The following is a 115,343-nucleotide window of genomic DNA, read 5'->3' as shown; positions in this document are numbered from 1 at the left end:
CAGACCTGGTCTACATGACCGAAGCAGAAAAAATTCAGGCGATCATTGAAGATATCAAAGAACGTACTGCGAAAGGTCAGCCGGTGCTGGTGGGTACTATCTCCATCGAAAAATCGGAGCTGGTGTCAAATGAGCTGACCAAAGCCGGTATCAAACACAACGTCCTCAACGCCAAATTCCACGCCAACGAAGCGGCGATTGTTGCTCAGGCAGGTTATCCGGCAGCGGTGACCATCGCGACCAACATGGCGGGTCGTGGTACTGACATTGTGCTTGGTGGTAGCTGGCAGGCAGAAGTTGCCGCGCTGGAAAATCCGACCGCAGAGCAAATTGAAAAAATTAAAGCCGACTGGCAGGTACGTCACGATGCGGTACTGGCAGCAGGTGGCCTGCATATCATCGGCACCGAACGTCACGAATCTCGTCGTATCGATAATCAGTTGCGCGGTCGTTCTGGTCGTCAGGGGGATGCTGGTTCTTCCCGTTTCTACCTGTCGATGGAAGATGCGCTGATGCGTATTTTTGCTTCCGACCGAGTATCCGGCATGATGCGTAAACTGGGTATGAAACCAGGCGAAGCCATTGAGCACCCGTGGGTGACCAAAGCGATTGCCAACGCCCAGCGTAAAGTTGAAAGCCGTAACTTCGATATTCGTAAGCAACTGCTGGAATATGATGACGTGGCTAACGACCAGCGTCGCGCCATTTACTCCCAGCGTAACGAACTGCTGGATGTTAGCGATGTGAGCGAAACCATCAACAGCATTCGTGAAGATGTGTTCAAAGCGACCATCGATGCCTACATTCCGCCACAGTCACTGGAAGAAATGTGGGATATTCCGGGTCTGCAGGAACGTCTGAAAAACGATTTCGACCTCGATTTGCCGATTGCCGAGTGGCTGGACAAAGAGCCTGAACTGCATGAAGAGACGCTGCGTGAGCGTATTCTGGCGCAGTCTATCGAAGTGTATCAGCGTAAAGAAGAAGTGGTTGGTGCTGAGATGATGCGTCACTTCGAGAAAGGCGTCATGCTGCAAACGCTTGACTCCCTGTGGAAAGAGCACCTGGCAGCGATGGACTATCTGCGTCAGGGTATCCACCTGCGTGGCTATGCACAGAAAGATCCGAAGCAGGAATACAAACGTGAATCGTTCTCCATGTTTGCAGCGATGCTGGAGTCGTTGAAATATGAAGTTATCAGCACGCTGAGCAAAGTCCAGGTACGTATGCCTGAAGAGGTTGAGGAGCTGGAACAACAGCGTCGTATGGAAGCCGAGCGTTTAGCGCAAATGCAGCAGCTTAGCCATCAGGATGACGACTCTGCAGCCGCAGCGGCACTGGCGGCGCAAACCGGTGAGCGCAAAGTAGGACGTAACGATCCTTGCCCGTGCGGTTCTGGTAAAAAATACAAGCAGTGCCATGGTCGCCTGCAATAAAAGCTAACTGTTGAAATAAAAGGCGCAGGATTCTGCGCCTTTTTTATAGGTTTAAGACAATGAAAAAACTGCAAATTGCGGTGGGTATTATTCGCAACGAGAACAATGAAATTTTTATTACTCGTCGTGCCGCAGATGCGCACATGGCGAATAAACTGGAGTTTCCAGGCGGTAAAATTGAAATGGGCGAAACACCGGAACGAGCGGTGGTGCGTGAACTTCAGGAAGAAGTCGGGATTACCCCGCAACATTTTTATCTATTTGAAAAGCTGGAATATGAATTCCCGGACAGGCATATAACTCTGTGGTTCTGGCTGGTCGAAAGCTGGGAAGGGGAGCCGTGGGGTAAAGAAGGGCAACCCGGTAAGTGGATGTCGCTGGTCGGTCTGAATGCCGATGATTTTCCGCCAGCCAATGAACCGGTAATTGCGAAGCTTAAGCGTCTGTAGGTCGGACAAGGCGTTTACGCCGCATCCGACATTTGCGCAAGATGCCTGATGCGACGCTGACCGCGTCTAATCAGGCCTACGTGCGGCATCAGACAAAATGTCACTGCTTTGGCTCTTCGCTCCAGTCATCACTCTCAGAAAGATCACCGCTGCTGGGGATTCGTTTTTCTTCAGCAGCCCATTCTCCGAGGTCGATCAGTTGACAACGTTTGCAACAAAATGGCCGAAACGGGCTGACTTCACCCCAAACCACCGTTTTCCCGCAGGTAGGGCAATTCACCGTAATAGTTTCTGACATTTTTACTCCTTAGCAACAGGCCAGTTCGAAATCCAGACGTTCCGGTACTTGTCCATTTTCACTGTCCAGCGGCATAAAACGAATCGCAAAACGGCTTTTATGACCGGAAATTTGCGGATAAAGCTGTGAATCGAGCGCCAGATTCAGGCGCAGCAAATCGGCATCGTCACCATTATCCTGATAAAAACCATTCAGGCTGGTTTGTTTGCGGAAGGGGGCAGACTGGCGAATTAAATCAAGCACCATGGTAAGTGCTTGGGTGAGCGGGTTCAGGCTGGCAATCCAGGTTTCTACCTGGCTGTCGCGTTGTGACTGGGGTAAATGCAGCCAGATATGCAAAGTGGGCAAATCAAAGCTACAACAGCCGCCAGGGATGCTCAGACGCTGACGCACTAAGGCAATCAGCCTGTCTTCACGTAGAAATTGCCCGATACGCGGCGCGGAAATCAACACGCTACCCGCTGTTTTTAACTGCTGAATTAATGCTTCAATACGGCTCTGATCAACGCCTGGCACGCCAATCCAGGTCTGGAGTTTACGTTGCTGGCGGTCAAGCTCTTTCAACAGCTCAGTGCGCACTTCTCCGCGCTCGAAAACATCCAGCAATTCGCTGACATTACGGAAGAAATGCAGGGCGCCAGCGTAGTCAACGATGGGTAAATTTACGGTGAGTTGTTGAATTAAAAACTCAATGCGCAGCCATGTACGCATTTTTTCATTTAGTGGATGTTCAAAAAGGACCTGGGTCTGCATTACGGTTTTTCCTGTGAGACAAACTGCGACGCAAGCTGCAAATAGTGTGCGTGCAGGCGGGCAACATCCGATGCAATAGCATCCGGTGCGCCGTTATTATCAATGACGTCATCTGCCACGGCAAGACGGGCTTCGCGCGTTGCCTGGGCAGCAAGAATTTGTTCGACATGCTCGCGAGTAACATCATCGCGCTGCATGGTGCGCTTAAGTTGCGTTTCTGGGCTGACATCCACCACCAGCACACGATTCGCTTTTTTATACAGTGAGTTTTCTACCAGCAATGGCACAACCCACAGTATATAGGGAGAAGTTGCCTGCTGGATCTGACGTTGCGTCTCCTGCTGAATCAGCGGATGCAGCAGGGCGTTAAGCCAGTTTTTCTCTTCCGGGTTAGCGAAGATCCGCTCGCGCAAGACCCTGCGCTGCAATGACCCATCAGCAGCAATCATGTCAGCGCCAAAGTGTTCAGCAATGGCACGTAGCGCAGGTGCACCTGGTTCAACCACCTGACGCGCAATAATATCGGCATCAATGACGTTAATTCCGAGGTCTGCAAACGCATTTGCAACGGTACTCTTGCCACTGCCAATGCCTCCCGTTAAGGCAACTATATACCTCATAATTTATATTCCCGGGAATTCATCATGATTATCAAAATGTTAAAAATGAGCGTACAAAAGCGAAATTGATGGAACATTCGCTCATTATTTACCAGGTAAATTTATGGGATTGTAGCGTAAAAAAAGACAATTTCGCAGTCTTGCGCCACATCGATTAGTGCGTATGATAGCGTCACTGGAGTTGCGCTCTTATCCTTATAGCCATTAACCCCAGGAATCCGCACATGCGTATTGAAGAAGATCTGAAGTTAGGTTTTAAAGACGTCCTCATCCGTCCTAAACGTTCTACTCTTAAAAGTCGTTCCGATGTTGAACTGGAACGTCAATTCACCTTCAAACATTCAGGTCAGAGCTGGTCCGGCGTGCCGATTATCGCCGCGAATATGGACACCGTAGGCACTTTTTCCATGGCCTCTGCGCTGGCTTCTTTTGATATTCTGACTGCTGTGCATAAACACTATTCTGTCGAAGAGTGGCAAGCGTTTATCAACAATTCTTCCGCTGATGTGCTGAAACATGTGATGGTTTCTACCGGCACGTCTGATGCGGATTTCGAAAAAACCAAACAAATTCTCGACCTGAACCCGGCATTAAACTTCGTTTGTATTGATGTGGCAAATGGTTATTCCGAACACTTCGTGCAGTTCGTTGCGAAAGCGCGTGAAGCGTGGCCGACCAAAACCATTTGTGCTGGCAACGTAGTGACTGGTGAAATGTGTGAGGAGCTTATCCTCTCCGGTGCTGATATCGTTAAAGTTGGTATTGGCCCAGGTTCTGTCTGTACAACTCGCGTCAAAACAGGCGTCGGTTATCCGCAACTTTCTGCGGTAATCGAATGTGCCGATGCCGCGCACGGTCTGGGCGGGATGATCGTCAGCGATGGTGGCTGCACCACACCGGGCGATGTCGCGAAAGCCTTTGGCGGCGGTGCTGATTTCGTGATGCTCGGTGGTATGCTGGCAGGCCACGAAGAGAGCGGTGGTCGCATTGTTGAAGAGAACGGCGAGAAATTTATGCTGTTCTACGGCATGAGCTCCGAGTCTGCGATGAAACGCCACGTTGGCGGCGTTGCGGAATATCGCGCTGCAGAAGGTAAAACCGTTAAGCTGCCGCTGCGTGGCCCGGTTGAAAATACCGCGCGTGATATTTTAGGCGGTCTGCGTTCAGCTTGTACATACGTTGGGGCTTCACGCCTGAAAGAGCTGACCAAGCGCACCACGTTTATCCGTGTGCAGGAACAAGAAAACCGCATCTTCAATAACCTGTAATCTCCCAATGCTGGCGTGGATCACCACGCCAGCGTTATCCCATCCCACTCATCGCATCGCCTAAATGGAAAATTGGCAGATACATTGCCACCACCAGTGTACCGATAATTCCTCCTGTAATAACCAGCAACGCCGGTTCCAGTAAGGCTGCAAGATTATCTGCCAGCGCCAGCGTGTTATCCCGATGATGGTGAGCGAGGTTATCTAACATGAGATCCAGCGAGCCGGATGCCTCTCCTGTTCTCACTAATTGCAAACAGAGTGGGCTAAACTCACCGGCATTTTTTAGCGCCAGCCAGATAGGCTGACCGTTACTGATATCGTGCTGGATTTGTGTCAGAAGTTGCGCCCAGTACGGGCAGCGCATTGTTTCTCTGACGCTCTCAATCCCTTGTAAAAAAGTAATCCCTGCACTTTGTGTCAGCGCCAGAATCGTAAAAATCTGCGTGAGTTTTTGTCCCCGCATCAGGGAACCCATAATTGGGATGCGTAACAGCAATTTCTGTCGCACGATAAGCCAGGTCGGGCGGCGTATCAGCAACTTATTAGCTATTGCCAGCAGAAAGCCGAACAACACCAGCAGCCAGCCCCATTCACCACTAAAATCTGCCAGCGTCATGATCCCCTGCGTTAGCGCCGGTAACGGGGTATTAAAGGTCCTATAGATAGCGGCAAACTCCGGCAGAACAAAATGCAGCATTGCCACAACCACCATGATTGCCATCGCTAAAATGATGATGGGATAGCGCAATGCTGATTTCACTTTGTCGGCCAGCTGTCGCTGGGCTTTTTGCTGACGAGCCAGTTCAAAACAGCATTCATCCAGCTTACCGGTCAGTTCACCCGTGCGGATCATCGCCTGATAGAGCGGCGGAAATACCTCTGACCAGGGTAATAAGGCATAGGAAAAAGCAATGCCCTGTTCGAGATCGTGCGCCAGCGATTGCAGCAATGCTTGCCATTGCTTACTGGGATGCTGTTCCGCCAGCAGAGCCAGCCCTTCAGAAAGCGTCAACCCGGCTTTGAGTAGCGTCGCCAGTTGATGAATGACTTCCGCGCTTTTATCTCCTCGCCACTGCGCAGAATTGATGGCGATTCGCTTCAGGTTAAGTGGGGTAACCATCTGTTGCTGTAGTGCAATAAGCAGCAAAGCACGGCTCTCTGCCCATAGCATCCCATCTTGCGTATTGCCGTCGCCGGTTATGCCATGCCAGCGCCAGAGTTGCTTACTCGCCATGCGGCATCCCCAATACGCGGATTAACTCTTCAAAGGTGGTTAAGCCTTGCTCCACGGCCAGGCAGCCGTTTTCAAAAAGCGTGCGCATTCCCGCCTGTCGGGCGTGCGTTTCCAGCGATTCAACGTCGGTATTAGCGGCAATAAGCTGACGTATAATCGGTGTTATGGGCAAAACTTCAAACAAGGCCGTGCGACCATAAAAACCGAGGTAGCAATGTTCACAACCGGGTGCTTGCCAGCGGGGCAGCGGCGATAGCCATACATTGTCGGGAATATGGATAGGCTCCCCTTGCTGCCGGCGACAATGTGGGCAAAGTTTGCGTACCAGACGCTGGGCTATTACCAGCGTGAGCGCCGACGAGAGCATCCAGCGGGCGACCCCCATTTGCTGTAAACGCACCAGCGTTTCGCAGGTGGAATTAGTGTGTAGCGTGGACAATACCAGATGACCCGTTTGCGCGGCTTTAATAGCGATTTCTGCCGTTTCGCCATCGCGGATCTCTCCGATCATGATGACGTCAGGATCCTGGCGCAATAACGCACGCAAAACGCCCTGAAAGGTGAGCCCGGCACGCGGATGTATTTGCGTCTGGTTTAGCCCGGCGATGGGGATCTCAACCGGATCTTCGACGCTACAAATATTAATGTCAGCGGTATTCAGCGTTTGCAGGGCACTATAAAGCGTGACCGTTTTGCCGCTTCCGGTAGGGCCAGTTACCAGCACCAGTCCCTGTGGTTGCTGTAGGGCATGAGCAAAGTCCGCCAGTTGTAACGGCTGCATTCCCAGCGTGTTGACATCCAGCGCCTGGTTCACCTGCTGTAACAACCGTAATACCACCTTTTCACCGCCCCGACATGGCAAGGTCGCAATACGAAATGAGACGGTGTTCCCTGCCAGTTCGACAGTGAATTGCCCGTCCTGCGGCAGGCGATGTTCCGCAATATCCAGGCTTCCCAGCACTTTTAATCTGGCGGTTAATGCCACTCCGATATCCAGCGGAATGTCCGGCAAAGGATGCAGTACACCGTCGATACGCAGGCGGATACGGTATCCATTGTCTGCTGGTTCGATATGAATATCAGACGCGCGTTGTTCCAGCGCAGATTGTAACGTTTGGGCCAGCAACTCTGCTCTGGGCTGATGCTTCTCCTGAACGGCTAAGGGCAACGTTTGTTGTACGCGACTGGCGTGACCTTCCATCTGCTGGCGCGTCCAGCAGGTGATCTCAATGCGTTTAGTGGTGGCAAAATGTAAGGCGTCGAGGAATTCATGCGAAGGCGCATCGACCACCGCCACATGAACCACCTCTTCGCTGGCATCCAGCAAGACTCCCTGATAACGCAGACACAGGGCGGTGAGCTGTGAAATATTCATGGCCGCTCCTTAGTTAGCGTCATCAAAGCGGAAGACATCTTCGCAGGCTTGCTGCAACGCGCTGTCACTTTGAATATTGCAGTTGCGCGTCCAGCCGGTGACGCCGTTTGCGTTATTCCAACCCGGTGTCATGACGACGCTTAGCCCATTGAGACTTTCTTGCCCGGTCAGCGACACCACGCCCTTTGCCACACTCATGGCTGAAACATAGCGGGTGGTGGTAGGCGAGGGAATGCCATTACTGCCACCGTCGCAGGTATCTATTCCACCATGTTCCAGCGCGCACAACTCTACGGCGGTACGGTAAGGCACAAAGGTTTGTAGCATGTCGGTGAGTGCGGCTTTGCGCAGGTAGTTTTGATAAGCGGGAATGCCGATGGCGCTTAAAATGGCAATGATGCCAATAACCACCATCAGTTCGATAAGTGTAAAACCGCGTTGCTTGTCCATCTGTTTTGCTCCTTGATTTCGTTGGCGCTACTTTGGCAAACGCCATCGGCACAGGCGAGGGGCAAAAAACAAAACGGGAAAGCAGCTTCCGGGGTTTTTTATTACGTTGCAGTGAAAGACAAGAAATTTGCGAGGCGTTACGAAGAAAGATGGGGGAAGGGAAGATTATCCGCCCGCTACGGAGCGGATAAATCTGTCAGCAATTAGCGAAAACGCATTGAAAGGTCGAGTGCCTGTACGTGTTTAGTTAGCGCACCGACGGAGATAAAGTCCACGCCCGTTTCGGCAAATTCGCGCAGAGTTTTGTCGGTGACGTTGCCAGACACTTCCAGTAGCGCCTTGCCGTTGGTGCGATTGACGGCTTCGCGCATCTGTTCTGTTTCGAAGTTATCCAGCATGATGATATCGGCACCTGCTTTCAGGGCTTCATCAAGTTCTTCCAGATTTTCTACTTCGACTTCTACTGGCGCATCCGGGTGCAACCAGGACGCTTTTTCGACCGCCTGACGCACTGAGCCGGAGGCAATAATATGGTTTTCTTTGATAAGGAAGGCATCAGAAAGCCCCAGACGGTGATTCGCTCCGCCGCCGCAAAGTACCGCGTATTTCAGAGCTGAACGCAGGCCGGGTAAGGTTTTGCGCGTATCCAACAACTGCGTGTTGGTGCCTTCCAGTAATTCGACATAGTGGCGTACCTTACTGGCAACCCCTGAAAGAGTTTGCACAAAATTGAGCGCAGTGCGTTCGCCCGTTAACAGCACGCGGGATGGGCCTTCAAGTTCGAACAAGGGTTGATTGGCGTTGATGACATCGCCGTCATCGACATGCCAGATGATGGTGACATCGTCGCCTGCCAGCTGAATAAACACCTCTTCAACCCAGCGTTTGCCGCAAAATACGCCATTCTCGCGGGTGATCACCGTGGCATGAGAGCGAGAATTTTCCGGTAAAAGTTTTGCCGTAATGTCATTGTTGGCATCGACTGTTCCGCCTAAATCTTCCCGCAGCGCCTGAGCCACCGCGCCGGGGATATCGAGATTAATGCGTTCCAGCAGCTCGTCACGTCGGGTGTCAGGGTTATAGCGGCGAGGCGGCATGTTAAAACTCCAGATAGCTAACGAATCATAAGGTAGAAACATGCTACTCTGAACCGGGTATTAGCACCACATATAAGGAGATCCTGCATGTTGTTAGAACAGGGGTGGCTGGTCGGCGCGCGCCGCGTTCCCTCACCACATTACGATTGTCGCCCGGATGACGAAACACCCACCCTGCTGGTGGTGCACAATATTAGCCTGCCGCCAGGCGAGTTTGGCGGTCCGTGGATCGACGCATTATTCACCGGAACTATTGATCCGCAGGCACATCCTTTCTTTGCTGAGATCGCCCATTTGCGCGTTTCCGCTCATTGTTTGATTCGCCGTGATGGTGAAATTGTCCAGTATGTTCCTTTCGATAAACGCGCCTGGCACGCGGGAGTCTCTCAGTATCAAGGTCGCGAACGCTGTAATGATTTTTCTATTGGGATTGAGCTGGAAGGTACTGACACGCTGGCGTACACCGATGCGCAGTATCAACAGCTTGCGGCGGTTACGCGGGCGCTGATTGATCGCTATCCAGATATCGCTAAAAACATGACGGGGCATTGCGATATTGCGCCGGAGCGGAAAACCGATCCCGGTCCTGCATTTGATTGGGCACGGTTTCGTGCGCTGGTTAGCAAGGAGACAACATGACGCTATTTACAACCTTACTGGTGCTAATTTTTGAGCGCCTGTTTAAGTTGGGCGAGCACTGGCAGCTTGATCACCGTCTTGAAGCGTTCTTTCGGGGGGTGAAACATTTTTCGCTGGGGCGCACGTTAGGTATGACCATTATTGCGATGGGGGTGACTTTTTTGCTGTTGCGCGCGTTGCATGGGTTATTGTTCAACGTCCCTACGCTGCTGGTATGGCTGTTGCTTGGTTTACTGTGTATTGGCGCGGGTAAAGTGCGTCTCCATTATCATGCATATCTGACAGCCGCTTCACGTAACGATAACCATGCCCGTTCCACGATGGCTGGCGAATTAACCATGATTCACGGTGTTCCTGCAGGTTGTGATGAACGTGAGTTCTTGCGTGAGCTGCAAAATGCACTGCTGTGGATCAATTTCCGTTTTTACCTGGCGCCTCTGTTCTGGTTGATTGTAGGGGGAACCTGGGGGCCAGTTACGCTGATGGGGTATGCGTTTTTGCGTGCATGGCAATACTGGCTGGCGCGTTACCAGACGCCGCATCATCGTTTACAGTCCGGCATTGATGCCGTGCTTCATGTGCTGGATTGGGTGCCGGTTCGTCTTGCGGGTGTGGTATATGCCTTGATCGGTCACGGTGAGAAAGCATTACCTGCCTGGTTTGCTTCGCTGGGTGATTTCCATACTTCGCAATATCAGGTGTTAACGCGTCTGGCGCAGTTCTCTCTGGCGCGTGAACCGCATGTTGATAAGGTGGGGACGCCGAAAGCAGCGGTTTCAATGGCGAAGAAAACTTCGTTCGTGGTTGTGGTGGTGATTGCGCTACTGACGATTTACGGAGCGTTGGTGTAAAAGATTGTAGCCCTCACCCAGCGCGGGTGAGGGCGTAGAGAAATTAATGCGCTTTTACGGCTTTTGCGGTTTTCTCTTTAAACAGATAGCCGATGCCTAACACGAGCAGCCATACCGGGATCAGGTAAACCGAAATCGCCATTCCCGGCGTCATCAGCATAATCACCAGTACCGCCGCCATAAATAGCAGGCAGATCCAGTTACCAAGTGGATAGAGTAGGGCAGGGAAGCGAGTTACCACGCCTTGTGCTTGTTTGGCGCGACGGAATTTCATATGCGCCAGGCTAATCATCGCCCAGTTGATTACCAGAGCGGAAACCACCAGCGCCATTAACAGTCCGAATGCGGACTCTGGGGCAAGGTAGTTAATCAGTACGCACAATGCCGTAACCAACGCAGAGACCAGAATGGTGTTTACCGGTACGCCGCGTTTATCGACGGAAGCGAGCATTTTCGGTGCGTTTCCTTGTTGTGCCAGACCGAAAAGCATACGGCTGTTGCAGTAGACGCAACTGTTATAAACCGAAAGCGCCGCCGTCAACACCACGATATTCAGGGCGTTAGCTACAAAAGTATCGCCCAACTCGTGGAAGATCAGCACAAACGGACTGGTATCGGCGGTAACGCGCGTCCACGGCATCAGGGAGAGCAGAACGGCTAAGGAACCAATGTAGAAAATCAGGATGCGGTAGATAACCTGATTAGTCGCTTTGGGAATACTTTGCTCCGGGTTATCTGCTTCTGCTGCGGTGATGCCCACCAGTTCCAGACCGCCGAACGAGAACATAATAATCGCCATCATCATCACCAGCCCGGTGAAGCCGTGCGGCAGGAAGCCACCTTGATCCCACAGGTTGCTAACGCTCGCCTGCGGGCCACCGTTGCCGCTAAACAGCAGCCAGCCACCGAAGATGATCATCGCCACCACCGCGATAACTTTGATAATGGCAAACCAGAACTCCATCTCGCCAAACACTTTAACGTTGGTCAGGTTGATGGCGTTGATCACCACAAAGAATACGGCGGCCGAAGCCCAGGTGGGGATTTCCGGATACCAGAACTGAATGTATTTGCCGACGGCAGTAAGCTCTGCCATGGCAACTAAAACGTACAGTACCCAGTAGTTCCAGCCAGAGGCGAAACCAGCAAAGCTGCCCCAGTATTTATAAGCAAAGTGGCTGAAGGAGCCTGCTACCGGTTCTTCGACCACCATTTCACCTAACTGACGCATGATCAGAAAGGCGATAAAACCGGCAATAGCGTAACCCAGGATAATCCCTGGCCCTGCGGACTGTATTACGGAGGCGCTTCCCAGGAATAGCCCGGTTCCTATCGCGCCACCCAGCGCGATAAGCTGGATATGGCGGTTTTTAAGGCCGCGCTTTAGCTGCTCGCCGTGCTGTTGACCTTCCATCATGAAACCTCGTGCGGTGATTGTTTTTTTGATCTACGCAGTAATGCGTGTGTAAGTTTGCAATTCCGTTTGTTGTATTAATTTGTTTACATCAAAGGCGTTTGAATTGTTACAAAGGGACTTCCGTCAGATCAAGAATAATGGTATGCGGCAGCGAATGCACTCGCTTTATGCCAGGTTGAAGATGAGTTGCCTAAAAAGAAATCGTTTGTAAAGGGAAGCCCCGAAACACCCCCACCGCAATAAATGAATATAAATTCATTTTAATGGCATTAAAAATCGAAAAATTGGTAAGTGAATCGGTTCAATTCGGATTTTTATAGTTTAATAAACGTTAAAAAAACCATTGCTCACGTAAAGTCTACATTTGTGCATAGTTACAACTTTGAAACGTCATATGTGTCAAGTTGTTAAAATGTGCACAGTTTCATGATTTCAATCAAAACCTGTATGGACATGAGGTGAATACTTTGTTACTTTAGCGTCACAGACATGAAATTGGTAAGACCAATTGACTTCGGCAAGTGGCTTAAGACAGGAACTCATGGCCTACAGCAAAATCCGCCAACCAAAACTCTCCGATGTGATTGAGCAGCAACTGGAGTTTTTGATCCTCGAAGGCACACTTCGTCCGGGCGAAAAACTCCCACCGGAACGCGAACTGGCGAAACAGTTCGACGTCTCCCGTCCCTCCTTGCGTGAGGCGATTCAACGTCTCGAAGCGAAGGGCTTGTTGCTTCGTCGCCAGGGTGGCGGCACTTTTGTCCAGAGCAGCCTCTGGCAAAGTTTCAGCGATCCGCTGGTGGAGCTGCTCTCCGACCATCCTGAATCACAGTATGACTTGCTCGAAACACGACACGCCCTGGAAGGTATCGCCGCTTATTACGCCGCGCTGCGTAGTACCGATGAAGACAAGGAACGCATCCGTGAACTCCATCACGCCATAGAGCTGGCGCAGCAGTCTGGCGATCTGGACGCGGAATCAAACGCCGTACTCCAGTATCAGATTGCCGTCACCGAAGCGGCCCACAATGTGGTTTTGCTTCATCTGCTAAGGTGTATGGAGCCGATGTTGGCTCAGAATGTCCGTCAGAACTTCGAATTGCTCTATTCGCGTCGCGAGATGCTGCCGCTGGTGAGTAGTCACCGCACCCGCATATTCGAAGCGATTATGGCCGGTAAGCCGGAAGAAGCGCGCGAAGCATCACATCGCCATCTGGCCTTTATCGAAGAAATTTTGCTCGACAGAAGCCGTGAAGAGAGTCGCCGTGAGCGTTCTCTGCGCCGTCTGGAGCAACGAAAGAATTAGTGATTTTTCTGGTGAAAATTAGCCAGAAGATGTTGTAAATCAAGCGCATATAAAAGCGCGGCAACTAAACGTAGAACCTGTCTTATTGAGCTTTCCGGCGAGAGTTCAATGGGACAGGTTCCAGAAAACTCAACGTTATTAGATAGATAAGGAATAACCCATGTCAGAACGTTTCCCAAATGACGTGGATCCGATCGAAACTCGCGACTGGCTCCAGGCGATCGAATCGGTCATCCGTGAAGAAGGTGTTGAGCGTGCTCAGTATCTGATCGACCAACTGCTTGCTGAAGCCCGCAAAGGCGGAGTCAACGTAGCCGCAGGCACCGGCGTCAGCAACTACATCAACACCATCCCCGTTGAAGAACAACCGGAGTATCCGGGTAATCTGGAACTGGAACGCCGTATTCGTTCAGCTATCCGCTGGAACGCCATCATGACGGTTCTGCGTGCATCCAAAAAAGATCTGGAACTGGGCGGCCACATGGCATCCTTCCAGTCTTCCGCAACCATTTATGATGTGTGCTTTAACCACTTCTTCCGTGCACGCAACGAGCAGGATGGCGGCGACCTGGTTTACTTCCAGGGTCACATCTCCCCGGGCGTTTACGCTCGTGCTTTCCTGGAAGGTCGTCTGACTCAGGAGCAGCTCGATAACTTCCGTCAGGAAGTTCACGGCAATGGCCTCTCTTCCTATCCGCACCCGAAATTGATGCCGGAATTCTGGCAGTTCCCGACCGTATCTATGGGTCTGGGTCCGATTGGTGCTATTTACCAGGCTAAATTCCTGAAATATCTGGAACACCGTGGCCTGAAAGATACCTCTAAACAGACCGTTTACGCGTTCCTCGGCGACGGTGAAATGGACGAACCGGAATCCAAAGGTGCGATTACCATCGCTACCCGTGAAAAACTGGATAACCTGGTCTTCGTTATCAACTGTAACCTGCAGCGTCTTGACGGCCCGGTAACTGGTAACGGCAAGATCATCAACGAACTGGAAGGCATCTTCGAAGGTGCTGGCTGGAACGTGATCAAAGTGATGTGGGGTAGCCGTTGGGATGAACTGCTGCGTAAAGATACCAGCGGTAAACTGATCCAGCTGATGAACGAAACCGTTGACGGCGACTACCAGACCTTCAAATCGAAAGATGGTGCGTATGTTCGTGAACACTTCTTCGGTAAATATCCGGAAACTGCAGCACTGGTTGCAGACTGGACTGACGAGCAGATCTGGGCTCTGAACCGTGGCGGTCACGATCCGAAGAAAATCTACGCCGCATTCAAGAAAGCGCAGGAAACCAAAGGCAAAGCGACTGTAATCCTTGCTCATACCATTAAAGGTTACGGCATGGGCGACGCGGCTGAAGGCAAAAACATCGCGCACCAGGTTAAGAAAATGAACATGGACGGCGTGCGGCACATCCGCGACCGTTTCAATGTGCCGGTGTCTGATGCAGATATCGAAAAACTGCCGTACATCACCTTCCCGGAAGGTTCTGAAGAGCATACCTATCTGCACGCTCAGCGTCAGAAGCTGCACGGTTATCTGCCAAGCCGCCAGCCGAACTTCACCGAGAAGCTGGAGCTGCCGAGCCTGCAAGACTTCGGCGCGCTGCTGGAAGAGCAGAGCAAAGAGATTTCTACCACTATCGCTTTCGTTCGTGCCCTGAACGTGATGCTGAAGAACAAGTCGATCAAAGACCGCCTGGTGCCGATCATCGCCGATGAAGCGCGTACTTTCGGTATGGAAGGCCTGTTCCGTCAGATTGGTATTTACAGCCCGAACGGTCAGCAGTACACCCCGCAGGACCGCGAGCAGGTTGCTTACTATAAAGAAGACGAGAAAGGTCAGATTCTGCAGGAAGGGATCAACGAGCTGGGCGCAGGTTGTTCCTGGCTGGCAGCGGCGACCTCTTACAGCACCAACAACCTGCCGATGATTCCGTTCTACATCTATTACTCGATGTTCGGCTTCCAGCGTATCGGCGATCTGTGCTGGGCGGCTGGCGACCAGCAAGCGCGTGGCTTCCTGATCGGCGGTACTTCCGGTCGTACCACCCTGAACGGTGAAGGTCTGCAGCACGAAGATGGTCACAGCCACATTCAGTCGCTGACTATCCCGAACTGTATCTCTTACGACCCGGCTTACGCTTACGAAGTTGCTGTCATTATGCATGACGGTCTGGAGCGTATGTACGGTGAAAAACAAGAGAACGTTTACTACTACATCACTACGCTGAACGAAAACTACCACATGCCGGCAATGCCGGAAGGTGCTGAGGAAGGTATCCGTAAAGGTATCTACAAACTCGAAACCATTGAAGGTAGCAAAGGTAAAGTTCAGCTGCTGGGCTCCGGTTCTATTCTGCGTCACGTCCGTGAAGCGGCAGAGATCCTGGCGAAAGATTACGGCGTAGGTTCTGACGTTTATAGCGTGACCTCCTTCACCGAGCTGGCGCGTGATGGTCAGGATTGTGAACGCTGGAACATGCTGCACCCGCTGGAAACACCGCGCGTTCCGTATATCGCTCAGGTGATGAATGACGCTCCGGCAGTGGCATCTACCGACTATATGAAACTGTTCGCTGAGCAGGTCCGTACTTACGTACCGGCTGACGACTATCGCGTACTGGGTACTGATGGCTTCGGTCGTTCCGACAGCCGTGAGAACCTGCGTCACCACTTCGAAGTTGATGCTTCCTACGTAGTGGTTGCGGCGCTGGGCGAACTGGCTAAACGTGGCGAAATCGATAAGAAAGTGGTTGCTGACGCAATCGCCAAATTCAACATCGATGCAGAAAAAGTTAACCCGCGTCTGGCGTAAGAGGTAAAAGAATAATGGCTATCGAAATCAAAGTACCGGACATCGGGGCTGATGAAGTTGAAATCACCGAGATCCTGGTCAAAGTGGGCGACAAAGTTGAAGCCGAACAGTCGCTGATCACCGTAGAAGGCGACAAAGCCTCTATGGAAGTACCGTCTCCGCAGGCGGGTATCGTTAAAGAGATCAAAGTCTCTGTTGGCGACAAAACCCAGACCGGCGCACTGATTATGATTTTCGATTCCGCCGACGGTGCAGCTGACGCTGCACCTGCTCAGGCAGAAGAGAAGAAAGAAGCCGCTCCGGCAGCAGCACCAGCGGCAGCGGCGGCAAAAGACGTTAACGTTCCGGATATCGGCAGCGACGAAGTCGAAGTGACCGAAATCCTGGTGAAAGTGGGCGATAAAGTTGAAGCTGAACAGTCGCTTATCACCGTAGAAGGCGACAAGGCTTCTATGGAAGTTCCGGCGCCGTTTGCAGGCACCGTGAAAGAGATCAAAGTGAACGTTGGCGACAAAGTGTCTACCGGCTCGCTGATTATGATCTTCGAAGTTGCGGGTGAAGCAGGTGCGGCAGCTCCGGCTCCGGCGGCTAAACAGGAAGCAGCTCCGGCAGCAGCACCTGCGCCAGCGGCTGGCGTGAAAGAAGTTAACGTTCCGGATATCGGCGGTGACGAAGTTGAAGTGACCGAAGTGATGGTGAAAGTGGGCGACAAAGTTGCCGCTGAACAGTCACTGATCACCGTAGAAGGCGACAAAGCCTCTATGGAAGTTCCGGCTCCGTTCGCGGGCGTCGTGAAGGAACTGAAAGTCAACGTTGGCGATAAAGTGAAAACTGGCTCGCTGATTATGATCTTCGAAGTTGAAGGCGCAGCGCCTGCGGCAGCTCCGGCGAAACAGGAAGCGGCAGCGCCGGCTCCGGCAGCAAAAGCTGAAGCCCCGGCAGCAGCACCGGCTGCGAAAGCGGAAGGCAAATCTGAATTTGCTGAAAATGACGCTTACGTTCACGCGACTCCGCTGATCCGCCGTCTGGCACGCGAGTTTGGCGTTAACCTGGCGAAAGTGAAGGGCACTGGCCGTAAAGGTCGTATCCTGCGCGAAGACGTTCAGGCTTACGTGAAAGAAGCTATCAAACGTGCAGAAGCAGCTCCGGCGGCGACTGGCGGTGGTATCCCTGGCATGTTGCCGTGGCCGAAGGTGGACTTCAGCAAGTTTGGTGAAATCGAAGAAGTGGAACTGGGCCGTATCCAGAAAATCTCTGGTGCTAACCTGAGCCGTAACTGGGTGATGATCCCGCATGTTACCCACTTCGACAAAACCGATATCACCGAGCTGGAAGCGTTCCGTAAACAGCAGAACGAAGAAGCAGCGAAACGTAAGCTGGATGTGAAGATAACCCCAGTTGTCTTCATCATGAAAGCCGTTGCTGCGGCACTTGAGCAGATGCCTCGCTTCAACAGTTCGCTGTCGGAGGACGGTCAGCGTCTGACCCTGAAGAAATACATCAACATCGGTGTGGCGGTGGATACCCCGAACGGTCTGGTTGTTCCGGTATTCAAAGACGTCAACAAGAAAGGCATCATCGAGCTGTCTCGCGAGCTGATGACTATTTCTAAGAAAGCGCGTGACGGTAAGCTGACTGCGGGCGAAATGCAGGGCGGTTGCTTCACCATCTCCAGCATCGGCGGCCTGGGTACTACCCACTTCGCGCCGATTGTGAACGCGCCGGAAGTGGCTATCCTCGGCGTTTCTAAGTCCGCGATGGAGCCGGTGTGGAATGGTAAAGAGTTCGTGCCGCGTCTGATGCTGCCGATCTCTCTCTCCTTCGACCACCGCGTGATCGACGGTGCTGATGGTGCCCGTTTCATTACCATCATTAACAACACGCTGTCTGACATTCGCCGTCTGGTGATGTAAATAAAAGAGCCGGCCCATCGGCCGGCTTTTTTCTGGTAATCTCATGAATATATTGAGATTATTAGCGAATAGACAAATCGGTTGCCGTTTGTTGTTTAAAAATTGTTAACAATTTTGTAAAATACCGACGGATAGAACGACCCGGTGGTGGTTAGGGTATTACTTCACATACCCTATGGATTTCTGGGTGCAGCAAGGTAGCAAGCGCCAGAATCCCCTGGAGCTTACATAAGTAAGTGACTGGGGTGAGGGCGTGAAGCTAACGCCGCTGCGGCCTGAAAGACGACGGGTATGACCGCCGGAGATAAATAAATAGAGGTCATGATGAGTACTGAAATCAAAACTCAGGTCGTGGTACTTGGGGCAGGCCCCGCAGGTTATTCTGCTGCCTTCCGTTGCGCTGATTTAGGTCTGGAAACCGTAATCGTAGAACGCTACAACACCCTCGGCGGTGTTTGCCTGAACGTCGGCTGTATCCCTTCTAAAGCACTGCTGCACGTAGCGAAAGTTATCGAAGAAGCCAAAGCTCTGGCTGAACACGGTATCGTCTTCGGTGAACCGAAAACCGATATCGACAAGATTCGTACCTGGAAAGAGAAAGTGATCAATCAGCTGACCGGTGGTCTGGCTGGTATGGCGAAAGGCCGCAAAGTCAAAGTGGTCAACGGTCTGGGTAAATTCACCGGGGCGAACACCCTGGAAGTTGAAGGTGAGAACGGTAAAACCGTGATCAACTTCGATAACGCGATCATCGCAGCGGGTTCTCGCCCGATCCAACTGCCGTTTATTCCGCATGAAGATCCGCGTATCTGGGACTCCACTGACGCGCTGGAACTGAAAGAAGTACCAGAACGTCTGCTGGTTATGGGTGGTGGTATCATCGGTCTGGAAATGGGAACCGTATACCACGCGCTGGGTTCACAGATTGACGTGGTTGAAATGTTCGACCAGGTTATCCCTGCGGCTGACAAAGACATCGTTAAAGTCTTCACCAAGCGTATCAGCAAGAAATTCAACCTGATGCTGGAAACCAAAGTTACTGCCGTTGAAGCGAAAGAAGACGGTATTTATGTGACGATGGAAGGCAAAAAAGCACCGGCTGAACCGCAGCGTTACGATGCCGTGCTGGTAGCGATTGGTCGTGTGCCGAACGGTAAAAACCTCGACGCAGGTAAAGCAGGCGTGGAAGTGGACGACCGTGGCTTCATCCGCGTTGATAAACAACTGCGTACTAACGTACCGCACATCTTTGCTATCGGCGATATCGTCGGTCAGCCGATGCTGGCACACAAAGGTGTTCACGAAGGTCACGTTGCTGCTGAAGTTATCGCAGGTAAGAAACACTACTTCGATCCGAAAGTTATCCCGTCCATCGCTTATACCGAACCAGAAGTTGCATGGGTAGGTCTGACTGAGAAAGAAGCGAAAGAGAAAGGCATCAGCTACGAAACCGCCACCTTCCCGTGGGCTGCTTCTGGTCGTGCTATCGCTTCCGACTGCGCAGACGGTATGACCAAACTGATTTTCGACAAAGAATCTCACCGTGTGATCGGTGGTGCAATTGTCGGTACTAACGGCGGTGAGCTGCTGGGTGAAATCGGTCTGGCAATCGAAATGGGTTGTGACGCGGAAGACATCGCGCTGACCATCCACGCGCACCCGACTCTGCATGAGTCTGTGGGTCTGGCGGCAGAAATATTCGAAGGTAGCATCACTGACCTGCCGAACCCGAAAGCGAAGAAGAAGTAATTCTTCGTGTGCCGGAACATCCGGCAAATTAAGAAGCGGCTATTCTGGCCGCTTCAGATTGTTGACAAAGTGCTCGTTGTTGATGCCGGATGCGGCGTAAACGCCTTATCTGGCCTACAAAATCATGCAAATTCAATATATTGCAGGTGTCGTGTAGGCCCGATAAACTTGCGCATCGGGCGATTCGATGTTTGTCATCAGTCTTAAGCGGCTAACAACGCCGCTTTTTTTACGCCTGCAATTTATCTTTCCAGTCTTCTTGCTCCACGCTCAGACAACCGTTCACGTACCGCAGACCGTTGCTCGTTATTCAGCCTGGCAGTACGGTTACTGTCGTTTAGACGTTGCGGGCGGTTCTCCTGAACTTTCTCCCGAAAAACCTGACGTTGTTCAGGAGATGCCGATTGAATACGCTGGCGGGCGTTATCACGTTGCTGTTGGTTGAGTGGGTGCTGCTCTGGTGATGCGGACTGAATACGCTCACGCGCTGCATCTCTTCGCTGCTGGTTCTTCGGGTTAGTCTGCATTTTCTCGCGGACTGCCTGGCGCTGCTCAGGTGAAGCGGACTGAATACGCTGACGCGCTGCATCTCTTCGCTGCTGGTTCTGCGGGTTAGTTTGCATTCTCTCACGGAACGCCTGGCGCTGTTCAGGTGAGGCCGACTGATAACGCTGACGAGCGGCATCCTTTTGCTGCTGGGTCAGTGGTTGGCGACGGCTGAACTCGCGAAAATCTTCATAATTGCCATCGTGTTCCGCTTCATTAAACCGTTGTGCCGCAGCCTGACGTTGCGTATCTCGCGTAATGGCTGGTGCGGCGTGTGTTCGTTGCTGAAACTGGCTTGCCGCCGCCTGACGCTGACTGTCGCGCGACGGTGCAGGAAGCGGCGTGGCGCTCATGCCGCCACTGACATCGGTTTGATGAAACCGCTTTGCCATATCCTGATCATGATAAGGCAAACCATTACGGTAGTTTGGATTGTGCCGCCATGCCATATTCTTATCAGTAAGATGCTCACCGGTGATGCGGTTGAAATTGTTGACGTCAATATTGATGTTGTCACCGTTGTGTTGCCAGCCGTTGCCGTCACGATGACCGCCATCGTGGTGATGATAATCATCATCGTCATGATGATGGTCATGATCGTCGTCATCCCAGTCGATGCTGCTGAATAACGCGTATGTAGTAGCAACGCCCATGCTGTAGCCGAAACCGCGCACAAAGCTGTCAACAAACGGCTCTCCGGCTGGCGGCGGCAGGTAAACCGGCGGATACGCGGAATTGGCCCAGTTCCCGTAAACCACGGTTGGGTTATAGTTGGGAATATAAACCACATCCGGATTGGTTGGCTCAATGGTTATTACGGTTGGCGCAGGTTCTGTAATGACGGGGCTGGCTGTTGAAACGGTATTGGATTGTATGGCGGAAGGCGCGACAGCCGGTTTTACCGGTACAGCTTTCTTCGTTGTCGTAATGACTTTCTGTTCGGTTGATGACTTCAGCGACCCGGTTTGTTGCGCCAGTTGACGCAAACGCTGTACCGAGTCCATCACGTCCTGCGGCTGTGCCAGAAACGCATCGCCCAGGTTTTGCACCCATTGCGGGTTTTCGCCCATCAATGCCATCAACTGTGGAAACGCCACCAGTGATTTGACGCTGGCATCCCACGGCTGGTCAGCTACTGCCTGAATAGCAGCGTCACCTTGTTTAAGTGGATTATCGTGCGACCATTGCACTGCTTGCGCAACGTTTGCCGGATAGGTTGATGCCATTAACACTTGTGAAAGCAGAGAATCGGGGTACAGTGCGACAGGCGCGACCCATTGATCAATTTGCGCAGTACTGAAGGTAGATTTGACGACGGCAGGTACTACTGGCGGCGCGGAAACCGTTGCTGGAAGCGTAGCTGTAGTGACAACAGGCACAGTTTGCGCTTCTACAGGCGTTTCCACAGTGCGGCTTTTTACATACAAAGCACCGGAAGCGGCACAAAGCCCGGCACTGCAAATTAGCGCCAGCACATGGGGTTTAAACGGCAAAGTCATTTTCATAATTCGGATCTCAAGGAAATCGCAATGGTCGGCGAACTGCCACCCGCAGGTGCTGTGAATCCGAGTATAAAGAGGCGGTAGTTTAAATTTTGACTAATCTTGGGATTCGTTGATAAAGGTGATTATCACTCTGCGAATTAACGAAGTTTTTACGAAGGGAAACAATCTCTAGACCATCCTTAACGATTCAGCCACTTTTTTATGTTGCTTTTTTGTAAACAGATTAACACATCGTCAAAATCCTGCTATTCTGCCCGTTGCGGTACTGGGCATTTACCCTACAAACTGCTGTCTCACAGGAGCGTGAAGAGAATCGCCTGCCGCACTATGACAATGAGAGCGAGGAGAACCGTCGTGCTAGAAGAATACCGTAAGCACGTAGCTGAGCGTGCCGCTGAGGGGATTGCGCCCAAGCCCCTGGATGCAAACCAAATGGCCGCGCTCGTAGAGCTGCTGAAAAACCCGCCTGCGGGCGAAGAAGAATTCCTGTTAGATCTGTTAACCAACCGTGTTCCCCCTGGCGTCGATGAAGCCGCCTATGTAAAAGCTGGTTTCCTTGCTGCTATCGCGAAAGGCGAAGCCAAATCCCCACTGTTGACTCCAGAAAAAGCCATTGAACTGCTGGGCACCATGCAGGGTGGTTACAACATTCATCCGCTGATCGATGCGCTGGACGATGCCAAACTGGCGCCAATTGCCGCCAAAGCACTGTCTCATACGCTGCTGATGTTCGATAACTTCTATGACGTAGAAGAGAAAGCCAAAGCCGGCAACAAATATGCGAAGCAGGTTATGCAGTCCTGGGCAGATGCCGAATGGTTCCTGAATCGCCCGGCGCTGGCTGAAAAACTGACCGTTACCGTCTTCAAAGTGACCGGTGAAACCAACACCGATGACCTCTCTCCGGCACCGGATGCATGGTCGCGTCCGGATATCCCACTGCACGCCCTGGCGATGTTGAAAAACGCCCGTGAAGGCATCGAGCCAGACCAGCCAGGCGTTGTTGGACCGATCAAACAGATCGAAGCTCTGCAACAAAAAGGTTTCCCGCTGGCCTACGTGGGTGACGTTGTAGGGACTGGTTCTTCGCGTAAATCCGCCACTAACTCCGTACTGTGGTTTATGGGCGATGATATTCCACATGTGCCGAACAAACGCGGCGGTGGTTTGTGCCTCGGCGGTAAAATTGCACCAATCTTCTTTAACACGATGGAAGATGCCGGTGCGTTGCCAATTGAAGTGGACGTTTCCAGCCTGAACATGGGCGACGTGATTGACGTTTATCCGTACAAAGGTGAAGTGCGTAACCACGAAACCAACGAACTGCTGGCGACCTTCGAACTGAAAACCGACGTGCTGATTGATGAAGTGCGTGCTGGCGGCCGTATTCCGCTGATTATCGGTCGTGGCCTGACCACCAAAGCGCGTGAAGCACTTGGCCTGCCGCACAGCGATGTTTTCCGTCAGGCGAAAGATGTCGCTGAGAGCGATCGCGGCTTCTCGCTGGCGCAGAAAATGGTGGGGCGTGCCTGTGGCGTTAAAGGCATTCGTCCGGGCGCTTACTGTGAGCCGAAAATGACTTCGGTCGGTTCTCAGGACACCACCGGCCCAATGACTCGTGATGAACTGAAAGACCTGGCGTGCCTGGGCTTCTCGGCTGACCTGGTGATGCAGTCTTTCTGTCACACTGCGGCTTATCCGAAGCCGGTTGACGTTAACACACACCACACGCTGCCGGACTTCATTATGAACCGTGGCGGTGTGTCGCTGCGTCCGGGTGACGGCGTAATCCACTCCTGGCTGAACCGTATGCTGCTGCCGGATACCGTCGGTACTGGCGGTGACTCCCATACCCGTTTCCCGATCGGTATCTCTTTCCCGGCGGGTTCTGGTCTGGTGGCATTTGCTGCCGCAACTGGCGTCATGCCGCTGGACATGCCGGAATCTGTTCTGGTGCGCTTCAAAGGCAAGATGCAGCCGGGAATCACCCTGCGCGATCTGGTACACGCCATTCCGCTGTATGCGATCAAACAAGGTCTGCTGACCGTTGAGAAGAAAGGCAAGAAAAACATCTTCTCTGGTCGCATCCTGGAAATTGAAGGTCTGCCGGATCTGAAAGTTGAGCAGGCATTTGAACTGACCGATGCGTCTGCCGAGCGTTCTGCTGCCGGTTGTACCATCAAGCTGAACAAAGAACCGATCATCGAATACCTGAACTCCAACATCGTCCTGCTGAAGTGGATGATCGCGGAAGGTTACGGCGATCGTCGTACCCTGGAACGTCGTATTCAGGGCATGGAAAAATGGCTGGCGAATCCTGAGCTGCTGGAAGCCGATGCGGATGCGGAATATGCAGCGGTGATTGACATCGATCTGGCTGATATCAAAGAACCTATCCTCTGTGCACCGAACGACCCGGATGACGCACGTCCGCTGTCTGCGGTACAGGGCGAGAAGATCGACGAAGTGTTTATCGGTTCTTGCATGACTAACATCGGTCACTTCCGTGCCGCTGGTAAACTGCTGGATGCGCATAAAGGCCAGCTGCCGACCCGCCTGTGGGTGGCACCGCCAACCCGTATGGACGCCGCGCAGTTGACCGAAGAAGGCTACTACAGCGTCTTCGGTAAGAGCGGTGCGCGTATCGAGATACCTGGCTGTTCCCTGTGTATGGGTAACCAGGCGCGTGTGGCAGACGGTGCGACGGTGGTTTCCACCTCTACCCGTAACTTCCCGAACCGTCTGGGTACTGGCGCGAACGTCTTCCTGGCTTCTGCGGAACTGGCGGCTGTCGCGGCACTTCTTGGCAAACTGCCAACGCCGGAAGAGTACCAGACCTATGTTGCGCAGGTAGATAAAACAGCCGTTGATACTTACCGTTATCTGAACTTCAACCAGCTTTCTCAGTACACCGAAAAAGCGGACGGGGTGATTTTCCAGACTGCGGTTTAATAAGTAAGCGCACGCGCTGCGCATAAACAACACAATGCCCGGTGAATGAGATTCCCGGGCATTTTTTATTTCTAAACCATCGCCGTTCCGCTGTTTTTCTCCGGTAAGGCTGCGATAATTACATCAATGGCGCAATGCGATTTCGGCGCATTGCCGGGAGCAGAGGAACACACTATGGATTACGAATTTCTGCGCGATATTACCGGAGTGGTAAAGGTGCGTATGTCCATGGGGCATGAAGTGGTCGGGCACTGGTTTAATGAAGAGGTGAAAGAAAACCTGGCCTTGCTTGATGAAGTGGAAGACGCCGCGCGCACGCTCAAAGGTAGCGAACGTTCCTGGCAGCGGGCAGGGCATGAGTACACGCTATGGATGGACGGCGAAGAGGTGATGATTCGCGCCAATCAACTGGAATTTGCTGGCGATGAAATGGAAGAGGGGATGAACTACTACGACGAAGAAAGCCTGTCGCTGTGCGGCGTTGAGGATTTTCTTCAGGTGGTGGCGGCGTACCGTAAATTCGTACAGCAGAAGTAAATAAAGCAGGCGGAGCCTCTGTGCTCCGCCTGAGCCGTTAAACAGCTGGCATATTGCGCCCGTAATAAATCTCGCGCATCTCTTTCCACAGCGCAGCGGTAATTTCTTTGCGCTCGCTGTCGGTTAAATCTTCCGGTTTGGTGTGGAACATGTAGTGCTTAAGGTCGAACTCTTTAAGCAACATCTTGGTATGGAAGATATTTTCCTGATAGACGTTTACATCCACCATGTCATACAGCGCCTTCATATCCTCGGACATGAAGTTCTGAATCGAATTAATCTCATGGTCGATAAAGTGCTTCATACCGTTGATGTCACGCGTAAAGCCACGCACGCGATAATCAATGGTTACGATATCGGACTCAAGCTGATGGATCAGGTAATTCAGCGCCTTCAGCGGGGAAATCACGCCGCAGGTGGAGACTTCTATGTCGGCGCGGAAGGTACATAAACCGCCTTCAGGATGGCTTTCCGGGTAGGTATGTACGCAAATATGACTTTTATCGAGATGGGCAACCACGGCTTCTGGCAGCGGGCCGGGGTGTTCTGTTTTGTCGATAAGTTTCGGATCAACCGGCTCTTCGCTCACCAGAATAGTGACGCTGGCACCCTGTGGTTCGTAATCCTGGCGGGCGATGTTAAGAATATTGGCTCCGATAATGGAACAGGTTTCTGACAGGATTTCGGTCAGACGATTGGCATTATAGAGTTCATCGATATAAGCAATATAACCGTCGCGCTCTTCGGCAGTTTTGGCGTAGCAGATATCGTAAATACAAAAACTCAGACTTTTGGTCAGATTATTAAAGCCATGCAGTTTCAGTTTTTTCAATTTCTTATCTTCTCCTTAGGACGGCTGTGAAGCCAGTGCGTCTTGCAGATACTGAGGTAAGGCAAAAGCTGCTGTATGGACTGCCGGATTGTAATAACGGCATTTCAGGCCAGAGGCGAGAAAACGCGCCTGAATAATTTCGGTTGAGAGATGGCGTAAGGCGTCGTTATCTGTCGCCCATGCAAAAGTCATGATACCGCCGTAATAGGTCGGGATCGCCGCCTGATAAAAGCCAACGTCGCTGAAGTAATGGCTGAGTTTGCGATGGCTGTCGATGGCCTCTTCCTGCTGTAAAAAGCAGACACCGTTCTGCGCGACGAAAATACCGCCAGGATTCAGGCAACGTTTGCAACCTTCATAAAATGCTGAGGTAAACAGGCTTTCGCCGGGACCGATAGGATCGGTGCAGTCGGAGATAATTACGTCGAAGGTCTGGCTGGTTTGATTAACGAAATTGACACCATCATCGATCACCAGTTTAAAGCGTAGATCATCGTAGCTACCGGCATTATGGTTGGGCAGATACTGACGGCAGAACGACACGACACCCGCATCGATTTCCACCATCGTGATTGACTCAACGTTTTTATGTCGGGTCACTTCACGCAGCATGGCACCGTCGCCGCCGCCGATGATCAGCACATGTTTCGCGTGACCGTGAGCCAGTAGAGGAACGTGGGTCATCATCTCATGATAGATAAACTCGTCGCGCTCGGTGGTTTGTACTACGCCATCCAGCGCCATTACGCGACCAAATGCAGCGTTCTCAAAAATGATCAGATCCTGGTGATCGGTCTTTTCATGATACAGAACGTTATCTACCGCAAAGTACTGCCCAAACTGGTCGTGTAGCGTTTCATGCCACCGTTTTTTTTCGGCCATGGGTTGATACCTCCTTTGTTAACACCCGTAAAAAAAGGGCGCAACATAATAGCTAACATTGACCGCAGATGCACGGTCAATATTTCTACAAAAAGGTATCAGGGATTATTTGACGTAGGCAAGCAGGCTTAAGGAATCGCGAGCCAGGGCTTTGCACTTTTTAGCGACGGGAATGCCAATACCGCTGAGATCGCGATAGCTATCTTCACCGAGAGATTTCATATCGAAGGTGTCGTAATTGCTGAGATCCCACTGGTTTTGCTGGGCGAAAAAGACCAGTGCGCGACGAATTTGCCCGTTAGGTAAGTTCTGGTAACCGCAATCGTTCTTCAGAAAAACAAACACTGCCGTTAAATCGGCCATATCTTCGGCTTCAGACTCGCTGAGCGCGTAACTGTTTGCGCATACAGCCATCAGGCTGCCGAATAATACTGTTCTGAAAAACGTCTTCATTGCTTCTACCAGGACTTAAAGATGATAAACGTTAGCACACTGCGAGCGAGGCGACGACCATTATTGTGGATTAAATTGTGTCTGTGGCTTGACCTTCCTGTAAGGGGAAGGACTATGCTCAACGTTTGATTTTGTTTCGCCTGCTTAAGAATAAGGAAATAACTATGCAACGTCGTGATTTCTTAAAATATTCCGTCGCGCTGGGCGTGGCTTCGGCTTTGCCACTGTGGAGCCGCGCAGTATTTGCGGCGGATCGTCCAACGTTACCGATCCCTGATTTGCTCACGACCGATGCCCGTAATCGTATTCAGTTAACTATTGGTGAAGGCCAGTCCAGCTTTGCCGGGAAAACGGCGACCACCTGGGGTTACAACGGCAATCTGCTGGGGCCGGCGGTGAAATTACAGCGCGGCAAAGCGGTAACGGTTGATATCTATAACCAACTGGCGGAAGAGACGACGTTGCACTGGCACGGGCTGGAAGTGCCGGGTGAAGTGGACGGCGGCCCGCAGGGGATTATTCCGCCTGGCGGTAAACGCACGGTGACGCTGAACGTTGATCAACCTGCCGCCACTTGCTGGTTCCATCCGCATCAACACGGCAAAACCGGGCGTCAGGTGGCGATGGGGCTGGCAGGACTGGTGGTGATTGAAGATGACGAGATCCTGAAATTAATGCTGCCGAAACAGTGGGGTATCGATGATGTCCCGGTGATCGTTCAGGATAAAAAATTTAACGCCGACGGGCAGATTGATTATCAACTGGATGTGATGACCGCCGCCGTGGGCTGGTTTGGCGATACGCTGCTGACCAACGGCGCTATGTACCCGCAACACGCTGCACCGCGTGGCTGGCTGCGCCTGCGTTTGCTTAATGGCTGTAATGCCCGCTCGCTCAATTTCGCCACCAGCGACAATCGCCCGCTGTATGTGATTGCCAGCGATGGTGGTCTGCTGCCTGAACCGGTGAAGGTGAGTGAGCTTCCGGTGCTGATGGGCGAGCGTTTTGAAGTGCTGGTGGAGGTTAACGACAACAAACCGTTTGATCTGGTGACGCTACCGGTCAGCCAGATGGGAATGGCGATTGCGCCGTTTGATAAGCCGCATCCGGTAATGCGTATTCAGCCGATTGCCATTAGTGCTTCTGGTGCTTTGCCAGACACGTTAAGTAGCCTGCCTGCTTTACCTTCGCTGGACGGATTAACGGTACGCAAGCTGCAACTCTCTATGGATCCGATGCTCGATATGATGGGTATGCAGATGCTGATGGAGAAATATGGCGATCAGGCGATGGCCGGGATGGATCACAGCCAGATGATGGGGCATATGAGGCACGGCAATATGAATCATATGAACCACGGCGGGAAGTTCGATTTCCACCATGCCAATAAAATCAACGGTCAGGCGTTTGATATGAACAAGCCGATGTTTGCGGCGGCGAAAGGACAGTACGAACGTTGGGTTATTTCTGGCGTGGGTGACATGATGCTGCATCCGTTCCATATTCACGGCACGCAGTTCCGTATCTTGTCAGAAAATGGCAAACCGCCAGCGCCGCATCGCGCAGGCTGGAAAGATACCGTTAAAGTAGAAGGTAATGTCAGCGAAGTGCTGGTGAAGTTTAATCACAATGCCCCGAAAGAACACGCTTATATGGCGCACTGCCATCTGTTGGAGCATGAAGATACGGGGATGATGTTAGGGTTTACGGTATAAAAATACGTATTCGGAAATATGCCCGGATCTCTCCGGGCTTTAAACTGATGACAAACGCAAAATTGCCTGATGCGCTACGCTTATCAGGCCTACGCACCATACGATTTTGTAGGCCGAATAAGGCGTTTACGCCGCATCCGGCATGAACAAAGCGCACTTTGTCAGTAATCTGAGCGAATCTTACTTCACATCATCCGGCAGCGCATAAGCCACAATATAGTCGCCCATCTTCGTACCAAATGAACCGTGACCGCCTGCGGAGATCACCACATACTGCTTACCATTCACTTCATAGGTCATCGGTGTTGCCTGACCGCCCGCTGGTAGACGACCCTGCCACAGTTTTTCACCGTTGCTCATGTTGTAAGCGCGCAGGTAGTTATCTGCCGTAGCGGCAATAAACAGCACGTTACCCGCCGTGGAGATTGGCCCGCCCAGCATCGGCATACCCATATTGAACGGCACCGGAACGGGCATCGGGAACGGCATACTGTCCTGCGGCGTACCAATACGTTTCTTCCACACCACTTCATTGGTTTTCAGATCCAGCGCCGAGATATAACCCCATGCTGGTTGTTTACACGGCAGACCAAACGGTGAAAGGAACGGGTTAAGCGTGACGCCATACGGCACGCCGTACTGCGGCTGAATACCGGATTCCGTACCCGTGCCTTTGGCATCTTTCGGCTGTTCCATCGGGTTGCCAGGACCGCGTGGGATCAGTTTCGAAACAAACGGCAGCGCCATTGGGTTGGCAATTGCCACTTCACGATTCGGATCAACGGAAATCCCGCCCCATTCGAACATCCCCAGGTTACCCGGGAAGACCAGCGTACCCTGTTCAGATGGTGGGGTGAAAATGCCTTCATAGCGCATCTGGTGGAACATCACGCGGCACACCAGTTGGTCAAACATGGTGGCACCCCACATATCCGCACCGCTTAGATCTTTTGTCGGACGGAAGCTCAGCTCAGAGAACGGTTGAGTAGGGGTAACGTAATCGCCTTTCGCTGCGCCTTGTGGCACTGGTTTTTCCGGGGCAGGAACCACCAGTTCACCATTACGACGATCGAGCACAAAAATGTTGCCGGTTTTCGCCGGAGCGTAAATGACCGGAACCTTTTGACCATTAACGGTGATATCCGCCAGCGTCGGCTGTGCCGGAAGATCCATATCCCACAGGTCATGGTGAACGGTCTGGTAACTCCACGCCAGTTTCCCGGTAGTGGCATTCAGCGCCAGAATCGAGCTGGCATAACGTTCCTGTTCCGGTGTGCGGTTACCGCCCCAGATATCTGGTGTGGTCACGCCCATCGGCAGATACACCAGATCCAGCTTCGCGTCATAGGCCGCAGGTGCCCACGAGTTTGGCGAGTTAAAGGTAAAGGTGTGTTCGTCAGACGGGATCGCGTTCGGATCTTTCGCGCCCGGATCAAAGGCCCACAGCAGCTTCCCGGTGTTGACATCAAAACCACGGATCACGCCAGACGTTTCGCGGGTTGAGAAGTTATCGGTGACCGAACCGGCCATCACGATGGTTTTATCGGTAATAATCGGTGGCGAAGTCGGTTCATACAGACCCGGTTTGGTGTCCGGCATATTGCTTTGCAGATTGAGCACGCCTTTATTGGCGAAGGTTTCGCACAGCTTGCCGTTTTCGGCGTTAATCGCAATCAGTCGACCATCATTGACCGGAAGAATGATACGTCGCGGGCAATCCGCCATCACTTCCGGCGAAGCCGTTTCTGCTTTGGCTTCATGATAAGAGACGCCACGGCAGGTTACGTGCTGGAAAGACTCGTTGGTTTTCAGCTCAGGATCGTAATGCCATTTCTCTTTGCCGCTGGCGGCATCAAGCGCAAACAGTCGCTGGTGAGCGGTACACAGGTAAAGGGTGTCGCCCACTTTAATTGGCGTCACTTCATTGGTGATTTCGCCCGGATCGTTCGGCTGTTTCACATCACCCGTGCGAAATACCCAGGCTTCTTTCAGGTTGTGGACGTTATCGGCGTTAATTTGCTTCAGAGGCGAAAAGCGTTGGCCTTCCTGATTGCGGCCATAGGCAGGCCAGTCCTGATCGGCAACGGGGGAGATGGCTTCTGCTGGCGTGGCATCGGCGCTTAAGGTGCCGTTGATTTCCTGCGGATCGTTAAATCCGGCCCAGGTGAGGATTCCGCCACTAATCAGCAGTGCGACCACCAGTGCGGCAACTGCGCCGCTGGCAGGAATGACCAGGCGACGCCAGACAAACGGCAGGATCAGCCAGATGCCGAAGAAGACCAGAATGTCGCTGCGCGGAGTCAGCGCCCAGAAGTCGAAACCGACTTCCCAGACGCCCCAAATCATAGTGCCGAGCAGCAGAGCCGCGTATAGCCAAAGCGCGGCGCGTTTACTGCGCCACAGCATCCAGGCGACGCCGAGCATCACAAGGCCTGCAATAGGGTAGTACCAGGAGCCGCCAATCGCGACCAGCCAGCCTCCACCAATGAGAAGATACAGCCCGCAAAGAGCTGCAAAAAGGGCTGTTAGCGTGACGAGTAATCGTCGCGAGCCGGTATTGTTAATTGCCATAAAGAGACACCATTTCAATTCATTAATATTTTAGTAGCAATTAATTATAGGTTTTAACATGTGTGATCGTCATCACAATTTGAGCTTTATTAACAGATTCCGCCAATGAATAGTTTTACTGGTATACTGCGTGTCTTGCGCTTTGCTGCGGTGCCGAAGCTAGCCCGTGCGAAGTGATTTGTTTTTAAATCATATGGTTAGAGATATGAAACATACTGTAGAAGTAATGATCCCCGAAGCGGAGATTAAAGCGCGTATCGCCGAACTGGGTCGTCAGATTACTGAGCGTTACAAAGACAGCGGCAGCGATATGGTGCTGGTAGGCCTGCTGCGTGGCTCATTTATGTTTATGGCGGACCTGTGCCGTGAAGTTCAGGTATCTCATGAAGTCGACTTTATGACCGCCTCCAGCTACGGTAGCGGCATGTCCACCACCCGTGATGTGAAAATCCTCAAAGATCTGGATGAAGATATCCGTGGCAAGGACGTGCTGATTGTTGAAGATATCATCGACTCGGGTAATACACTGTCGAAAGTGCGTGAAATCTTAAGCCTGCGCGAACCGAAGTCGCTGGCGATTTGTACGCTGCTGGATAAACCGTCCCGCCGTGAAGTGAACGTGCCGGTAGAATTTATCGGTTTCTCGATCCCGGATGAGTTTGTGGTGGGTTACGGCATTGATTACGCACAGCGTTACCGCCATCTGCCGTATATCGGCAAAGTGATTCTGCTGGACGAATAAGTGCGGATTTGCCGGATGTGTTGCATCCGGCATGGCGAATTTATTTGTGATTGATGTGCTTCAGCTTGAGGTTGGAAATCCCGTGACGGTAACGTTGCTCCAGGGTTTCGCGGTTGGTGGCTGTGACATCCAGGTCACGCAGTAAGCCGTCGTGAATGCCGTAAGCCCAGCCGTGAATGGTGACTTTCTGCCCGCGTTTCCACGCTGATTGCATAATGGTGGAGTGACCCAGGTTATATACCTGTTCCATTACGTTCAGTTCGCACAGGGTATCCAGACGACGCTCTGGCGGCATTTCGCCGAGCAATGAGCTATGTTTGAACCAGATATCGCGGATGTGCAGCAGCCAGTTGTTGATAAGCCCCAGTTCCGGGTTTTCAACAGCAGCTTGCACGCCGCCGCAACCATAGTGGCCACAGATAATAATATGTTCAACTTCGAGAACATCCACTGCATACTGAACCACGGAGAGGCAGTTTAGATCGGTGTGAATGACCAGGTTAGCAACATTACGGTGAACAAAGAGTTCGCCCGGCTCAAGACCGGTTAAACGTTCTGCAGGAACGCGACTGTCGGAACATCCAATCCATAGAAAGCGCGGTTTTTGCGCTTGTGCCAGTTTCTCAAAAAACCCGGGATCCTCTTCCACCAGCATTTTTGACCATAGTGCATTATTGCTGATGAGTGTATCTATGTCTTTCATGGAGGTTAACGACCTGTAACCAAATAATTACGTTTGGCTAATATAGGGCAACTCCGGGACGATTTAAACCACAGATAAAGTGTAAGAACGTAAGGTAAGTAAAAATTTATGACCATTGCACTGGAACTTCAACAGCTTAAAAAAACCTATCCAGGCGGCGTTCAGGCGCTTCGTGGAATAGATTTGCAGGTCGAGGCGGGTGATTTTTATGCGCTTCTGGGACCGAATGGGGCCGGGAAATCGACCACTATCGGTATTATCAGCTCGCTGGTAAATAAGACCTCCGGGCGCGTCAGCGTATTTGGTTACGATCTTGAAAAAGATGTCGTTAATGCCAAACGCCAGTTGGGGCTGGTGCCGCAGGAATTTAACTTCAACCCGTTTGAAACCGTGCAGCAAATTGTGGTAAATCAGGCGGGGTACTACGGTGTAGAGCGCAAAGAAGCGTACATCCGTAGCGAAAAGTATCTTAAACAGCTCGATCTATGGGGAAAGCGTAACGAACGTGCGCGTATGTTATCTGGTGGGATGAAGCGCCGTTTAATGATTGCCCGTGCGTTAATGCATGAACCTAAATTGCTGATTCTTGATGAACCGACCGCAGGCGTGGATATTGAACTTCGCCGCTCAATGTGGGGCTTTTTGAAGGATTTAAACGACAAAGGCACCACCATCATTCTCACCACACACTACCTGGAAGAAGCAGAAATGCTGTGCCGCAATATCGGCATTATTCAACACGGTGAGCTGGTGGAAAATACCTCGATGAAGGCGCTGCTGGCGAAGCTGAAATCGGAAACCTTTATTCTCGATCTCGCACCGAAAAGCCCGTTACCGAAGCTCGATGGCTATCAGTATCGACTGGTCGATACCGCGACGCTGGAAGTTGAAGTGCTGCGTGAGCAGGGGATCAACAGCGTATTTACGCAGTTAAGTGAGCAGGGCATTCAGGTATTAAGTATGCGTAACAAAGCTAACCGTCTGGAAGAGCTGTTTGTTTCACTGGTTAATGAAAAACAAGGAGATCGCGCATGATGCATCTTTACTGGGTGGCGCTAAAAAGCATCTGGGCGAAAGAGATCCATCGCTTTATGCGTATCTGGGTGCAGACGCTGGTGCCGCCAGTCATCACCATGACCCTTTACTTTATTATCTTCGGTAACCTGATTGGTTCGCGTATTGGTGATATGCATGGCTTCAGCTATATGCAGTTCATCGTGCCGGGGCTGATCATGATGTCGGTGATCACCAATGCCTACGCCAACGTTGCTTCATCATTTTTTGGTGCCAAGTTCCAGCGTAATATTGAAGAGTTGCTGGTCGCTCCGGTTCCAACGCACGTGATTATCGCCGGATATGTCGGCGGCGGCGTGGCGCGCGGGCTGTTTGTTGGCATTCTGGTGACGGCGATCTCGCTGTTCTTTGTGCCGTTTCAGGTGCATTCGTGGGTATTCGTTGCCTTAACGCTGGTGCTCACGGCGGTGTTGTTCTCCCTTGCGGGTTTGCTGAACGGTGTGTTTGCCAAAACGTTCGATGATATCAGCCTGGTGCCAACCTTTGTATTAACGCCACTCACGTATTTGGGCGGGGTCTTTTACTCCCTGACTTTGCTGCCGCCGTTCTGGCAGGGACTGTCGCACCTGAACCCAATCGTTTATATGATCAGTGGATTCCGCTACGGCTTCCTCGGCATTAATGATGTGCCGCTGGTCACGACTTTTGGCGTGCTGGTTGTTTTTATTATTGCGTTTTATCTGATCTGCTGGTCGCTGATCCAGCGTGGGCGCGGCTTGCGTAGCTAAGTCGCTCTCCTCTCCTCCGGATACGGGGGAGGGGAGTTTTGACGGCTATCACCCTTTATCAATACTGGTCAGGGTAGACTGATTTTCGGCTAAGGAGGAAAGCGATGTTAGGTTGGGTTATTACCTGTCACGACGATAGGGCGCAAGAGATACTGGATGCGCTGGAAAAAAAACATGGTGCACTTATCCAGTGCCGGGCAGTGAATTTCTGGCGCGGGTTAAGTTCAAATATGCTTAGCCGCATGATGTGCGATGCTCTGCATGAAACTGATTCTGGCGATGGGGTGATTTTTTTAACCGATATAGCAGGCGCTGCACCTTATCGTGTTGCGTCGTTATTAAGCCACAAGCATTCTCGTTGTGAAGTCATTTCTGGGGTGACGTTACCGTTAATTGAGCAGATGCTCCCCTGTCGGGAGACAATGTCCAGTGCGGCATTTCGAGAGCATATCGTGGCATCAGGAGCACCTGAAGTCAGTAGCCTCTGGCATCAGCAACAAAAGAATCCCCCTTTTGTCCTCAAGCACAATTGGTTCGAGTATTAAATCGCATTCTGATTTTGCTACACTAACTGCGTTGTTTCTCGCCTGGTAGTTTCCTCATGATTAAAAAGATAATTTTCCTGGTGCTGCTGGTTTCATCTGCTGTCAGCGCAGCACTTCCCACGCGTTATATGCAAACCACTCAGGATGCGACTATCTGGGGAAAAATTGGCGACAACACGGTAACCGTCGGTAACATTCGTGCCGGGCAGATTATTTCGGTCATCCCAACCACAGCCGATTATTATGAATTCAATTTTGGTTTTGCTACGGGGTATATTGATAAAGGTCATCTTGAACCTGTACAAGGGCGGCAAAAAGTTGAAGATGGTCTGGGTGATCTGAATAAACCACTGAGCAACCAAAATCTTATTACCTGGAAAGATACGCCGGTATATAACGCGCCCGATGCAGGCAGTGCGCCATTTGGCGTGCTGGCCGATAACTTGCGTTATCCCATTATCAGTAAATTGAAAGATCGCCTGAATCAAACCTGGTATCAAATTCGTATTGGCGAACGTCTGGCCTATATCAGCGCGCTGGATGCGCAGCAGGATAACGGTATTCCTGTATTGACCTACCATCATATTTTACGCGATGAAGAGAATACTCGTTTTCGCCATACGTCGACCACAACGTCGGTACGTGCATTCAATAACCAGATGACCTGGTTGCGTGACAGGGGATATACCACGTTGACCTTGTATCAACTGGAAGGATATCTGCGTAATTCGATGAATCTACCCGCTCGCGCGGTTGTGCTGACGTTTGATGATGGTTTGAAATCGGTGAGTCGTTATGCATACCCCATTCTGAAACAATACGGTATGAAGGCGACGGCATTTATTATTACCTCGCGTATTAAACGCCATCCACAAAAATGGAATCCACAGTCATTACAGTTTATGAGTATTTCTGAACTGCATGATGTCAGCGATGTTTTTGATTTCCAGTCACATACCCATTTTTTACATCGGGTTGATGGTTATCGCCGACCCATATTACTTAGCCGCAGTGAGCATAATATTTTGTTTGATTTTGAACGTTCACGTCGGGCGCTGACGCAATTTAATCCGCATGTATTGTATCTTTCTTATCCGTTTGGCGGATTTAATGACAAAGCGGTTAAAGCGGCAAATGATGCCGGATTTCATCTGGCGGTGACGACCATGAAAGGTAAAGTAAAACTGGGGGATAATCCCTTGTTGCTAAAACGGCTTTATATCTTAAGAACGGATTCGCTGGAGACGATGTCGCGGCTAGTGAGTAACCAGCCGCAGGGATGATTATCAGGCAACCTGAACCGGGATCGCTTTCGCGGTACGTTTCATTTCGTTGTCGCCTTCAAAGTAGGCAACGTTGGGGCGCCAGGTGCGGGCTTCGGCATCTGGCATAGTGACGAAGCTGGCGATAATCACAATATCACCGACACTGGCGCAGTGAGCCGCAGCGCCGTTAACAGAAATAATTCTCGAACCGCGTTCTGCCGCGATGGCATAGGTGGAAAAACGCTTGCCGTTGGTGACATTCCAGATATCAATGGCTTCGTTTTCGAGAATACCGGCTGCGTCAAGAAAATCCTGGTCAATGGCGCAAGAACCTTCATAGTGCAGGTCCGCATGAGTCACTTTCACGCGGTGGAGTTTGCCCTGCAGCATCGTGCGAATCATAACTTCTACCTTTCTACCCTGTCGTTAACGAAGCAGGCGGAGCCTGCTTTGAGAAAATTCTCACGCAGTATTGCCCGATTTTTGTTTAGTGTCTACTCATCTGACGGCATTTGCATCAGCAGTTTGCGTACCGCGCCGAAGCCCGCCATGCAACGCCTGTAACCGATTGAAATTTCTCTGAACGCAACTCGGTAAACAATAAAGAGGCGGCTGACGACTGCGCGCCTTGACTGGATACTGCCTTCACGCAAGACAACACGGAAGGCAGGTAAGATGGACGCACCAAGTACCACGCCGCATGACGCGGTGTTTAAACAATTTTTAATGCATGCGGATACCGCTCGCGACTTCCTCGACATACACCTGCCTGAGGAATTGCGTGAGATCTGCGATCTCAACACGCTGCATCTGGAGTCGGGGAGTTTCATCGAAGAAAGCCTGAAAGGGCACAGCACCGACGTGCTCTATTCTGTGCAAATGCTGGGTAATCCCGGCTATCTGTATGTCGTGATTGAACATCAAAGCAAGCCGGACAAAAAAATGGCCTTTCGCATGATGCGCTACTCTATTGCCGCCATGCACCGACATCTGGAGGCTGACCACGATAAGCTGCCGCTGGTGGTGCCGATTCTGTTTTATCAGGGCGAGGCCACGCCTTACCCGCTCTCAATGTGCTGGTTTGATATGTTTTACTCACCGGAACTGGCGCGACGTGTCTACAACAACCCTTTCCCGCTGGTGGATATCACCATCACGCCGGATGACGAGATCATGCAACATCGGCGGATTGCGATTCTCGAACTGCTGCAAAAACATATTCGCCAGCGCGACTTAATGTTATTGCTGGAGCAACTGGTCACGCTGATTGACGAAGGGTACACTAGCGGAAGTCAGTTAGTTGCCATGCAAAACTATATGCTGCAACGCGGTCATACTGAACAAGCGGATTTGTTTTACGGTGTGGTGAGAGACAGGGAATCGGGAGGGGAGTCTATGATGACGTTGGCGCAGTGGTTTGAAGAGAAGGGGATTGAGAAGGGGATTCAGCAGGGAATTGAGAAGATGGCCCATCGTCTTCTGAGTAAAGGAATGTCTCGGGAAGACGTTGCAGAGATGGCAAATTTACCTCTTGCCGAGATTGATAAGCTAATTAACTCTAACTAAATTGCCTGCGATATGAATAATCGCTTACAGACGTCATCGCCATGACGTGGGCAAATGAATAACTGGCGCCATCAGCCGTAGCGCCAGTTAAGTATTACGCCAGTTCGACTATTTTATTGTCGATCAGGCGAGCGTCGCCAAGCCAGGCGGCTACCAGAATCACGGCGCGTTTACTGTTTTCAGTGACTTCCAGCAACGTGTCAGCATCACGAATCTGAATATCATCGGCGCGGAAACCTTTTTCATTCAGTTCTTGCCCGGCAATGGCAATAATTTCATCGAGATCCCGCTCTCCAGCCTGCAATTTGTCGGCAATCGAACTTAAAACCTTGTACAGGCCTGGCGCAATTTTGCGTTGTTCTGCCGTCAGATAACCATTACGGGAACTGAGCGCCAGACCGTCTTTCGCGCGCATAATCGGCACACCGACAATCTCAATATCAAAGCCCATATCGGCAACCATTTTGCGGATCAGCGCCAGTTGCTGAAAATCTTTTTCACCGAAGCAGGCGATGTCCGGCTGAACAAGGTTGAACAACTTGCTAACGATGGTCGAAACGCCGCGAAAATGTCCCGGACGGCTGGCACCTTCCAGCATGGTGGAAAGACCGGGAACATCAACATAGGTGTGGGTTTCTGTACCGTTCGGGTAGATCTCTTTTACTGATGGAGCGAAAACCAGATCCACTTTACGTTTATTCAGCTTCTCGCAGTCTTCCTGCAAGGTGCGTGGATAGCGAGCCAGATCTTCCGGGCGATCGAACTGCATCGGGTTAACGAAAATACTGACGACGACCACATCGGCGCGGGCTTTCGCTTCATCGACCAGCTTCATATGACCATCGTGCAGGTTACCCATGGTAGGCACCAGCGCCACACGCTTGCCTTCCATACGCAGGCGGCGGATTTGCTGACGCAGCAGCGGCAGAGTTTCGATAATTAACACAACGTGACTCCTTAATGGAAACTGTGTTCTTCGCCCGGATAAGCGCCGGACTCCACTTCAGCCATATACTGCCGTACAGCAGCGCGGATGTCGCCCGCTTCGGCAAGGAAATTTTTGGCGAATTTAGGAATGTGGCCGCCGGTAATGCCGAATGCATCGTGCATCACGAGGATTTGCCCATCGGTAACATTCCCCGCGCCAATACCGATAACCGGAATCGCCAGCGCCTCGGTAATACGTTTTGCCAGCTCAACCGGTACGCATTCCAGCACCAGCAACTGTGTCCCAGCGGCTTCTAAGGCTAAGGCGTCATTAAGTAAACGGTCGCCTGCATCGCCACGCCCTTGCACTTTATAACCACCGAAAATATTCACTGACTGTGGCGTTAAGCCCAAATGCCCACAAACAGGAACTGCGCGTTCGGTCAGCATTTGAACTGTTTCTACCAGCCAGGCACCGCCTTCGATTTTGACCATATTCGCACCCGCGCGCATGACAGTTGCGGCGTTTTCAAATGCTTGTTCAGGAGTGGCATAAGCCATAAATGGCAGGTCAGCCAGCAGCAGACAGTTTGGCGCACCGCGACGAACGGCGGCAATGTGGTAGGCGATATCTTCCACAGTGACAGGGAGGGTGGAGTCATGGCCCTGAACCGTCATTCCAAGGGAATCCCCCACCAGCATGACGTTAATTCCTTCGTCGGCAAACAATTTTGCAAAGCTATAGTCGTAAGCAGTGATGGTGGCGAAGCGTTTTTTTTCCTGTTTACATTTTTGCAGCAGGGAAATGGTAGTTGGTTTCATAACGTGTCCTGATGGCTAATGTCAGATCTGTTGGCATTCTATCAGTCGTATTAAGGGGGGCAATCGTTTTAGTGGGTCACATCGTCAGTTGCCTGACGATGTGTTTGGCTTGTCAAGGGTAGGTAATCTGGAATCTGCCGGTGGCTTCGAAATCGCCTGCTTTTATCGTACTATTCCCGTCTTGCTTCAATGTCGCCTGAAATTCAAGGGGCTGTGTTGTGCCTTGACCTTTTCCGGGGTAAATCCCCCCTGATGAATCAATCTCGCTTTCATACGCTTTATAAACAGACGTTCCTACATTAGGCTCAAGAACCATTTTTCCATTAACACTGTTTTTTAAGCCTTCAATAAGTACGCCGACGCCCTCTGCTGCACCGTTACCTTGCAGGGTATTGGCGAGTAACTTTTTATTCTGTTGCCCTATTTTTGCAGAGGTCATTTTGGTTTCAATATTTTGTACTCGAATACAGTTTTGCAATGTTATCTGAAAAGGCACAGGCGTTGCGCCATTTTTAATTTGACTGACTTCGTAGCTCCCCAATGCGACAGTTGAGTTCTGGACGGTATCTCCTGTTACAACTGAAGAAAAACATGTAGGAAGCGATAGTTTTACATTACTTAAATTAAAGTTGATATAGATAGGTCCGCTGTATCCCTGGATCGCTGAGCCGGCGTCTTCGGCTTTAAAACGATAAATATAATCACTTGTGCTCAGTAATGTGATATTTTGGGTTGCTGTAGGCGCAAACGTGGCATCTGTATAAAATTCAACGGTAAAAGTCTGGAATATTCCTCCTAATCCCCAAAATTGTGGATAGTTATTATCCATGTCTTTACATCTTCTTTCCATATCGGCGTCATGGAATACAAAGTGAAATTTTTGCGCTTCTGTATCCCCGATATATATTTCAGAAACATCTGCTCTTGTATTATAAGCTGACCATATAGCTGAAATTTTTAATGTGTAATAAAGTCCGGTAACAGATGTTTTGAATAATTTATGTCCGCCATAAGAGAGTCCGGAGTCGACCATTGCATTTCGTATCGTCATCGGGCCACCTGAGGCGCTCTTATGTGCTGTACAATAAAGAACACCATTAGAAGCTGTATCCTGCCCCTCCCAGTATAATTGTACCCCAGTAGGCCCCAACGATTTCGGGCGATAAAACACCAGACTATTATTTCCAGGATACATAAAATTTACGCGACCATCTCTGTCTGGTGGAGTCGCGCCGGCACCCACAATAAAATCAATTTTTGCGTAACAAACAGAACTAAACAAAAAAAGAATACTAAAAAAAATAATATGTGAAGCTGTTTTCATATTCACTCCTTTAAATATGTTTGTTGTATGAGTGCATAATAAATTGTCTTACTAAAGAATAGCTGGCATAGCTAACCTGAGGCGTTCGTCCAGGCGATAGTGAAATTGTGCTTGTCAATTGCACCTGCTCATTGAGAATTTCTAATTGTGTTAAAATCATAGGTTCCATCCTGATTTTTCCATTTCCTTACGCTGGTTATTCGTACCATGCATCGACCAGTACGCTGGTTGTCACTTTGCCACTACCAACGCTGGCAGCGTTATTGACTTTTTGCATTCTGGTATAAAAATTCCAGCGTGAGTCATTCATTTTATCGGCGTCGATAGTGTATACAGACCGGGAAACTCCTGCAGGAGACCAGACATTAAACTTATTATTACTGTCATTAACCGAAAAAATGACTATTCCGATATTACTGGCTCCGTTGATGTCCTCGTTTGGGAATATCTGCGATGAGCCAGGTGCAAAAGAGCCCGTTCTGGGTTTAAAGTCCAAGTGCAACTGTTTTGTTCCGGTTAATGCTGTACCGGAACAACCAGATAACAGAATGGAGAAGTTTTTGCCGCCCGTATAATATTGTTCCGCTGTCGTGCTGTTGGCGAAATAATCCAGCCCTACAGTGGCTAAATTAATGATACCGTTATTGTCGATTTCCATTTTGCAAGTTGAGCTGAGAACTTTAGCATTAAAATCAACATTAAGCTCCGCATAGGCGGCAGAACACATCAAGGCTATGTTTATCGTTAAAGTGGCAAATAAATTATGTCTTTTCATAACATCACTTTTGCACTGGCTACGTCAAAATTTACTGGTAAGTGATGTTAAACACCGCAGGGGTGTTAAAATCACCGGCTCTGACGTCAGTATCTGCTTTGCCACTGTCGCGTACCAACCGTGCGCTAAGCGGAAACACTTTGGCATTATTCGTCATGTTCACAGTGGTCGAGTTTTTAGCTTTACACTCGATTTGCTTACCACTGTCTGGTGTCGCAGAGTCCCAAACTTCGACGGCTACCGCTTCCGCTTTGTTGGTCGATGCGGCGTTAGCAAATGCTTTCCCATTGCCGTTGCCATCACAAGTTGCGCCATTTCCCGGGCTTAGGGTAAATACCGCCTGATTCTGTGGCAGACCATCACAGCCGCTAAATGCCAACTGGAATTTTTGCACCTTTGCTTTGCTGATCACTTCGGGAATATAGACGTTCTGGAAATTGACGGTGTCAATCTTTGCACTACCCGTGTCCTGCAGCTCAACTTTACAGGTCCCGGCGGTGATATTGGTAACAATAGTCAAATCTAATGCGTCAACGGTCGCTTGCACCGGGTTGATACCAAGAGTAGCGCAGGTCAAAACACTCGCGACACACCAGGCTAATTTTACTCTTTTCATTAGATTACCCCGTTACTCATAGGTGAAATTAAACGTGACTTTGGCATCAAATGGGCCGATCGTGCCAGTATTTGGCGTAACTTCACGCATGGCTGCGCTTAAGTTTAATCCTTTACTCATTTCATCGGCCGTCCATACAATGGTGGTGTTATTATTTAAGCCAAAGTAGACATCGTCCGATGATGACTGGCGGCGGAAAGCAACGCCAATGTTTGAGGCCTTGCCAGTGGCTGAAGACGGTATGGCTAACACGGGTTGTTCGGTAGATGTTTTTTCCGCTTTTATTGTCGTTTTCAGTCCTGTAAGCCCATTACAGTTAGCAGGCTTCAATGTAAAGTTTGCCTGGCTCTCGGCACCTTTAGCACGCAATTGATCGAGACGAATATCGGGAATAGTTAGCTTATAGGCGTTCGTTCCTGCATTACTGATGTTTGAACCGCCATAAGGGATCACCGACATATCACAGGTTGGCTGTACGATTGTGGCGATGAACTTTACATCGACATCAACAGCGAACACCGGAGCGGTTAGCATAAGTGCGCCTAAAGCAAAGGGAATACTTTTCCGTCTCATAGCTTTTCCAAAATTTGCGGATTTAGCGAGTCACAGATACCGTACACAGTACGTTATCCAACAACAGGGACCGGTTGCCACTTTCTTCAGTAGCTGTCATCGGAACCTGATAATGAGCAAGGCAATGCTGAGCTTGTCTGTTCTCATCGAACCAGTTCACCCGCAACACCCCTTTATCTTCTATACCTCTGATAAAGGCCCGGTTACCCTGGCCGATATAACCAAGGACATTACCTTGTTCATCGGTGACATCTGCGGCAAACGGCAATGGCTGGCCGTCATTGCGGTGTAGGGTCACCATTGCTGAGCGCCCCTGGTCAGTTTCAAAGTTGGTCAGTGTGATAGCACCGTAGCGCGGTACGGTGCGGGAACTGGTACTTTTTAGCTCGACATCGTTTTCCAGCCCTTTAATATCCAGGCTGATGTTATTTTCCTTGTAAGGCGATGCGGATGAGGAGATGCCATATCCCCAGCGATCGATGGTATTGTTACCATAGTTTATTCGTGCGCCTGCAGCGCCAGGGGCTTTTACCAGAACCAATGTATCGCTGTCGCTGAAGCTGTCGCCAGAAAACGTAACCCCTCCCTGATGCAGAACAAAACCGCCGTCAGTGCTTAATGACATCTGACGGTTACTGTCAGTATCTGCACTTGCGGAAGCAGACAACGTTCCCCAGGGAGATTCGTAACTTATGTAGCCCCCGATATCAGCCAGATCGGTACTGTTTTTATTGATGATGTAATCAGTACTCACGCTGTAGCTGTATTTACCATCACCGCTGGCACCGTTGGTGCTGGCGCTGAAAGCGTGGCTGCCGTTAAAGTCGGTGTTCATTCGTGCGTCAACGTACTGGAAGCCACTTTCACGTCGTTTACCACCAAACAATTTTTCGATAGGAAGGCTGACGCTCAGATAGAAACTATCATCCTGCTCGCCATCTTCATTCCAGGTACGCTGAATGGAAGCACTCCAGGAGCCCCAATCCGTCCCTTTGCTGTAGCCCATTGAGTAGTAGCTCCGGCTGCTGCTTCCGCCCCAGTAATCTGTCCAGCTACCGTTCAGATAAAAAGAACCATAATCTATCTCTTTAAATTTCAACGGTTGGTTGAGGCTGATCGTAAACTGGTTGCGTAGACGCTGGTACGTGTTCATCGTCTGCCGTTCATTGGCGGGTAGATGTTTGGCATCATCCTGTAGATTCAGTGCGTCATTGAGCCCCAGGTAGTTGCTGGTGGAGTAGCGATAAGCGGCAAGATTTAAAGACGTATTGGTTTCATTAAACATTTTGTTCCATGAAACACGGTAGCTCTGCCCTGTGTAGGTCTTGTCCTCATATATCCTGGCCTGAGATTGCGTCACATCAAACGACACGGCGCCAATTGACGTGTTTACCCCGACCCCTAACAGGAAGGCCTGGTAGTCAGCATCGGTGAGTTGAATGCCGGTGTAGCCAGTAAAGGTGTTGTTAATGCCGTAATACCATGTACCTTGTAGAAGATTGTAATCATCGCGAAGATCGTCGCGATCAATCTGCCCGCCGCTGATATCCCAGCGACCCACGCCAGGGCGCAGCATCTGAATAACGGACGAGAAGGGTTGAGAGAAAGTGCGACGCGAACCATCTGCTTCCTCGATAGTGACTAACAGGTCGTTGCCGTAGCCGGAAGGGGAAATATCGTCGATGGCGAACTCACCCGGAGGAACGGTGCCTTCATAAATTTTGTAGCCGCCCTGTGTTACGGTAACCTTAGCGTTGCTGTTAGCAACACCACGGATAACAGGCGCAAATCCGGTCATTGACGGTGGCAACATGCGGTCGTCGCTATACAGGCGTACCCCTTTTATACTAACGGAGTCGAAAGTTTCCCCGGTTGTATAGGTTTCCCCGACCACTAATTGTGAGCGAATAAATGGCAGTTCACGCTGAAGATAGCTGTTCTGGAAATCCAGATTGCTGCCAATATCCTGCTGCCAACTGTAGTTACCGTTGCTTCTCAGATGCCAGTTTCCGAGGTTAATACCGGTATTGAAGGCGGTATAAAAAGTCTGGTTTTCGTCGTTATGCTGCGTGTTGCGCCAGGCATTCATACGATAGGAGAGCATGGCTGCATTTATACCATCCTCCCATAGTGAAGGATCAACATAGCCCTGGTAATTACGCATGATCCAGACTTGCGGAACTGTCAGTTCCAGTTTTTGATCGTTAGTATCGAAATAAACCTGTGACTGTGGAATAGCTTTTGCGATATCAAGGCAATCATCTGCGCTTTCATTGCGTTTTTGTAATACTGCTTCTCCGTCCCGGAGATCAGGTTGTTTTATATGAAGCTGACTCAGTATTTTTCGCGAAATACAGGCTTCGGCGTTTCTCTTGCCCACATCAATCATTTCGATGTTCAGGCTGCTGGCGGAAATATTATTGACGTAAACCTTTACGTCATAATTTCCAGGCATTGCCGGGTTGCCATCAGAATAGCGCGATAAGTCTATTCCTCTGGCGGAAGAGCCCATGAGAAAGCTTGGGTCGTACTCAATCGTCTCTGTTGCATTCGTGCTTTGGGCATAAATGCAGGAGAAGATAATAGCGATCCTTGTTAATTTACAATGAGCCATCTTTTTTTTATACTCGCATCGCAAAAAATTCATCAATAAAATCAGGTTTAAAGATTGCTTTCACCTTTAATTTCACTGCCATAATCACTAATTGCTGAATAGCGTAATTTTGCGCCGCCTATAGATGTTTGCAGCCCTTGCACACTAAAATCGCTATTGCTATTTGGAGCTATCATAGAAGTATTTACAACATAAGACTTTGTGCCTGATACAACATCAACGGCTGAAAATGAGACATAGTATGGAGTAGGGTTAGTTACTTTGATTTTATTACCGCTCCATTGCCATTTTAATTGGGATGGCGCCGTAAACGGATCACCACTTAACCCCTCCGGTCGGTAAAATAATTTAATGCGCGTACGGAAAGCCAGTTGCAGAAGATTTTTATTTTCAGCTTCTTTATCTTTTACTTTAGGCGGTACTTCCAGCACATTAAACCAAAAGACACTTTCGCGATCTTTTGGTAACGTCTGGCTATTCGTATAGGTGATTGTCACTGTCTGACCGCGTTTCGGGTCGATGCGTGAAACCGGAGGGGTAGCGTTAAACGGAACTTTAATGGTCGCCGGATCGGCATTATCGTCACCCGTATCCAGCCATGACTGGACCAGTAATGGGCGCGAGCCTTTATTTTCCAGGCGCATAGTGACATTCTTGTCTTTTTCTTTATAAATAACACGTGTTCCGTTAATGACAATATCAGCCTGCGCAACTGATGCGAAAACAGATAAAGTACTTGCAAGTAATAGCGGAATAATTTTCTGATAAATCTGCATCTCTTCTCTCCTTGAAAAAAGCAAAATCATAAATAAGAGGCTGCAAGCACAGCCTCTTAATACAATTAATTCAACTCCAATAAAAATTAATTGTAAGTTAAGGTATAGGTGCTGTTAGTTTTCACATGACCAGAGGTCACGGTGGCATTAGCATCAGACTTCACATAAGATGCTTTTAAATGGAAGTTCGCAACATGAGTGGTGGTGTCGAATGCTTCAGTGATCTGGTTGCTCGGGTTATTCACTTCGACCAGATTCAGTGCTCCAGTATTATTTACATGGTGCAGAGCGATATCGACATTACCTGCTGGATCCTGAACTGAGCCGTCATTACTCAAAGTACCCTGGTTAGAGTTATGGTACATAGAACTGAAACTCATGACTGCGTTTTGAGCCGTTGCATTACCTGTCGCACAATCAACTTTAATATTAATATCTTCCGGGAATCCACCTGCAGCAGTTTTGCTCATTGCCGGGACATCAGCAATTTGTGCAGTCTGTAGCATAACCGTAACGTCTTTACCGCCACCATTTATTGTCGTTACACAAGTACCAGCGGTAACAAAACCACCGATATTCAACTGCCCACCGTCAACACCAGCCATTACTGAACCGGCTGAAAGGGAAGATGCTGCTAATACGATGGCAAGTAGCTTTTTGTTCATTAAAATTCTCCATAAAAAAAGAGAGACGAATCAATAACAAATATTAATTTATTGTTATTCTACGTCTTCCAAAAACGCGGCAGAGACTAGCAATATAAGGATGAAAATAAAAATTGATGGTGTGAATGATTTGGGGTGATTTATTGATTTACCTTCCCTTGCATTCATCATTTGAATAGCTATTTATTTTAGAGCAAGCGGTTAGGTGAGTATAAGAGTGTTTATAAGGGTAGTTTGATTGGTAACTCATTGATTTTTTTAATTTTATTATTTTTCTTGTGATTGATTGTGGTGTGTCATTTTTATTATATATATATTTTAGTGTGTCATTTTGTATGCATTAGTTTTTCTGTATTTACATATTAGATTATCTTAATATAAAGTTTAATATTATTAATATGTACGTTAATTTTCATGTGTTTTTTTTGCCCATTTGTGCCTTTCTTGGGGGGATCTCACTTTTTTTTGATCTTAATTATCTAAAAGAAGAAAGGAATTTTAACCATAAAGATTATGACTGGCATATCAGAGGCAAGAACCAGATTACTGATGCGTATTTCACTACGCATACTAGCTTGAATAATTAGAAAGGGGAGGGTGATTACCAGCGTGGTAAGGGACAAGAAGCATTGCTCGTTAATAAACTTTGCAATGTCTCTCCATCAGGGAAAATTAATTCCGGCGCAATCTCAAACAGCGGCCACAGCATAAATCCACGATTTTTCATATCGTAGTGCGGAACGGTCAGGCGCTCGGTGTTAATCACCTGATTGCCAAACAACATAATGTCTAAATCGAGCGTGCGCGGCCCCCAGCGTTCGGCTTTACGGACGCGACCTTGCTGCAATTCAATACGCTGTGTGTGATTGAGTAACTCTTCGGGCGCGAGTGCGGTTTCCAGCGCCACGGCGGCGTTGAGGTAATCAGGTTGATCCTGCGGCCCCAGCGGTGGGGTGCGGTAAAACGAAGAAACGGCAAGAATGCAGCTTTCAGGGATATCACCGATTGCTTTCACGGCAGCATTGACCTGCTCCAGTGGAGAGGCCAGATTGCTGCCTATGGCAATATACGCCACTGTCATGCGGTGCCCTCACGACGCGGCGCGCGTTTGCGTGGGCGACGAGTACGACGACGCGTTGACGGTTCCTCGTCCAGTTCGTTAAGCATCCCTTTTTGATCCGGCGGCGCGGAAACCTGGAACTCACCCCACCATTTCACCAGACGTTGCAGTTCAGCGTTACGCTCAACTTCAGCTCGCAAGGCCAACAGGTCGTAAGCCGCACGGAACTTAGGATGCTCCAGCAGCTTCCACGCACGTTTACCCTGACGACGAGACATACGCAACTGTAGCTGCCAGATGTCGCGCGTTAAGGTAGTAAGACGTTTCGGGATCGCCAGTGAACGGCAGGCTTCGTCCAGCACATCGTTCATCGCCAGTGCGAAGGCGTCGTGATAGGTCAGGCCACTCTCCTGAGCGATCTTCTGTGCCGTCTCCAGCAGCGGATACCAGAACATGGCGGCAAACAAGAACGCCGGGTTCACACGCATATCGTTATGGATACGCGTGTCGGTATTCTTCAGTACCTGCTCAATAATGCGCTCCATCGGACTGTCGCCATTTTCCGTGAAGTAACGGGTAATGGTCGGGAACAGCGGCTGGAACAGATGATATTCACACAGCAGTTTATAGGTTTCGTAACCGTATCCCGCTTGTAGCAGTTTAAGAGACTCTTCAAACAGGCGTGCCGGAGGAATATCGTTCAATAAGGTAGCGAGGCGGGGGATCGGTTCTGCGGTTTCTGGGCTGATGCGCATCCCCAGTTTTGCAGCAAAACGTACCGCGCGCAGCATCCGTACCGGATCTTCACGGTAGCGCGTTTCCGGATTACCAATCAGACGGATAACGCCGTCTTTCAGATCCTTCATGCCGCCAACGTAATCGCGAACAGTAAAATCCGCGACGCTGTAATACAGGCTGTTGATAGTGAAATCGCGGCGCTGGGCGTCTTCTTCGATGGAACCGAAAATGTTGTCGCGTAGCAACATGCCGTTTTGCCCGCGTTGGGAGGTTGTGCGGTCGCTGACGTTACCTTCGTGGTGTCCACGGAAGGTTGCGACTTCGATAATCTCCGGGCCAAACATCACATGAGCAAGACGGAAACGGCGACCCACCAGGCGGCAGTTACGGAATAGTTTACGCACCTGCTCAGGCGTAGCGTTGGTGGTCACGTCAAAATCTTTCGGCTTTTTGCCAAGTAACAGGTCGCGCACGCCGCCGCCAACCAGCCAGGCTTCGTATCCCGCTTTATTGAGCCTGTACATTACCTTCAGGGCATTTTCACTGATATCTTTGCGGGAGATAGCATGTTGCTCACGCGGGATCACCGTTACCTGGGGACGGGCGGCAGCCTGTTCAGCTTCGCTTTCCTCGCGGCTTAGCACCTTGCGGCAAAAATTAGCGACTCGGGTAAAAATAGTACACCTCGGTAGTGTCAAACATCATTCAGGACAAAAAAATAGCGGCTAATCATAGCTCAGCATGACGCATTTGAGAATGTTGAATTTACAATTGCCGACTCAGGCACGGCGGTCAGCGTCCAGTTTTTGACGGCAGACTGAAGGATTTGCTCGACGCTGAAATCCTGCCAGTGTGTTTCTGTCTGCTGACCCAAAAATTGAAGCGCGGCGATTAACACCGGGCGCGGATCGCCTTTCGGTAACGCAGGCGCATGATTCTGCTTGGAAAGTTTAGCGCCTTGTGCGTTAAGTGCCAGCGGCAAATGAATGTAATCTGGCACTTGCCAGTCAAAAAGCTGGTACAGCGAGATTTGTCGCACCGTCGGTTCGATCAAATCTGCGCCACGGACAATTTCGCTCACGCCCTGGAAGTGATCGTCAACCACCACCGCCAGGTTATAGGCGAACAAACCATCACGGCGATGAATAATAAAATCTTCCCGCGCCAGTTTTTCGTCGGCGTGAATAATACCGCGCAACTGATCGGTAAACTGGATGACCGGATGCTGCTGGCGGATGCGTACTGCGGCGTTTTCTGAACCATGATGTAATTCACGGCAATGACCGTCGTAAATACCGCCAATGCTGTGAATACGCGCACGCGTACAGGTGCAGTAATAACTTAGCCCTTGCTCACGTAACCAGACGAGTGCTTCACGATAGGCGTCATGACGTTGCGATTGCCAGAGAACATCGCCGTCCCAGTGCAGACCGTAATGTTCCAGCTGGCGCAGGATTGTCTCTGCGGCACCGGGAACTTCACGAGGCGGGTCGATATCTTCAATGCGTACCAGCCAGCGACCTTGCCGGGCGCGTGCCTGTAGATAGCTACCAAGCGCGGCAATCAGAGAGCCAAAATGAAGCTCGCCGGAAGGAGAGGGGGCGAAGCGACCAATATAGTGTGTGTCTGTCATCTCGTTGAACAAAAAATAAGGCGGGAGCATTTCCCGCCTGTGGTAAACGTGATGGAACGGCTGTAATTAGCCAGCCATCTGTTTTTCGCGAATTTCAGCCAGCGTTTTGCAGTCGATGCACAGATCGGCTGTCGGGCGCGCTTCCAGACGACGAATACCAATTTCAACACCGCAGGATTCGCAGTAGCCGAAATCTTCGTCTTCCACTTTTTTCAGCGTCTTCTCGATCTTTTTGATCAGCTTACGCTCGCGATCGCGGTTACGCAGTTCGAGGCTGAACTCTTCTTCCTGGGCTGCACGGTCTACCGGATCCGGGAAGTTGGCTGCTTCATCCTGCATATGTGTAACGGTGCGATCGACTTCATCCCTGAGTTGATTACGCCATGCTTCCAGAATACGACGGAAGTGCGCCAGCTGGGCTTCATTCATATACTCTTCGCCCGGCTTCTCCTGATATGGTTCCACCCCAGCGATGGCGAGAATACTCAGGGACGATGTTTTACGGTTTTGCCCTTCTTGCATGTTGCTTCTCCTTAACACGCACTATCGATCCCCATGTTCGGGGGAAAAATGAGGCCGCTATAAATAGCAGATGCTTTTCCGGATAGCAATTATCTAAACGTAACACTTGACAACTGTGTGAGGAAAAGCGTATTTGCGCACGCGACCAGAATGTAAATTAACCAGTTACTTACTTTACTACAATGTAACCGGCAGTGATTTTTTAAGAGCCATGCCTTCAGCAGAAAGTTCCGCTTTATAAGCCAGAATTTCCACCCCCTTTTGTTGAGCCTCTGACAATAGTTGCGCGTATTTCTCATCGATGTGGCGCGCGGGTGAAAACCGTGTAATGGCTGAATGCAGCACGGCAAAAAAAATCACTGCACGCTGACCTTCAGCTGCTACGCTCATCAACTCCCGAAGATGTTTCTGACCTCGTTCAGTGACTGCATCGGGAAAGTATCCCTGTTCATTTTCCGCTAACGTAACCGATTTCACTTCAATATAGCAGTCAGGTCGAAACCTCGCCTGTAACATGAAGTCAATACGACTGCGCTCGGCGCCGTATTTTACTTCGCTTTTCAGCGAGCTATAGCCTGACAGTTCCGAAATATCCCCATTGAGGATAGCCTCTTTCGTCAATCTGTTTGCCCAAAGTGTATTGACGCAAATAAATGCACCGCTTTGGCTTTGGGTCAATTCCCAGGTGTGCGGATATTTCCGTTTTGTGCTGTCGGAAGTGGAATACCAGACGGTATCGCCAGGCGTTGCACAACCGGTCATCGCACCAGTATTAGGGCAGTGTAGCGTTAATTCGCGACCATCGGGTGTGATCACATCAGCTAAAAAGCGTTTATAACGCTGAACCAGCGTGGCGCGTTGTAGAGGGGGTGAAAATTTCATTGTGACAACCCTTGTTATTGCGTCAGTGTCCAGCGTTTTAGCGGCGTGTAGCGTGTGCGCCCACGGGCAAACGAGGAGGCGTAAAGAGTGAACTCCGTCACCGTATATGACCAGTTAAAACCTGGCGGCGGGATTGTCACCGCCTCGCTGGCGTCGCGCAATAAGGTGATATGCGGATGAAACGGTCGATTGCTTTGAAAACAACCACTGCGGGCGGCCTGCGAACGGAGCATATTTGCTAACTGGATTAAGCCGCGCGGTGGCTGACGCATCCCTAACCACACCACGCGCGAACGCAGCCACTGACCGGCGTCATCAAGCGTCAGAGTGAATCCCGGTTGACGAATCCGTCCGGCTAAAAGAGAAAGCGCCTTCTCTTTCTCTGCGCTCACTTCGCCTAAAAACGCCAGCGTCAGATGCAAATTTTCGGCGGCAACCGGACGCCCGGCTTCAGGCGGAAATTGTGCGGCGCGCCAGTGGATAATCTGCTCGCGAATTTCTGCGGGTAAGTCGATGGCAAAGAACAGCCGTTGCGGTTCAGACATGTGAGGTACTCGGTTATGAATTACCGCGATGCTACAATGTGGCGCGAAGAATGTTAACCCTCAGGAGCGTTTTGTGTCGTCGTTGCCCGTTGCTGCCGTCTTACCTGAATTACTTGCTGCTCTCGATACCGCACCGCAGGTGTTATTAAGCGCGCCGACCGGAGCCGGGAAATCGACCTGGTTGCCGCTGCAACTGCTGGCGCATCCAGGCATTAACGGAAAAATTATCCTGCTGGAGCCACGGCGTCTGGCGGCACGTAACGTTGCGCAACGACTGGCGGAGCTGCTTAACGAAAAGCCTGGTGACACGGTTGGCTACCGGATGCGTGCGCAAAACTGCGTGGGGCCGAATACCCGACTGGAAGTGGTTACGGAAGGCGTGCTGACGCGCATGATCCAACGCGACCCAGAGCTGAGCGGCGTCGGTATGGTGATCCTCGATGAATTTCACGAGCGTAGCTTGCAGGCGGATTTGGCGCTGGCACTATTGCTGGACGTGCAACAAGGGCTGCGCGATGACTTAAAACTGCTCATTATGTCGGCCACGCTGGATAACGATCGTTTGCAACAAATGCTGCCGCAAGCGCCGGTTATTGTTTCCGAAGGACGTTCGTATCCAGTAGAACGTCGCTATTTGCCGTTGTCCACACATCAACGCTTTGACGAGGCTGTCGCGGTTGCTACCGCCGAATTGCTGCGTCAGGAAAGCGGATCATTACTCTTATTTTTACCCGGCGTCGGAGAAATTCAGCGCGTTCAGGAACAACTGTCTTCGCGCATCGGCAGTGATGTGTTGCTCTGCCCGCTGTATGGCGCGTTGTCGCTGAACGATCAGCGAAAAGCGATCCTTCCGGCACCGCAAGGAATGCGTAAAGTGGTGCTGGCAACCAATATCGCTGAAACCAGTTTAACCATCGAAGGTATTCGCCTGGTGGTGGATTGTGCCCAGGAGCGTGTAGCGCGCTTTGATCCGCGCACGGGGCTTACGCGATTGATTACTCAACGCGTTAGTCAGGCATCAATGACGCAACGCGCCGGGCGTGCCGGGCGTCTGGAACCGGGTATTTGTCTGCATTTAATCGCCAAAGAACAAGCAGAACGCGCTGCCGCGCAAAGTGAACCGGAGATCTTACAAAGCGATCTCTCCGGTTTGCTGATGGAATTACTGCAATGGGGATGCAGCGATCCGGCGCAGATGAGTTGGCTTGATCAACCGCCAGCGGTGAATCTACAGGCCGCGAAACGCCTGTTAGGGATGCTGGGGGCACTGGACGGCGAACGGCTTAGTGCGCAAGGGCAAAAAATGGCGACACTGGGTAACGATCCACGTTTAGCGGCAATGCTGGTGAGCGCGAAGAGCGACGACGAAGCCGCAACCGCCGCAAAAATTGCTGCCATTCTCGAAGAGCCGCCACGGATGGGGAATAGCGATCTGGGTGTGGCGTTTTCGCGTAATCAACCGGCCTGGCAGCAACGCAGTCAACAGCTATTAAAACGCTTAAATGTGCGTGGCGGCGAGGCAGACAGTTCGCTTATCGCGCCGTTACTTGCTGAGGCGTTTGCCGATCGCATTGCTCGTCGTCGTGGGCAAGAAGGGCGCTATCAGCTGGCGAACGGCATGGGAGCGATGCTGGACACCGATGATGCCTTAAGCCGCCATGAATGGCTGGTCGCACCGTTATTATTGCAGGGCAGCGCCTCGCCGGATGCGCGAATTTTACTGGCGCTACCGGTCGATATCGATGAGTTAATACAGCGTTGTCCGCAGCTATTACGGCAGTCTGATACCGTTGAATGGGACGATGTGCAAGGCACACTAAAAGCCTGGCGTCGGTTGCAGATTGGTCAGCTCACAGTAAAAGTACAGCCGCTGGCGAAACCGTCGGAAGATGAATTACATCATGCAATGCTCAACGGTATTCGCGATAAAGGTCTCAGTGTACTTAACTGGACACCGGAAGCGGAACAGCTACGTTTGCGTTTGCTGTGTGCTGCGAAGTGGCTACCGGAATATGACTGGCCAGCGGTTGATGAGGCAAATTTGCTGGCGACGCTGGAAGCGTGGTTGTTGCCACATATGAGCGGTGTACATTCACTGCGTGGCCTGAAATCACTCGATATTTACCAGGCGCTGCGCGGGTTACTTGATTGGGGAATGCAGCAACGGCTGGATAGTGAACTTCCTGCGCATTACACTGTGCCGACGGGAAGCCGGATCGCCATTCGTTATCATGAAGATAACCCGCCCGCGCTGGCGGTGAGAATGCAGGAGATGTTTGGCGAGGCCACCAATCCGACGATCGCCCAGGGGCGCGTGCCGCTGGTGCTGGAGTTGCTTTCACCCGCCCAAAGGCCGCTGCAAATCACGCGTGATTTAAGCGCCTTCTGGCAGGGGGCGTATCGCGAAGTGCAAAAAGAGATGAAAGGGCGTTATCCCAAACATGTCTGGCCGGACGACCCCGCCAACACCGCGCCGACGCGCCGGACGAAAAAGTATTCGTAAAACGGGTATGGGCAGTCCCCTCGCCCCTATGGGGAGAGGGATAGGGTGAGGGGTAATGTGCGCGCTGATGCCCTCACCCCGGCCCTCTCCCACAGGGAGAGGGAGAAAAGCAATTTTGAGAGATATCTTCTTCTGTCTTGCAACGGAAGAACAGAAAATCGGGCTTTTGCGCCTGAATATTGCGGAGAAAAAGTATGGCCGGGAATGACCGCGAGCCAATTGGACGCAAAGGGAAACCGACGCGTCCTGTCAAACAAAAGGTAAGCCGTCGTCGTTACGAAGATGACGATGATTATGATGACTATGAGGATGAAGAACCGATGCCGCGCAAAGGTAAGGGCAAAGGGCGTAAGCCTCGTGGTAAACGCGGCTGGCTCTGGCTGCTACTGAAACTGGGCATCGTATTTGCGGTGTTAATCGCCGTTTACGGGGTTTATCTCGATCAAAAAATTCGCAGCCGTATTGATGGCAAGGTCTGGCAATTGCCAGCGGCAGTTTATGGTCGGATGGTAAACCTTGAGCCAGACATGACTATCAGCAAGAACGAGATGGTGAAACTGTTAGAGGCGACCCAATATCGTCAGGTGTCGAAGATGACCCGTCCTGGCGAATTTACCGTGCAGGCTAACAGCATTGAGATGATCCGCCGTCCGTTTGATTTCCCGGATAGTAAAGAAGGGCAGGTGCGTGCGCGCCTGACCTTTGATGGCGATCATCTGGCGACCATCGTCAATATGGAGAACAACCGTCAGTTCGGCTTCTTCCGTCTTGATCCGCGCCTGATCACCATGATCTCCTCGCCAAACGGTGAGCAGCGTCTGTTTGTGCCGCGCAGTGGATTCCCGGATCTGCTGGTGGATACCTTGCTGGCGACGGAAGACCGTCATTTCTATGAGCATGATGGGATCAGCCTCTACTCAATTGGGCGTGCGGTGCTGGCAAACCTGACCGCCGGTCGCACGGTGCAGGGGGCGAGTACGCTGACGCAACAGTTGGTGAAAAACTTGTTCCTTTCCAGTGAGCGTTCTTACTGGCGTAAAGCGAACGAAGCTTATATGGCGCTGATCATGGATGCGCGTTACAGCAAAGACCGCATTCTTGAGCTGTATATGAACGAGGTGTATCTCGGTCAGAGCGGTGACAACGAAATCCGTGGTTTCCCGCTGGCGAGCCTGTACTACTTTGGTCGTCCGGTGGAAGAGTTGAGCCTTGACCAGCAGGCGCTGTTAGTCGGTATGGTGAAAGGCGCGTCAATTTACAACCCGTGGCGTAACCCAAAACTGGCACTGGAGCGACGTAATCTGGTGCTGCGATTGCTGCAACAACAGCAGATTATTGATCAAGAACTCTACGACATGTTGAGCGCGCGTCCGCTGGGCGTTCAGCCGCGCGGTGGGGTAATCTCTCCACAGCCTGCTTTTATGCAACTGGTACGTCAGGAGCTGCAGGCGAAACTGGGCGATAAAGTGAAAGATCTCTCCGGCGTGAAGATCTTCACTACCTTTGACTCGGTGGCTCAGGACGCGGCAGAAAAAGCTGCCGTGGAAGGTATTCCGGCACTGAAGAAACAGCGTAAGTTGAGCGATCTGGAAACGGCTATTGTGGTTGTTGACCGCTTTAGCGGTGAGGTTCGTGCCATGGTCGGTGGTTCGGAACCGCAGTTTGCGGGTTATAACCGTGCGATGCAGGCGCGTCGTTCGATTGGTTCACTGGCAAAACCAGCGACTTATCTGACGGCCTTAAGCCAGCCGAAAATCTATCGTCTGAACACGTGGATTGCCGACGCCCCCATCGCGCTGCGTCAGCCGAACGGTCAGGTCTGGTCACCGCAGAACGATGATCGTCGCTATAGCGAAAGCGGCAGAGTGATGCTGGTGGATGCGTTGACCCGTTCTATGAACGTGCCAACGGTAAATCTGGGGATGGCGCTGGGGCTGCCTGCGGTTACGGACACCTGGATTAAGCTGGGCGTGCCGAAAGATCAGCTGAATCCGGTTCCGGCTATGTTACTGGGGGCGTTGAACTTAACGCCAATCGAAGTGGCGCAGGCATTCCAGACTATCGCCAGCGGAGGTAACCGCGCACCGCTTTCTGCACTGCGTTCAGTGATTGCTGAAGATGGTAAAGTGCTCTATCAGAGTTTCCCGCAGGCGGAACGCGCTGTTCCGGCGCAGGCGGCGTATCTGACATTGTGGACCATGCAGCAGGTTGTACAACGCGGTACGGGTCGTCAGCTTGGGGCGAAATATCCAAATCTGCATCTGGCAGGGAAAACAGGGACTACCAACAACAACGTTGATACCTGGTTTGCGGGCATTGACGGCAGCACGGTGACCATCACCTGGGTTGGCCGCGATAACAACCAGCCAACTAAACTGTATGGCGCCAGTGGGGCGATGTCGATTTACCAGCGTTATCTGGCGAACCAGACGCCAACGCCGCTGAATCTTGTACCGCCGGAAGATATTGTGGATATGGGCGTGGACTACGACGGTAACTTTGTTTGCAGCGGTGGTATGAGAACCTTGCCAGTATGGACCAGCGATCCTGATTCGTTGTGCCAGCAAAGCGAGATTCAACAGCAGCCGTCGGGCAATCCGTTTGATCAGTCTTCTCAGCCGCAGCAACCTGCGCAACAGGAGCAGAAAGACAGCGACGGCGTAGCAGGCTGGATCAAGGACATGTTTGGCAGTAATTAACGTTCTCAGGCAGTAATGCGTTGATACTAATGGCAGGTTCTCTGTTGATACAGGGAACCTGCTAAATTTAGTGGGATGCAAATATCAGAAGAAATTGACCTGTTTAATATTCAACGCAATGAATTTAAATATTTTTTGCGTGAAACATTCTTCCTTTGATGCCAACAGACATCCTCTCAGAATAGTCGATGAAAGCGTATCGACACAGCCTTTGCCGGACTTAATGAGAAAGCGAATCAAAAAGGTAAATAGTGAATGACTATAGCAGTGCACGCTAATGAGGTATCTCTCAACGTTGTTATTGGTATTAATGAGGGGGGCAAAAGATGATGCGCTCTGGTCAGCAAGTATCACATCCTGAGAATCACTATCAGGCATTATTGCAGGAAATTATGGCATTAAGTGGCCTGGATCCGAAAGGCGTGGCGCAGTATCTCGGCACTTCTTACATTTCAGTTGCTCGCTGGATTCGCGGGGATATTGAACCCAGTGCCGATACGATAAAAGAATTGCATGAGCTACTTGCGAAGCTCAATGCGGGTCTGGCGATCGATCTTGCGAATCTGAATACGACACGAACATTCGCCTCTCGTGGGATACGTAAAAAAACGACAGCCGACAAATATGAAGGCACGATTGTGCTGCGCGATGAGCCGGGGCTGCCTCTGCTCTCCCGACTTAAAAAAGGAGAACTTTGGGGCAATGGTGAATACCTGTTGGCTGAAATTCTTTCATCGCATTCTGAAGCTGCGCAGACCGTGAAAGAGGCTGTGGCGGAGGGCGTTTCAGCAGGAAAGAATACGTATACTTATGACGCGCATACATATCACACCAAAGTTCCGCCTCAAGGGATTGCCCAGGTGCTGCAAAAATATTTGCCCGAAGGCGGACTGGTGCTTGATCCCTTTGCGGGAAGCGGTATGACAGGGGTCGCGGCACTGACGACCGGTCATGATGTCATTCTCAATGAACTGTCACCTGCAGCCAGTTTTATCGCTAATCGATTTACATCGCAATGCGATCCCGCTGCGCTCGCGGCGGCGGTAAAAGTAGTTACTGAGAGTCTGGAGGATCTGCGTAAAACCCTTTACACAACGCAATGCCGTACCTGTGGAAAAGAGGCAGAGTTGCTCTTTACTGTCTGGTCATACAAAGTCATTTGCAGCGAGTGTAGTAAGGAGTTTGTGCTTTGGGACGAATGCCGTAGCTACGGTAACACTGTGCGCGAACATAAATTTTTGCGCGAGTTCCCGTGCCCTTATTGTCATCATCAGGTCAAAAAATCGCGCCTTGCCCGAACGACGCCAGTGCCGGTTCTCGTGGGGTATAAATGCTGCGGTAAAGCTCAGTCCGAGGTGCCGCCTGTGGAGGCCGATCTCAAGCTCATTGCCGCAATTGACGCAGGCAAATATCTTGCTGAGGGGTTCATCCCGGATTTCGATCTACCAGATGGAGTGAATCTGGCACAGCCCAAGCGTCATGGCCTGACTAACATAAAGCATTTTTATACTGCCAGAAATCTGGCGGCGATGAGCCAGTTGTGGAAAGCGATTCATCGCGTTGAAGATACCAATATTGCCGCATTTCTCGGCTTTGTTTTCACTTCGCTCTATCAGCGTGTGACCCGGCTTTCTGAGTACCGTTTTTGGGGCGGCAGCGGTAATACGGCAAATTTTAATGTCCCGTATATTTTCAATGAAGCGAATATCTTTTTGACCTTCGAACGCAAGGCCAGATCAATTATTGATCACCTTGAAACCACGGCTAAAGCCTACGTTGGTCGTTGTCAGGTTAAAACGGGTTCTGCGACCGATCTTTCGTTTCTGCCGGATAATAGTGTTGATCTGATTTTCACCGATCCGCCGTTTGGAGCCAACATTAACTATAGCGAAATGAATATGTTGTGGGAGTCCTGGTTAATGTCCTATACGGATGCCACGGATGAAGCCATAGTTAATCGCGTACAAAAAAAGGATGCCAACAGATATCAGGAATTAATGACGCAGAGTCTGGCTGAAAGTTATCGTGTGCTAAGACCAGGACACTGGATGGTGTTGGTATTTATGAACTCTTCGGAGGACATCTGGAATCGTCTGCGTAATGCAGTGCTGGATGCTGGTTTTACCATTGAAAGGATCGATATTTTCGACAAGCAGCATGGTACGTTTAAGCAATTTGTTAGCGATAACACCGCAGGTGCTGATCTCATGCTGCATTGTCGTAAAGTTGAAAATGGCAACAAGCAGGAAGTGTCAACGGCGGAGGCGAAAACCATTTCAGTTAAGGAATTCCTGAGCCAGCGAAATGGTACGATCCCCGTGCTTCCTTATCTGCACGTTAAACGTGAGGCTGATATTGATTATCGCACTCTCTACAGCGAATATCTGGCTGAAAGTCTTTTACTGCATGGGAAAATGTTGGACTTCGCGACCTTCAGGTCTCAGGCAATTGCTCTTTTGGAAGGTAATAAGGATCCGTTGTAATGGCATACTTACAAGCATTTACTGATACTGAAAAGGTATTTGCTAAACGGTGGTTGGCAACTCAGGTTGCCGCCATGATGGGCAGAAAGCTGGAGGAAGGTGACTGGAGTCGCGTTTACTGCCTGGCAAAAAATATTCCTGATGGTGGCTGGAGCAATTTACATATTGATGTCAATTATCAGGGATTGGGGCTGGAGATGAAACTCTTGCGCATAGCAGGCCTGCGTGACAGACCGATCAAGTCAGTCTGCGGCACTACGCTTATGCACCCGGCTGCAACGCGTTCGATCCGTATTGATGATACCACTCGTGATGCTAACGACGTGATGCATGACGTCTTCCAGCAATACGCAGAGCTTATAGAACGTCGAACGCAAACGGTAAGAGATGCCGCACCTCATAAGACCCCTGATATGCGTACAGGCTGGCTACTATGGGAGGATAGTCTGACGGAATTCCTCTATTTTGAAGAGCGGATGATCCCGCCAAATCCGGAGCAGTACACAGCGGTATGGAATGTTACTCCAGCTAAAGGGGCACGTAAGGCCAGCAAAAGTTTGTGGATATATGACCGGGATACAAAGCAGAAACGCTATTCCGTGACGACCAGTGCGGGTATCAAGATCCAGCCATATTTTGACGTGCCGCTGCCGTCAGACGAGAACCTTTGTTATTTTCGCGTGCAGAGTGAACCGGTGAATGAAGAGATCGTCCGCATGTGGGTTTCTGCCTCCACCGCTCAGGCACTAAAAAGCCGTCTGGGTTCGCTCGACACTGCCACCATGAATGAAGCAATTTTCCGTGCCATTGAACAGAGTGAGAACAACACTCAGGCGCCGGAAGTTGATGAAGGACTGGCGGTTTCTATAGATATCAGTAAACAAGCGCACGTTCAGCTTGCGGAAGCCTGGGAGACCGTGAGCGATGAGCATCGCGCGCAGCTTCTTCTGAAAGCGTTATCCTGACGCGGCTTGTATAGACTGGGGAATAAATCACTACGCCTTGTGGAATGAATGAACACAGGGCGTAGATAAGTCAATATCAGTAACATCCCGCCTAAACAATTAACCCTTTCTTTTCATCTGATTGTTTATTGACCCTTCAGGGGCGCGCATATTGCGTACCGCTTGCGAACCCGTCAGCCTTTCGAATATTATCTTATCTTTATAATAATCATTCTCGTTTACGTTATCATTCACTTTACATCAGAGATATACCAATGGCGCGTTACAAAACTGCTCAGCCAAAACACTCGCTGCGTAAAATCGCAGTTGTAGTAGCCACAGCGGTTAGCGGCATGTCTGTTTATGCACAGGCAGCGGTTGAACCGAAAGAAGACACTATCACCGTTACCGCTGCACCTGCGCCGCAAGAAAGCGCATGGGGGCCGGCTGCAACTATTGCGGCGCGACAGTCCGCTACCGGCACCAAAACAGATACGCCGATTCAAAAAGTGCCACAGTCTATTTCTGTTGTGACCGCCGAAGAGATGGCGCTGCATCAGCCTAAGTCAGTAAAAGAGGCGCTCAGCTACACGCCAGGTGTCTCTGTTGGTACGCGTGGCGCATCCAACACCTATGACCACCTGATCATTCGCGGTTTTGCGGCAGAAGGCCAAAGCCAGAATAACTATCTGAATGGCCTGAAGTTGCAGGGCAACTTCTATAACGATGCGGTCATTGACCCGTATATGCTGGAACGCGCTGAAATTATGCGTGGCCCGGTTTCCGTGCTTTACGGTAAAAGCAGTCCTGGCGGCCTGTTGAACATGGTCAGCAAGCGCCCGACTACCGAACCGCTGAAAGAAGTTCAGTTTAAAGCCGGTACTGACAGCCTGTTCCAGACTGGTTTTGACTTTAGCGATGCGCTGGATGATGACGGCGTTTACTCTTATCGTCTGACCGGTCTTGCGCGTTCTGCCAATGCTCAGCAGAAAGGGTCAGAAGAGCAGCGTTATGCTATTGCACCGGCGTTCACCTGGCGTCCGGACGATAAAACCAATTTCACCTTCCTTTCTTACTTCCAGAACGAGCCGGAAACCGGTTATTACGGCTGGTTGCCGAAAGAGGGAACCGTTGAGCCGCTGCCGAATGGTAAGCGTCTGCCGACGGACTTTAACGAAGGGGCGAAGAACAACACCTATTCTCGTAATGAGAAGATGGTGGGCTACAGCTTCGACCACGAATTTAACGATACCTTTACTGTGCGTCAGAACCTGCGCTTTGCGGAAAACAAAACCTCGCAAAACAGCGTTTATGGTTACGGTGTCTGCTCCGATCCGGCGAATGCTTACAGCCAACAATGTGCGGCATTAGCGCCAGCGGACAAAGGCCATTATCTGGCGCGTAAATATGTCGTTGATGATGAGAAGCTGCAAAACTTCTCTGTTGATACCCAGCTGCAGAGCAAATTTGCCACTGGCGATATTGACCACACCCTGCTGACGGGTGTTGATTTCATGCGTATGCGTAACGACATCAACGCCTGGTTTGGTTACGACGACTCCGTACCGCTGCTCGATCTGTACAATCCGGTGAATACCGATTTCGATTTCAATGCGAAAGATCCGGCAAACTCCGGCCCTTACCGCATTCTGAATAAGCAGAAGCAAACGGGTATTTACGTTCAGGATCAGGCGCAGTGGGATAAAGTTCTGGTCACCCTGGGCGGTCGTTATGACTGGGCGGATCAAGAATCTCTTAACCGCGTTGCCGGGACGACCGATAAACGTGATGACAAACAGTTTACCTGGCGTGGTGGTGTTAACTACCTGTTTGATAATGGCGTAACACCTTACTTCAGTTATAGCGAATCGTTTGAACCTTCTTCCCAGGTCGGAAAGGATGGTAATATTTTCGCACCATCTAAAGGTAAGCAGTACGAAGTCGGCGTGAAATATGTACCGGAAGATCGCCCAATTGTGGTGACAGGTGCACTGTATAATCTCACCAAAACCAATAACCTGATGGCGGACCCTGAGGGTTCCTTCTTCTCGGTTGAAGGTGGCGAGATCCGCGCACGTGGCGTAGAAATCGAAGCAAAAGCGGCATTGTCGGCGAGTGTTAACGTGGTGGGTTCTTATACCTACACCGATGCGGAATACACCACCGATACTACCTACAAAGGCAATACGCCTGCGCAGGTGCCAAAACACATGGCTTCTCTGTGGGCTGACTACACCTTCTTTGACGGCCCACTTTCAGGTCTGACACTGGGCACCGGTGGTCGTTATACAGGCTCCAGCTATGGTGATCCGGCTAACTCCTTTAAAGTGGGAAGTTATACGGTCGTGGATGCGTTAGTGCGTTATGATCTGGCGCGAGTCGGTATGGCTGGCTCCAACGTGGCGCTGCATGTTAACAACCTGTTCGATCGTGAATACGTCGCCAGCTGCTTTAACACTTATGGCTGCTTCTGGGGCGCAGAACGTCAGGTCGTTGCAACCGCAACCTTCCGTTTCTAATTTCTCTTTTGGGGCACGGATTTCCGTGCCCGTTTCACAAGTTGGCTGTTATGCAGGAATACACGAATCATTCCGATACCACTTTTGCACTGCGTAATATCTCCTTTCGTGTGCCTGGGCGCACGCTTTTGCATCCGCTGTCGTTAACCTTTCCTGCCGGGAAAGTGACCGGTCTGATTGGTCACAACGGTTCCGGTAAATCCACGTTACTGAAAATGCTCGGTCGTCATCAGCCGCCGTCGGAAGGTGAAATTCTTCTTGATGCCCAGCCGCTGGAAAGCTGGAGCAGCAAAGCGTTCGCCCGCAAAGTGGCTTATTTGCCGCAGCAGCTTCCTCCGGCAGAAGGGATGACGGTGCGTGAACTGGTGGCGATTGGTCGTTACCCGTGGCATGGCGCGCTGGGGCGCTTTGGCGCGGTAGATCGCGAAAAGGTCGAGGAAGCTATCTCGCTGGTTGGCTTAAAACCGCTGGCGCAGCGGCTGGTCGATAGTCTCTCTGGCGGCGAGCGTCAGCGGGCATGGATCGCCATGCTGGTGGCGCAGGATAGCCGCTGTCTGTTGCTGGACGAACCGACCTCGGCGCTGGATATCGCCCACCAGGTTGATGTGCTGGCGCTGGTGCATCGTTTAAGTCAGGAGCGTGGCCTGACGGTCATTGCCGTGCTGCACGATATCAATATGGCTGCGCGTTACTGTGATTATCTGGTCGCCCTGCGCGGCGGTGAAATGATTGCTCAGGGAACGCCTGCGGAAATTATGCGCGGCGAAACCCTCGAAATGATTTATGGCATCCCGATGGGTATTTTGCCGCATCCGGCGGGTGCTGCACCTGTGAGTTTTGTTTATTGATGAGCGGCTTACCTCTTATTTCGCGCCGTCGACTGTTAACGGCGATGGCGCTTTCTCCGTTGTTATGGCAGATGAATACCGCCCACGCGGCGGCTATTGATCCCAATCGTATTGTGGCGCTGGAGTGGTTGCCGGTGGAATTACTGCTGGCGCTCGGCATCGTGCCTTACGGCGTGGCGGACACCATCAACTATCGCTTGTGGGTCAGCGAACCACCATTGCCGGACTCAGTGATTGACGTTGGTTTGCGCACAGAACCTAACCTCGAACTGCTGACCGAAATGAAACCATCGTTTATGGTCTGGTCGGCGGGATATGGCCCTTCACCTGAAATGCTGGCACGTATTGCGCCGGGACGCGGATTTAACTTCAGCGACGGCAAACAGCCATTGGCGATGGCGCGTAAATCGCTGACGGAAATGGCAGATTTACTTAACCTGCAAAGCGCAGCGGAAATGCATTTAGCGCAATATGAAGACTTTATCCGCAGCATGAAACCCCGCTTTGTAAAGCGAGGATCGCGTCCGTTACTGCTGACGACGCTTATCGATTCGCGCCATATGTTGGTCTTCGGTCCAAACAGCTTATTCCAGGAAATTCTTGATGAGTACGGCATCCCAAATGCCTGGCAAGGGGAAACCAACTTTTGGGGCAGTACCGCCGTCAGTATCGATCGTCTGGCAGCCTATAAAGACGTTGATGTGCTCTGTTTTGATCACGACAACAGCAAAGACATGGACGCGTTAATGGCGACGCCGCTGTGGCAGGCAATGCCGTTTGTCCGTGCCGGACGCTTTCAGCGCGTACCCGCCGTCTGGTTCTATGGTGCGACGCTCTCGGCAATGCATTTTGTGCGTATTCTGGATAACGCCATCGGAGGTCAAGCGTGAGTAAACGAATTGCGCTTTTCCCGGCGTTATTACTGGCGCTGCTGGTGATTGCCGCTGCGGCGTTGACCTGGATGAACTTCTCGCAGGCGCTGCCGCGTAGCCAGTGGGCGCAGGCTGCCTGGTCGCCGGATATTGACGTCATTGAGCAGATGATTTTTCACTACAGCTTGCTGCCGCGTCTGGCGATTTCACTGCTGGTTGGCGCAGGTCTGGGGCTGGTAGGCGTGCTGTTTCAGCAAGTGCTGCGTAACCCGCTGGCGGAACCGACCACGCTGGGCGTCGCAACGGGCGCACAACTGGGGATTACCGTCACTACGCTCTGGGCGATCCCCGGCGCGATGGCGAGCCAGTTTGCCGCGTTGGCAGGGGCTTGTGTTGTTGGCTTAATTGTCTTTGGCGTCGCGTGGGGGAAACGGCTTTCGCCGGTAACGCTGATCCTCGCGGGTCTGGTGGTGAGCCTTTATTGTGGGGCAATCAATCAGTTACTGGTTATCTTCCATCACGACCAGCTGCAAAGCATGTTCCTGTGGAGCACAGGAACGCTGACGCAAACCGACTGGGGCGGCGTTGAGCGTTTATGGCCGCAGCTGCTGGGTGGCGTGATGCTGACGTTACTGCTACTTCGTCCGTTAACCCTGATGGGGCTTGATGATGGCGTGGCGCGCAATCTCGGGCTGGCCTTGTCGCTGGCGCGTCTGGCGGCGCTGTCGCTGGCGATTGTCATCAGTGCTCTGCTGGTGAATGCGGTAGGGATTATCGGCTTTATCGGGTTGTTCGCACCACTGCTGGCGAAAATGCTGGGGGCGCGGCGTTTGCTGCCACGGTTGATGCTGGCGTCGCTGATTGGTGCGCTGATCCTCTGGCTTTCCGATCAAATCATCCTCTGGCTGACTCGCGTGTGGATGGAGGTTTCCACCGGTTCGGTCACTGCGCTCATCGGTGCGCCGCTGCTGTTGTGGCTGCTGCCGCGTTTACGCAGCATTAGCGCGCCAGATATGAAGGTGAACGATCGTGTCGCGACTGAACGCCAACATGTGCTGGCGTTTGCCCTCGCTGGCGGCGTGCTGCTGTTGATTGCTGTGGTTGTGGCGTTGTCGTTTGGTCGTGATGCGCACGGCTGGACGTGGGCGAGCGGGGCGCTGCTTGATGATTTAATGCCCTGGCGCTGGCCACGAATTATGGCAGCACTGTTTGCGGGCGTCATGCTGGCGGTGGCGGGCTGCATTATTCAGCGGTTGACCGGAAACCCGATGGCAAGCCCGGAAGTGCTGGGGATTAGCTCCGGTGCGGCGTTTGGCGTAGTGTTGATGCTGTTTCTGGTGCCGGGCAATGCCTTTGGCTGGCTGTTGCCTGCGGGAAGTCTTGGCGCGGCGGTGACCTTGTTAATCATTATGATCGCCGCCGGTCGAGGTGGATTTTCCCCACACCGGATGCTGCTTGCGGGGATGGCGTTAAGCACCGCGTTCACCATGCTTTTGATGATGTTGCAGGCGAGTGGTGACCCGCGAATGGCGCAAGTGCTGACCTGGATTTCCGGTTCGACCTACAACGCGACCGATGCACAGGTCTGGCGCACAGGAATTGTGATGGTGATTTTGCTGGCGATTACCCCGCTGTGCCGCCGCTGGCTGACCATTTTGCCGCTGGGTGGCGATACCGCACGAGCTGTGGGAATGGCGCTGACGCCGACGCGAATTGCGTTGCTGCTGTTAGCGGCTTGCCTGACAGCGACCGCGACGATGACTATTGGACCGTTGAGTTTTGTTGGTCTGATGGCACCGCATATTGCGCGGATGATGGGCTTTCGACGAACGATGCCGCATATTGTGATTTCGGCGCTGGTGGGAGGTTTGCTGCTGGTATTCGCTGACTGGTGTGGGCGGATGGTGCTGTTTCCGTTCCAGATCCCAGCGGGGTTGCTATCGACGTTTATTGGCGCGCCGTACTTTATCTATTTGTTGAGAAAGCAGAGCCGTTAATTGAATGCCTCGCCCGGTGGGCGAGGCAAAATCATCACAACTTCGCAAACACCCGACGCGCAGCATCGATGGTGTTATTGATATCTTCCATGCTGTGCGCCACAGACATAAAACCCGCTTCAAACGCTGACGGTGCCAGATATACACCTTCATCCAGCATCATATGGAAGAAACGCTTAAAGCGTTCCACGTCACAAGCCATCACGTCCTGGTAGCACGTCACGGACTCGGCGTCGGTAAAGAAAATACCGAACATGCCGCCAACATGGTTAACGACCAGCGGAATTCCCGCTTCTTCTGCCGCTTCCAGCAGACCTTCCGCCAGACGCGTGGTTAACTCATTCAGCGTTTCGTGAATGCCCGGCTGTGCGACTTCATTCAGACAGGCGAAACCTGCTGCCATCGCAATTGGGTTACCGGAAAGCGTACCAGCCTGATAGACCGGGCCGGTCGGAGCCAGTGCATCCATTACATCACGACGACCGCCGAATGCGCCTACTGGCATCCCACCGCCGATGATTTTGCCCAGGCAGGTGAGATCCGGCACCACGCCGTAATAATCCTGTGCGCCTGCCAGCGCCACGCGGAAACCGGTCATAACTTCATCGATGATCAGCAACGCGCCAAACTCGTCACACAGCGCGCGCAGACCCGGCAGGAACTCTGGCAGCGGAGGAACACAGTTCATGTTGCCTGCCACTGGCTCGACGATAATGCAGGCAATCTCTTGCGGATACTGTTCAAACGCGGCGCGTACAGACGCCAGATCGTTATAGGTACAGGTTAAGGTATGTTTGGCGAAATCTGCCGGAACGCCCGGAGAGTTTGGCTGACCTAACGTGAGCGCGCCAGAACCGGCTTTCACCAGCAGGCAGTCAGCGTGGCCGTGGTAACAACCTTCGAATTTAATGATTTTGTCGCGACCGGTAAAACCACGCGCCAGGCGGATGGCGCTCATCGTTGCTTCGGTGCCAGAGTTCACCATGCGCACCATATCCATCGTCGGCACGAGTTCGGTCACCAGCTCTGCCATTTTTACTTCCATTTCGGTCGGCGCACCAAAGCTCAGACCACGTTCAGCGGCTTCAATCACTGCATTGCGGATCGCCGGATGATTATGACCCAGCACCATCGGCCCCCAGGAACCGACATAATCGATATAGGCTTTGCCATCAACGTCGTACAGATAAGCGCCGTCCGCTTTTTCGATAAACAGTGGAGTACCGCCCACGCCGGTAAAGGCGCGAACAGGAGAGTTCACACCGCCAGGGATCAGCTCGCGCGCTGCGCTGTATAGGTTTTCAGACTTACTCATGGAGGGTTCCTGATTCGTAGAAAAAGTGAATGGCTGCTATTCTATGTTATTCATAACAAGTTAAATACTCGTCAAACATCAGGTTGCTTATACTGCTGCAACCTGGATTTCTAAGAGTATAAAAGTTTTGGGTATTTGAAACATTACGCTTTGCAAAGGATTTTCATGGAACGAGCGAGTAAAATGCCGTCATCTTATTTGTATGACCAATATGTGATCATTGGATGAAAACTGAAACTCCTTCTTATGAAATACCGCAGGCCGCGCGTCTGCGACGCAGACAACTGATTCGCCAACTTCTTGAGCGCGACAAAACACCATTAGCCATTTTGTTTATGGCGGCGGTCGTCGGCACCCTTGTCGGGCTGGCTGCAGTTGCTTTTGACAAAGGCGTCGCCTGGTTGCAAAACCAACGTATGGGTGCGCTGGTACATACTGCTGATAATTACCCACTTCTGTTAACCGTCGCTTTTCTTTGTTCGGCGGTGCTGGCAATGTTCGGCTACTTTCTGGTGCGTAAATACGCGCCAGAAGCAGGTGGTTCAGGGATTCCGGAAATTGAAGGGGCGCTGGAAGATCAACGTCCCGTTCGCTGGTGGCGTGTTTTGCCGGTGAAATTCTTTGGCGGGTTGGGGACACTCGGTGGTGGTATGGTTCTGGGGCGTGAAGGACCAACCGTGCAGATCGGCGGTAACATTGGCCGTATGGTGCTTGATATTTTCCGCATGAAAGGTGATGAAGCTCGCCACACGTTGCTGGCAACCGGTGCAGCGGCGGGGCTGGCGGCGGCCTTTAACGCGCCGCTCGCGGGTATTCTATTTATTATCGAAGAGATGCGTCCGCAGTTTCGCTATACGTTAATTTCGATTAAAGCGGTATTTATTGGCGTCATTATGTCGACCATTATGTATCGGATTTTTAATCATGAAGTTGCGCTGATTGACGTCGGTAAACTTTCTGACGCGCCGCTCAATACCCTGTGGCTTTATCTGATCCTCGGCATTATTTTTGGTATCTTCGGCCCTGTTTTTAATAAATGGGTTCTGGGGATGCAGGATTTGCTGCACCGTGTGCACGGCGGCAATATCACTAAATGGGTGTTGATGGGCGGTGCGATTGGCGGTCTGTGCGGGTTGTTGGGTTTCGTTGCACCAGAAACTTCGGGCGGCGGTTTTAACCTGATTCCTATCGCTACGGCGGGGAATTTCAGCATGGGAATGCTGATATTTATTTTTGTCGCGCGAGTGATCACTACGCTGCTCTGCTTCTCTTCTGGCGCGCCGGGCGGTATTTTCGCTCCGATGCTGGCGCTCGGTACGGTTTTGGGAACGGCATTTGGCATGGCTGCCACGGAGATATTTCCGCAATACCACCTTGAAGCAGGGACATTTGCTATAGCTGGAATGGGGGCGTTACTGGCGGCCTCTGTTCGTGCGCCGTTGACCGGGATCATCCTGGTGCTTGAGATGACAGATAACTATCAGCTCATTTTGCCAATGATTATTACCGGTCTTGGCGCAACACTATTAGCACAATTTACTGGTGGAAAACCGTTATACTCGGCGATTCTTGCCCGCACGCTGGCAAAACAGGAAGCGGAGCAGCTGGCGAGAAGCAAGGCCGTGGCTGCCAGCGAGAATACTTGAACGAAATACCAGGGTATTAGATAATGGCAGTTATTATTGGGTTAGAATTTGCCCAATTGCCGATGTCGTTTGGAGCAAAATATGAGTGATGACGTAGCACTGCCGCTGGAGTTTACCGACGCAGCAGCCAACAAAGTTAAAAGCCTGATCGCTGACGAAGATAACCCGAATCTGAAATTACGCGTGTATATCACCGGTGGCGGTTGCAGCGGCTTCCAGTATGGTTTCACCTTTGATGATCAGGTGAACGAAGGCGATATGACCATCGAAAAACAGGGCGTTGGCCTGGTGGTTGATCCGATGAGCCTGCAATATCTGGTCGGCGGTTCCGTTGATTATACCGAAGGTCTGGAAGGTTCACGCTTCATCGTAACCAACCCGAATGCGAAAAGCACCTGCGGTTGCGGTTCTTCCTTCAGCATCTAATCTGCTGTTAATGTGCCGGATAAACTATCCGGCACACCTTCTCTCTTCAACGCCCATTCTCATCCAGCGCAAACGTCGGCAATTTCAGATGCCACCGAATAGCCGCCAGCCGAATCAATAGCGTTACAACCATTCCCATCATACTGGCTGTTTCCAGCGGTACGGAGAAGGTGTAATGAGCTGTAGCGTGGACAATACCGCCGATAATACAGGCCGTCGCGTAGATTTCTGTGCGTAATATCATCGGAACTTCGCGCGCCAGTACATCGCGGATGATCCCGCCGCCAACGCCGGTGATCACACCCATACAAACCGCGATTAACGGACCGGCTTCCGCATTAAAGGCTTTGTTGACACCAATGCCAACAAACACTGCCAGACCAACAGCATCCAGCACCGGCAGCATCCATTTGGGTAAGCGCCTTGGCTGGCGTACCAGAACGATAGTCAGCATACTGGTCACCATCGCGACGACCAGATCGGTGGGATCTTTCACCCAAAATACCGGACCGTGATCCAGCGCCATGTCGCGAATTGTCCCGCCACCTACTGCGGTAACCACGCCCAGAACCAGGACGCCAAAAGGGTCCATACGCAATTTTCCGGCCAGCAAAACGCCGGAGATGGCAAATACCGCTGTACCGACTATATCCAGCCAATAGACGAGCATTTTTCAATCCCCACTGAGCACCTGAAAGGTCAGGCGCTAATCCACTTGTGAAAGCGCATTACAGAGTTGTTGTGCAGCGAGGATAATACGTGGGCTTGCGCGTTCAAACCAGTCACTTGTGAGAGGAATAACGGGAATTTTGAGTTGTTCGCCCCAGTATTGCTTTATTTTAGGAATTTTATCCGCTCCGCCAGTGATGACAATGGCCTGCGGTGCGCGTGCTAATACTTGTTCACGGCTAACCTGCGGCCAGGGAACTCGACTGTCTTTAAAGATGTTTTCTCCGCCGCAAACTTCCAGTATCTGGTTCTGAATCGACTCTTTTCCGCTGGTGAATGGCGGATTAATGCCGAATTGTAAGAAAACACGTTTTTTCGGTTTATCAGCATATTGCGCTTTCAGTTGCGCATACTGTTCCAGTAAGGTTTGCGCGGCTTTTCCGGCCTTGTCAGGTTGCGGACTCCAGGGAGCCAGTTGACGTAACGCATCGGCAATTTGTTCAATGCTTGTCGCATCGACCCACATGACTTTTATTCCCAGCGAAGCAAGTTGGTCAACCTGCCGCTCGGCGTTCCCTCCGCGCCAGGCAACCACCAAATCGGGTTTCAGCGCCACGATGCGTTCCAGATTCATCCCTTGCCAGGTGGAAACCTGCTCAATATTCTGCGCTTCTGGCGGATAGTCGGAATAACTGCTGACCCCTACCGGCGTGATCCCGGCGGCAAAGGCAAGTTCAGTGTTGGCGGGAGAAAGTGTGATAACGCGCGGCGCGGCGTTGAGCCACAGCGGTGCGAGAAAAGACAGGGCGACCAGCGCCCTGAACAGTGACTTAGCCATGCGCCAGTTTCTGCACCAGTGACTCAACCATCAGGCTGGACTGTTTGGCTGCAACGGCCAGAAATTCGTCGAAGCTGAGATGAGACTGTTGATCGGCCACGTCGGAGATGGCGCGTACCACCACAAACGGTACATTAAAATTGTGGCAGACATGAGCGATAGCTGTCGCTTCCATCTCTACCGCAATGGCCTGCGGGAAATTGTGGCGGATTTTCGCCAGACCAACAGAGCCGTTGATGAACGCGTCGCCGCTGACAATCAGGCCTCGTACAGCGTTAAGATTCAGTTCGGCAATGCAGGACTCGGCGGCAGCGATCAGTTTATCATCAGCTTTGAAGCCTGCCGGACAGCCAGGTAACTGACCATATTCATAACCAAATGCCGTGACATCCGCGTCGTGATAACGTGCTTCGTCAGAGACAACGATATCGCCCACTTTCAGCGTTGGCGCCAGGCCCCCTGCAGAACCGGTGTTAATAATCACATCTGGTTTGCAGTGTTCCAGCAGCAGAGTTGCACCCAGCGCCGCAGCGACTTTACCGATGCCCGATTTCAGAAGCGCAACCTCGGTTCCGTTCAGTTGACCTGTGTAGATTTCACAGCCACCCAGACGGAGAGTTTGACGGTTTTCGATTTTGTCACGCAGTAGCGTAACTTCTTCTTCCATTGCACCAATGATGCCGATTTTCATAGATTTACTCGCGATAAGCCTGATTTGAGGGCATAGTTTATCATGCGCTTAAGAGGAAGCGTATTTCTCACGCGGGAGAGGACATGGCACAGATTGATTTCCGAAACAAAATAAACTGGCATCGTCGTTATCGTTCACCGCAGGGCGTTAAAACCGAACATGAGATCTTGCGGATCTTTGAAAGCGATCGCGGGCGTATTATTAACTCTCCGGCGATTCGTCGTCTGCAACAAAAGACCCAGGTTTTTCCACTTGAGCGCAATGCCGCCGTACGCACGCGTCTTACCCATTCAATGGAAGTTCAGCAGGTGGGGCGCTATATCGCCAAAGAGATTTTAAGTCGTCTGAAAGAACTTAAATTGCTGGAGGAGTACGGCCTGGATGAACTGACCGGGCCGTTTGAAAGCATTGTCGAGATGTCATGCCTGATGCACGATATCGGTAATCCACCGTTTGGTCATTTTGGCGAAGCGGCTATAAATGACTGGTTTCGCCAGCGTTTGTACCCAGCGGATGCCGAAAGTCAGCCGCTGACCGACGATCGCTGTAGCGTGACAGCGTTGCGATTGCGGGAAGGAGAGGAACAACTCAACGAGCTGCGGCGCAAAATTCGTCAGGACTTATGTCATTTTGAAGGTAATGCACAAGGTATTCGTCTGGTGCATACATTGATGCGGATGAATCTCACCTGGGCGCAGGTTGGCGGTATTTTAAAATATACTCGTCCGGCGTGGTGGCGTGGTGAAACGCCTGAGACTCACCACTATTTAATGAAAAAACCGGGCTATTATCTTTCTGAAGAAGCCTATATTGCCCGTTTGCGTAAAGAACTTAATTTGGCGCTTTACAGTCGTTTTCCATTAACGTGGATTATGGAAGCAGCTGACGATATCTCTTATTGTGTGGCTGATCTTGAAGATGCGGTAGAGAAAAGAATATTTACCGTTGAGCAGCTTTATCATCATTTGCATGATGCGTGGGGTCAGCATGAGAAAGGTTCTCTGTTTGCACAAGTGGTAGAAAATGCCTGGGAAAAATCGCGCTCAAATAGTTTAAGCCGCAGTACGGAAGATCAGTTTTTTATGTATTTACGGGTGAACACCCTCAATAAGCTGGTGCCCTATGCGGCACAACGATTTATTGATAATTTGCCGACGATTTTTGCCGGAACGTTTAATCATGCCCTGTTAGAAGATGCCAGTGAATGTAGTGAACTTTTAAAATTATATAAAAATGTCGCCGTAAAACATGTGTTTAGCCATCCAGATGTCGAGCAGCTTGAGTTGCAGGGGTATCGGGTGATTAGCGGGTTATTAGAGATTTATCGTCCTTTATTAAGCATGTCATTATCAGACTTTACTGAACTGGTAGAAAAAGAGCGAGTAAAACGTTTCCCCATTGAATCACGCTTATTCCACAAGCTCTCAACGCGCCATCGGCTGGCCTATGTCGAGGCTGTCAGTAAATTACCGTCAGATTCTCCTGAGTTCCCGTTATGGGAATATTATTATCGTTGTCGGCTGTTACAGGATTATATCAGCGGCATGACGGACCTTTATGCGTGGGATGAATATCGGCGGCTGATGGCGGTAGAACAATAACCAGGCTTTTGTAAAGACGGACAATAAATTTTTACTTTTTGCAGAAACTTTAGTTCGGAACTTCGCGCTATAAAACGAATCTGAAGAACACAGCAATTTTGCGTTATCTGTTAATCGAGACTGAAATACATGAAAAAAACCACATTAGCACTGAGTGCATTGGCTCTGAGTTTAGGTTTGGCGTTATCTCCGCTCTCTGCGACGGCGGCTGAAACATCTTCAGCAACGACAGCACAGCAGATGCCAAGCCTTGCACCGATGCTCGAAAAGGTGATGCCTTCGGTGGTCAGTATTAACGTAGAAGGTAGCACAACCGTCAATACGCCGCGTATGCCGCGTAATTTCCAGCAGTTCTTCGGCGATGATTCTCCGTTCTGCCAGGACGGTTCTCCGTTCCAGAGCTCTCCGTTCTGCCAGGGGGGCCAGGGCGGCAATGGCGGCGGCCAGCAACAAAAATTCATGGCGCTGGGTTCCGGCGTTATTATTGATGCCGATAAAGGCTATGTCGTCACCAACAACCACGTTGTTGATAACGCGACGGTAATTAAAGTCCAACTTAGCGATGGCCGTAAGTTCGACGCGAAGATGGTTGGCAAAGATCCGCGCTCTGATATCGCGCTGATCCAGATCCAGAACCCGAAAAACCTGACTGCAATTAAGATGGCGGATTCCGACGCGCTGCGCGTGGGTGATTACACCGTCGCTATCGGTAACCCGTTTGGTCTGGGCGAGACGGTAACTTCCGGTATCGTCTCTGCGTTGGGACGTAGCGGCCTGAATGCCGAAAACTACGAAAACTTCATCCAGACCGATGCGGCAATCAACCGTGGTAACTCCGGTGGTGCGCTGGTTAACCTGAACGGCGAACTGATTGGTATCAACACCGCAATCCTCGCACCGGACGGCGGCAACATCGGCATCGGTTTTGCTATCCCGAGCAACATGGTGAAAAACCTGACTTCGCAGATGGTGGAATACGGGCAGGTGAAACGCGGCGAGCTGGGTATTATGGGAACCGAACTGAACTCCGAACTGGCGAAAGCGATGAAAGTTGACGCCCAGCGCGGTGCATTTGTAAGTCAGGTTCTGCCGAATTCTTCTGCCGCGAAAGCAGGTATTAAAGCGGGTGATGTGATCACCTCACTGAACGGTAAGCCAATCAGCAGCTTTGCCGCGCTGCGTGCCCAGGTAGGCACCATGCCGGTGGGCAGCAAACTGACTCTGGGCTTACTGCGCGACGGTAAGCAGGTTAACGTGAACCTGGAACTGCAGCAGAGCAGCCAGAATCAGGTTGACTCCAGCTCCATCTTCAACGGCATTGAAGGCGCTGAGATGAGCAACAAAGGCAAAGATCAGGGCGTCGTCGTGAACAACGTGAAAACGGGCACTCCGGCTGCACAGATTGGCCTGAAAAAAGGTGATGTGATTATTGGCGCGAACCAGCAGGCAGTGAAAAACATCGCTGAACTGCGTAAAGTTCTCGACAGCAAACCATCCGTGCTGGCACTGAACATTCAGCGCGGCGACAGCACCATCTACCTGTTAATGCAGTAATCTTCCTCAACCCCTTCCCGTTCAGGGAAGGGGGTCTTCATGCAATCTGTGAACTTCCCCACAACTCCATATATATCTTCGTTCCTTTGGGCATTTGCACAATGCCGTGCGTTCCGTACTTCCTTATGCTAAGCCGTGCACAATGGAGGGCTTATGGCTGGCTGGCATCTTGATACCAAAATGGCGCAGGATATCGTGGCGCGCACCATGCGCATTATCGATACCAATATCAATGTAATGGATGCTCGCGGGCGCATTATCGGCAGCGGCGATCGTGAACGTATTGGTGAATTGCACGAAGGTGCATTGCTGGTACTCTCGCAGGGGCGAGTTGTCGATATCGATGACGCGGTAGCACGTCATCTGCACGGTGTGCGGCAAGGGATTAATCTACCGTTACGGCTGGAAGGTGAGATTGTCGGCGTAATTGGCCTGACTGGTGAACCAGAGAATCTGCGCAAATATGGCGAACTGGTCTGCATGACGGCTGAAATGATGCTGGAACAGTCGCGGTTGATGCACCTGTTGGCGCAGGATAGCCGTTTGCGGGAAGAACTGGTGATGAACCTGATTCAGGCCGAGGAGAATACACCCGCACTCACTGAATGGGCGCAACGGTTAGGGATAGATCTCAATCAACCGCGAGTGGTGGCTATTGTCGAGGTCGACAGCGGTCAGCTTGGCGTGGACAGCGCAATGGCAGAGTTACAGCAATTGCAAAACGCGCTGATTACGCCGGAGCGTAATAATCTGGTGGCGATTGTCTCGCTGACCGAAATGGTGGTGTTGAAACCGGCGTTGAATCCGTTTGGGCGCTGGGATGCAGAAGATCATTGTAAGCGAGTTGAGCAGCTCATTACTCGTATGAAAGAGTACGGTCAGCTGCGGTTTCGCGTTTCGCTGGGTAATTATTTTACTGGACCTGGCAGTATTGCCCGCTCTTACCGCACGGCGAAAACAACGATGGTAGTCGGTAAACAGCGAATGCCCGAAAATCGCTGCTATTTTTATCAGGATCTGATGCTACCAGTTTTACTGGATAGTTTGCGCGGCGACTGGCAAGCCAACGAACTGGCGCGACCGCTGGCGCGATTGAAAGCGATGGACAATAACGGATTGCTGCGGCGAACACTGGCGGCGTGGTTTCGCCACAATGTGCAACCGCTGGTAACGTCAAAGGCGCTGTTTATCCATCGAAATACGCTGGAGTATCGACTTAATCGTATATCAGAACTGACCGGCCTGGATTTGGGCAATTTTGATGACAGGTTGCTGCTGTATGTGGCGCTGCAACTGGATGAAGAGCGGTAGGTTCATAACAAAATTAAAGCCGGGTGATACTTTACCCGGCTCGCAGAATGACATCAGTTACTATTATTTGCGTGTCAGCTTTTCCAGATCCGCTTCAATCTCACTGATCTTATTGGTTACCACTGACTCCAGGTGACGCAAGTCATCGAGGATCTTACGCTTAAGATCAACTTCGCTACGGTCACGCTGGCAGATTTGATCAAGCTCATCAATGATATAACGAAGATTTGGGCTGATTTCCTGCACTTCTTTATAACCCTGACCCACACCATCGGCGACCACCGTTTTGCGCTGACGCGGATATTTAAACTTCACGCTCTTGGCGAAAAACTCACCTTTGTCTTTCTGAAAATAGATTTTCAGAATATCGTTGTTGGCTTCCTGCCGGAGGCTGTAACGATCAATTTCTTCAGGATTGGTAATACCCAGACTTTTCAGATTGTCGTACATAGCGTTACCTCAAAATGAGTCAGTAAATTGTGCTTATCTTAGCATTTGGCCTGGCCCGCCCGGCTCGACTGTGATCGCAGAAAGCCTTTTTCTTCCAGACTTCTATCATGGCGTAAAATTTAAAAAATTACCTGCTTTATTCTGGCGATATTCCAGAGGATGGATTAGCACATTTATCTTCGTTTTGCGAATTACATGACAGTCCAAAAAAGATGAAAAAGTATTTAAAAGAAGGGACAAGAATGAGTAGGGCGAATTAATCTGAGTCAGAAAGCACACGGGCAGCATCGTGCTGCCCGTTTGCATACTTTTAGTCGATGGTACGCAGCAGTTCGTTGATACCGACTTTACCGCGAGTTTTCGCGTCAACTTTCTTAACGATAACGGCACAATAAAGGCTGTATTTGCCATCTTTCGACGGCAGGTTGCCAGAAACAACCACAGAGCCTGCCGGAACGCGACCGTAGTGGATTTCGCCGGTTTCACGGTCGTAAATACGGGTGCTCTGACCGATGTATACGCCCATGGAAATAACGGAACCTTCTTCGACAATCACCCCTTCAACCACTTCAGAGCGCGCGCCGATGAAGCAGTTGTCTTCAATGATGGTCGGGTTAGCCTGCAGCGGCTCCAGCACGCCGCCAATGCCTACACCGCCAGACAGGTGCACGTTTTTACCAATCTGCGCACAGGAACCGACGGTCGCCCAGGTATCAACCATGGTGCCTTCATCAACATATGCGCCGATGTTGACGTAAGACGGCATCAGCACGGTGTTACGGGCAATAAACGCACCCTGACGTACCGCCGCTGGTGGTACAACACGGAAGCCTTCTTTCTGGAAACGTGCTTCGTCGTAGTTGGCGAATTTCATCGGCACTTTATCGAAGTAGCGGCTTTCTGCCCCTTCGATCACCTGATTATCATTAATACGGAAAGAGAGCAGCACCGCTTTTTTCAACCACTGATGCGTCACCCACTGACCGTCAATTTTTTCCGCAACACGCAGCGCGCCGGAGTCCAGCAGCGAGATCACCTGATTTACCGCTTCGCGGGTAACAGTGTCTGCATTGGCTGGCGTGATTTCGGCACGGCGTTCAAAAGCGGTTTCAATAATGTTCTGTAACTGCTGCATTGTTAAACTCTTTTCATATCAGTAAACACATCACCCTTTATCGTTTGGATTGAGGGCCTCTGTCAACCGCTGATGCACTTCCTGCTGCAACTCATTATTAAGCGCACGTCGGTCGGCGGTGGCGATTATGAATAAATCTTCTACTCGCTCACCAATGGTTGTAATTCGGGCGCCATGAAGCGAAATTCCCAGATCGGCAAAAATTTTCCCCACCCGTGCCAGCAGTCCTGGTTGGTCGAGGGCGATCAGTTCGAGGAATGATTTTCGGTCGGTATGGGTCGGCAAAAACGTCACTTCGGTTTCAACAGTAAAGTGACGTAATTTGGCGGGTTGACGACGCGGCTGCGGTGGCTGCCAGCTACTTTGTGTCAGTACTTGCTCCAGGCCAAAGCGAATAACCTCATGGCGATCTGCGGATAGCGGGCTGCCATCCGGCTCCAGCACAATGAAGGTATCCATCGCCATACCGTCGCGGGTCGTGAAAATTTGCGCGTCATGAACGCTTAAATTGCGGCGGTCTAATTCGGCACACACGGCAGCAAACAGATACGGCCGATCAGGACTCCAGATAAATATCTCCGTACCGCCGCGCGTAGCCTGTGGGCTAAGTAATACCAGCGGCTTGCTTAAATCATGTTGTAATAAATGGCGAGCGTGCCAGGCCAGTTGATTTGGGCTATGGCGGACAAAATAGTTAGCGCGACAGCGTGACCAGATCTGGTGTAGCGCCTCTTCGTCGATATTGTCCATACGCAGCAGCGCCAGTGCCTGAAGCTGGTGATGGCGAACTCGTTCGCGCATATCTGGCGTGTTTTGCATTCCGCGTCGTAGCTGTTTTTCGGTGGCAAAATAGAGTTCGCGCAACAGACTCTGCTTCCAGCTATTCCACAGCGTTTCGTTAGTGGCGCAAATATCGGCTACCGTCAGACAGACCAGAAAACGCAGTCGATTTTCCGTTTGTACTTCTTCGGCGAATTGTTTGATGACTTCCGGATCCTGAATATCGCGGCGCTGGGCGGTGACCGACATCAGCAAGTGCTGGCGAACCAGCCAGGCGACCAGTTGCGTTTCGCGCGAGTTCAGGCCGTGCAGTTCGGCAAAATGCACCACGTCTTGTGCGCCGAGTATGGAGTGGTCACCGCCGCGCCCTTTGGCGATATCGTGAAACAGTGCGGCGATAAAAATCAGCTCTGGTGATGGCAGGCGCGGCCAGACGTCCACACACAACGGATGGCGCTGGCGCGTTTCTTCACTGGCAAAACTCTCCAGTTTCAACATCACGCGAATGGTATGTTCATCCACTGTGTAAGCGTGGAACAGGTCAAACTGCATCTGCCCGACGATATGCGACCATTGGGGCATATAGGCGCCCAGCACGCTATGGCGATGCATTGGCAGTAACCCGCGACGCATTGCGCCGGGGTGACGCAGAATGCTCAAAAATAGCTTTCGCGCTTCCGGAATGTTGCACAGTGGTTGTTGCAGATGACGGCGGGCGTGACGTAACTGGCGCAGCGTGGTGGAGTAAATGCCGGTGATCGCACTGTTGCGTACCATAGTGTAGAACATACGCAAGATGGCTTCCGGCTGGCGCATAAATAGTGTTTCATCACGCAGGTCGATAAGCGTACCGCGTAGCTGAAACTCATCGTCAATCGGACGCGGCTTTTCATCGGCGGGCAGGGCGAGGATGGCTTCATCAAACAGTTGTAGCAGCATCTGGTTGAGTTCGCTGACGCGGCGCGTGACGCGGAAGTAATCCTTCATCATCCGCTCGACCGGTTCGTTACCTTCACCACTGTAATTCAGACGCTGGGCGACGCTAAGCTGGCGATCAAACAACAGGCGGTTATCGTAACGGCTGACGACCAGATGCAGGGCAAAGCGAATACGCCACAATATATGCAGACATTCGTTTAATTCCGCTCGCTCCGCTGAGGTTAAGAAGCCAAACCCGACCATTTCATCCAACGATGTTGCGCCAAAATGACGGCGGGCCACCCACTGTAAAGTGTGAATATCACGCAAGCCCCCGGGGCTGCTTTTGATGTCTGGCTCAAGGTTGTAGCTGGTGCCGTGGTAACGCTGGTGGCGCTGGTTCTGTTCTTCAACTTTCGCCGCGTAGAACTTGTCGGAAGGCCAGAATCCTTCGCTGAAAATGTGTTTTTGCAGTTCGAGAAATAGCGCAACATCGCCAATCAACAAGCGTGATTCAATTAAATTGGTGGCTACGGTTAAATCCGATAACCCTTCCAGGATGCATTCTTCAAGTGTCCGCACGCTATGACCGACTTCCAGCTTCACATCCCAGAGCAGCGTTAACAACTCGCCTACTTTTTGTGCCTGGTCGTCCGGCAGTTTCTTGCGGCTTAAGATCAGTAAATCGACGTCCGAAAGTGGATGCAGCTCGCCACGACCATAGCCACCGACAGCGACCAGCGCCAGGTCGGCAATCTGACTGAAACCGGCTTCAATCCACAAGCGTTGCAGGAGTTGGTCGATAAACTCGGTGCGGGCTTCAATCAACTGTTCTGCGGAGATCCCGCTATCAAAGGCATCGCCCAGCCAACGCTGAAAGGTATCAATATGGGCTTTTATCCCAGAGACGGTTAATTCGTCACGGGGCCAGACGCATGGATTTTGCGGTTGACCGGGCAGGGTGGGGAGAGCGGTATTTGCGTACTGTTCTGGAAGGGTATTCATTGTGCGCCACCCATAAGATTAAATTATCGCATTAAAAAAGCCGGCATTCGCCGGCTTCAGATTGTTGACAAAGTGCACGTGTTCATGCCGGATGCGGCGTGAAGGCCTTATCCGGCCTACAACTCCTTGCAAATTCAATATATTGCAGGAGAAAGTAGGCCTGATAAGCGTAGCGCATCAGGCATTTTTGCGTTTGTCTGCCTCTTATTCGTCGTGCGAGATTATCGCCGGGATGGTGTCATCCTTGCGTAGCGTCAGAATTTCGCAGCCGTTATCAGTCACCACAATAGTATGCTCGTATTGTGCAGACAAGCTGCGATCTTTGGTTTTTACCGTCCAGCCATCTTTCATGGTGCGGATCTCTTTTTTACCCGCGTTGACCATTGGCTCGATGGTGAAGGTCATCCCCGGTTTCAGCACGACGTTGGTTTCAGGTGAGTCATAGTGCAGCACTTGCGGCTCTTCGTGGAAGCCGCGACCAATACCGTGTCCGCAATATTCACGAACGACAGAGAAGCCTTCTGCTTCGACAAATTTCTGAATTGCCGCGCCGATTTCGCGCAGATTAATACCTGGTTTTACCATGCGTAGCGCCAGGTACAGACTTTCCTGCGTCACGCGGCACAGGCGTTCGCCCATGATGGTCGGTTTACCGACGATAAACATTTTCGAGGTGTCGCCGTGGAAACCATCTTTGATTACGGTGACGTCAATGTTAACGATGTCACCGTCTTTCAGCAGTTTGGCGTCGTCCGGGATACCGTGGCACACCACTTCATTAATAGAGATGCAAACGGATTTCGGATAACCGTGATAGCCGAGGCAGGCCGAAACCGCGTGTTGTTCATTAACAATATAATCATTACAGATGCGATCCAGCTCGCCGGTGCTGACGCCCGGTTTAACATAGGGTTCGATCATCTCCAGCACTTCGGCAGCCAGGCGGCCAGCGACGCGCATTTTTTCGATATCTTCAGGGGTCTTGATTGAGATAGCCATTAATTCTGTCCATCAGCGTCGGTGATACCGACAATATATATGTAAGTGCTGTCAATGGTATCACACCCTGTCAAATTGAGAATCATTCTGAACTTCGCGAAACGTGCCACCGAGGGTTTTCTATAATAGAAAATTCAGCGTCTGATGCTGTACACAGCGCCAACAATTATTGGAGTCCACGGCGTATTTGTGGTATAAAGCGCGCCGGACTTCCGATCCATTTCGTATACACAGACTGGACGGGAGCGACAATCTCACTTTGTGTAACAACACACACGTATCGGCACATATTCCGGGGTGCCCTTTGGGGTCGGTAATATGGGATACGTGGAGGCATAACCCCAACTTTTATATAGAGGTTTTAATCATGGCAACTGTTTCCATGCGCGACATGCTCAAGGCTGGTGTTCACTTCGGTCACCAGACCCGTTACTGGAACCCGAAAATGAAGCCGTTCATCTTCGGTGCGCGTAACAAAGTTCACATCATCAACCTTGAGAAAACTGTACCGATGTTCAACGAAGCTCTGGCTGAACTGAACAAGATTGCTTCTCGCAAAGGTAAAATCCTTTTCGTTGGTACTAAACGCGCTGCAAGCGAAGCGGTGAAAGACGCTGCTCTGAGCTGCGACCAGTTCTTCGTGAACCATCGCTGGCTGGGCGGTATGCTGACTAACTGGAAAACCGTTCGTCAGTCCATCAAACGTCTGAAAGACCTGGAAACTCAGTCTCAGGACGGTACTTTCGACAAGCTGACCAAGAAAGAAGCGCTGATGCGCACTCGTGAGCTGGAGAAACTGGAAAACAGCCTGGGCGGTATCAAAGACATGGGCGGTCTGCCGGACGCTCTGTTTGTAATCGATGCTGACCACGAACACATTGCTATCAAAGAAGCAAACAACCTGGGTATTCCGGTATTTGCTATCGTTGATACCAACTCTGATCCGGACGGTGTTGACTTCGTTATCCCGGGTAACGACGACGCAATCCGTGCTGTGACCCTGTACCTGGGCGCTGTAGCTGCAACCGTACGTGAAGGCCGTTCTCAGGATCTGGCTTCCCAGGCGGAAGAAAGCTTCGTAGAAGCTGAGTAATAAGGCTTGATAACTCCCCCAAAATAGTTCGAGTTGCAGAAAGGCGGCAAGCTCGATAATTCTTGGGAGCTTACATCAGTAAGTGACCGGGATGAGCGAGCGAAGACAACGCATCTGCGGCGCGAAATATGAAGGGGGGAGAGCCCTTATAGACCAGGTAGTACACGTTTGGTTAGGGGGCCTGCATATGGCCCCCTTTTTCACTTTTATATCTGTGCGGTTTAATTCCGGGCAGATCACATCTCCGAGGATTTTAGAATGGCTGAAATTACCGCATCCCTGGTAAAAGAGCTGCGTGAGCGTACTGGCGCAGGCATGATGGATTGCAAAAAAGCACTGACTGAAGCTAACGGCGACATCGAGCTGGCAATCGAAAACATGCGTAAGTCCGGTGCTATCAAAGCAGCGAAAAAAGCAGGCAACGTTGCTGCTGATGGCGTGATCAAAACCAAAATCGACGGCAACTACGGCATCATTCTGGAAGTTAACTGCCAGACTGACTTCGTAGCAAAAGACGCTGGTTTCCAGGCGTTCGCAGACAAAGTTCTGGACGCAGCTGTTGCTGGCAAAATCACTGACGTTGAAGTTCTGAAAGCACAGTTCGAAGAAGAACGCGTTGCGCTGGTAGCGAAAATTGGTGAAAACATCAACATTCGCCGCGTTGCTGCGCTGGAAGGCGACGTTCTGGGTTCTTATCAGCACGGTGCGCGTATCGGCGTTCTGGTTGCTGCTAAAGGCGCTGACGAAGAGCTGGTTAAACACATCGCTATGCACGTTGCTGCAAGCAAGCCGGAATTCATCAAGCCGGAAGACGTATCTGCTGAAGTGGTAGAGAAAGAATACCAGGTACAGCTGGATATCGCGATGCAGTCTGGTAAGCCGAAAGAAATCGCAGAGAAAATGGTTGAAGGCCGCATGAAGAAATTCACCGGCGAAGTTTCTCTGACCGGTCAGCCGTTCGTTATGGAACCGGCAAAAACTGTTGGTCAGCTGCTGAAAGAGCATAACGCTGAAGTGACTGGCTTCATCCGCTTCGAAGTGGGTGAAGGTATCGAGAAAGTTGAGACTGACTTTGCAGCAGAAGTTGCTGCGATGTCCAAGCAGTCTTAATTATCGAAAAGGAGCCGCCTGAGGGCGGCTTCTTTTTGCGCCCATCTTGTAAATTCAGCTAACCCTTATGGGGCTGCGCTGAAAAGCGACGTACAATGTCGCTAGTATTAATTCATTTCAATCGTTGACAGTCTCAGGAAAGAAACATGGCTACCAATGCAAAACCCGTCTATAAACGCATTCTGCTTAAGTTGAGTGGCGAAGCTCTGCAGGGCACTGAAGGCTTCGGTATTGATGCAAGCATACTGGATCGCATGGCTCAGGAAATCAAAGAACTGGTTGAACTGGGTATTCAGGTTGGTGTGGTGATTGGTGGGGGTAACCTGTTCCGTGGCGCTGGTCTGGCGAAAGCGGGTATGAACCGCGTTGTGGGCGACCACATGGGGATGCTGGCTACCGTAATGAACGGTCTGGCAATGCGTGATGCACTGCACCGCGCCTATGTGAACGCTCGTCTGATGTCCGCTATTCCATTGAATGGCGTATGCGACAGCTACAGCTGGGCAGAAGCTATCAGTCTGTTGCGCAACAACCGTGTGGTGATCCTCTCCGCCGGTACTGGTAATCCATTCTTTACCACTGACTCCGCAGCTTGTCTGCGTGGTATCGAAATTGAAGCCGATGTGGTGCTGAAAGCAACCAAAGTTGACGGTGTGTTTACCGCTGACCCGGCGAAAGATCCAACTGCAACTATGTACGAGCAGCTGACCTACAGTGAAGTGCTGGAAAAAGAGCTGAAAGTAATGGATCTGGCGGCCTTTACGCTGGCTCGTGACCACAAATTACCGATTCGTGTTTTCAACATGAACAAACCGGGTGCGCTGCGCCGTGTGGTAATGGGTGAAAAAGAAGGGACTTTAATCACGGAATAATTCCCGTGATGGATAAATAAGGGTAAGATTCCGCATAAGTATCGCGGGGGCGTAAGTCTGGTTATAAGGCGTTATTGTTGCAGGCAGTTTGGTCACGGCCAGCGCGCAGCAACCGGAGCGTACATAAGTACGTGAGGATAGCGAGCACTGCCCGGGGTCAAAATGGCAAATAAAATAGCCTAATAATCCAGACGATTACCCGTAATATGTTTAATCAGGGCTATACTTAGCACACTTCCACTGTGTGTGACTGTCTGGTCTGACTGAGACAAGTTTTCAAGGATTCGTAACGTGATTAGCGATATCAGAAAAGATGCTGAAGTACGCATGGACAAATGCGTCGAAGCGTTCAAAACCCAAATCAGCAAAATACGCACGGGTCGTGCTTCTCCCAGCCTGCTGGATGGCATTGTCGTGGAATATTACGGCACGCCGACGCCGCTGCGTCAGCTGGCAAGCGTAACGGTAGAAGATTCCCGCACTCTGAAAATCAACGTGTTTGATCGTTCAATGTCTCCGGCCGTTGAAAAAGCGATTATGGCGTCCGATCTCGGCCTGAACCCGAACTCTGCAGGTAGCGACATCCGCGTTCCGCTGCCGCCGCTGACGGAAGAACGTCGTAAAGATCTGACTAAAATCGTTCGTGGTGAAGCTGAACAGGCGCGTGTTGCAGTACGTAACGTGCGTCGTGATGCGAACGACAAAGTGAAAGCACTGTTGAAAGATAAAGAGATCAGCGAAGACGACGATCGCCGTTCTCAGGACGATGTACAGAAACTGACTGATGCTGCAATCAAGAAAATTGAAGCGGCGCTGGCAGACAAAGAAGCAGAACTGATGCAGTTCTGATTTCTTGAACGACAAAAAACGCCGCTCAGTAGATCCTTGCGGATCGGCTGGCGGCGTTTTGCTTTTTATTCTGTCTCAACTCTGGATGTTTCATGAAGCAACTCACCATTCTGGGCTCGACCGGCTCGATTGGTTGCAGCACGCTGGACGTGGTGCGCCATAATCCCGAACACTTCCGCGTAGTTGCGCTGGTGGCAGGCAAAAATGTCACTCGCATGGTAGAACAGTGCCTGGAATTCTCTCCCCGCTATGCCGTAATGGACGATGAAGCGAGTGCGAAACTTCTTAAAACGACGCTACAACAACAGGGTAGTTGCACTGAAGTCTTAAGCGGTCAGCAGGCTGCCTGCGATATGGCGGCGCTTGAAGATGTTGATCAGGTGATGGCGGCGATTGTCGGTGCTGCAGGCCTGTTACCTACGCTTGCTGCTATCCGCGCGGGTAAAACCATACTGCTGGCCAACAAAGAATCACTGGTCACCTGTGGACGTCTGTTTATGGACGCCGTAAAGCAGAGTAAAGCGCAGTTATTACCGGTCGATAGCGAACATAACGCCATTTTTCAGAGTTTACCGCAACCTATCCAGCACAATCTGGGATACGCTGACCTTGAGCAAAATGGCGTGGTGTCCATTTTACTTACCGGGTCTGGTGGCCCTTTCCGTGAGACGCCATTGCACGATTTGGCAACAATGACGCCCGATCAAGCCTGCCGTCATCCGAACTGGTCGATGGGACGTAAAATTTCTGTCGATTCGGCTACCATGATGAACAAAGGTCTGGAATACATTGAAGCGCGTTGGTTGTTTAACGCCAGTGCCAGCCAGATGGAAGTGCTGATTCACCCGCAGTCAGTGATTCACTCAATGGTGCGTTATCAGGACGGCAGCGTTCTGGCGCAACTGGGAGAACCTGATATGCGTACGCCAATTGCCCACACCATGGCATGGCCGAATCGCGTGAACTCTGGTGTGAAGGCGCTCGACTTTTGCAAACTGAGTGCTTTGACATTTGCCGCACCGGATTATGATCGCTATCCATGCCTGAAACTGGCGATGGATGCTTTCGAACAAGGCCAGGCAGCGACGACCGCATTGAATGCCGCAAACGAAATCACTGTTGCAGCCTTTCTTGCGCAACAAATTCGCTTTACGGATATCGCCGCGTTGAATTTATCCGTGCTGGAAAAAATGGATATGCGCGAACCACAATGTGTGGACGATGTGTTGTCTGTTGATGCCAATGCGCGTGAGGTCGCCAGAAAAGAGGTGATGCGTCTCGCAAGCTGAGGATAATCCGGCTACAGAGAGTCGTGCTATTTGTTAGCGTAGGGCTTCAGTGATATAGTCTGCGCCATCTGATCGTCAGTAGTTGGCTTTGTAAGGTCAGATATGCCGTGGTTTTACACGGCTTTTTTTTGTATAGGCTTCAGTATTCCTGAGTACCGTAAACCCTGTCAGGGAATAAAAAACGCGTGATGTTGTCTGCTACTCAACCACTTAGCGAAAAATTGCCAGCGCATGGCTGTCGCCATGTTGCGATCATTATGGACGGCAATGGTCGCTGGGCAAAAAAGCAAGGGAAGATTCGTGCCTTTGGGCATAAAGCCGGGGCAAAATCCGTCCGCCGGGCTGTCTCTTTTGCGGCCAACAACGGTATTGAGGCGTTAACGCTGTATGCCTTTAGTAGTGAAAACTGGAACCGACCAGCGCAGGAAGTCAGTGCGTTAATGGAACTGTTTGTGTGGGCGCTTGATAGCGAAGTAAAAAGCCTGCACCGACATAACGTGCGTCTGCGTATTATTGGCGATACCAGTCGTTTTAACTCGCGTTTGCAAGAGCGTATTCGTAAATCTGAAGCGTTAACTGCCGGGAATACCGGTCTGACGTTGAATATTGCGGCGAACTACGGTGGACGTTGGGATATAGTCCAGGGTGTCAGGCAACTGGCTGAAAAGGTGCAGCAAGGAAACCTGCAACCAGATCAGATAGATGAAGAGATGCTAAACCAGCATGTCTGTATGCATGAACTGGCCCCTGTAGATTTAGTAATTAGGACTGGGGGGGAGCATCGCATTAGTAACTTTTTGCTTTGGCAAATTGCCTATGCCGAACTTTACTTTACAGATGTTCTCTGGCCCGATTTCGATGAACAAGACTTTGAAGGGGCACTAAATGCCTTTGCTAATCGAGAGCGTCGTTTCGGCGGCACCGAGCCCGGTGATGAAACAGCCTGATGGGGGTCGCTTTTGCTGAAGTATCGCCTGATATCTGCTTTTGTTTTAATACCTGTCGTCATCGCGGCGCTGTTTTTATTGCCGCCGGTAGGGTTCGCTATTGTTACGCTGGTAGTCTGTATGCTGGCAGCGTGGGAATGGGGACAGCTTAGCGGTTTTACCTCTCGCTCGCAGCGGGTATGGCTGGCGGTGCTGTGCGGGTTATTGTTGGCGCTGATGCTTTTTCTGTTGCCGGAATATCACCGAAATATCCATCAACCACTGGTTGAGGTCTCACTTTGGGCTTCGCTTGGCTGGTGGGTTGCCGCGCTATTGCTGGTGTTATTCTATCCCGGTTCCGCGACAATATGGCGTAACTCCAGAACATTGCGCATTATCTTTGGCGTGCTAACCATTGTTCCCTTCTTTTGGGGCATGTTGGCGTTACGGGCCTGGCACTATGACGAGAATCATTACAGTGGCGCGATATGGTTGCTCTATGTCATGATCCTGGTCTGGGGCGCTGACTCTGGCGCATATATGTTTGGCAAATTGTTTGGCAAACATAAGCTGGCACCGAAGGTTTCTCCAGGTAAAACCTGGCAAGGCTTTATTGGCGGACTCGCGACCGCAGCGGTAATCTCATGGGGTTATGGCATGTGGGCGAATCTGGACGTTGCACCCGTCACCTTACTCATGTGCTCTATTGTCGCAGCGTTAGCTTCAGTGCTCGGCGATCTGACCGAGAGCATGTTTAAGCGTGAAGCAGGAATTAAGGACAGCGGTCATTTAATTCCAGGACATGGCGGTATTTTGGATCGTATTGATAGCCTGACGGCTGCTGTACCGGTCTTTGCTTGCCTGCTGTTGCTGGTATTCAGGACGCTTTAACGGAAGGTATTATGCTGAGTTTTCTCTGGGATTTGGCTTCGTTCATCGTTGCATTGGGTGTACTCATCACCGTGCATGAATTTGGTCATTTCTGGGTTGCCCGGCGTTGCGGTGTTCGCGTTGAGCGTTTCTCTATAGGTTTTGGTAAGGCGCTCTGGCGCCGAACTGATAAGCTAGGCACCGAATATGTCATCGCCCTGATCCCTTTGGGCGGTTATGTCAAAATGCTGGATGAGCGTGCTGAACCGGTTGTTCCGGAGCTTCGCCACCATGCCTTCAATAATAAATCTGTTGGCCAACGTGCGGCGATCATTGCCGCAGGTCCGGTTGCAAACTTCATTTTTGCTATCTTTGCTTACTGGCTGGTTTTTATCATCGGTGTGCCTGGTGTACGTCCGGTGGTTGGCGAAATAGCAGCCAATTCGATAGCTGCGCAAGCACAAATTGCACCAGGAACGGAACTAAAAGCCGTAGATGGTATCGAAACGCCTGATTGGGATGCCGTGCGTTTGCAGTTGGTCGATAAAATTGGCGATGAAAGCACCACCATTACGGTAGCGCCATTTGGCAGCGACCAACGGCGGGATGTAAAGCTCGATTTACGTCAGTGGGCGTTTGAGCCTGATAAAGAAGATCCAGTATCTTCTTTGGGGATTCGTCCCCGTGGGCCGCAAATTGAACCAGTAGTGGAAAATGTGCAGCCAAACTCGGCGGCAAACAAGGCGGGTTTGCAAGCAGGCGACAGGATCGTTAAAGTCGATGGTCAGCCATTAACGCAATGGGTGACCTTTGTGTTGCTTGTCCGGGATAATCCGGGTAAATCCTTAGCGTTGGAAATCGAAAGGCAGGGGAGTCCCTTGTCTTTGACATTAATCCCGGAGAGTAAACCGGGTAATGGTAAGGCGATTGGTTTTGTCGGTATTGAGCCGAAAGTCATTCCTCTGCCAGATGAGTATAAAGTTGTACGCCAGTATGGGCCGTTCAACGCCATCGTCGAAGCTACGGACAAAACGTGGCAGTTGATGAAGCTGACGGTCAGTATGCTGGGAAAATTGATCACCGGTGATGTGAAACTGAACAACCTCAGTGGGCCGATCTCTATCGCCAAGGGGGCTGGGATGACAGCGGAACTCGGGGTTGTTTATTATCTACCGTTTCTTGCGCTTATTAGCGTGAACTTAGGGATAATTAACCTGTTTCCGTTGCCCGTACTTGACGGGGGGCATCTGCTGTTCCTTGCGATCGAAAAGATCAAGGGCGGACCGGTATCCGAGCGGGTTCAAGACTTTTGTTATCGCATTGGCTCGATTCTGCTGGTGCTGTTAATGGGGCTTGCACTTTTCAATGATTTCTCTCGGTTATGAGAGTTAGTTAGGAAGAACGCATAATAACGATGGCGATGAAAAAGTTGCTCATAGCGTCGCTGCTGTTTAGCAGCGCCACCGTATACGGTGCTGAAGGGTTCGTAGTGAAAGATATTCATTTCGAAGGCCTTCAGCGTGTCGCCGTTGGTGCGGCCCTCCTCAGTATGCCGGTGCGCACAGGCGACACGGTTAATGATGAAGATATCAGTAATACCATTCGCGCTCTGTTTGCTACCGGCAACTTTGAGGATGTTCGTGTCCTTCGTGATGGTGATACCCTTCTGGTTCAGGTAAAAGAACGTCCGACCATTGCCAGCATCACTTTCTCCGGTAACAAATCGGTGAAAGATGACATGCTGAAGCAAAACCTCGAGGCTTCTGGCGTGCGTGTGGGCGAATCTCTTGATCGCACCACCATTGCTGATATCGAAAAAGGTCTGGAAGACTTCTACTATAGCGTCGGTAAATATAGCGCCAGCGTTAAAGCTGTCGTGACCCCGCTGCCGCGCAACCGTGTTGACCTAAAACTGGTGTTCCAGGAAGGTGTGTCAGCTGAAATCCAGCAAATTAACATTGTTGGTAACCATGCTTTCACCACCGACGAACTGATCTCTCATTTCCAACTGCGTGACGAAGTGCCGTGGTGGAACGTGGTAGGCGATCGTAAATACCAGAAACAAAAACTGGCGGGCGACCTTGAAACCCTGCGCAGCTACTATCTGGATCGCGGTTATGCCCGTTTCAACATCGACTCGACCCAGGTCAGTCTGACGCCAGATAAAAAAGGTATTTACGTCACGGTGAACATCACCGAAGGCGATCAGTACAAGCTTTCTGGGGTTGAAGTGAGCGGTAACCTTGCCGGGCACTCCGCTGAAATTGAGCAGCTAACTAAGATCGAGCCGGGCGAGCTGTATAACGGCACCAAAGTGACCAAGATGGAAGATGACATTAAAAAGCTTCTCGGTCGCTATGGTTATGCCTATCCGCGCGTACAGTCGATGCCTGAAATTAACGATGCCGACAAAACCGTTAAATTACGCGTGAACGTTGATGCGGGTAACCGTTTCTACGTGCGTAAGATCCGTTTTGAAGGTAACGATACCTCGAAAGATGCCGTCCTGCGTCGCGAAATGCGTCAGATGGAAGGTGCATGGCTGGGTAGCGATCTGGTCGATCAGGGTAAGGAGCGTCTGAATCGTCTTGGCTTCTTTGAAACGGTCGATACCGATACCCAACGTGTTCCGGGTAGCCCGGACCAGGTTGATGTAGTCTACAAGGTGAAAGAACGTAACACCGGTAGCTTCAACTTCGGTATTGGTTACGGTACTGAAAGTGGCGTGAGCTTCCAGGCTGGCGTGCAACAGGATAACTGGTTAGGTACGGGTTATGCCGTTGGTATCAACGGAACCAAAAACGATTACCAGACCTATGCTGAACTGTCGGTAACCAACCCGTACTTCACCGTAGATGGCGTAAGCCTCGGTGGCCGTCTCTTCTATAATGACTTCCAGGCAGATGACGCCGACCTGTCCGACTATACCAACAAGAGTTATGGTACAGACGTGACGTTGGGCTTCCCGATCAACGAATACAACTCGCTGCGTGCAGGTCTGGGTTATGTACATAACTCCCTGTCCAACATGCAGCCGCAGGTTGCGATGTGGCGTTATCTGTACTCTATGGGTGAACATCCGAGCACCTCTGATCAGGATAACAGCTTCAAAACGGACGACTTCACGTTCAACTATGGTTGGACCTATAACAAGCTTGACCGTGGTTATTTCCCGACAGATGGTTCACGTGTCAACCTGACCGGTAAAGTGACCATTCCGGGATCGGATAACGAATACTACAAAGTGACGTTAGACACGGCGACCTATGTACCGATCGACGACGATCACAAATGGGTTGTTCTGGGTCGTACCCGCTGGGGTTATGGTGATGGTTTAGGCGGCAAAGAGATGCCGTTCTACGAGAACTTCTATGCTGGTGGTTCCAGCACCGTGCGTGGCTTCCAGTCCAACACCATCGGTCCAAAAGCGGTTTACTTCCCGCATCAGGCCAGTAATTATGACCCAGACTATGATTACGAATGTGCGACTCAGGACGGAGCGAAAGACCTGTGTAAATCGGATGATGCTGTAGGCGGTAACGCCATGGCGGTTGCCAGCCTCGAACTCATCACCCCGACGCCGTTCATTAGCGACAAGTATGCTAACTCTGTTCGTACTTCCTTCTTCTGGGATATGGGCACCGTTTGGGATACAAACTGGGATTCCAGCCAATATTCTGGATATCCGGACTATAGTGATCCAAGCAATATCCGTATGTCTGCGGGTATCGCATTACAATGGATGTCCCCATTGGGGCCGTTGGTGTTCTCCTACGCCCAGCCGTTCAAAAAGTACGATGGAGACAAGGCAGAACAGTTCCAGTTTAACATTGGTAAAACCTGGTAAGTGTTCTCCACAAAGGAATGTAGTGGTAGTGTAGCGATGACTTTAGGCGATCAATATAAGATCGCCGGGCCACGCAAAGAACTGCACCCTCCGGTGCAAATGGGATGGTAAGGAGTTTATTGTGAAAAAGTGGTTATTAGCTGCAGGTCTCGGTTTAGCACTGGCAACTTCTGCTCAGGCGGCTGACAAAATTGCAATCGTCAATATGGGCAGCCTGTTCCAGCAGGTAGCACAGAAAACCGGTGTTTCTAACACGCTGGAAAATGAGTTCAAAGGCCGTGCCAGCGAACTGCAGCGTATGGAAACCGATCTGCAAGCTAAAATGAAAAAGCTGCAGTCTATGAAAGCCGGTAGTGATCGTACTAAGCTGGAAAAAGACGTGATGGCTCAGCGCCAGACTTTTGCTCAGAAAGCGCAGGCTTTTGAGCAGGATCGCGCACGTCGTTCCAACGAAGAACGCGGCAAACTGGTTACTCGTATCCAGACTGCTGTGAAATCCGTTGCCAACAGCCAGGATATCGACCTGGTTGTTGATGCAAACGCCGTTGCTTACAACAGCAGCGATGTAAAAGACATCACTGCCGACGTACTGAAACAGGTTAAATAAGTAATGCCTTCAATTCGACTGGCTGATTTAGCGCAGCAGTTGGATGCAGAACTACACGGTGATGGCGATATCGTCATCACCGGCGTTGCGTCCATGCAATCTGCACAAACAGGTCACATCACGTTCATGGTTAACCCAAAATACCGTGAGCATTTAGGCTTGTGCCAGGCGTCTGCGGTTGTCATGACCCAGGACGATCTTCCTTTCGCGAAAAGTGCCGCGCTGGTAGTGAAGAATCCCTACCTGACTTACGCGCGCATGGCGCAAATTTTAGATACCACGCCACAGCCCGCGCAGAACATTGCACCCAGTGCAGTGATCGATGCAACGGCGAAGCTGGGTAACAACGTCTCAATTGGTGCTAACGCGGTGATTGAGTCCGGCGTTGAGCTGGGCGATAACGTGATTATCGGTGCCGGTTGCTTCGTTGGTAAAAATAGCAAAATCGGCGCAGGTTCGCGCCTTTGGGCGAACGTAACCATTTACCACGAGATCCAGATCGGTCAGAATTGCCTGATTCAATCCGGAACGGTGGTAGGTGCGGACGGCTTTGGCTATGCCAACGATCGTGGTAACTGGGTGAAGATCCCTCAGATTGGTCGCGTGATTATTGGCGATCGCGTGGAGATCGGCGCCTGTACTACCATCGATCGCGGTGCGCTGGATGACACCATTATCGGCAATGGCGTGATCATTGATAACCAGTGCCAGATTGCACATAACGTCGTGATTGGCGACAATACGGCGGTTGCCGGTGGCGTCATTATGGCGGGCAGCCTGAAAATTGGTCGTTACTGCATGATCGGCGGTGCCAGCGTAATCAACGGGCATATGGAAATATGCGATAAAGTGACGGTTACGGGCATGGGGATGGTGATGCGTCCCATCACTGAACCTGGCGTCTATTCCTCAGGCATTCCGCTGCAACCCAACAAAGTCTGGCGCAAAACCGCTGCACTGGTGATGAACATTGATGATATGAGCAAGCGTCTGAAATCGCTTGAGCGCAAGGTTAATCAACAAGACTAACGTTCCATCTTTTGTTCGCCAAACTTTACGGCCTGTCTCATTCTTACGATTGCGGCAGGCCGTGTTATTATTGTCGTTTCTTATATTTTGACAGGAAGAGTATCTTGACTACTAACACTCATACTCTGCAGATTGAAGAGATTTTAGAACTTCTGCCGCACCGTTTCCCGTTCTTATTGGTGGATCGCGTGCTGGATTTTGAAGAAGGTCGTTTTCTGCGCGCAGTAAAAAATGTCTCTGTCAATGAGCCATTCTTCCAGGGCCATTTCCCTGGAAAACCGATTTTCCCGGGTGTGCTGATTCTGGAAGCAATGGCACAGGCAACAGGTATTCTGGCGTTTAAAAGCGTAGGAAAACTGGAACCGGGTGAGCTGTACTACTTCGCTGGTATTGACGAAGCGCGCTTTAAGCGCCCGGTCGTGCCAGGCGATCAAATGATCATGGAAGTCACTTTCGAAAAAACGCGCCGTGGCCTGACCCGCTTTAAAGGGGTTGCTCTGGTCGACGGTAAAGTAGTTTGCGAAGCAACGATGATGTGTGCTCGTAGCCGGGAGGCCTGATACGTGATTGATAAATCCGCCTTTGTGCATCCAACCGCCATTGTGGAAGAGGGCGCGTCGATTGGTGCCAACGTTCACATTGGTCCTTTTTGTATCGTTGGACCCCATGTTGAAATTGGTGAGGGGACCGTACTGAAATCTCACGTTGTCGTGAATGGCCATACTAAAATTGGTCGCGACAATGAGGTTTATCAGTTCGCCTCCATCGGCGAAGTTAACCAGGATCTGAAATATGCTGGTGAACCGACCCGTGTGGAAATCGGCGATCGTAACCGCATTCGCGAAAGCGTCACCATTCATCGTGGCACAGTCCAGGGCGGTGGATTGACGAAGGTGGGCAGCGACAACTTACTGATGATCAATGCGCACATTGCGCACGATTGTACGGTAGGTAACCGCTGTATTCTCGCCAACAACGCAACGCTGGCGGGGCACGTATCGGTAGATGACTTCGCGATCATCGGCGGCATGACCGCAGTCCATCAGTTCTGCATCATTGGTGCGCACGTGATGGTTGGCGGTTGCTCCGGTGTGGCGCAGGACGTCCCCCCTTATGTCATTGCGCAGGGTAACCACGCAACGCCGTTCGGTGTCAACATCGAAGGGCTGAAGCGTCGCGGTTTTAACCGTGAGGCGATTACTGCTATCCGCAATGCGTATAAGCTGATTTATCGCAGCGGTAAAACGCTCGATGAAGTGAAACCGGAAATTGCTGAACTGGCGGAAACTTATCCGGAAGTGAAAGCGTTTACCGATTTCTTTGCACGCTCAACGCGCGGTCTGATTCGTTAATGGCTGAACAGCGTCCATTAACGATTGCCCTGGTCGCCGGAGAAACCTCCGGCGATATCCTGGGGGCCGGTTTAATCCGCGCTCTGAAAGAACGTGTGCCCAACGCCCGCTTTGTTGGTGTTGCCGGGCCACGAATGCAGGCTGAAGGCTGCGAAGCCTGGTACGAAATGGAAGAACTGGCGGTGATGGGCATTGTTGAAGTGCTCGGTCGTCTGCGTCGCTTACTGCATATTCGTGCCGATCTGACAAAGCGTTTTGGCGAACTGAAACCAGATGTTTTTGTTGGTATTGATGCGCCTGACTTCAATATTACTCTTGAAGGTAACCTCAAAAAGCAGGGTATCAAAACCATTCATTACGTCAGTCCGTCCGTGTGGGCGTGGCGACAGAAACGCGTTTTCAAAATAGGCAGAGCCACCGATCTGGTGCTCGCATTTCTGCCTTTCGAAAAAGCGTTTTATGACAAATACAACGTACCGTGCCGCTTTATCGGTCATACCATGGCTGATGCCATGCCGTTAGATCCAGATAAAAATGGTGCCCGTGATGTGCTGGGGATCCCCCACGATGCCCACTGCCTGGCGTTGCTGCCTGGCAGTCGTGGCGCGGAAGTTGAGATGCTTAGTGCCGATTTCCTGAAAACGGCTCAGCTTTTGCGCCAGACATATCCCGATCTTGAGATTGTGGTGCCGCTGGTGAATGCCAAACGCCGCGAGCAGTTTGAACGCATCAAAGCTGAAGTTGCGCCAGACCTTGCTGTTCATCTCTTAGATGGATTGGGGCGTGAGGCGATGGTGGCAAGCGATGCGGCGCTACTGGCGTCGGGTACGGCAGCACTGGAGTGTATGCTGGCGAAATGCCCGATGGTGGTGGGATATCGCATGAAGCCTTTCACCTTCTGGCTGGCGAAGCGACTGGTGAAAACTGATTATGTCTCTCTACCCAATTTGCTGGCGGGCAGAGAGTTAGTCAAAGAGTTATTGCAGGAAGAGTGTGAGCCGCAAAAACTGGCAGAGGCGTTGTTACCGCTGTTGGCGAACGGGAAAACCAGCCACGCGATGCACGACACCTTCCGCGAACTGCATCAGCAGATCCGCTGCAATGCCGATGAGCAGGCGGCACAAGCCGTTCTGGAGTTAGCACAATGATCGAATTTGTTTATCCGCACACGCAGCTTGTTGCGGGTGTGGATGAAGTCGGGCGCGGGCCGTTAGTTGGCGCGGTTGTCACCGCTGCAGTGATTCTCGACCCGGCGCGTCCGATTGTCGGGCTGAATGATTCCAAAAAGCTGAGCGAAAAACGCCGTCTGGCGTTGTATGAAGAGATTAAAGAGAAAGCGTTAAGCTGGAGTCTGGGTCGCGCTGAACCTCATGAAATCGACGAACTGAATATTCTACACGCGACCATGCTGGCGATGCAGCGTGCGGTTGCGGGGCTGCATATCGTCCCGGAATATGTGTTGATTGATGGTAACCGCTGTCCGAAATTACCGATGCCTTCGATGGCAGTGGTGAAAGGCGACAGCCGCGTGCCGGAAATCAGTGCGGCGTCTATTCTGGCGAAAGTCACGCGCGACGCTGAAATGGCGGCGCTGGACATCGTTTATCCACAATATGGCTTTGCCCAACACAAAGGGTATCCAACCGCTTTTCATCTTGAAAAACTGGCTGAACACGGCGCGACCGAACACCATCGGCGCAGCTTTGGCCCTGTCAAACGCGCACTGGGACTTGCGTCCTGATTCTTGTGTCGAGATTAAGTAAACCGGAATCTGAAGATGTCTGAACCACGTTTCGTACACCTGCGGGTGCACAGCGACTACTCGATGATCGATGGCCTGGCCAAAACCGCACCGCTGGTAAAAAAGGCGGCGGCGTTGGGTATGCCAGCACTGGCGATCACCGATTTCACCAACCTTTGCGGTCTGGTGAAGTTCTACGGAGCGGGACATGGCGCGGGGATTAAGCCCATCGTCGGGGCGGATTTTAATGTCCAGTGCGACCTGTTGGGGGATGAGTTAACTCACCTGACGGTACTGGCGGCGAACAATACCGGCTATCAGAATCTGACGTTGCTGATCTCAAAAGCGTATCAGCGCGGGTACGGTGCTGCCGGGCCGATCATCGATCGCGACTGGCTAATCGAATTAAACGAAGGGCTGATCCTCCTTTCCGGTGGGCGCATGGGCGATGTCGGACGCAGCCTTTTGCGTGGTAACAGCACGCTGGTAGATGAGTGCGTTGCGTTTTATGAAGAACACTTCCCGGATCGCTATTTTCTCGAACTGATCCGCACCGGCAGGCCGGACGAAGAAAGCTATCTGCACGCGGCGGTAGAACTGGCGGAAGCGCGCGGTTTGCCCGTCGTGGCGACCAACGACGTGCGCTTTATCGACAGCAGCGACTTTGACGCGCATGAAATCCGCGTCGCTATCCACGACGGCTTTACCCTGGATGATCCTAAACGCCCGCGTAACTATTCGCCGCAGCAATATATGCGTAGCGAAGAGGAGATGTGCGAGCTGTTTGCCGACATCCCCGAAGCCCTTGCTAACACCGTTGAGATCGCCAAACGCTGTAACGTAACTGTGCGTCTTGGTGAATACTTCCTGCCACAGTTCCCGACCGGGGACATGAGCACCGAAGATTATCTGGTCAAGCGCGCAAAAGAAGGGCTGGAAGAGCGCCTGGCATTTTTATTCCCTGACGAGGAAGAGCGTCTTAAGCGTCGCCCGGAATATGACGAACGTCTGGATACTGAACTTCAGGTTATCAACCAGATGGGCTTCCCCGGCTACTTCCTCATCGTTATGGAATTTATCCAGTGGTCGAAAGATAACGGCGTACCGGTAGGGCCAGGCCGTGGCTCCGGTGCGGGTTCACTGGTGGCTTATGCGCTGAAAATCACCGACCTCGATCCACTGGAATTTGACCTGCTGTTCGAACGTTTCCTTAACCCGGAACGTGTCTCCATGCCTGACTTTGACGTTGACTTCTGTATGGAGAAACGCGACCAGGTTATCGAACACGTGGCGGACATGTATGGTCGTGATGCGGTATCGCAGATCATCACCTTCGGTACGATGGCGGCAAAAGCGGTGATCCGCGACGTAGGTCGCGTGCTAGGGCATCCATATGGCTTTGTCGATCGTATCTCGAAACTGATCCCGCCCGATCCGGGGATGACGCTGGCGAAAGCGTTTGAAGCTGAACCGCAACTGCCAGAAATCTACGAAGCGGATGAAGAAGTTAAGGCGCTCATCGACATGGCGCGCAAGCTGGAAGGGGTCACCCGTAACGCTGGTAAACACGCCGGTGGGGTGGTTATCGCGCCGACCAAAATTACCGATTTTGCGCCGCTTTATTGCGATGAAGAGGGCAAACATCCAGTCACTCAATTTGATAAAAGCGACGTTGAATACGCCGGGCTGGTGAAGTTCGACTTCCTTGGTTTGCGTACGCTCACCATCATCAACTGGGCGCTGGAGATGATCAACAAGCGGCGAGCGAAGAATGGCGAGCCGCCGCTGGATATCGCTGCGATCCCGCTGGATGACAAGAAAAGTTTTGACATGCTGCAACGCTCGGAAACCACGGCGGTATTCCAGCTTGAATCGCGCGGCATGAAGGACCTGATCAAGCGTCTGCAACCTGACTGCTTCGAAGATATGATAGCCCTGGTGGCACTGTTCCGTCCGGGGCCGTTGCAATCAGGGATGGTGGATAACTTTATCGACCGTAAACATGGTCGCGAAGAGATCTCCTATCCGGACGTGCAGTGGCAGCATGAAAGCCTGAAACCGGTACTTGAGCCAACCTACGGCATTATCCTGTATCAGGAACAGGTCATGCAGATTGCCCAGGTACTTTCTGGTTATACTCTCGGCGGCGCGGATATGCTGCGTCGTGCAATGGGTAAGAAAAAGCCGGAAGAGATGGCCAAGCAGCGTTCTGTATTTGCTGAAGGTGCAGAAAAGAACGGGATCAACGCCGAACTGGCGATGAAAATCTTCGACCTGGTGGAGAAATTCGCCGGTTACGGATTTAACAAATCGCACTCCGCAGCCTATGCTTTGGTGTCATATCAAACGTTATGGCTGAAGGCGCACTATCCGGCGGAGTTTATGGCGGCGGTAATGACCGCCGATATGGACAACACCGAGAAGGTGGTTGGCCTGGTGGATGAGTGCTGGCGGATGGGGCTGAAAATCCTGCCGCCGGATATAAACTCCGGTCTTTACCATTTCCACGTCAACGACGACGGCGAAATCGTGTATGGTATTGGCGCCATCAAAGGGGTAGGTGAGGGGCCAATTGAGGCAATCATCGAAGCCCGAAATAAAGGTGGTTACTTCCGCGAGCTTTTTGATCTCTGCGCCCGTACCGACACGAAAAAGTTGAACCGGCGGGTGCTGGAAAAACTGATCATGTCCGGGGCGTTTGACCGTCTGGGGCCACACCGTGCGGCGCTGATGAACTCGCTGGGCGATGCGTTAAAAGCGGCAGATCAACACGCGAAAGCAGAAGCCATCGGCCAGGCCGATATGTTTGGCGTACTGGCGGAAGAGCCTGAGCAAATTGAACAATCCTACGCCAGCTGCCAACCGTGGCCGGAGCAGGTGGTGTTAGATGGGGAACGTGAAACGTTAGGTCTGTACCTGACGGGACACCCTATCAACCAGTATTTAAAAGAGATTGAGCGTTATGTCGGAGGCGTAAGGCTGAAAGACATGCACCCGACAGAACGTGGTAAAGTCACCACGGCTGCGGGGCTCGTTATTGCCGCGCGGGTTATGGTCACCAAGCGCGGCAATCGTATCGGTATCTGCACGCTGGATGACCGTTCCGGGCGCCTGGAAGTCATGTTGTTTACTGACGCCCTGGATAAATACCAGCAATTGCTGGAAAAAGACCGCATACTTATCGTCAGCGGACAGGTCAGCTTTGATGACTTCAGCGGTGGGCTTAAAATGACCGCTCGCGAAGTGATGGATATTGACGAAGCCCGGGAAAAATATGCTCGCGGGCTTGCTATCTCGCTGACGGACAGGCAAATTGATGACCAGCTTTTAAACCGACTCCGTCAGTCTCTGGAACCCCACCGCTCTGGGACAATTCCAGTACATCTCTACTATCAGAGGGCGGATGCACGTGCGCGGTTGCGTTTTGGCGCGACGTGGCGTGTCTCTCCGAGCGATCGTTTATTAAACGATCTCCGTGGCCTCATTGGTTCGGAGCAGGTGGAACTGGAGTTTGACTAATACAGGAATACTATGAGTCTGAATTTCCTTGATTTTGAACAGCCGATTGCAGAGCTGGAAGCGAAAATCGATTCTCTGACTGCGGTTAGCCGCCAGGATGAGAAACTGGATATTAACATCGATGAAGAAGTGCATCGTCTGCGTGAAAAAAGCGTAGAACTGACGCGTAAAATCTTCGCCGATCTCGGTGCATGGCAAATTGCGCAACTGGCTCGCCATCCACAGCGTCCTTATACCCTGGATTACGTTCGCCTGGCATTTGATGAATTTGACGAACTGGCAGGTGACCGCGCGTATGCAGATGACAAAGCTATCGTCGGTGGCATCGCACGTCTTGATGGTCGTCCGGTGATGATTATTGGTCACCAGAAAGGTCGTGAAACCAAAGAGAAAATTCGCCGTAATTTTGGTATGCCAGCGCCAGAAGGTTACCGCAAAGCACTGCGTCTGATGCAAATGGCTGAACGCTTTAAGATGCCAATCATCACCTTTATCGACACACCGGGGGCATATCCGGGCGTGGGCGCAGAAGAGCGTGGTCAGTCAGAAGCCATCGCACGCAACCTGCGTGAGATGTCTCGCCTGAGCGTACCGACTATTTGTACCGTTATTGGTGAAGGTGGTTCTGGCGGCGCGCTGGCGATTGGCGTGGGCGATAAAGTGAATATGCTGCAATACAGCACCTATTCTGTTATCTCGCCGGAAGGTTGTGCGTCCATTCTGTGGAAGAGCGCCGATAAAGCGCCGCTGGCGGCTGAAGCGATGGGCATCATCGCTCCGCGTCTGAAAGAACTGAAATTGATCGACTCCATCATCCCGGAACCGCTGGGCGGCGCTCACCGTAACCCGGAAGCGATGGCGGCGTCTTTGAAAGCGCAACTGCTGGCGGATCTGGCCGATCTCGACGTGTTAAGCACTGAAGATTTAAAAAATCGTCGTTATCAGCGCCTGATGAGCTACGGCTACGCGTAATCAGCAAATGTTCTGAAAAGGGTCACTTCGGTGACCTTTTTTGTATGTAGTTTATTTAGTCATATTATAAATACATTTAGATAATCTCACTTTCATTTTCCCCATCCCAAAAATTCTTGAACTCATGTTGATAACTCCGATTTCGGAGGCATATACCAATATACACAGTGGTTAAAAATAATATAAATTTATCAGGCTCATAGAATTTTTAAGGATAAAATATGAAAGCAATTTTAGGATTTGATCGTCTTCTTATGCCGCGTGTACTGGTGTTTTTTTACTGGCTGGCTATGGTGCTGACACTGATAGGCGGTGTCTTCTCTATATTTAGCGGAAACTTTCTCTTAGGGTTAGCTTATACCGTCATTGGTCTTATAAGCTGTCGTATGACTTTCGAATTAATTATGATAGCGTTTAAGAATAACGAATATTTGCGCCGCATTGCTGAGAGTGTTAGCAAGAATAGCGCAGAGTAATCTCCCGTAAAACGCTTCACCAAACCGCATCTCAACCGCTATTACAGGCGTTTGAGATGTTGTTTTAAAGTCAGTGTAAATGTCTGATTCATCTTTCCTGCAATTTATGCGTATTATCAATATATCGCGATGCACGTGCGTATCATATCAATGCAGGAGATTCTATGTTGGGTTTAAAACAGGTTCACCATATTGCGATTATTGCGACGGATTATGCGGTGAGCAAAGCTTTCTACTGCGATATTCTCGGCTTCACGCTGCAAAGCGAAGTCTATCGTGAAGAGCGCGATTCGTGGAAAGGGGATTTGGCGCTTAACGGGCAATATGTGATTGAACTTTTCTCATTTCCGTTCCCGCCGGAGCGCCCCAGCCGACCGGAAGCCTGCGGCTTGCGGCATCTGGCGTTTAGTGTTGATGATATCGATGTGGCAGTGGCGCACCTTGAAAGCCATAACGTGAAGTGTGAAGCCATACGTGTCGATCCATACACGCAAAAACGGTTCACCTTCTTTAACGATCCTGACGGGCTGCCGCTGGAACTGTATGAGCAGTAAGGCTTGTCATTGCCGCATTTGCCCGGTAACGTGCCGGGCAACGACCTTGTAGATTTCCACCATCATGACACTCACGCTCAATAGACAACTTCTCACCTCCCGCCAGATTTTGGTGGCCTTTAGCGGCGGGCTTGACTCCACCGTTCTGCTGCATCAGTTGGTGCAGTGGCGGGCGGAAAATCCAGGCGTCACTCTACGCGCTATCCATGTGCATCACGGTTTAAGTGCCAATGCCGATGCCTGGGTTACGCATTGCGAGAACGTCTGCCAACAGTGGCTGGTGCCGCTGGTGGTCGAACGCGTACAACTTGCGCAAGAGGGGCTGGGGATTGAGGCCCAGGCGCGGCAGGCGCGTTATCAGGCATTTGCCCGCACCTTGTTGCCCGGTGAAGTGCTGGTCACCGCGCAACATCTCGACGATCAATGTGAAACTTTTCTGCTGGCGCTAAAACGCGGTAGCGGCCCTGCCGGGCTTTCGGCTATGGCGGAAGTTTCGGAGTTTGCCGGAACACGGCTTATCCGCCCGTTGCTTGCCCGCACGCGGGGGGAACTGGAGCAGTGGGCATTGGCGCATGATTTACGCTGGATTGAAGACGAAAGTAATCAGGACGACTCATACGATCGTAACTTCCTGCGTCTGCGCGTGGTGCCGTTATTGCAGCAGCGTTGGCCGCATTTTACCGAAGCAACGGCTCGCAGCGCCGCACTTTGCGCTGAACAAGAGAGCCTGTTAGATGAACTGCTGGCGGATGATTTAGCGCACTGTCAAACGCCGCAGGGGACGTTGCAGATTGCGCCAATGATGACGATGAGCGACGCCCGTCGAGCGGCGATTATCCGCCGCTGGCTGGCAGGGCAGAATGCTCCGATGCCTTCCCGAGATGCGATGGTGCGCATCTGGCAAGAAGTGGCGCTGGCGCGGGAAGATGCTTCTCCTTGCTTGCGATTTGGTGCGTTTGAAATACGTCGCTATCAGTCGCAATTGTGGTGGATTAAATCCGTTGCCGGACAAAGCGAAACGGTTGTGCCGTGGCAGGCGTGGCAACAGCCGCTGGAATTACCGGCAAGTCTGGGTAGTGTGCAACTTATTGCGGGTGGAGATATTCGCCCTCTGCGTGCAGGCGAAGCGGTCAGCGTGCGTTTTAAAGCGCCAGGATTGCTGCATATTGTCGGGCGCAACGGTGGGCGCAAGCTAAAGAAAATCTGGCAGGAGCTGGGCGTGCCGCCGTGGCTACGTGACACCACGCCACTACTGTTTTATGGCGAAACGCTGATTGCGGCGGCGGGGATTTTTGTGACGCAAGACGGTGTGGCTGAAGATGAGAATGGCGTAAGTTTTGTCTGGCAGAGAAACGCTTAGTTAAGTGAAAGCCGGATAAGACGTATCAAACGTCGCATCCGGCAAAAGTGAATCAGGACTCGCTCACCACCACCGTACCGATTTCCGGATGGCTAAAGCTGGTAATTTTATCCAGACGTAGCTCGCGGGTTTCTCCAGCGGCTTCGACGACCAGATACTCCACATTTTTGCGGGAGACTAAATCGCTGGCCTTCCCCTGCAATTTTTCGCCATCTTTCATCTCAAGTGTCAGCATTAAATGATGCTGGCAGGCGAGCTCAAGATTATCGTAATCATCACAATTGATTGGTTGATACGTATCATTCATTGACATAATCGCTCACCAGTAAGTTTGCCGCAGCGTATGCTGCTTTTTCCCTGACAGCCTCAGAAAGGGCGTCGTCGGCAGCCATTTCATTCAGCACTTTCAAAACGCAGCCCAGCGCGTCCGGAACGTATCCTAAGTCTCCGCTGGCGATTTCCGCGTACCGCTTGCGTATTAACTCACAATATTTTTCCACATGCCCTCCTGTCAGCATTCTGACTTAACCGTGGATGCAAGTCTAAGCCTACGAAGATAAACTCTGTTTCGCAAGGTGACTATACCACACTCATTTCTGCAATATCAGCGCCGCAACTGCACGTATTCCGTTACAATGGCCTCCTGATTCGAAAGGAGTTTTCTTATGGCGCTTAAAGCGACAATTTATAAAGCGACGGTTAATGTGGCCGATCTCGACCGCAACCAGTTTCTCGATGCCTCTCTGACGCTGGCGCGCCATCCTTCAGAAACCCAGGAGCGTATGATGCTGCGCCTGCTGGCGTGGCTGAAATATGCCGATGAACGTCTGCAATTTACCCGTGGCTTGTGTGCCGATGATGAGCCGGAAGCGTGGCTGCGTAACGATCACCTGGGCATTGATTTGTGGATTGAGCTGGGGCTGCCGGATGAGCGGCGGGTTAAGAAAGCCTGCACCCAGGCCGCAGAAGTGGCGCTGTTTGCCTATAATAGTCGGGCGGCGCAAATCTGGTGGCAGCAAAATCAGAGCAAATGCGCGCAGTTTGCCAATCTTTCCGTCTGGTATCTGGATGACGAGCAACTGGCGAAAGTAAGCGCCTTTGCCGATCGTACCATGACGCTGCAGGCAACAATTCAGGATGGCGTGATCTGGTTATCGGATGATAAGAATAATCTGGAAGTGAACTTAACCGCCTGGCAACAACCTTCATGATTGTGATTTCCCGACATGTTGCTATTCCCGATGGTGAGCTTGAGATCACCGCCATTCGTGCGCAGGGCGCGGGCGGGCAGCATGTTAATAAGACCTCAACGGCTATTCATCTGCGTTTTGACATTCGGGCGTCCAGCCTGCCAGAGTATTACAAAGAGCGCCTGCTCGCCGCCAGCCATCATCTGATTAGCAGCGATGGGGTGATAGTCATTAAGGCACAGGAATACCGCAGCCAGGAGCTGAACCGCGAAGCGGCGCTGGCCCGGCTGGTGACAGTGATTAAAGAATTAACAACAGAACAAAAAGCCCGGCGACCGACACGACCTACCCGCGCATCGAAAGAGCGCAGGTTGGCATCGAAAGCACAAAAATCAAGCGTGAAGGCGATGCGTGGCAAAGTGCGCAGCGGTCGGGAATAAAAAGAAGGAATGGATGGTGAAAAAAGCGATTGTGACAGCGATGGCTGTAATCAGCCTCTTTACACTGATGGGATGTAATAATCGGGCCGAAGTCGATACGCTTTCCCCGGCGCAGGCTGCCGAACTGAAACCGATGCCGCAAAGTTGGCGCGGCGTGCTGCCGTGTGCCGATTGCGAAGGAATCGAAACCTCTCTGTTCCTCGAAAAAGACGGAACATGGGTGATGAATGAGCGTTATCTGGGTGCGCGCGAAGAGCCTTCATCCTTCGCTTCCTACGGTACATGGGCGCGAACCGCTGACAAGCTGGTATTAACCGACAGCAAAGGTGAAAAGTCATATTATCGGGCGAAAGGGGATGCGCTGGAGATGCTCGATCGTGAAGGTAATCCAATTGAGTCGCAGTTCAACTACACGCTGGAACCTGCAAAGTCCAGCCTCCCCATGACACCGATGACTCTGCGTGGCATGTATTTTTATATGGCTGATGCGGCGACCTTTACTGATTGCGCGACCGGAAAACGTTTCATGGTGGCGAATAACGCAGAGCTGGAACGTGGCTACCTGGCTGCTCGCGGTAACAGTGAAAAACCCGTGTTACTGTCTGTAGAAGGTCACTTTACGCTTGAGGCTAACCCGGATACCGGTGCGCCGACCAAAGTATTAGCGCCCGATACGGCAGGGAAATTTTACCCAAACCAGGATTGCAGTAGTTTGGGGCAGTAATTGAAAGCCGGAGCATTCTCCGGCTTTCATCACTGAGTCAGCCCAACAAAGCGACCCGCCTTGATATAAATCCCAGGCTTCAGGTGTCCAACATACTGTAACTGCGTTTCTGGCTTAAAGGCAGAGACATCGCCAGTACGCATATGCATCAGATCGGCAGGGCTAATCCAGCCCGATTGCGCCAGCGTAAGCGGATGCCCGGCTTTGGCAAATGCATCAGTGACAAATTCCGAACAAAACCACGACTTTTTGTCTCCTTCGCCCACACTGCTTAACTGCGCTTTCGCCAGCCCGCTGACGCACTGTTGGCGAAAATCCTCGGAGAACGGATTCAGTGAGCACATCTGGCGGGTCACCATAAACGGAATGAACTCGACAATGCCACGATAGTTGTAACCGCTGTCTTTGATTTTATTGGCGAAAGCGGTGATTTCTGTGGCTTGTTGCGGGGTAAGATCCGGGACTCGTAAGACGAAAAGCTTATCACTGTGCTTCATGGCTTTTTTAAGGGGAACAATCTGGACGCCATCTCCAGTCGCTTCTGCAACGTTATTTTCACCCAAATATATTGCAACGTGACTTACAGAGGAAGTGCTGAAGACGCGGATACCAAATGAGGTTACCCCAAGGCTTGAGGAGAACAGCAAATCGCCGGGTTTGAGATCAGGTTCGGTTATTTCTTTTATTGATCGTTCGGTGAAAGAGCTTTGATGCTGGAATTTGACTGCCCATGTTTTCGCCTCGGCATCCACCGCTGTTGCTGATGAGTCTGGCTGGCTGATATCAACGGTACAGGCCGAAAGTAAAAGAAAGCAGGGGAGAAGCAGGCGGCAGTACGCCTTTGGTTTATCCATTTTATACAATCCATGTAAAAAAGGGCCCTGAAATTCAGGACCCTTTCTGGCATCAGCCTTTAATCTGTTTCACCAGATATTCGACGATGTCACCAGTCTTAATTAACTGTTTCTCGCCGTTACGACGATATTTGTATTCGATATCGTCGTTGTCGAGGTTACGGTCGCCAAGCACAATAGTGTGCGGAATACCGATCAGTTCCATATCAGCAAACATCACGCCCGGACGCTCTTTACGGTCATCCAGCAGCACTTCGATGCCCTGCGCGCGCAGTTCGCTGTACAGTTTCTCAGCAAGCTCCTGTACGCGGAAGGATTTGTGCATGTTCATCGGCAGAATTGCGACCTGGAACGGCGCGATAGCGTCAGGCCATACGATGCCGCGTTCGTCGTAGTTCTGCTCAATTGCCGCAGCGACTACGCGTGTTACCCCGATACCGTAGCAACCCATAGTTAGAATTTGGTTACGCCCATCTTCGCCCTGTACGGAGGCTTTCAGTGCTTCGGAGTACTTGGTACCCAGCTGGAAGATGTGACCGACTTCGATACCACGTTTGATCAGCAGCGTACCCTGACCATCCGGGCTTGGATCGCCAGCCACTACATTACGAATATCAGCAACTTCCGGGGTAGCAACATCGCGATCCCAGTTGATACCGAAGTAGTGTTTGCCATCAATGTTAGCACCGGCAGCAAAATCACTCATCGCCGCAACGGTACGGTCAATCACCACCGGAATCGGCATGTTTACCGGACCCAGTGAACCCGGACCGGCTTTAACCACGGCACGAATTTCTTCTTCGGTCGCGAAAGTCAGCGGGCTGGCAACCTGTGGCAGTTTTTCTGCTTTAACTTCGTTCAGCTCATGGTCACCACGCACCAGCAGCGCAACCAGCGGGAAGCTACTGCCTTCAACCGCTTTAACCAACAGAGTCTTAACCGTTTTCTCAATCGGCAGATTGAACTGTTCAACCAGTTCAGCGATGGTTTTCGCGTTAGGCGTATCAACCAGCGTCATTTCCTGGGTAGCAGCAGCGCGCGGTTCTTTCGGCGCGATAGCTTCTGCCAGTTCAATGTTCGCTGCATAGTCAGAGGTATCGGAGAAGACCACATCGTCTTCACCGCTCTGCGCCAGCACCTGGAATTCGTGAGAGGCGCTGCCGCCGATAGAACCGGTGTCGGCCTGTACGGCGCGGAAATCCAGCCCCATGCGGCTGAAGATTTTGCTGTAGGCCGCATACATTGCATCGTAGGTTTCCTGCAGGGATTCCTGAGAAGTGTGGAAAGAGTAAGCATCTTTCATCAGGAATTCGCGGGAACGCATGACGCCGAAACGCGGACGCACTTCGTCGCGGAACTTGGTCTGGATCTGATAGAAGTTCAGCGGCAGCTGTTTGTAAGAGCTAAGCTCGTTACGAATCAGGTCAGTGATAACTTCTTCATGAGTTGGGCCGAGTACGAACGGACGCTCGCCACGGTCAACAAAACGCAGCAGTTCCGGACCGTACTGTTCCCAACGACCACTCTCTTGCCACAAATCGGCTGGCTGAACCACCGGCATCGACACCTCGATCGCACCGGCGTTGTTCATCTCTTCACGCACGATGTTTTCGACTTTTTTCAGAACGCGCACGCCGGTCGGCAGCCAGGTATATAACCCGGAGGCCAGCTTGCGGATCATCCCGGCGCGTAGCATCAGCTGATGGCTGATCACCTCGGCGTCGGCAGGTGTCTCCTTGAGAGTGGAGAGCAGGTATTGGCTAGTACGCATGTTGTTACGGTTCCAGTTGGAAGGTAGAACAGGCTCAAGGTGAGCCTGGGACAAAAAAAGTGATTTAGTTTACCAGTGCAGGAGAAATGTCAAAAGAGAAGGGCGTGAATTTAACGCGGTTCCAGCGCAAAGACTTCAAAACCTGCGTCGGTGACGCGCCAGCGAACATTAAAATCATGCAGCCAGACGGCATAGGTTTTGCCCGTTTCCTCACCTTTACGATAGGCCGGACGCGGATCCTGCGCCAGTACTTCGCGGATAAACAGCGTTAACTGCGGATAACGCTTCTCCAGTATCAATAGTTGCTTTTCAACATCTGCGGTAAAGGTCACAGACATCTCTGCCGATGGCGCACTTTGCGCATAGCTGGCACTGGCATCGGGAAGCGATTCGGCAAAGGGGAGATACGGTTTGATATCCACCACTGGCGTACCATCAACCAGATCCAGGCTACCGAGCTTCAGAATCACGCTGTCTTTATGGCAAACAACCTCTTTCAGCTCTACCAGCGACATACCAATCGGGTTAGGGCGGAAAGTAGAGCGTGTGGCGAAAACGCCCATTCTGGCGTTACCGCCGAGGCGCGGAGGGCGTACAGTCGGACGCCAGCCGCCTTCCATCGTTTGATGAAAGACGAAAAGGATCCATAAATGGCTGAATGCTTCCAGGCCGCGCACGGCGTCGGCCTGGTTGTAGGGAGCAATGAGATGCAGTTCGCCGTTGACGCTTTTTACCAGACCTGGCTGGCGCGGAACGGCGAATTTTTCTTTATAGGGCGATCGAATAACGCCTATTTGCTCGAACTGGAAACTGCTCATTTCGCCGTAATGTTAAGCGCAGAACCGATACATACAGCCTGACGGTAGCAGCCTGGCGTACCGCTGGTGACTTCACAGCTATGCAGTAAAACAGCATTGGCTTTCATTTTAGAGGCGTTGATTTGCATCCGCTTACGCGCGGTTGGAATGCTCGGTGGAGAGTCCTGATTAGAGGCCTGGCAAGAGTCGCCACTGACTTCACCGAGATCGCGGAACGGTTTGCCGACTAATTCTTCTGCATTAGTATAAATTCGGACCGGCGTGGCGCGCGGTGCTTTCGGTTTTGCAGGCTCCGCTTTCGGCTGGGGTGCAGTGCTTTGAACGGGTTCGACAGGGGATCTGCTTAACATGGAACAGCCGCTTAGCATGAGTGCTACTAAACAGATCGGTAAAGCACGCATAGTATTTCCTCAATGTATGATCAAAACGTCAATATTGAATCAGGCGCTTGTAAAAATGACAAGACGGGCAAGCGCCCGTCCTGAATGATATTACAAATTGTGGAAACAGCCTAAATATTACCAGCCTTTAACAGCGCCGCCGTTAAACACTTTGTTTGCCGCTTCGTACACTTCATCAGATTGATAAGCCTGGACGAATTTCTTCACGTTCTCTGCGTCTTTGTTGTCTTCACGAGTTACGATCAGGTTAACGTACGGGGACTCTTTGTCTTCTACAAAGATGCCGTCTTTCGCCGGAGTCAGGCCAATCTGGCTGGCATAGGTGGTGTTGATAACTGCCAGAGCGATTTGCGCGTCGTCCAGAGAGCGCGGCAGCTGCGGTGCTTCCAGTTCAACAATTTTCAGGTTTTTTGGGTTCTCAACAACATCAAGAACAGTCGGCAGCAGGCCAACGCCATCTTTCAGTTTGATCAAGCCCACTTTTTGCAGCAGCAGCAGTGAACGACCGAGGTTAGTCGGATCGTTTGGTACTGCAACCTGCGAACCATCTTGCAGTTCATCCAGCGATTTGATTTTCTTGGAGTAACCAGCAATCGGATAAACAAAAGTATTGCCTACTGCGACCAGTTTGTAGCCACGATCTTTCAGCTGCTGATCAAGGTACGGTTTGTGCTGGAAAGCGTTAGCGTCGATATCGCCTTTGCTCAATGCTTCGTTTGGCAGAACATAGTCGTTGAAGGTTACCAGCTCAACGTCCAGGCCATATTTGTCTTTCGCGACTTTCTGCGCGACTTCTGCAACCTGCTGTTCGGCACCGACAATCACGCCGACTTTAATGTGGTTCGGATCTTTTTCATCCTGGCCGCAGCCTACCAGTGCCAGTGATCCAATCAGGGCTCCCACTGCCGCAAAGGTTTTGAATTTGAACGCCATACCTTATTCCTTCTTCAATTATTTATGTTGTGTTGAACGTTACTTGCGAGTGACAGCCCGGACGATGCGGTCGCCTGCGAACTGAATTAAATAAACCAGAATGACCAGCAATACCAGTACCGTATTCATCACCGTCGCGTTATAGCCGATGTAGCCATACTGATAGCCAATCTGACCTAAACCACCGGCACCGACTGCACCACCCATCGCGGAATAACCGACCAGGGTAATCAGGGTGATAGTTGCCGCATTCACCAGACCCGGCAGCGCTTCCGGTAACAGCACCTTACGGACGATCTGCATCGGCGTGGCACCCATTGCGCGGGAAGCTTCAATTAACCCAGTTGGGATCTCCAGCAGAGCGTTCTCGACCATACGGGCAATAAACGGTGCTGCACCAACGGTTAACGGAACAATCGCTGCCTGCAAACCAATCGATGTACCGACAATAACGCGGGTAAACGGAATCATCCATACCAGCAAGATAATGAACGGGATGGAGCGGAAAATGTTCACAATCGCAGAAACAGTACGGTAAAGCTTCGCGTTAGCAATAATTTGCCCCGGACGCGTGACATAAAGCAGGACGCCAACCGGCAGACCAATCACAAAGCCAAAAAAACCGGATACGAAGGTCATTGCCAGCGTTTCCCATACGCCACGAACCAGCAGCCACATCATCGGCTCAGACATAACCCAGTACCTCTACTTTTACATGGTGTTCTTGCAGCCAGGCAATAGCGGCTTGCGTATCTTGTTGTGTGCCGTGCATTTCGGTCAGCATGATGCCGAACTTAACACCACCGGCGTAATCCATCTGCGCGCTAATAATGTTGTTGTTGACATTGAAACGACGCGCGGTTTCAGAAAGCAGCGGGGCATCAACCGACTGGCCGGTAAACTCAAGGCGCAGCATCGGCACACAGTCAGTAAATGGCTCCGCTTGCAGACGTTCCTGATAATCTTCCGGGATATCCAGATGCAGGGTTGACTGAATAAACTTCTGCGCCAGCGGCGTTTTCGGATGCGAGAACACTTCGCTTACCGTGTCTTGCTCGATCAGTTCGCCATTGCTGATGACTGCCACACAATCACAAATGCGCTTCACAACGTCCATTTCGTGGGTGATCAACAGAATCGTCAAACCCAGACGGCGGTTGATGTCTTTTAGTAGTTCGAGAATAGAACGCGTGGTTGCCGGGTCCAGCGCGCTGGTGGCTTCATCGCACAGCAATACTTTGGGATTGCTGGCTAATGCACGGGCAATCGCCACACGTTGTTTCTGCCCACCGGAAAGATTCGACGGGTAGCTATCATGCTTATCGCCAAGACCAACCAATGACAGCAATTCCGTCACGCGACGTTTGATCTCGTCTTTCGGTGTATTGTCCAGCTCCAGCGGCAGAGCCACGTTGCCAAAAACAGTACGCGAAGAGAGCAGGTTAAAATGCTGGAAAATCATACCAATCTGGCGGCGAGCTTTAGTCAGCTCGGATTCTGACAACGTAGTCAGTTCCTGGCCATCGACCAGCACGCTACCCTCGGTTGGGCGCTCCAGCAGGTTTACACAACGTATAAGCGTACTCTTACCCGCGCCTGAGGCACCGATAACGCCATAAATTTGTCCAGCTGGCACATGCAGGCTGACGTTGTTCAACGCCTGGATGGTGCGGGTGCCCTGGTGGAACACTTTGGTGATATTCGAAAGTTTTATCATTGATTATTTATTATCGTCATTAAGTTAGTCGTGGCATTTCGAATGCCTGGAACGGGCAACGCCGTCAATGAAATGGATGTTAAGGCATCCAGACGTCTAAATCAATCAGGTTTATGCGAAGAGCACTTTCTTGCTGGTCGAAACATGCGATACTAGCGTCACATGCCTTATTAAGGAGCTATAAAAGGTGGCGAAGAGCGTACCCGCAATTTTTCTTGACCGTGATGGCACCATTAATGTCGATCACGGCTATGTCCATGAGATCGACAACTTTGAATTTATCGATGGTGTTATTGACGCCATGCGCGAGCTAAAAAAAATGGGCTTTGCGCTGGTGGTAGTAACCAACCAGTCTGGCATTGCTCGCGGTAAATTTACTGAAGCACAGTTTGAAACGCTGACCGAGTGGATGGACTGGTCGCTGGCGGACCGCGATGTCGATCTGGATGGCATCTATTATTGCCCGCATCATCCGCAGGGTAGTGTTGAAGAGTTTCGCCAGGTCTGCGATTGCCGTAAACCACATCCGGGGATGCTTTTGTCCGCACGCGATTATTTGCATATTGATATGGCCGCTTCTTATATGGTGGGCGATAAATTAGAAGATATGCAGGCAGCGGCTGCGGCGAACGTGGGAACAAAAGTGCTGGTGCGTACGGGTAAACCTATTACGCCTGAAGCAGAAAACGCGGCGGATTGGGTGTTAAATAGCCTGGCAGACCTGCCGCAAGCGATAAAAAAGCAGCAAAAACCGGCGTAATGATTAAAAGATGAGCGGTTGAAATAAAAATGCATTTTTCCGCTTGTCTTCCTGAAACGACTCCCTATAATGCGCCTCCATCGACACGGCGGATGTGAATCACTTCACACAAACAGCCAGTTCGGTTAAAGAGAAAAATCCTGAAATTCAGGGTTGACTCTGAAAGAGGAAAGCGTAATATACGCCACCTCGCGACAGTGAGCTGAAAGCCGCGTCGCAACTGCTCTTTAACAATTTATCAGACAATCTGTGTGGGCACTCGAAGATACGGATTCTTAACGTCGCAAGACGATAAA

104 protein-coding genes (1 of these 104 running past the window's edge) are annotated in these 115,343 nt (G+C 51.3%); 57 read left to right on the top strand and 47 right to left on the bottom strand.

All coding sequences use genetic code 11. The features are described 5' to 3' along the window. A protein-coding gene (gene secA, locus A7Z29_RS09425) for a preprotein translocase subunit SecA (protein ID WP_000905801.1) crosses the window boundary here: on the top strand, positions 1 to 1,436 show its 3' portion. Its footprint begins 1,270 nt before the window's first position; only the last 1,436 of its 2,706 coding nucleotides appear in the window; the start codon falls outside the window, past its left edge; the stop codon is at positions 1,434 to 1,436. A gap of 59 nt (positions 1,437 to 1,495) precedes the next feature. After that, entirely contained in the window at positions 1,496 to 1,885 is a 390-nt protein-coding gene (gene mutT / locus A7Z29_RS09420; protein ID WP_000736036.1) for an 8-oxo-dGTP diphosphatase MutT, read from the top strand. Positions 1,886 to 1,985: 100 nt separating this feature from the next. On the opposite strand, the gene yacG is transcribed toward mutT, so the two are convergent. Genes yacG through coaE form a run of 3 tightly spaced genes read right to left on the bottom strand, consistent with a single transcriptional unit; the run spans position 1,986 to position 3,556 of the window. Further along, on the bottom strand, positions 1,986 to 2,183 hold the full coding sequence (gene yacG / locus A7Z29_RS09415; protein WP_000005045.1) for a DNA gyrase inhibitor YacG: 198 nt from the start codon (positions 2,181 to 2,183) through the stop codon (positions 1,986 to 1,988). Between the two features lie 9 nt (positions 2,184 to 2,192). After that, the gene (gene zapD, locus A7Z29_RS09410; RefSeq protein ID WP_001194742.1) at positions 2,193 to 2,936 is read right to left on the bottom strand and encodes a cell division protein ZapD; all 744 of its coding nucleotides are present in this window, start codon (positions 2,934 to 2,936) and stop codon (positions 2,193 to 2,195) included. Continuing rightward, a complete protein-coding gene (gene coaE / locus A7Z29_RS09405) occupies positions 2,936 to 3,556 on the bottom strand; it encodes a dephospho-CoA kinase (protein WP_001269534.1) in 621 nt (206 codons plus the stop codon). The genes zapD and coaE overlap by 1 nt, the downstream gene beginning before the upstream one ends. A gap of 224 nt (positions 3,557 to 3,780) precedes the next feature. Here coaE and guaC point away from each other — a divergent pair, with 224 nt between their 5' ends. After that, the gene (guaC, locus tag A7Z29_RS09400; RefSeq protein WP_001217338.1) at positions 3,781 to 4,824 is read left to right on the top strand and encodes a GMP reductase; all 1,044 of its coding nucleotides are present in this window, start codon (positions 3,781 to 3,783) and stop codon (positions 4,822 to 4,824) included. Between the two features lie 34 nt (positions 4,825 to 4,858). On the opposite strand, the gene hofC is transcribed toward guaC, so the two are convergent. The 4 genes from hofC to nadC all read right to left on the bottom strand — a co-directional run bounded on the left by hofC (position 4,859) and on the right by nadC (position 8,983). After that, on the bottom strand, positions 4,859 to 6,061 hold the full coding sequence (hofC, locus tag A7Z29_RS09395) for a protein transport protein HofC (protein ID WP_105290131.1): 1,203 nt from the start codon (positions 6,059 to 6,061) through the stop codon (positions 4,859 to 4,861). Continuing rightward, the gene (gspE, locus tag A7Z29_RS09390; RefSeq protein ID WP_085460324.1) at positions 6,051 to 7,436 is read right to left on the bottom strand and encodes a type II secretion system protein GspE; all 1,386 of its coding nucleotides are present in this window, start codon (positions 7,434 to 7,436) and stop codon (positions 6,051 to 6,053) included. Before gspE ends, hofC begins: the two co-directional genes overlap by 11 nt. 9 nt (positions 7,437 to 7,445) lie before the next feature. Continuing rightward, entirely contained in the window at positions 7,446 to 7,886 is a 441-nt protein-coding gene (gene ppdD, locus A7Z29_RS09385) for a prepilin peptidase-dependent pilin (protein WP_000360890.1), read from the bottom strand. Positions 7,887 to 8,089: 203 nt separating this feature from the next. Further along, positions 8,090 to 8,983, bottom strand: coding sequence for a carboxylating nicotinate-nucleotide diphosphorylase (nadC, locus tag A7Z29_RS09375; protein WP_001135170.1), 894 nt, complete (start codon positions 8,981 to 8,983; stop codon positions 8,090 to 8,092). Between the two features lie 87 nt (positions 8,984 to 9,070). Between nadC and ampD the strand changes: the two genes are divergently transcribed. Together ampD and ampE are read left to right on the top strand one after the other, a co-directional pair. Next, positions 9,071 to 9,622 carry a 1,6-anhydro-N-acetylmuramyl-L-alanine amidase AmpD gene (gene ampD / locus A7Z29_RS09370; protein WP_000923724.1) on the top strand — a complete coding sequence of 184 codons (552 nt, stop codon included), beginning with the start codon at positions 9,071 to 9,073 and terminating at the stop codon, positions 9,620 to 9,622. Continuing rightward, positions 9,619 to 10,473 carry a beta-lactamase regulator AmpE gene (gene ampE / locus A7Z29_RS09365; RefSeq protein ID WP_105290130.1) on the top strand — a complete coding sequence of 285 codons (855 nt, stop codon included), beginning with the start codon at positions 9,619 to 9,621 and terminating at the stop codon, positions 10,471 to 10,473. The genes ampD and ampE overlap by 4 nt, the downstream gene beginning before the upstream one ends. Positions 10,474 to 10,516: 43 nt before the next feature. On the opposite strand, the gene aroP is transcribed toward ampE, so the two are convergent. Beyond that, the gene (gene aroP / locus A7Z29_RS09360; protein WP_105290129.1) at positions 10,517 to 11,890 is read right to left on the bottom strand and encodes an aromatic amino acid transporter AroP; all 1,374 of its coding nucleotides are present in this window, start codon (positions 11,888 to 11,890) and stop codon (positions 10,517 to 10,519) included. A 541-nt stretch (positions 11,891 to 12,431) separates the two neighbouring features. Here aroP and pdhR point away from each other — a divergent pair. From pdhR to lpdA, 4 genes are all read left to right on the top strand, one after another. Continuing rightward, positions 12,432 to 13,196 (top strand): pyruvate dehydrogenase complex transcriptional repressor PdhR, encoded by a 765-nt coding sequence (pdhR, locus tag A7Z29_RS09355; protein ID WP_000331776.1) that lies wholly within the window; start codon positions 12,432 to 12,434, stop codon positions 13,194 to 13,196. 160 nt (positions 13,197 to 13,356) lie between these two features. Beyond that, positions 13,357 to 16,020 (top strand): pyruvate dehydrogenase (acetyl-transferring), homodimeric type, encoded by a 2,664-nt coding sequence (aceE, locus tag A7Z29_RS09345; protein ID WP_000003834.1) that lies wholly within the window; start codon positions 13,357 to 13,359, stop codon positions 16,018 to 16,020. Between the two features lie 14 nt (positions 16,021 to 16,034). Continuing rightward, on the top strand, positions 16,035 to 17,933 hold the full coding sequence (gene aceF / locus A7Z29_RS09340) for a pyruvate dehydrogenase complex dihydrolipoyllysine-residue acetyltransferase (protein ID WP_016159377.1): 1,899 nt from the start codon (positions 16,035 to 16,037) through the stop codon (positions 17,931 to 17,933). A gap of 324 nt (positions 17,934 to 18,257) precedes the next feature. After that, a complete protein-coding gene (gene lpdA / locus A7Z29_RS09335) occupies positions 18,258 to 19,682 on the top strand; it encodes a dihydrolipoyl dehydrogenase (RefSeq protein WP_000102484.1) in 1,425 nt (474 codons plus the stop codon). Between the two features lie 242 nt (positions 19,683 to 19,924). Here the strand turns inward: lpdA and A7Z29_RS09325 are convergent, their stop codons facing one another. Further along, entirely contained in the window at positions 19,925 to 21,733 is a 1,809-nt protein-coding gene (locus tag A7Z29_RS09325; protein WP_085460327.1) for a DUF3300 domain-containing protein, read from the bottom strand. Between the two features lie 354 nt (positions 21,734 to 22,087). On the opposite strand from A7Z29_RS09325, the gene acnB reads away from it, so the two are divergent. After that, on the top strand, positions 22,088 to 24,685 hold the full coding sequence (gene acnB, locus A7Z29_RS09315) for a bifunctional aconitate hydratase 2/2-methylisocitrate dehydratase (RefSeq protein WP_085460328.1): 2,598 nt from the start codon (positions 22,088 to 22,090) through the stop codon (positions 24,683 to 24,685). Positions 24,686 to 24,859: 174 nt separating this feature from the next. Continuing rightward, on the top strand, positions 24,860 to 25,222 hold the full coding sequence (gene yacL, locus A7Z29_RS09310) for a protein YacL (RefSeq protein WP_010345363.1): 363 nt from the start codon (positions 24,860 to 24,862) through the stop codon (positions 25,220 to 25,222). A gap of 37 nt (positions 25,223 to 25,259) precedes the next feature. On the opposite strand, the gene speD is transcribed toward yacL, so the two are convergent. The 3 genes from speD to A7Z29_RS09295 all read right to left on the bottom strand — a co-directional run bounded on the left by speD (position 25,260) and on the right by A7Z29_RS09295 (position 27,389). Next, positions 25,260 to 26,054: an adenosylmethionine decarboxylase gene (speD, locus tag A7Z29_RS09305; protein ID WP_000734284.1), complete on the bottom strand. Its 795-nt coding sequence runs from the start codon at positions 26,052 to 26,054 to the stop codon at positions 25,260 to 25,262. Between the two features lie 15 nt (positions 26,055 to 26,069). Continuing rightward, the gene (gene speE, locus A7Z29_RS09300) at positions 26,070 to 26,936 is read right to left on the bottom strand and encodes a polyamine aminopropyltransferase (protein WP_085460329.1); all 867 of its coding nucleotides are present in this window, start codon (positions 26,934 to 26,936) and stop codon (positions 26,070 to 26,072) included. Positions 26,937 to 27,041: 105 nt separating this feature from the next. Further along, the gene (locus tag A7Z29_RS09295) at positions 27,042 to 27,389 is read right to left on the bottom strand and encodes a YacC family pilotin-like protein (RefSeq protein ID WP_000846617.1); all 348 of its coding nucleotides are present in this window, start codon (positions 27,387 to 27,389) and stop codon (positions 27,042 to 27,044) included. Between the two features lie 164 nt (positions 27,390 to 27,553). On the opposite strand from A7Z29_RS09295, the gene cueO reads away from it, so the two are divergent. Beyond that, a complete protein-coding gene (gene cueO, locus A7Z29_RS09290) occupies positions 27,554 to 29,104 on the top strand; it encodes a multicopper oxidase CueO (protein ID WP_105290127.1) in 1,551 nt (516 codons plus the stop codon). A 180-nt stretch (positions 29,105 to 29,284) separates the two neighbouring features. Here cueO and gcd read toward each other — a convergent pair whose 3' ends face one another. Continuing rightward, entirely contained in the window at positions 29,285 to 31,675 is a 2,391-nt protein-coding gene (gene gcd / locus A7Z29_RS09285) for a quinoprotein glucose dehydrogenase (protein ID WP_105280303.1), read from the bottom strand. A 205-nt stretch (positions 31,676 to 31,880) separates the two neighbouring features. Here gcd and hpt point away from each other — a divergent pair, with 205 nt between their 5' ends. Further along, the gene (gene hpt, locus A7Z29_RS09280) at positions 31,881 to 32,417 is read left to right on the top strand and encodes a hypoxanthine phosphoribosyltransferase (protein ID WP_000683335.1); all 537 of its coding nucleotides are present in this window, start codon (positions 31,881 to 31,883) and stop codon (positions 32,415 to 32,417) included. A gap of 40 nt (positions 32,418 to 32,457) precedes the next feature. Here the strand turns inward: hpt and can are convergent, their stop codons facing one another. Then, positions 32,458 to 33,120, bottom strand: coding sequence for a carbonate dehydratase (gene can, locus A7Z29_RS09275; RefSeq protein ID WP_000651596.1), 663 nt, complete (start codon positions 33,118 to 33,120; stop codon positions 32,458 to 32,460). Between the two features lie 108 nt (positions 33,121 to 33,228). Here can and A7Z29_RS09270 point away from each other — a divergent pair, with 108 nt between their 5' ends. The 4 genes from A7Z29_RS09270 (at position 33,229) to A7Z29_RS09255 (ending at position 36,750) form a co-directional block, all read left to right on the top strand. Next, entirely contained in the window at positions 33,229 to 34,155 is a 927-nt protein-coding gene (locus tag A7Z29_RS09270) for an ABC transporter ATP-binding protein (RefSeq protein WP_000150637.1), read from the top strand. Beyond that, complete coding sequence (locus A7Z29_RS09265; RefSeq protein ID WP_000972201.1) at positions 34,152 to 34,922, top strand: ABC transporter permease; 771 nt, start codon at positions 34,152 to 34,154, stop codon at positions 34,920 to 34,922. Before A7Z29_RS09270 ends, A7Z29_RS09265 begins: the two co-directional genes overlap by 4 nt. A 104-nt stretch (positions 34,923 to 35,026) precedes the next feature. After that, on the top strand, positions 35,027 to 35,467 hold the full coding sequence (locus A7Z29_RS09260; protein ID WP_000901973.1) for a PTS sugar transporter subunit IIA: 441 nt from the start codon (positions 35,027 to 35,029) through the stop codon (positions 35,465 to 35,467). 56 nt (positions 35,468 to 35,523) lie between these two features. Next, positions 35,524 to 36,750 (top strand): polysaccharide deacetylase family protein, encoded by a 1,227-nt coding sequence (locus A7Z29_RS09255; RefSeq protein ID WP_085460331.1) that lies wholly within the window; start codon positions 35,524 to 35,526, stop codon positions 36,748 to 36,750. 3 nt (positions 36,751 to 36,753) lie between these two features. Here the strand turns inward: A7Z29_RS09255 and panD are convergent, their stop codons facing one another. Beyond that, positions 36,754 to 37,134, bottom strand: coding sequence for an aspartate 1-decarboxylase (gene panD, locus A7Z29_RS09250; protein WP_000621508.1), 381 nt, complete (start codon positions 37,132 to 37,134; stop codon positions 36,754 to 36,756). A 273-nt stretch (positions 37,135 to 37,407) separates the two neighbouring features. On the opposite strand from panD, the gene A7Z29_RS09235 reads away from it, so the two are divergent. After that, complete coding sequence (locus tag A7Z29_RS09235) at positions 37,408 to 38,298, top strand: Rpn family recombination-promoting nuclease/putative transposase (protein WP_105290125.1); 891 nt, start codon at positions 37,408 to 37,410, stop codon at positions 38,296 to 38,298. Positions 38,299 to 38,392: 94 nt separating this feature from the next. Here the strand turns inward: A7Z29_RS09235 and panC are convergent, their stop codons facing one another. The 15 genes from panC to thpR form a co-directional block, all read right to left on the bottom strand. Then, positions 38,393 to 39,244 (bottom strand): pantoate--beta-alanine ligase, encoded by an 852-nt coding sequence (gene panC, locus A7Z29_RS09230; protein ID WP_032224453.1) that lies wholly within the window; start codon positions 39,242 to 39,244, stop codon positions 38,393 to 38,395. An 11-nt stretch (positions 39,245 to 39,255) separates the two neighbouring features. Next, the gene (gene panB / locus A7Z29_RS09225; RefSeq protein WP_105290124.1) at positions 39,256 to 40,047 is read right to left on the bottom strand and encodes a 3-methyl-2-oxobutanoate hydroxymethyltransferase; all 792 of its coding nucleotides are present in this window, start codon (positions 40,045 to 40,047) and stop codon (positions 39,256 to 39,258) included. A 112-nt stretch (positions 40,048 to 40,159) separates the two neighbouring features. Beyond that, positions 40,160 to 41,371: a fimbrial-like adhesin gene (locus A7Z29_RS09220; protein WP_105290123.1), complete on the bottom strand. Its 1,212-nt coding sequence runs from the start codon at positions 41,369 to 41,371 to the stop codon at positions 40,160 to 40,162. Positions 41,372 to 41,567: 196 nt separating this feature from the next. Next, positions 41,568 to 42,146: a fimbrial-like protein gene (locus tag A7Z29_RS09215; RefSeq protein ID WP_105290122.1), complete on the bottom strand. Its 579-nt coding sequence runs from the start codon at positions 42,144 to 42,146 to the stop codon at positions 41,568 to 41,570. 31 nt (positions 42,147 to 42,177) lie between these two features. Further along, complete coding sequence (locus A7Z29_RS09210) at positions 42,178 to 42,762, bottom strand: fimbrial protein (RefSeq protein ID WP_000832274.1); 585 nt, start codon at positions 42,760 to 42,762, stop codon at positions 42,178 to 42,180. Between the two features lie 12 nt (positions 42,763 to 42,774). Continuing rightward, positions 42,775 to 43,335, bottom strand: coding sequence for a fimbrial protein (locus A7Z29_RS09205; RefSeq protein WP_024165102.1), 561 nt, complete (start codon positions 43,333 to 43,335; stop codon positions 42,775 to 42,777). Between the two features lie 22 nt (positions 43,336 to 43,357). After that, entirely contained in the window at positions 43,358 to 45,982 is a 2,625-nt protein-coding gene (locus A7Z29_RS09200; protein WP_459251558.1) for an outer membrane usher protein, read from the bottom strand. A gap of 14 nt (positions 45,983 to 45,996) precedes the next feature. Further along, entirely contained in the window at positions 45,997 to 46,725 is a 729-nt protein-coding gene (locus A7Z29_RS09195) for a fimbrial chaperone (protein ID WP_001167881.1), read from the bottom strand. A gap of 86 nt (positions 46,726 to 46,811) precedes the next feature. Further along, positions 46,812 to 47,390 carry a fimbrial protein gene (locus A7Z29_RS09190; RefSeq protein WP_001035567.1) on the bottom strand — a complete coding sequence of 193 codons (579 nt, stop codon included), beginning with the start codon at positions 47,388 to 47,390 and terminating at the stop codon, positions 46,812 to 46,814. A 601-nt stretch (positions 47,391 to 47,991) separates the two neighbouring features. Continuing rightward, entirely contained in the window at positions 47,992 to 48,471 is a 480-nt protein-coding gene (gene folK, locus A7Z29_RS09185) for a 2-amino-4-hydroxy-6-hydroxymethyldihydropteridine diphosphokinase (protein ID WP_000215154.1), read from the bottom strand. Next, complete coding sequence (gene pcnB / locus A7Z29_RS09180) at positions 48,468 to 49,865, bottom strand: polynucleotide adenylyltransferase PcnB (protein WP_204116109.1); 1,398 nt, start codon at positions 49,863 to 49,865, stop codon at positions 48,468 to 48,470. Before pcnB ends, folK begins: the two co-directional genes overlap by 4 nt. A gap of 59 nt (positions 49,866 to 49,924) precedes the next feature. Further along, positions 49,925 to 50,821 (bottom strand): tRNA glutamyl-Q(34) synthetase GluQRS, encoded by an 897-nt coding sequence (gene gluQRS / locus A7Z29_RS09175; RefSeq protein WP_038808913.1) that lies wholly within the window; start codon positions 50,819 to 50,821, stop codon positions 49,925 to 49,927. Between the two features lie 66 nt (positions 50,822 to 50,887). Further along, positions 50,888 to 51,343: an RNA polymerase-binding protein DksA gene (dksA, locus tag A7Z29_RS09170; protein WP_001155227.1), complete on the bottom strand. Its 456-nt coding sequence runs from the start codon at positions 51,341 to 51,343 to the stop codon at positions 50,888 to 50,890. Between the two features lie 177 nt (positions 51,344 to 51,520). Next, positions 51,521 to 52,225, bottom strand: a complete 705-nt coding sequence (gene sfsA / locus A7Z29_RS09165; RefSeq protein WP_085460337.1) for a DNA/RNA nuclease SfsA — start codon at positions 52,223 to 52,225, stop codon at positions 51,521 to 51,523. 14 nt (positions 52,226 to 52,239) lie between these two features. Continuing rightward, on the bottom strand, positions 52,240 to 52,770 hold the full coding sequence (thpR, locus tag A7Z29_RS09160; RefSeq protein ID WP_001294672.1) for an RNA 2',3'-cyclic phosphodiesterase: 531 nt from the start codon (positions 52,768 to 52,770) through the stop codon (positions 52,240 to 52,242). Between the two features lie 73 nt (positions 52,771 to 52,843). Between thpR and hrpB the strand changes: the two genes are divergently transcribed. The 8 genes from hrpB (at position 52,844) to fhuB (ending at position 67,635) form a co-directional block, all read left to right on the top strand. Continuing rightward, positions 52,844 to 55,273, top strand: a complete 2,430-nt coding sequence (gene hrpB, locus A7Z29_RS09155) for an ATP-dependent helicase HrpB (protein ID WP_085460338.1) — start codon at positions 52,844 to 52,846, stop codon at positions 55,271 to 55,273. A 194-nt stretch (positions 55,274 to 55,467) separates the two neighbouring features. Further along, positions 55,468 to 57,972: a bifunctional glycosyl transferase/transpeptidase gene (gene mrcB / locus A7Z29_RS09150; protein WP_000918200.1), complete on the top strand. Its 2,505-nt coding sequence runs from the start codon at positions 55,468 to 55,470 to the stop codon at positions 57,970 to 57,972. A 422-nt stretch (positions 57,973 to 58,394) separates the two neighbouring features. Continuing rightward, complete coding sequence (locus A7Z29_RS09145; RefSeq protein WP_286135315.1) at positions 58,395 to 60,455, top strand: DNA methyltransferase; 2,061 nt, start codon at positions 58,395 to 58,397, stop codon at positions 60,453 to 60,455. Beyond that, positions 60,455 to 61,420: a hypothetical protein gene (locus A7Z29_RS09140; protein WP_000323819.1), complete on the top strand. Its 966-nt coding sequence runs from the start codon at positions 60,455 to 60,457 to the stop codon at positions 61,418 to 61,420. Before A7Z29_RS09145 ends, A7Z29_RS09140 begins: the two co-directional genes overlap by 1 nt. A gap of 254 nt (positions 61,421 to 61,674) precedes the next feature. Continuing rightward, a complete protein-coding gene (gene fhuA, locus A7Z29_RS09135; protein ID WP_000135208.1) occupies positions 61,675 to 63,918 on the top strand; it encodes a ferrichrome porin FhuA in 2,244 nt (747 codons plus the stop codon). Positions 63,919 to 63,968: 50 nt separating this feature from the next. Further along, positions 63,969 to 64,766: a Fe3+-hydroxamate ABC transporter ATP-binding protein FhuC gene (fhuC, locus tag A7Z29_RS09130; RefSeq protein WP_085460341.1), complete on the top strand. Its 798-nt coding sequence runs from the start codon at positions 63,969 to 63,971 to the stop codon at positions 64,764 to 64,766. Then, complete coding sequence (gene fhuD / locus A7Z29_RS09125) at positions 64,766 to 65,656, top strand: Fe(3+)-hydroxamate ABC transporter substrate-binding protein FhuD (protein ID WP_085460342.1); 891 nt, start codon at positions 64,766 to 64,768, stop codon at positions 65,654 to 65,656. The genes fhuC and fhuD overlap by 1 nt, the downstream gene beginning before the upstream one ends. Then, positions 65,653 to 67,635, top strand: a complete 1,983-nt coding sequence (gene fhuB / locus A7Z29_RS09120) for a Fe(3+)-hydroxamate ABC transporter permease FhuB (RefSeq protein ID WP_105290121.1) — start codon at positions 65,653 to 65,655, stop codon at positions 67,633 to 67,635. Before fhuD ends, fhuB begins: the two co-directional genes overlap by 4 nt. Before the next feature lie 34 nt (positions 67,636 to 67,669). Here the strand turns inward: fhuB and hemL are convergent, their stop codons facing one another. Continuing rightward, on the bottom strand, positions 67,670 to 68,950 hold the full coding sequence (gene hemL / locus A7Z29_RS09115; RefSeq protein WP_000045244.1) for a glutamate-1-semialdehyde 2,1-aminomutase: 1,281 nt from the start codon (positions 68,948 to 68,950) through the stop codon (positions 67,670 to 67,672). A gap of 165 nt (positions 68,951 to 69,115) precedes the next feature. Here hemL and A7Z29_RS23670 point away from each other — a divergent pair, with 165 nt between their 5' ends. Genes A7Z29_RS23670 through erpA form a run of 4 tightly spaced genes read left to right on the top strand, consistent with a single transcriptional unit; the run spans position 69,116 to position 71,022 of the window. Beyond that, complete coding sequence (locus A7Z29_RS23670) at positions 69,116 to 69,178, top strand: hypothetical protein (RefSeq protein ID WP_212741837.1); 63 nt, start codon at positions 69,116 to 69,118, stop codon at positions 69,176 to 69,178. Then, a complete protein-coding gene (gene clcA / locus A7Z29_RS09110; protein WP_000846361.1) occupies positions 69,175 to 70,596 on the top strand; it encodes a H(+)/Cl(-) exchange transporter ClcA in 1,422 nt (473 codons plus the stop codon). The genes A7Z29_RS23670 and clcA overlap by 4 nt, the downstream gene beginning before the upstream one ends. Before the next feature lie 23 nt (positions 70,597 to 70,619). Next, entirely contained in the window at positions 70,620 to 70,685 is a 66-nt protein-coding gene (gene yadW, locus A7Z29_RS23205; RefSeq protein ID WP_122998795.1) for a small protein YadW, read from the top strand. After that, positions 70,678 to 71,022, top strand: a complete 345-nt coding sequence (gene erpA, locus A7Z29_RS09105; RefSeq protein ID WP_001295564.1) for an iron-sulfur cluster insertion protein ErpA — start codon at positions 70,678 to 70,680, stop codon at positions 71,020 to 71,022. The genes yadW and erpA overlap by 8 nt, the downstream gene beginning before the upstream one ends. 46 nt (positions 71,023 to 71,068) lie before the next feature. Here the strand turns inward: erpA and A7Z29_RS09100 are convergent, their stop codons facing one another. From A7Z29_RS09100 to mtnN, 3 genes are read right to left on the bottom strand one after another with little or no spacing between them, the layout of a single operon-like run. Beyond that, positions 71,069 to 71,692 (bottom strand): TRIC cation channel family protein, encoded by a 624-nt coding sequence (locus tag A7Z29_RS09100; protein ID WP_000964226.1) that lies wholly within the window; start codon positions 71,690 to 71,692, stop codon positions 71,069 to 71,071. A gap of 36 nt (positions 71,693 to 71,728) precedes the next feature. Continuing rightward, positions 71,729 to 72,529: a vitamin B12 ABC transporter substrate-binding protein BtuF gene (gene btuF, locus A7Z29_RS09095; RefSeq protein WP_010345996.1), complete on the bottom strand. Its 801-nt coding sequence runs from the start codon at positions 72,527 to 72,529 to the stop codon at positions 71,729 to 71,731. Beyond that, positions 72,522 to 73,220: a 5'-methylthioadenosine/S-adenosylhomocysteine nucleosidase gene (gene mtnN / locus A7Z29_RS09090; protein WP_000689855.1), complete on the bottom strand. Its 699-nt coding sequence runs from the start codon at positions 73,218 to 73,220 to the stop codon at positions 72,522 to 72,524. Before mtnN ends, btuF begins: the two co-directional genes overlap by 8 nt. Positions 73,221 to 73,303: 83 nt before the next feature. Here mtnN and dgt point away from each other — a divergent pair, with 83 nt between their 5' ends. The 3 genes from dgt to cdaR all read left to right on the top strand — a co-directional run bounded on the left by dgt (position 73,304) and on the right by cdaR (position 77,686). Next, the gene (dgt, locus tag A7Z29_RS09085; RefSeq protein WP_032224478.1) at positions 73,304 to 74,821 is read left to right on the top strand and encodes a dGTPase; all 1,518 of its coding nucleotides are present in this window, start codon (positions 73,304 to 73,306) and stop codon (positions 74,819 to 74,821) included. 129 nt (positions 74,822 to 74,950) lie between these two features. Further along, positions 74,951 to 76,375: a serine endoprotease DegP gene (gene degP, locus A7Z29_RS09075; RefSeq protein ID WP_000753934.1), complete on the top strand. Its 1,425-nt coding sequence runs from the start codon at positions 74,951 to 74,953 to the stop codon at positions 76,373 to 76,375. A gap of 153 nt (positions 76,376 to 76,528) precedes the next feature. Further along, complete coding sequence (cdaR, locus tag A7Z29_RS09070; RefSeq protein WP_105290120.1) at positions 76,529 to 77,686, top strand: DNA-binding transcriptional regulator CdaR; 1,158 nt, start codon at positions 76,529 to 76,531, stop codon at positions 77,684 to 77,686. Between the two features lie 63 nt (positions 77,687 to 77,749). Here cdaR and A7Z29_RS09065 read toward each other — a convergent pair whose 3' ends face one another. The 4 genes from A7Z29_RS09065 to map all read right to left on the bottom strand — a co-directional run bounded on the left by A7Z29_RS09065 (position 77,750) and on the right by map (position 82,973). Further along, positions 77,750 to 78,136: a DUF3461 family protein gene (locus A7Z29_RS09065; protein WP_000272188.1), complete on the bottom strand. Its 387-nt coding sequence runs from the start codon at positions 78,134 to 78,136 to the stop codon at positions 77,750 to 77,752. A 310-nt stretch (positions 78,137 to 78,446) separates the two neighbouring features. Continuing rightward, complete coding sequence (gene dapD, locus A7Z29_RS09060; RefSeq protein WP_001186663.1) at positions 78,447 to 79,271, bottom strand: 2,3,4,5-tetrahydropyridine-2,6-dicarboxylate N-succinyltransferase; 825 nt, start codon at positions 79,269 to 79,271, stop codon at positions 78,447 to 78,449. A 30-nt stretch (positions 79,272 to 79,301) separates the two neighbouring features. Next, positions 79,302 to 81,974, bottom strand: coding sequence for a bifunctional uridylyltransferase/uridylyl-removing protein GlnD (glnD, locus tag A7Z29_RS09055; protein ID WP_001094592.1), 2,673 nt, complete (start codon positions 81,972 to 81,974; stop codon positions 79,302 to 79,304). 204 nt (positions 81,975 to 82,178) lie between these two features. After that, positions 82,179 to 82,973 carry a type I methionyl aminopeptidase gene (gene map, locus A7Z29_RS09050; protein ID WP_001018198.1) on the bottom strand — a complete coding sequence of 265 codons (795 nt, stop codon included), beginning with the start codon at positions 82,971 to 82,973 and terminating at the stop codon, positions 82,179 to 82,181. A gap of 367 nt (positions 82,974 to 83,340) precedes the next feature. Here map and rpsB point away from each other — a divergent pair, with 367 nt between their 5' ends. From rpsB to tilS, 20 genes are all read left to right on the top strand, one after another. Further along, positions 83,341 to 84,066: a 30S ribosomal protein S2 gene (gene rpsB / locus A7Z29_RS09040; protein WP_000246882.1), complete on the top strand. Its 726-nt coding sequence runs from the start codon at positions 83,341 to 83,343 to the stop codon at positions 84,064 to 84,066. A 258-nt stretch (positions 84,067 to 84,324) separates the two neighbouring features. Continuing rightward, complete coding sequence (tsf, locus tag A7Z29_RS09030) at positions 84,325 to 85,176, top strand: translation elongation factor Ts (RefSeq protein WP_000818112.1); 852 nt, start codon at positions 84,325 to 84,327, stop codon at positions 85,174 to 85,176. 146 nt (positions 85,177 to 85,322) lie between these two features. After that, complete coding sequence (gene pyrH / locus A7Z29_RS09025) at positions 85,323 to 86,048, top strand: UMP kinase (protein WP_000224573.1); 726 nt, start codon at positions 85,323 to 85,325, stop codon at positions 86,046 to 86,048. A 291-nt stretch (positions 86,049 to 86,339) separates the two neighbouring features. Continuing rightward, entirely contained in the window at positions 86,340 to 86,897 is a 558-nt protein-coding gene (gene frr, locus A7Z29_RS09020; protein WP_000622418.1) for a ribosome recycling factor, read from the top strand. 92 nt (positions 86,898 to 86,989) lie between these two features. Then, on the top strand, positions 86,990 to 88,186 hold the full coding sequence (gene ispC / locus A7Z29_RS09015; protein ID WP_105290119.1) for a 1-deoxy-D-xylulose-5-phosphate reductoisomerase: 1,197 nt from the start codon (positions 86,990 to 86,992) through the stop codon (positions 88,184 to 88,186). A 188-nt stretch (positions 88,187 to 88,374) separates the two neighbouring features. After that, positions 88,375 to 89,133: a (2E,6E)-farnesyl-diphosphate-specific ditrans,polycis-undecaprenyl-diphosphate synthase gene (ispU, locus tag A7Z29_RS09010; RefSeq protein ID WP_001295562.1), complete on the top strand. Its 759-nt coding sequence runs from the start codon at positions 88,375 to 88,377 to the stop codon at positions 89,131 to 89,133. 12 nt (positions 89,134 to 89,145) lie between these two features. Beyond that, on the top strand, positions 89,146 to 90,003 hold the full coding sequence (gene cdsA, locus A7Z29_RS09005; protein ID WP_105290118.1) for a phosphatidate cytidylyltransferase: 858 nt from the start codon (positions 89,146 to 89,148) through the stop codon (positions 90,001 to 90,003). 11 nt (positions 90,004 to 90,014) lie between these two features. Then, positions 90,015 to 91,367 carry a sigma E protease regulator RseP gene (rseP, locus tag A7Z29_RS09000; RefSeq protein ID WP_000948224.1) on the top strand — a complete coding sequence of 451 codons (1,353 nt, stop codon included), beginning with the start codon at positions 90,015 to 90,017 and terminating at the stop codon, positions 91,365 to 91,367. A 29-nt stretch (positions 91,368 to 91,396) separates the two neighbouring features. Beyond that, the gene (gene bamA / locus A7Z29_RS08995) at positions 91,397 to 93,829 is read left to right on the top strand and encodes an outer membrane protein assembly factor BamA (protein WP_001240898.1); all 2,433 of its coding nucleotides are present in this window, start codon (positions 91,397 to 91,399) and stop codon (positions 93,827 to 93,829) included. Between the two features lie 121 nt (positions 93,830 to 93,950). Then, complete coding sequence (skp, locus tag A7Z29_RS08990) at positions 93,951 to 94,436, top strand: molecular chaperone Skp (RefSeq protein WP_000758956.1); 486 nt, start codon at positions 93,951 to 93,953, stop codon at positions 94,434 to 94,436. A 3-nt stretch (positions 94,437 to 94,439) separates the two neighbouring features. Continuing rightward, a complete protein-coding gene (lpxD, locus tag A7Z29_RS08985; RefSeq protein WP_001139279.1) occupies positions 94,440 to 95,465 on the top strand; it encodes a UDP-3-O-(3-hydroxymyristoyl)glucosamine N-acyltransferase in 1,026 nt (341 codons plus the stop codon). A 104-nt stretch (positions 95,466 to 95,569) separates the two neighbouring features. Then, a complete protein-coding gene (gene fabZ / locus A7Z29_RS08980; protein WP_000210739.1) occupies positions 95,570 to 96,025 on the top strand; it encodes a 3-hydroxyacyl-ACP dehydratase FabZ in 456 nt (151 codons plus the stop codon). Between the two features lie 3 nt (positions 96,026 to 96,028). Beyond that, a complete protein-coding gene (gene lpxA, locus A7Z29_RS08975) occupies positions 96,029 to 96,817 on the top strand; it encodes an acyl-ACP--UDP-N-acetylglucosamine O-acyltransferase (RefSeq protein WP_105290117.1) in 789 nt (262 codons plus the stop codon). Continuing rightward, the gene (gene lpxB, locus A7Z29_RS08970; protein WP_105290116.1) at positions 96,817 to 97,965 is read left to right on the top strand and encodes a lipid-A-disaccharide synthase; all 1,149 of its coding nucleotides are present in this window, start codon (positions 96,817 to 96,819) and stop codon (positions 97,963 to 97,965) included. The genes lpxA and lpxB overlap by 1 nt, the downstream gene beginning before the upstream one ends. Then, positions 97,962 to 98,558: a ribonuclease HII gene (gene rnhB, locus A7Z29_RS08965; RefSeq protein WP_000569438.1), complete on the top strand. Its 597-nt coding sequence runs from the start codon at positions 97,962 to 97,964 to the stop codon at positions 98,556 to 98,558. Before lpxB ends, rnhB begins: the two co-directional genes overlap by 4 nt. 36 nt (positions 98,559 to 98,594) lie before the next feature. Further along, positions 98,595 to 102,077: a DNA polymerase III subunit alpha gene (dnaE, locus tag A7Z29_RS08960; RefSeq protein ID WP_001294794.1), complete on the top strand. Its 3,483-nt coding sequence runs from the start codon at positions 98,595 to 98,597 to the stop codon at positions 102,075 to 102,077. Positions 102,078 to 102,089: 12 nt separating this feature from the next. After that, positions 102,090 to 103,049, top strand: a complete 960-nt coding sequence (gene accA, locus A7Z29_RS08955) for an acetyl-CoA carboxylase carboxyl transferase subunit alpha (RefSeq protein WP_000055746.1) — start codon at positions 102,090 to 102,092, stop codon at positions 103,047 to 103,049. A gap of 221 nt (positions 103,050 to 103,270) precedes the next feature. Next, complete coding sequence (locus tag A7Z29_RS08950) at positions 103,271 to 103,525, top strand: DUF4282 domain-containing protein (protein WP_000644313.1); 255 nt, start codon at positions 103,271 to 103,273, stop codon at positions 103,523 to 103,525. A gap of 164 nt (positions 103,526 to 103,689) precedes the next feature. Then, the gene (locus tag A7Z29_RS08945; RefSeq protein ID WP_105290115.1) at positions 103,690 to 104,079 is read left to right on the top strand and encodes a VOC family protein; all 390 of its coding nucleotides are present in this window, start codon (positions 103,690 to 103,692) and stop codon (positions 104,077 to 104,079) included. A gap of 64 nt (positions 104,080 to 104,143) precedes the next feature. Then, positions 104,144 to 105,439 carry a tRNA lysidine(34) synthetase TilS gene (gene tilS / locus A7Z29_RS08940; RefSeq protein ID WP_105290114.1) on the top strand — a complete coding sequence of 432 codons (1,296 nt, stop codon included), beginning with the start codon at positions 104,144 to 104,146 and terminating at the stop codon, positions 105,437 to 105,439. A gap of 52 nt (positions 105,440 to 105,491) precedes the next feature. On the opposite strand, the gene rof is transcribed toward tilS, so the two are convergent. Beyond that, complete coding sequence (gene rof / locus A7Z29_RS08935) at positions 105,492 to 105,752, bottom strand: Rho-binding antiterminator (RefSeq protein ID WP_000062320.1); 261 nt, start codon at positions 105,750 to 105,752, stop codon at positions 105,492 to 105,494. Next, positions 105,739 to 105,939, bottom strand: coding sequence for a YaeP family protein (locus A7Z29_RS08930; protein ID WP_000417058.1), 201 nt, complete (start codon positions 105,937 to 105,939; stop codon positions 105,739 to 105,741). The genes rof and A7Z29_RS08930 overlap by 14 nt, the downstream gene beginning before the upstream one ends. Before the next feature lie 165 nt (positions 105,940 to 106,104). Here A7Z29_RS08930 and A7Z29_RS08925 point away from each other — a divergent pair, with 165 nt between their 5' ends. Genes A7Z29_RS08925 through nlpE form a run of 3 tightly spaced genes read left to right on the top strand, consistent with a single transcriptional unit; the run spans position 106,105 to position 107,793 of the window. Next, positions 106,105 to 106,650, top strand: coding sequence for a YaeQ family protein (locus tag A7Z29_RS08925; protein ID WP_001185297.1), 546 nt, complete (start codon positions 106,105 to 106,107; stop codon positions 106,648 to 106,650). Then, positions 106,647 to 107,069, top strand: coding sequence for an alternative ribosome rescue aminoacyl-tRNA hydrolase ArfB (arfB, locus tag A7Z29_RS08920; RefSeq protein WP_000635553.1), 423 nt, complete (start codon positions 106,647 to 106,649; stop codon positions 107,067 to 107,069). The genes A7Z29_RS08925 and arfB overlap by 4 nt, the downstream gene beginning before the upstream one ends. Before the next feature lie 13 nt (positions 107,070 to 107,082). Further along, the gene (gene nlpE, locus A7Z29_RS08915; RefSeq protein ID WP_000239165.1) at positions 107,083 to 107,793 is read left to right on the top strand and encodes an envelope stress response activation lipoprotein NlpE; all 711 of its coding nucleotides are present in this window, start codon (positions 107,083 to 107,085) and stop codon (positions 107,791 to 107,793) included. A gap of 29 nt (positions 107,794 to 107,822) precedes the next feature. Here nlpE and A7Z29_RS08910 read toward each other — a convergent pair whose 3' ends face one another. The 7 genes from A7Z29_RS08910 to metN all read right to left on the bottom strand — a co-directional run bounded on the left by A7Z29_RS08910 (position 107,823) and on the right by metN (position 114,287). Then, entirely contained in the window at positions 107,823 to 108,647 is an 825-nt protein-coding gene (locus tag A7Z29_RS08910; RefSeq protein ID WP_105290113.1) for a YaeF family permuted papain-like enzyme, read from the bottom strand. A 52-nt stretch (positions 108,648 to 108,699) separates the two neighbouring features. Next, positions 108,700 to 110,418, bottom strand: a complete 1,719-nt coding sequence (gene proS / locus A7Z29_RS08905; protein WP_001260712.1) for a proline--tRNA ligase — start codon at positions 110,416 to 110,418, stop codon at positions 108,700 to 108,702. A 110-nt stretch (positions 110,419 to 110,528) separates the two neighbouring features. Continuing rightward, entirely contained in the window at positions 110,529 to 111,236 is a 708-nt protein-coding gene (gene tsaA / locus A7Z29_RS08900; protein ID WP_105290112.1) for a tRNA (N6-threonylcarbamoyladenosine(37)-N6)-methyltransferase TrmO, read from the bottom strand. Continuing rightward, entirely contained in the window at positions 111,233 to 111,637 is a 405-nt protein-coding gene (gene rcsF / locus A7Z29_RS08895; RefSeq protein ID WP_001202329.1) for an Rcs stress response system protein RcsF, read from the bottom strand. Before rcsF ends, tsaA begins: the two co-directional genes overlap by 4 nt. Before the next feature lie 117 nt (positions 111,638 to 111,754). Continuing rightward, positions 111,755 to 112,570, bottom strand: coding sequence for a methionine ABC transporter substrate-binding lipoprotein MetQ (gene metQ / locus A7Z29_RS08890; RefSeq protein WP_000874226.1), 816 nt, complete (start codon positions 112,568 to 112,570; stop codon positions 111,755 to 111,757). Positions 112,571 to 112,609: 39 nt separating this feature from the next. Beyond that, on the bottom strand, positions 112,610 to 113,263 hold the full coding sequence (locus tag A7Z29_RS08885) for a methionine ABC transporter permease MetI (RefSeq protein WP_001294600.1): 654 nt from the start codon (positions 113,261 to 113,263) through the stop codon (positions 112,610 to 112,612). Further along, on the bottom strand, positions 113,256 to 114,287 hold the full coding sequence (gene metN, locus A7Z29_RS08880; RefSeq protein WP_000593994.1) for a methionine ABC transporter ATP-binding protein MetN: 1,032 nt from the start codon (positions 114,285 to 114,287) through the stop codon (positions 113,256 to 113,258). The genes A7Z29_RS08885 and metN overlap by 8 nt, the downstream gene beginning before the upstream one ends. 187 nt (positions 114,288 to 114,474) lie before the next feature. Here metN and gmhB point away from each other — a divergent pair, with 187 nt between their 5' ends. Then, entirely contained in the window at positions 114,475 to 115,047 is a 573-nt protein-coding gene (gene gmhB / locus A7Z29_RS08875; RefSeq protein ID WP_001140174.1) for a D-glycero-beta-D-manno-heptose 1,7-bisphosphate 7-phosphatase, read from the top strand. Positions 115,048 to 115,343: the final 296 nt, after the last annotated feature.

Origin of the sequence: Escherichia sp. MOD1-EC6842 (genome assembly GCF_002965705.1) — a bacterium.
GTDB lineage: Bacteria > Pseudomonadota > Gammaproteobacteria > Enterobacterales > Enterobacteriaceae > Escherichia > Escherichia ruysiae.
Note: the sequence above shows the minus strand (reverse complement) of the source record. Positions and strands in the feature narration are given on the sequence as shown.

What these genes read in the sequence shown, in the direction of transcription:
- A7Z29_RS09220 (WP_105290123.1), bottom strand. Translation starts at nt 41,371, where the DNA reads ATGAAAACAGCTTCACATATTATTTTTTTTAGTATTCTTTTTTTGTTT.
- fhuA (WP_000135208.1), top strand. Translation starts at nt 61,675, where the DNA reads ATGGCGCGTTACAAAACTGCTCAGCCAAAACACTCGCTGCGTAAAATC.
- nadC (WP_001135170.1), bottom strand. Translation starts at nt 8,983, where the DNA reads ATGCCGCCTCGCCGCTATAACCCTGACACCCGACGTGACGAGCTGCTG.
- ispU (WP_001295562.1), top strand. Translation starts at nt 88,375, where the DNA reads ATGTTGTCTGCTACTCAACCACTTAGCGAAAAATTGCCAGCGCATGGC.
- clcA (WP_000846361.1), top strand. Translation starts at nt 69,175, where the DNA reads ATGAAAACTGAAACTCCTTCTTATGAAATACCGCAGGCCGCGCGTCTG.
- gcd (WP_105280303.1), bottom strand. Translation starts at nt 31,675, where the DNA reads ATGGCAATTAACAATACCGGCTCGCGACGATTACTCGTCACGCTAACA.
- zapD (WP_001194742.1), bottom strand. Translation starts at nt 2,936, where the DNA reads ATGCAGACCCAGGTCCTTTTTGAACATCCACTAAATGAAAAAATGCGT.
- mtnN (WP_000689855.1), bottom strand. Translation starts at nt 73,220, where the DNA reads ATGAAAATCGGCATCATTGGTGCAATGGAAGAAGAAGTTACGCTACTG.
- A7Z29_RS09270 (WP_000150637.1), top strand. Translation starts at nt 33,229, where the DNA reads ATGACCATTGCACTGGAACTTCAACAGCTTAAAAAAACCTATCCAGGC.
- dgt (WP_032224478.1), top strand. Translation starts at nt 73,304, where the DNA reads ATGGCACAGATTGATTTCCGAAACAAAATAAACTGGCATCGTCGTTAT.
- ampD (WP_000923724.1), top strand. Translation starts at nt 9,071, where the DNA reads ATGTTGTTAGAACAGGGGTGGCTGGTCGGCGCGCGCCGCGTTCCCTCA.
- dnaE (WP_001294794.1), top strand. Translation starts at nt 98,595, where the DNA reads ATGTCTGAACCACGTTTCGTACACCTGCGGGTGCACAGCGACTACTCG.
- cueO (WP_105290127.1), top strand. Translation starts at nt 27,554, where the DNA reads ATGCAACGTCGTGATTTCTTAAAATATTCCGTCGCGCTGGGCGTGGCT.
- btuF (WP_010345996.1), bottom strand. Translation starts at nt 72,529, where the DNA reads ATGGCTAAGTCACTGTTCAGGGCGCTGGTCGCCCTGTCTTTTCTCGCA.
- can (WP_000651596.1), bottom strand. Translation starts at nt 33,120, where the DNA reads ATGAAAGACATAGATACACTCATCAGCAATAATGCACTATGGTCAAAA.
- A7Z29_RS09325 (WP_085460327.1), bottom strand. Translation starts at nt 21,733, where the DNA reads ATGAAAATGACTTTGCCGTTTAAACCCCATGTGCTGGCGCTAATTTGC.
- lpxD (WP_001139279.1), top strand. Translation starts at nt 94,440, where the DNA reads ATGCCTTCAATTCGACTGGCTGATTTAGCGCAGCAGTTGGATGCAGAA.
- tsaA (WP_105290112.1), bottom strand. Translation starts at nt 111,236, where the DNA reads ATGAGCAGTTTCCAGTTCGAGCAAATAGGCGTTATTCGATCGCCCTAT.
- A7Z29_RS08885 (WP_001294600.1), bottom strand. Translation starts at nt 113,263, where the DNA reads ATGTCTGAGCCGATGATGTGGCTGCTGGTTCGTGGCGTATGGGAAACG.
- A7Z29_RS09200 (WP_459251558.1), bottom strand. Translation starts at nt 45,982, where the DNA reads ATGAATTTTTTGCGATGCGAGTATAAAAAAAAGATGGCTCATTGTAAA.
- A7Z29_RS09235 (WP_105290125.1), top strand. Translation starts at nt 37,408, where the DNA reads ATGGACGCACCAAGTACCACGCCGCATGACGCGGTGTTTAAACAATTT.
- A7Z29_RS09140 (WP_000323819.1), top strand. Translation starts at nt 60,455, where the DNA reads ATGGCATACTTACAAGCATTTACTGATACTGAAAAGGTATTTGCTAAA.
- A7Z29_RS09065 (WP_000272188.1), bottom strand. Translation starts at nt 78,136, where the DNA reads ATGTACGACAATCTGAAAAGTCTGGGTATTACCAATCCTGAAGAAATT.
- speE (WP_085460329.1), bottom strand. Translation starts at nt 26,936, where the DNA reads ATGGCCGAAAAAAAACGGTGGCATGAAACGCTACACGACCAGTTTGGG.
- A7Z29_RS09100 (WP_000964226.1), bottom strand. Translation starts at nt 71,692, where the DNA reads ATGCTCGTCTATTGGCTGGATATAGTCGGTACAGCGGTATTTGCCATC.
- fhuC (WP_085460341.1), top strand. Translation starts at nt 63,969, where the DNA reads ATGCAGGAATACACGAATCATTCCGATACCACTTTTGCACTGCGTAAT.
- glnD (WP_001094592.1), bottom strand. Translation starts at nt 81,974, where the DNA reads ATGAATACCCTTCCAGAACAGTACGCAAATACCGCTCTCCCCACCCTG.
- A7Z29_RS08910 (WP_105290113.1), bottom strand. Translation starts at nt 108,647, where the DNA reads ATGGATAAACCAAAGGCGTACTGCCGCCTGCTTCTCCCCTGCTTTCTT.
- fhuD (WP_085460342.1), top strand. Translation starts at nt 64,766, where the DNA reads ATGAGCGGCTTACCTCTTATTTCGCGCCGTCGACTGTTAACGGCGATG.
- metQ (WP_000874226.1), bottom strand. Translation starts at nt 112,570, where the DNA reads ATGGCGTTCAAATTCAAAACCTTTGCGGCAGTGGGAGCCCTGATTGGA.
- sfsA (WP_085460337.1), bottom strand. Translation starts at nt 52,225, where the DNA reads ATGAAATTTTCACCCCCTCTACAACGCGCCACGCTGGTTCAGCGTTAT.
- pdhR (WP_000331776.1), top strand. Translation starts at nt 12,432, where the DNA reads ATGGCCTACAGCAAAATCCGCCAACCAAAACTCTCCGATGTGATTGAG.
- gspE (WP_085460324.1), bottom strand. Translation starts at nt 7,436, where the DNA reads ATGAATATTTCACAGCTCACCGCCCTGTGTCTGCGTTATCAGGGAGTC.
- coaE (WP_001269534.1), bottom strand. Translation starts at nt 3,556, where the DNA reads ATGAGGTATATAGTTGCCTTAACGGGAGGCATTGGCAGTGGCAAGAGT.
- accA (WP_000055746.1), top strand. Translation starts at nt 102,090, where the DNA reads ATGAGTCTGAATTTCCTTGATTTTGAACAGCCGATTGCAGAGCTGGAA.
- tilS (WP_105290114.1), top strand. Translation starts at nt 104,144, where the DNA reads ATGACACTCACGCTCAATAGACAACTTCTCACCTCCCGCCAGATTTTG.
- lpxB (WP_105290116.1), top strand. Translation starts at nt 96,817, where the DNA reads ATGGCTGAACAGCGTCCATTAACGATTGCCCTGGTCGCCGGAGAAACC.
- A7Z29_RS08945 (WP_105290115.1), top strand. Translation starts at nt 103,690, where the DNA reads ATGTTGGGTTTAAAACAGGTTCACCATATTGCGATTATTGCGACGGAT.
- hpt (WP_000683335.1), top strand. Translation starts at nt 31,881, where the DNA reads ATGAAACATACTGTAGAAGTAATGATCCCCGAAGCGGAGATTAAAGCG.
- hofC (WP_105290131.1), bottom strand. Translation starts at nt 6,061, where the DNA reads ATGGCGAGTAAGCAACTCTGGCGCTGGCATGGCATAACCGGCGACGGC.
- rof (WP_000062320.1), bottom strand. Translation starts at nt 105,752, where the DNA reads ATGTCAATGAATGATACGTATCAACCAATCAATTGTGATGATTACGAT.
- arfB (WP_000635553.1), top strand. Translation starts at nt 106,647, where the DNA reads ATGATTGTGATTTCCCGACATGTTGCTATTCCCGATGGTGAGCTTGAG.
- guaC (WP_001217338.1), top strand. Translation starts at nt 3,781, where the DNA reads ATGCGTATTGAAGAAGATCTGAAGTTAGGTTTTAAAGACGTCCTCATC.
- ispC (WP_105290119.1), top strand. Translation starts at nt 86,990, where the DNA reads ATGAAGCAACTCACCATTCTGGGCTCGACCGGCTCGATTGGTTGCAGC.
- tsf (WP_000818112.1), top strand. Translation starts at nt 84,325, where the DNA reads ATGGCTGAAATTACCGCATCCCTGGTAAAAGAGCTGCGTGAGCGTACT.
- A7Z29_RS08950 (WP_000644313.1), top strand. Translation starts at nt 103,271, where the DNA reads ATGAAAGCAATTTTAGGATTTGATCGTCTTCTTATGCCGCGTGTACTG.
- mrcB (WP_000918200.1), top strand. Translation starts at nt 55,468, where the DNA reads ATGGCCGGGAATGACCGCGAGCCAATTGGACGCAAAGGGAAACCGACG.
- erpA (WP_001295564.1), top strand. Translation starts at nt 70,678, where the DNA reads ATGAGTGATGACGTAGCACTGCCGCTGGAGTTTACCGACGCAGCAGCC.
- folK (WP_000215154.1), bottom strand. Translation starts at nt 48,471, where the DNA reads ATGACAGTGGCGTATATTGCCATAGGCAGCAATCTGGCCTCTCCACTG.
- lpdA (WP_000102484.1), top strand. Translation starts at nt 18,258, where the DNA reads ATGAGTACTGAAATCAAAACTCAGGTCGTGGTACTTGGGGCAGGCCCC.
- mutT (WP_000736036.1), top strand. Translation starts at nt 1,496, where the DNA reads ATGAAAAAACTGCAAATTGCGGTGGGTATTATTCGCAACGAGAACAAT.
- dapD (WP_001186663.1), bottom strand. Translation starts at nt 79,271, where the DNA reads ATGCAGCAGTTACAGAACATTATTGAAACCGCTTTTGAACGCCGTGCC.
- pyrH (WP_000224573.1), top strand. Translation starts at nt 85,323, where the DNA reads ATGGCTACCAATGCAAAACCCGTCTATAAACGCATTCTGCTTAAGTTG.
- rcsF (WP_001202329.1), bottom strand. Translation starts at nt 111,637, where the DNA reads ATGCGTGCTTTACCGATCTGTTTAGTAGCACTCATGCTAAGCGGCTGT.
- A7Z29_RS08925 (WP_001185297.1), top strand. Translation starts at nt 106,105, where the DNA reads ATGGCGCTTAAAGCGACAATTTATAAAGCGACGGTTAATGTGGCCGAT.
- A7Z29_RS09205 (WP_024165102.1), bottom strand. Translation starts at nt 43,335, where the DNA reads ATGAGACGGAAAAGTATTCCCTTTGCTTTAGGCGCACTTATGCTAACC.
- A7Z29_RS09195 (WP_001167881.1), bottom strand. Translation starts at nt 46,725, where the DNA reads ATGCAGATTTATCAGAAAATTATTCCGCTATTACTTGCAAGTACTTTA.
- nlpE (WP_000239165.1), top strand. Translation starts at nt 107,083, where the DNA reads ATGGTGAAAAAAGCGATTGTGACAGCGATGGCTGTAATCAGCCTCTTT.
- thpR (WP_001294672.1), bottom strand. Translation starts at nt 52,770, where the DNA reads ATGTCTGAACCGCAACGGCTGTTCTTTGCCATCGACTTACCCGCAGAA.
- yacG (WP_000005045.1), bottom strand. Translation starts at nt 2,183, where the DNA reads ATGTCAGAAACTATTACGGTGAATTGCCCTACCTGCGGGAAAACGGTG.
- A7Z29_RS09265 (WP_000972201.1), top strand. Translation starts at nt 34,152, where the DNA reads ATGATGCATCTTTACTGGGTGGCGCTAAAAAGCATCTGGGCGAAAGAG.
- A7Z29_RS09190 (WP_001035567.1), bottom strand. Translation starts at nt 47,390, where the DNA reads ATGAACAAAAAGCTACTTGCCATCGTATTAGCAGCATCTTCCCTTTCA.
- cdaR (WP_105290120.1), top strand. Translation starts at nt 76,529, where the DNA reads ATGGCTGGCTGGCATCTTGATACCAAAATGGCGCAGGATATCGTGGCG.
- panD (WP_000621508.1), bottom strand. Translation starts at nt 37,134, where the DNA reads ATGATTCGCACGATGCTGCAGGGCAAACTCCACCGCGTGAAAGTGACT.
- aceE (WP_000003834.1), top strand. Translation starts at nt 13,357, where the DNA reads ATGTCAGAACGTTTCCCAAATGACGTGGATCCGATCGAAACTCGCGAC.
- aceF (WP_016159377.1), top strand. Translation starts at nt 16,035, where the DNA reads ATGGCTATCGAAATCAAAGTACCGGACATCGGGGCTGATGAAGTTGAA.
- degP (WP_000753934.1), top strand. Translation starts at nt 74,951, where the DNA reads ATGAAAAAAACCACATTAGCACTGAGTGCATTGGCTCTGAGTTTAGGT.
- rnhB (WP_000569438.1), top strand. Translation starts at nt 97,962, where the DNA reads ATGATCGAATTTGTTTATCCGCACACGCAGCTTGTTGCGGGTGTGGAT.
- rpsB (WP_000246882.1), top strand. Translation starts at nt 83,341, where the DNA reads ATGGCAACTGTTTCCATGCGCGACATGCTCAAGGCTGGTGTTCACTTC.
- A7Z29_RS09215 (WP_105290122.1), bottom strand. Translation starts at nt 42,146, where the DNA reads ATGAAAAGACATAATTTATTTGCCACTTTAACGATAAACATAGCCTTG.
- ppdD (WP_000360890.1), bottom strand. Translation starts at nt 7,886, where the DNA reads ATGGACAAGCAACGCGGTTTTACACTTATCGAACTGATGGTGGTTATT.
- yacL (WP_010345363.1), top strand. Translation starts at nt 24,860, where the DNA reads ATGGATTACGAATTTCTGCGCGATATTACCGGAGTGGTAAAGGTGCGT.
- A7Z29_RS09255 (WP_085460331.1), top strand. Translation starts at nt 35,524, where the DNA reads ATGATTAAAAAGATAATTTTCCTGGTGCTGCTGGTTTCATCTGCTGTC.
- A7Z29_RS09260 (WP_000901973.1), top strand. Translation starts at nt 35,027, where the DNA reads ATGTTAGGTTGGGTTATTACCTGTCACGACGATAGGGCGCAAGAGATA.
- bamA (WP_001240898.1), top strand. Translation starts at nt 91,397, where the DNA reads ATGGCGATGAAAAAGTTGCTCATAGCGTCGCTGCTGTTTAGCAGCGCC.
- A7Z29_RS09210 (WP_000832274.1), bottom strand. Translation starts at nt 42,762, where the DNA reads ATGAAAAGAGTAAAATTAGCCTGGTGTGTCGCGAGTGTTTTGACCTGC.
- map (WP_001018198.1), bottom strand. Translation starts at nt 82,973, where the DNA reads ATGGCTATCTCAATCAAGACCCCTGAAGATATCGAAAAAATGCGCGTC.
- proS (WP_001260712.1), bottom strand. Translation starts at nt 110,418, where the DNA reads ATGCGTACTAGCCAATACCTGCTCTCCACTCTCAAGGAGACACCTGCC.
- rseP (WP_000948224.1), top strand. Translation starts at nt 90,015, where the DNA reads ATGCTGAGTTTTCTCTGGGATTTGGCTTCGTTCATCGTTGCATTGGGT.
- aroP (WP_105290129.1), bottom strand. Translation starts at nt 11,890, where the DNA reads ATGATGGAAGGTCAACAGCACGGCGAGCAGCTAAAGCGCGGCCTTAAA.
- A7Z29_RS09295 (WP_000846617.1), bottom strand. Translation starts at nt 27,389, where the DNA reads ATGAAGACGTTTTTCAGAACAGTATTATTCGGCAGCCTGATGGCTGTA.
- dksA (WP_001155227.1), bottom strand. Translation starts at nt 51,343, where the DNA reads ATGCAAGAAGGGCAAAACCGTAAAACATCGTCCCTGAGTATTCTCGCC.
- panB (WP_105290124.1), bottom strand. Translation starts at nt 40,047, where the DNA reads ATGAAACCAACTACCATTTCCCTGCTGCAAAAATGTAAACAGGAAAAA.
- metN (WP_000593994.1), bottom strand. Translation starts at nt 114,287, where the DNA reads ATGATAAAACTTTCGAATATCACCAAAGTGTTCCACCAGGGCACCCGC.
- hemL (WP_000045244.1), bottom strand. Translation starts at nt 68,950, where the DNA reads ATGAGTAAGTCTGAAAACCTATACAGCGCAGCGCGCGAGCTGATCCCT.
- gluQRS (WP_038808913.1), bottom strand. Translation starts at nt 50,821, where the DNA reads ATGACAGACACACACTATATTGGTCGCTTCGCCCCCTCTCCTTCCGGC.
- ampE (WP_105290130.1), top strand. Translation starts at nt 9,619, where the DNA reads ATGACGCTATTTACAACCTTACTGGTGCTAATTTTTGAGCGCCTGTTT.